This window comes from Bacillus kalamii (assembly GCF_047238185.1).
Classification (GTDB): domain Bacteria; phylum Bacillota; class Bacilli; order Bacillales; family DSM-1321; genus Bacillus_AD.
Genome location: NZ_JBDFMI010000001.1, coordinates 692,059 through 807,401 on the forward strand (window position 1 = coordinate 692,059; position 115,343 = coordinate 807,401).

Consider the following 115,343-nt stretch of genomic DNA (forward strand, 5'->3'; position numbering starts at 1 on the left):
TTCGTAAAGGAATGGTATGAAGACACTTTCGGCAAGCCTATTGCTTTTTTGCCTTCCGACCAGAAACTAGGGAAAGGTGAAACGGAACTTGTCAATTCTTCCTATGCTATCCCGATTTCTGCCAGTATATCAGAGGATTTTAAACAGAATGGAGATGGCATTATTCTTGAAAGCGATAAAAATGTCGCGGTTGGAGCGATCGATAAAGGTTTAGTCCTTTTTGCAGGCAAGAAAGAAAAGACCGGCAACACTATTGTTATCCAGCATGCCGATCAGAGCGAATCCTGGTATGGAAACTTAAAAAGCTTGAATGTAAAGGAATATGATGAGGTTAAAAAAGGACAAAAAATTGGAATTGTCTCTGACGGAAAAGAAGAAGGAAAAGGAACTATGTTTTTCGCTTTGAAAAAAAATGAAGTATTTGTTGATCCGAGCCAGGTGATACCATTTGAGTAGATACATGCACGTATTGGGGAAGATTCAAATCCATCCTGTGACTTGGCTGGTGATGGGGATTGCTGTCCTGACTGCTCAATTCCAGCCGTTGACCATGTTGTTGCTCGTTGTCTTTTTTCATGAAATGGGACATGCATTAATGGCAGCCCATTATAAATGGAGGATCAAATCAATAACCATATTGCCATTTGGAGGCATGATGGAAACAGAAGAATATGGAAATAGATCTGTCAAAGAGGATATGCATGTCATTATTGCCGGCCCATTGCAGCATCTCTGGATGCTCGGTTTGGCCTATGCCCTTTTATGGTCAGGGGTTATTTCAGAAAATACGTTTATCGACTTCAGCTTTGTGAATGCTTCCATTTGCCTGTTTAATTTAATGCCTATTTGGCCGTTGGATGGCGGAAAACTTCTGTTCCTGTTTATGTCGCAACATACTACATTTTTGAAAAGCCACCAATGGGTCCTGAAGATTTCACTTATGTGTATCGGCCTACTGCTCCCGGCTATCATATGGTTTCACCAGTTTTCATTAAATATCATTATTATATGCTTGTTCCTTTTAGTATCAATCTGGATGGAGTGGAAGCAACGCCATTTTGTATTTATGCGTTTCCTTTTGGAACGTCATTATGGGAAACGGGATGAGTTGGTCAAATTAAAGCCGATTATGGTCGATAAAAATGAACCATTATATGCGATTCTTCAATATTTTCAAAGGGGCTGCAAGCATCCGGTAGTGGTCACAGATGGAGGGGAGGAAACAGGCTCTTTAGATGAAAATGAAATCCTTCATGCTTATTTTTCGGAAAAGCGCACAAAGGACAAGGTGGGCGACCTGTTATATTGTTATTAAGTATGGTATCCTTGCATGGGTTAGGCAGCTGCAAACGCCTACTCATAAGTACGATGGATACAATCAATTGGGTATTCAGTTCCATTGTATAGTGATGGATGGCAAATCTGCCATTACGATCATATTCAATGGTTCTTTTTTTTGCCGGTTTCATTAAGAGGCCAAATGAAAGCCTGAAAGGATAGTCTATCCTGAAAGAAGGTATGAAATGAAAACAATTTTAATTGATAGCATAGGCAGAGAAAAGCGTATAGCGGTCATGTCAGGGAATGAGCTGCTATCGTTTGATGTATGGAATGGCGTACAGAGCAGCCTTGTAGGCAATATTTATGCTGGACGCGTTGAAAAAATCGTGCCGGGAATGGATGCTGCATTTGTCCATTACGGTCCTTATAAAAATGGATTTCTCCATAAAGATGATATTGCTAAGCCTGGAGCTAAAGAAGGGCTGCCAATCAATAAACTTGTGACAGAAGGGGAAAAAATACTTATTCAAATCGTCCGTGATGAAAATGAACATAAAGGGGCAAGAGTAACGGGGCATATTGAAATCTCCACACCTGCACTCGTCTATATTGCAGGTGAGGGGTATGCAGCCGCCAGCAAAAAAATGGCTCCTGAAAAGCGTACAGCCTGGAAACGGTTGGCGGATAAGTATCGCCAAAAAGACGAAGGCATGCTCATTCGTACAGAAATGGAAGAGAAGGATGAAGCCTATTTTGTTGAACAATTGGCTGACTGCAGGGAAAGATACCAGCGATTATTGAAGAAAGCATCACTGGCTAAGCCACCGGAGCTTATTTTCGAAAAGAATCACATGCTGGATCTGCTCCTTGCAGAAATGAAAGCGGGAGATGGAGAGTGCGTGGTCGATGAGTTCGAGATGTTTCAGCAATTAAAGTCGCTGGCTCCCGACAGCTGGGAAATTATATTCCACCGCAAAGCTGAAAACCTATTCGCTGCACAGAATATCGAAAACCAAATTGAACGTTTGTATAAGAAAATCGTTTGGTTGGAGAATGGCCGATTTATCGTGATTGAGGAAGGCGAGGCCATGACGACCATCGATGTGAATACAGGCAAGTTCACAGGTAAACGAGATAAAGCGCAGACTATCCAAAGTACGAACCTCCTGGCTGTACGGGAATCACTTCGCCAAGTGAAGCTCCGCAATATAACCGGGATGATCTTAATAGATCTGATAAATGGCGGGAATCAGCAAGAAATCATCAGGGAAGTTGAGCGTATTGCCAAGCAGGACCGTACGCGTATACACATAATGGGGTTCACGGATCTGGGCATTCTCCAGCTTACCCGTAAAGTGACTTCGCCTTCATTGAGGGAACTGACAACGGAGGAATGCCCGGTATGCGGAGGCACCGGCAGGGTAGAAAGCAGCCAATCGGCGGCTTTCCGTCTTGAAAGAGAATTATATGGGCACCGTTATAAAGGGTACGGAATGATTGAAGTGGACCTTTCAGCAGATGTCAACCAATGGTTTTCGGGGGAAAATGCCATTTTTAAAGAGAGGCTTCAGCAAGAAACGGGAAGTGAATTGATCTTTACGCCCGTAGATTCAAAAATCCCTTATTTCCAGATCAAGCGGTTGTCTTAACTGGCATTTTCTAGAGTTGATGCTTTATGAGCATGGCGGAAATAGCAGAGAGATCCCATGCCTATTGCCGAAGCGGGAACTGGCGGTTGCCGACAGACAGTGCCTATAAATGGGTAAAGCTAGCGAAGCAGCCAATCCAATTTAGAAGAAATAAATGAATAACTAACATAAAGACGTTGACATTTTCCTTCAAAATATGATAACATTCATTTGTTATGTTTGTAGCGCACCGTGCTACAACCGCACGGATCAGGTTTTTAAGCAGTTGCCTCGGGGCAATTCACCTGTGATAGGCGAGTCTTAGTCATTATGAGGAGGTGCAAGTATGTACGCAATTATCGAAACTGGTGGAAAGCAAATCAAAGTAGCTGCTGGCGATGTAGTATACGTTGAAAAACTAAACGCTGCTGAAGGCGAAGCTGTTACATTTGATAAAGTTTTATTCGTAGGTGGAGACAATGTGAAAGTGGGCAGCCCACTAGTTGAAGGCGTTACTGTAACAGGTAAAGTTGAAAAACAAGGCCGTCAAAAGAAAATCACTGTTTTCAAATATAAAGCGAAGAAAAACTACCATAAGAAACAAGGTCACCGTCAACCATACACAAAAGTTGTTATTGAAGCAATCAATGCGTAAGGTTTGGCTATGATTACCGTTAAAATCGACTATACCCATGATGGAATGATTTCGTCATTCACCATGAGTGGTCATGCTGATTTTGCAAAACGTGGTCAGGATATTGTTTGTGCCGGAGCATCAGCCGTTTCATTCGGAACGGTCAACAGTATTTTGAGCTTGACAGATGTGAAGCCGATACTTGATACAAAAGGCAACGGAGGCTACCTTCATTGTGAAATCCCTGCTGATCTTTCAGCGGATTCGCAGGAAAAGGTGCAATTGCTTCTCGAAGCAATGCGTGTTTCCTTACAGACAATTGAAAGAGATTATGGAAAACATATAAAAGTAACCCTTAAAAAATAGGAGGTGGACTCTATGTTAAGATTAGATCTTCAGTTCTTCGCTTCTAAAAAGGGAGTAGGTTCTACAAAGAACGGACGTGACTCTCAAGCTAAACGCCTAGGCGCTAAAGCTGGCGACGGTGAAACTGTAACTGGTGGTTCAATCCTTTACCGCCAACGCGGTACAAAGATTTACCCAGGTGAAAACGTTGGCCGTGGTGGAGATGATACTCTATTTGCAAAAGTTGACGGAGTTGTTCGTTTCGAACGTTTCGGACGCGATCGCAAAAAAGTTAGCGTATACCCTGTAGCTCAAGAAGCTTAATGATCGATAAAGAAAGCTCTAACCTATTAGGTTAGGGTTTTCTTATTGTTATGGGGCTGCCGGAATCAGCGGGTGAATTTTGAAATCAGAAGTATTACTCGCCCATATGGCAGGTCCCCATCCCGCTCCTGTCCTTACATACCGGAACGCTTATGGAGTGCAGGCTGTCCCAAGGCAGTTGGTCTAAATGATGCCATACCGGTTGGAAAATAGATGGCGGCCGGTTTTATCGGACAGGCTGTAGGCCAAACCGTTCTTCCGCACTTAAGACCTCCTATAATAATCATTAACATTCATTTCTTTTCTGCTATACTAAACAATAGATGCATAAAGAGATACACACGTTGAAGGGAGAGCTGTCTTTCCCTCCGGCCGTCTAAATATACAAACAATAGATGCTGGCCGTATTAAACACCCTGACGCGGACAATGGCTAACGTTATAATGCGGGCTTCTCATCCTTAATAAGGATGGTGGCGTTGTTCACGGAAGGCAAAGGATATTGGGAGATTTTATTTATGGATAAAAAATGGGGTATCATTGAACTAGTTAGTTGTACGCGCCATGATTGGCTTAATAAAATCCAGCTCATCAAAGGGAATATTGAATTGGGCAAAATGGACAATGTAAAGGCCATCATTGATGAGTGTATCCGTGAATCAAAAAACGAGGCCCAGCTATCCCATTGCAATTTGCAAACAGTCGCTGAATGGCTGATCACAAGCAAATGGCTGGCAATGCCTTTTATCCTTGAGTATGAAGTATTGACAGCGGTGAAAGGTACAGAGTACATCGACCGGCGTATGCATCAGTGGCTGGTAGAGTTTGTGGAAGTACTCTCGTCTGAACTGGATATACTGGATGAAAACGAATTGCGGATCATGATTGGTGAAATAGATCAATCCTTACGATTTACCTTTGAATTGCAGGGTAAGATAAAAAGAATAGACATTATTTCCGACTTCCTGAATGGTTCAATGGAAGCGGAACGATTAACTGTAGAAAGATGTAACGAAGAAGAATTGGTCTTTCATATGGATTGGAATGGACAATAAAAAAGTCAGAAGCGCTATCAGCTAAAGACACAGACAATAGAGGAAGTGATTAGATGTTCGTCGATCAAACGAAAATTTATGTAAGAGGCGGAGACGGCGGTAATGGAATGGTTGCATTCCGCCGCGAGAAATATGTACCGAATGGCGGCCCTGCCGGCGGAGATGGCGGCAAGGGAGCTAATGTAGTGTTTGAAGTAGAAGAAGGCTTGCGTACGCTGGTGGATTTCCGCTATAAAAGGCATTTTAAAGCACCGCGCGGAGAGCATGGCATGTCAAAAGGCATGCATGGAAAGAACTCGGCAGACTTAATTGTTAAAGTTCCGCCGGGCACGGTCGTTAAGGATGAACAAACCGGCCAGATCATTGCCGATTTGACAGAACATGGCCAGCAGGCAATCATCGCAAAAGGCGGACGGGGAGGACGCGGCAATTCGCGTTTCGCTACTCCAGCCAATCCTGCACCAGAAATCGCAGAAAATGGTGAACCTGGCCAGGAACGCAACGTAATCCTTGAGTTGAAATTGCTTGCGGATGTCGGTCTTGTCGGATTCCCAAGTGTTGGGAAATCGACATTGTTATCCGTAGTGAGTGCAGCCAAGCCCAAAATTGCTGAATACCATTTTACAACTATTACACCAAATTTGGGTGTAGTGGAAACAGAAGATAACCGCAGTTTTGTCATGGCTGATTTACCTGGTCTGATAGAGGGCGCATCGGAAGGAATCGGCCTTGGGCATCAATTCCTTCGCCATATTGAAAGAACGCGTGTCATTGTCCATGTAATCGATATGTCAGGATTAGAAGGGCGCGATCCATATGAGGATTACGTGACAATCAATAACGAGCTGAAGGAATATAATCTTCGTTTGACGGAACGCCCGCAAATCATTGCAGCCAATAAAATGGATATGCCGGACTCTGAAGAAAACTTGAAAGCCTTTCAAGAAAAAATCGGGGACGAGCATCCAATTTACCCAATCTCCTCCTTTACAAGGGAAGGGGTGCGCGATTTATTGTTTAAAGTAGCCGATACGCTTGAAGATACTCCTGAATTCCCTCTCGAGCATGAAATGGAAGAAGAGAATGGCGTACACCGAGTCCTTTATAAATTTGAAAAAGATACCGAGGAATTCGAGATTACACGTGATTCCGACGGCACTTTTGTCGTGACGGGAGATAAGATCGAGCGCTTATTTGTAATGACAGACTTTAACCGTGATGCTTCAATCGCCCGATTTGCGCGCCAGCTGCGCTCATATGGCGTGGATGAAGCTCTTAGAAAGCGTGGAGCGAAAGACGGGGATATCGTTAAGATATTGGAATTCGAATTTGAATTTGTCGAGTAATTTTGTGGGGTGAATGCTGTGAAGAAGAGCGACCATAAATTTTATCTTGTCCGTGAAGATGTATTGCCGGAAGCAATGCAAAAAACCTTGGATGCGAAGGAATTGATCCAGCGTGGAAAAGCGGAGTCTGTCTGGGAAGCAGTCCAAAAAGTGGATTTGAGCAGAAGCGCTTTCTATAAATATAGAGATACGGTTTTTCCCTTCCATACGATTGTGAAGGAAAAGATTATCAGCCTTTTCTTTCATTTGGAAGACCGCTCTGGGACATTGTCCAATTTACTTCAGGTTGTGGCTGACTCGGGCTGTAATGTCCTGACAATCCACCAGACGATCCCCATTCAGGGCAGGGCAAATGTAACGATGTCATTGAATGTCAGCTCGATGAAAATCGATCTTGACGGATTATTGTCCAATCTGAAGAAAATGGAATTTATCGATAAGGTCGAAGTGCTTGGATCTGGAGCTTAAATACCGTATTTGCAAAGGCAGGCAACTTGTCGGAAGACTCAGTTGCCTGCCTTTTTGTATGGTTTTCGATGTGTATCTATTGGCAATGGAGAGGCTACCTTGTATAATACATAAATATTTAGAATATTTAAACGTACATTCAGCAAACAAAGATAGGACAACCAATTGATCAGAATAGAATATGTTTTAAATAATCTAACCTACAGCCATATATACATAAGGGAGCAGTGATGATAGTGAGAATCGTTTATTTAGGCCCAAAAGCAACTTTTAGCCATTTCACCGTAACGAAAGCATTTCCAGGGGATGAAGTGGTGCCTCTGATGACTATACCAGAGTGTTTGGATGCTGTATTGGAAGGTTCTGCAGAGGCTGCAGTTGTTCCTTTGGAAAATGCTTTGGAGGGCTCTGTAACGATTACGATTGATTATTTGGTCCATGAAGCAAAACTTCCCATACAAGGGGAAATTAATACGCCGATTCAACAGCATTTAATGGTGCATCCGCGCTGGGAAGAGGATTGGCGGAATGTCCATACGGTCATGTCTCATCCCCATGCAATCGCGCAATGCCACAAATTTCTACATAAAGAGCTAAAAGGCGTGCCCAGTGAGAATTATACTTCGACAGCGGGTGCGGCCCAATATGTGCAGAATCGCCCGGATGAAAAGCTTGCTGCCATTGCAAGTGAAGTGGCGGCTGAGGAATATGGCCTATCTATTGTAAGGCCAAATATCCAGGATTACTCACATAATATGACCCGGTTCATTGTAGTATCCAAAAACGGCATCCATTTTTCTGATGCCCAGGCTGTTGAAAAGGGAATGAAGACTACTTTGATGATTGAATTGCCCGAGGATCATGCAGGAGCATTGCATCAAGTCTTGTCTGCTTTTGCCTGGCGAAAATTGAATCTGTCTAAAATTGAATCACGGCCGATGAAAACAGGATTGGGAAATTATTTCTTCTTAGTGGATATTGAGATGGAATTGGATGAGGTACTTATTCCGGGAACGATCCAGGAGCTCGAGGCATTAGGGTGTAAAGTCACTATCCTTGGGAGCTACCGGAGTTTTGTGATTGAAGGTCTGAAATAAGAAAAAACGGTCTGTTTATGTGGGCATCTCCATAAACAGACCGTTTTTTTTTAATCGTTTTCTGTGATAAGAAAACCTGCATCCCGAAGGGCTTCTTCTGCTTCATCGAGGATTTTATCGGAATTTGCGGCAATGGTGTGCAAATGGATGCCATCTGTCAACTGTGATAAATAGGCCGCATTAGAATGAGTGATCCGTTCGATGAACTGCTTGACTTCTCTTCTGTTGCTGACCATGATGGAGGCGACAAGGTCGCCGTATACAGGATGTTCGATGCTGACATCTTTGACGAGTACGCCTGTATCGACAAGCAATTGCAGTTCTTTTTCCGTATCTCCGGGTGAATGGAAGCATGCGATTGTCCGTTCAACCTGATACGTTTCTTCTTGCTGCTGAAGGTATAGATAGCCTTGGGATGTGGCAATGATCGGTTCATTCATTGCTTTTAACAGGGTGATATCGCCGACGATTACCTGCCTGCTTACATTGGCCATTTTGGCAAGTTCTCCGCCTTTTACAGGTGATAAGCTGTTTTTCAGAATATGCATAATCTCCTTCCGCCGTTCTTCACCCAACAGTTTTGTTTCCTTTTTCATCGTCAATCTCCTATCTCTTTCTTGTGTGTTGTCTACGTTAAGTATGTACAATAGTCATCAGTGTGCGCATGAGCCCGGAACAATCTTCTAGAGTATGCTGTTTGCTCAGTGAAATACGTATAGAGCCCCTGGCTTCATCTTCATTCTTGCCAATGGCGAGCATTGCTTTTGATGGAGATTTGGAGCCGCTTTGGCATGCGCTGCCGGACGATATATAATACCCTCTTCGGTTTAATTCCATCATAACATATTGCCCTGCCAGATCAGAAGAAAACAGGCAGAGTATATGGGGAAGCTGCCTCTGTCCTTGAATCACTTCGAAAGCCGTGGAATGCCGGCAAATTGTTTGCTGGCAAAAGCTCCGGAGCCTTTGGACATGGGCACAATTTTCTTCCAATAAATCGTGGCTTTCTTGAACTGCCAAGGCAAAGGAATAGATGCCCGGAACATTGGCTGTTCCGGCTCTGTATCCAGATTCATGGGATATGCCTGTTCTTGCAGGGTGAATGGTGCGAGAGGAAGGCAGAATGAGCGCACCGACCCCTTTCGGACCATGCAATTTATGGCTTGAAACAGCTAGGCTGTCACCATATGCAGCTGCTTCCCTGCAAGAAATTTTGCCGAATGATTGTACACAATCGATATGAAGAAGGCAGTTGTTTTTCTTAGTAATGGCCGCGATTTGCTCTAATGGCTGGATGATCCCGATTTCTGAATTGGCATGTTGGATGACGGCCAACCCAGTTTTTTCATTCACTAGTTTTTGCAAATGGGTAAGATCCACTGAACCATCTTCATGGTGCCGAAGGAAATCAATTTGATATCCTTGGCTGGATAAATAGTCCAATTCCTGCAAGATGGAAGCGTGCTCAAGGCGTGACGCTATGATATGATTCTTTCCTTTATCTATATTTGAAAGCAGAGTCTGGATGGCCAACTGGTTGCTTTCACTGCCGCCGCTTGTGAATATGACCGATTTATCGGAAACATGGAAGGCTTTGGCTACCGTGCATCTGGACCAATCAAGCAAATCAGCAGCCCTGCTGCCTTCATCATGAAGAGAGCTTGCATTGCCGATTATACCGGCCGCTGCTTCAGCATAGCCTTTAATCGCCAAAGGTGACATGGGAGCCGTAGCTGCAAAATCGAAATAGCGCATAATTCGCCCTCCTGAATAAATAGATATGATAAGTCTATGAACCTTCTTTACACATGTCAAGACATGTAAGGCTGCTACCTATTATTATGAGTGTAAATACCTATTTCGGATAAAGTGTCTATAAAACTATTTTGCTATGAAATAAGTAAAAAGACTTATTACCTATCCTTTGAAATGGCCGTTTGAACCAAATTGCCTATTGTGTCACTGTTTCATAGCTTGAGAGATGTAAAAAACATAGATGCCTTAATCTGAAGTGCTTATCTCCCCCAGTTTCTGCATTAAAGCGAAGGTCTTATTTAATTTTTCCCAATAAGCACATGACAAATAGTGACCACTTTCGCCTTTTCTATTTGTGTAAGGTTGTTATAGCAACAGGAAAAACACCAAATGTACTTTTAATAAGGGGGGCTGTGTGTTGCCAGATTTCAGTTTTATAAAAATAAGTTTAGGAGGGAAATATGTTGAAAAAACGTACTAAAAAAATGACGTCTTTATTGGCTGTTTCTGTCTTGCTGCCAACCTTGTTTTTCCCTACAGGCTTGAATGCTCAGGCATCCAATTCGCTTCATTCCTCAGCAAAAACTTCTTTAGTGGATGTGAGCACTAAAAAGATCTCTCAAAAATTGCAGAAACAATTTCAGCAATCCGATCAAGTAACATTCCTTATTAAATTGAAAGATCAGGTAAATACCCAAAAGGTAGCCAATCTGGCGGCAGATAGTGCAAAAGAGAAAAATCTTTCTTCTTCACAGGCAAAGTTGATGAAACGTTCATCCATCGTTTCGAACCTGCGTGCAAAAGCTTTGGAAACGCAGTATCATTTGAACGATTATCTAACTAAGCAAGAAAAAATGGGGAAAGCAAAGGATATCCAATCATTTTACGTGGTGAATGCCATGGCAGTAACGGCGACAAAAGACGTTATGGAACAGATCGCTATTTTCCCTGAGGTTGAAAAAATCCTTCCTAATGAAAAAAGGCAATTGATACAGCCGGTGGCTACAGAAGCACCGTCGAAAGAGAAAGTACAATCTAAAAACAGCACGGCAGGCAGTTCTCTTCAAGGAGAAAAAGCAAAAACAACTGCAACAGAGTGGAATATCGATAAAGTCGGGGCGCCTCAAGTATGGAATATGGGCATTGATGGTTCCGGCACTGTCATTGCAAGTATTGATACAGGTGTGCAATGGGATCACCCGGCTCTGAAAGAAAAATACCGTGGATACAATCCTGCAAGCCCGAATACACCCAATAATGAATACAACTGGTTGGATGCGACAGCAGGCCGTGCAACGCCGTATGATGATTTGGGGCATGGAACGCACACCATCGGTACAATGGTCGGTTCAGAGCCGAATGGCAGCAATCAAATCGGGGTCGCTCCTGGAGCGAAGTTCATATCTGTAAAAGCATTTACGGATGATGGCGGAACAGATGCCGATATATTGGAAGCCGGTGAATGGGTCCTTGCACCGAAAGACAACTCTGGCAACCCTCATCCTGAAAAAGCGCCGGATGTAGTCAATAACTCTTGGGGAGGCGGTGCCGGGCTGGATGAATGGTTCCGTCCAATGGTTGAAACATGGAGAGCAGCGGAAATTTTCCCTGAATTCTCAGCTGGGAATACAACATTGACGAATCCGGGCGGACCGGGATCTGTAGCGAATCCAGCAAACTATCCTGAATCATTTGCGACCGGGGCAACTGATATCAACAATAAATTGGGAAGCTTCTCCTTGCAGGGGCCCTCTCCATATGGAGAACAAAAGCCGGAAATATCAGCTCCTGGCGTGAATATCCGTTCTTCTGTGCCGGGCGGCGCTTATGAAGGCGGATGGAACGGTACATCTATGGCAGGTCCGCACGTTTCAGCGGTAGTAGCTCTATTGAAGGAAGCAAACGCTGGACTGACGGTCGATCAAATTGAATCCATTTTGGAAGATACAGCAACACCATTGACTGACAGCACTTTCCCTAGTTCGCCGAACAACGGATACGGCCACGGCCTAGTGAATGCATTTGATGCTGTTTCAAGTGTCGTAAGCGGTATCGGAACAATTGAGGGTGTTGTAACGAAAGAAGGGGATGACCAAACAGCCCCTGGCATTTCGCATGAAGGCGTCTCTACTGCATACAAAGGCATGGATTTAACGTTGAAAGCGACTGCTACAGATGATGTATCTGTTACAACTGTTAAGGTGTCTTATAAGAAAGAGGATGGCTCTTGGGCAACAATCAATGCTGAAAGAGTCGACGGCGATTACAAATCTGGCACGTATTCGGCTACCATCCCTGCAGCAGATATAAAAGGTGAGCAGCTACAATACAAGTTTACTGCTACTGACTTCGGCGGCAATAACAAAGAAACATCTCTTTATACTGTTGCATTATTGCCAGGAATCACAGTCGGTTATGAGCAAAATTTTGAACAAGACGTGACTGGATGGACTTCATATGGTGACAATAACACTTGGGCATGGGGCAAACCTGAAAGCGGGCCGAAAGCGGCAGCCTCAGGGGAAAAAGTATATGCTACGAATTTGACCGGAACTTATTCGGCCAAAGCCAATATGAGCCTGCAAATGCCTCCAGTAGATTTACCTGAAGGAGCAAGCTACTTACAGTTCAAACAATGGTATGAATTAGAGAAAAACTATGATTTTGGCCATGTATTCGTTTCAACGGATGGATCCAATTGGACGCAAATGGCCCGTTATAACGATAAATCGAATGGCTGGATCAGCAGCGAAGTAGATCTTAGCGCATACGGGGGCCAACGGATTTATATTGCATTCAATATGACAAGTGATGGCTCTGTAAACAAGGCAGGATGGTACTTGGATGATGTGAAATTATCCAATACAGCCACCCAGCCGGCCCAAAAAGCAAAGTTGGGTGCAACAGTAGGAAAGGATTCACCTTCAGTGCAGGCTAAACCGAAAGTAGACCCTGATAAGATTAAGCCTTCTAAAGGTGCAAAACTAGACACGAAGCCAGGCGAAGGCGGTGCCGTTCCAGCATTGCTTCCTATCCAGGCACAGGTAAGTGTATTGGAAACAGGCAAGACCGTCTATACGAAACCGCAGGATGGAAGCTATAAATTATCACACGCTGCCGGAGATTATACGGTAAAGGCCGAAGCCTACGGATACCGCTCACAATCCCAGCCGGTCCATGTAACACAGGACGGGTCAGTATCTGCTAACTTCACTCTTCAGGAAATCCCTCAGGGAACAGTGTCCGGAACAGTGATCAATCAAGCAACCGGCCAACCGATTGAAGGAGCTACTGTTTTAGTAGTGGAAGATGCTGCTGTTCAGCCGGCATTGACTGACGCAACCGGCCACTATAGCCTAACAGCATATGAAGGAAGCTATACACTTAAGATTTTGGCCCCTTCTTTCTATAGTACGGAAGTAAAAGTAACTCTTAAGGGCGGAGATTCGCTCGAGAAGGATATTCAATTGAAGCCGTTCATCGGTACTCCAGGAGAAATCAAATATGATGACGGTACAGCAGAGAATGCACGTGCATTCAATCAGGCCGGCAATAGCTGGGCGGTAAGAATGTCACTTGCAGATGGCCAAAAGCAGGCAAACGTAACAGGAGCACAGTTCTTATTCTGGAATACCGAATGGCCGGTACCGGGCGGAACTGAATTCCAGGTGTCCATTTATGATGCGAGCGGTACGAATGGAAGCCCTGGCAAAAAGCTGGCAGGTCCGTTCGATGAAACAGCTTTAAGAGACGGCAACTGGACAAATATTGATTTAAGCGAGCATGGCATCATGGTTGAAGGCGATTTCTACGTTGTGTATACACAAACAAAAGCAAATCCTAATTCTCCAGGCCTTGCGACGGATGAAGATGGGCCGAACGCGAAGCGCAGCTGGCAGGGAGTGAGTGGAGCATGGTCGCAATCTCCGGCTGATGAGGGCAATTACATGATCCGTGCAACGGTAAACTATGAAGTGAAGAGCCCTGTCATTAACGTTCCGAAAAATGGCGAATTCACAAACAAACAAGAATTTACAGTGGAAGGAACCTCATCGCCGAAAATCGCCATCGACATTTTTAACGGCGATGAAAAAGTGGGCAGCACCGAATCGAATGAAGCCGGTGTATTCTCTAAAGCTATTACGCTTCATAAAGGTGAGAATGTATTGACCGCTAAAGCAAGAACTGCAAACGGTTCAACAGATGCTTCTCAACCAGTTACCATTACACTTGACCAAGATAAGCCTGAACTTACAATTACATCTCCTGAAGATGGTTCTAAAACAAATAAAGAAACGATCCATGTAACGGGAACAGTTGTAGACGACTATATTGATTTCGTCAAAGTCAACGGCCAAAAAACAGCTGTGGAAAACGGAAAGTTTGACCAACGCATTATGGTAGTTGAAGGAGCCAACGAAATTACAGTACTTGCTCAGGATAAAGCCGGAAACAAAACGAAAAAGACGGTTACAATCAACGCTAAATACACAGCTCCTGTCATTAGCGGTTTAGTGCCAGAAAACGATAAAGAATTGAAGAGCGGCGAATCTGTTAAAATTGAGTTTGACAGTGAGCCAGGATTGCAGGCGGACTTCCAAATCCTAATGCCTCTTACAAATGTGGGCGACGTAAACAATGCAATAGATCTTCCAATGAAAGAAACATCTGCCGGGCATTATGTCGGCTATTACACGGCTACTTCCAATGTAAAAGCGCCTGGAGCAGCCATTGAAGTGAAAGTGACAGATTCTAATGGAAATGTCACCACTCAAAGAGCTGCCGGCTTGCTTTACATTAACGCCAAGAAATAAAAGAATGCTTCGAAAGCAGGAACCTGTACCGCACAGGTTCCTGTTTTCTTTTTCTATGTATTCAGATAAAACCACTATTATTTACATAATGTTTCGGAAGTCGTAATATAATAGATGACTTTTAACTTTAACTGCTTTTGATTTTGCCTCCATCCATTATTAAGAAGTGGAAGGCGTTTCAAAAGGGACGGTTTAGGGAAAATGTAAATACATTAAAACGTTATCCAACATGTTCTTTGTCAATGGTAATGTAAGAAAGAAGGCTTTGGTGTGACAACTTGGAAAAAGAATTTGTATATTTGTTGGTTTGGATCCTTTTTGACTGCCGCTGGCATGAATCTGGTGATTCCTTTCCTGCCACTGTACATTTCCCAACTTGGTGAGCATTCCCATATCGAGGTCTGGTCAAGCTTTGCCTTTAGCAGCACGTTTTTGACTGCGGCCATTTTCTCTCCGATATGGGGTAAATTGGCGGATAAATACGGACGGAAAACGATGCTTTTGCGTGCAAGCCTTGGTATGGCCATTATTATGATTTTGATTGGTTTCGCACCAAATGTCTATTATTTGGTGGCACTCAGACTTGCCATGGGGGCTGTTTCCGGATTTATTCCAGCCGCTATTATACTGGTAGCCTCGCAAACTCCCTCGGACGTCAGTGGGAGAGCATTGGGGATTTTGTCTACAGGCGGAGTCGGCGGCACGTTGATCGGACCGGTCATCGGTGGATTGCTGGGCGACTTGATCGGTCTTAGGGAAGTATTTTGGATAACAGGGACTGTTTTGTTCATTACCTTCTTCCTGACTCTGTATATCCGTGAAGATTTTAATCCGGTCAAGAAAGAAACGTATGACAGCAAAGCTATTCCTGTCGACAATAAGATTCTCTTGAAAAAAATCGCCAATATCTTAATAACCACATTTATTTTGCAGGCTGCCATTTTATCGATCCAGCCTGTACTGACTCTATATGTGGAAGACCTTGCCGGCAATACATCTTATATTGCATTGCTTGCGGGCGTCGTAACTGCAGTCTCTGGGTTTTCGAATATTTTATCGGCTCCTTTCCTAGGGCGGATGAGCGATAAAGTAGGACCGCAGCGGGTGCTGCAGATATCATTGCTTTTCGTCGCTGTAATCCTTGGCATACACGCTTGGGCTAATTCTATATGGTTCTTGATCGTGCTGCGGTTCTTGCTTGGTTTCGGTCTCGGCGGATTATTGCCTGCCATCAATACCTACCTGAAAAAAATCATTCCTGAATCGGTAACGGGGCAAGCATACGGCTACAATCAGACTGCCCAGTATATGGGGAGTGTGGTCGGTCCATTATGGGGCGGCCAAGTGGCAAGTGCATTTGGAATCCCTTATGTCTTCATCGTTTCTGCCGCTTTACTGATTATCAATTCGGTTTGGGTGACAGTCAATCGCCGCAAAGTGTCCAACCAAACTCATCATGCATAAAAAATGCCTGCCGGTTTTCGGCAGGCATTTTTTAGTTTCTTGGATCCATAGATTACTATCAATCAGATATCGATTATTTTTTCTGATAAAAAAGGCTAAAAAACTTGTCATAATAGATGATTTGTGTAAATATATGTGTCAAGACACCTGTAAAACTGGAGGGTACATATAATAATGGATACATATGACGTCATTGTGATCGGCAGCGGTATTGCGGCTTTGCAAACTGCACTACATGCCAGCAGGACTAAGCGAGTGCTGCTTATTACAAAAACGAAGATCAGAAGCTGCAATACGTATCTCGCCCAAGGGGGAGTAGCTGCTGCACTACCTGAAGAGGATGATGTAGAAAGCCATTCAAATGATACGTTGAATGCCGGCAGATTCCATAATGATGCAAAAGCTGTGGATCGATTGACTTCAAAAGGTGTCGAGGCAGTGCATGAATTAGTTTGTGAAGGGATGAACTTCGATCGTGACCGGCAGGGCCAGCTTGCATTTGGGCTGGAAGGAGCACATAGCAAAAGAAGGATTCTGCATTGCGAAGGTGACTCTACAGGGAAAGCACTCCTAGAATTTCTGTGGGAAAAAGTGATTTCTTCAACAATTGAATATTTGGAGGATTACAGAATCATAGAATTACGCAAAAACATAAAAGGAGAGTGCATCGGAGTGACGGCCAAATCCACTGCAGGAACGGTCTGCTATTTTTATGCATCGGCTACTGTTTTGGCAACAGGAGGCTGCGGCCAATTATATCCGTATACAACCAACCATGAAAATGCTTGCGGGGATGGCTTTGCTTTGGCATTGAAAGCAGGTGCTGCCTTGAAGGACATGGAATTCATGCAATTTCATCCAACAGGGCTTTATTGCCAGGGGGAAGTGAAAGGGCTGGTATCAGAAGCGGTTCGAGGTGAAGGTGCTGTTTTAATAACTGAAGATGGGCGCAGAATTATGAGGAATGTCCATCCGCTGGAGGATCTCGCTCCACGCCATATCGTTTCTCAAACGATTTTCTCGCACTTTGCCCAAGACCGGAACATATTTTTGGATATAGGAAATGTCAATGGTTTCCCGCTAAGGTTTCCGACAATTGCTTCTTTATGTGAAATAAATGGAGTCGATTTGAAAAACGGTCGAATTCCAGTCGCTCCTGCCAGCCATTTTATGATGGGAGGAATCGAAGTCGACACAGAAGGCGCTACGTCGGTGCCGGGTTTATATGCTGTTGGTGAAGTAGCTTGTACAGGGGTTCACGGTGCCAATCGGCTTGCCAGCAATTCTTTGTTGGAGGGGTTGGCATTCGGCAAGGAATTAGGTCTTTATCTTGCAGATAGGCAGATGCCTCGTTTGGATTTGCGGGAAAAGAATAAACCGCCTTATGTAAAAGGATTGGAATTGCCTAGTCTTATGGCAATAAGAGAAAAAATGTTCCATCATGCTGGAATTCTCCGTAACAGAGAAGGATTGTCTGAGTTATTAGATTGGCTGCAGCAATTCCGGTTGACTGATTTGTTGCTTGGTTCATTGGACGAGTGCGATGACGAGGACATTACCGCTGCATGTATGATGCTGACTTCATGGAGCATCGCTCAGTCTGCGATTTTAAGGAAAGAGAGCCGCGGTGCCCATTTGAGGGAGGACTTCAGTGGAGAATCTGCTGATTGGCAAAGGGTTTCAATCGTTATTAGCGGCCTGGATATGGAAGGGAAGGTTATACATGAATACAGTAAAGCTTGAAGAAATGCTTAAGGTATTTTTTATGGAGGATATTGGAGAAAGAGATATGACCTCAACGGCATTATTCGAAGGAAATGAAGCTGGCGAATTCCACTTTATCGCAAAGAGCAACGGAGTATTTTGCGGAACAGAGGTGATCATCCGCGGATTCAGAATGCTTGATGGGCAAGCTGAATTCCGATTTCATGTGCGTGATGGAGAGCCTGTGGAATCGGGTCAGCCAATTGTGGATATTCAAGGAGTTATACCGGCCTTATTGATGGGTGAACGGGTCATTCTTAATTTAATCCAAAGAATGAGCGGGATAGCAACAATGGCTCACAATGCGGCCGCCATATTGCAAGGTACTTCTACTAAACCGTGTGATACCCGTAAGACGGCCCCTGGCCTCAGAATGCTGGAAAAGTATGCTGTAGCATGCGGCGGAGCAAGCAATCACCGTTTCGGCTTATATGATGGCGTGATGATTAAAGATAACCATATCGCCTTTATGGGAGGCATTGCCGCTGCAGTTCAAAAAGCTAAGCAAGCCAATGGCCACATGGTCAAGATTGAAGTCGAAACTTCAACGAAGGAACAGGTTGTGGAAGCTGTAGAAGCTGGAGCGGATATTATTATGTTTGATAATTGCACGCCGGAGCAAGTGGCCGAATTTGTGAAATTGGTGCCGGTCCATTGTGTAACAGAGGCTTCCGGGGGGATTACACTGGACAATTTGGCTGCATACCGAGAGTGCGGTGTGGATTATATTTCCTTAGGGTGCTTGACCCATTCAGTGAAGGCGCTTGATATAAGCGCTAAAGTGAATATGTTGGAGGGACAATAATGAGATTACTAGAAACCGTACTTAATCAAAATCAACTGCCGGTGAAATACAGTGAACTGGATGATCGAAATATACATACTAGAATTGAAGAAATCAAAAAAGAATTAGGGCCCTCACTCTTTATACCAGGCCATCACTATCAGCGCGAAGAGGTGATCAGGCATTGCGATTCAACGGGAGATTCCCTGCAATTGGCACAAGTATCATCCAATCAGAAAGCAGCTGAATACATTGTGTTCTGCGGAGTCCATTTTATGGCGGAGACAGCTGATATACTCACATCTGCCAATCAAAAGGTATTGCTGCCGGATATGCGGGCAGGCTGTTCCATGGCTGATATGGCAAATATGGATCAGACGGAAAAAGCCTGGAATGAATTGCAGACTATATTCGGGGATACAATCATCCCCTTAACCTATGTCAATAGCACAGCGTCCATTAAAGCGTTTGTCGGGCGCCATGGAGGAGCAACGGTCACTTCTTCCAACGCCCATAGCATGTTGCGTTGGGCATTTACACAAAAGGAAAGGGTTCTGTTCCTTCCAGATCAACATTTAGGCAGAAATACAGGTTATGATATGGGGATTCCTTTGGAAGAAATGGCTGTTTGGAATCAAAATGACCTTGCTCTAGAATTTGGGGGATCCATCGATGCATGCAAAATGATTCTTTGGAAGGGGCATTGCTCTGTCCATGAAAATTTTACAGTGAAAAATATTGAAGATGTCAGGGGACGGTATCCTGAAATGAATATTTTGGTGCACCCTGAGTGTTCCAGAGAGGTGGTTGCTTTATCCGATTATAATGGGAGTACAAAGTATATCATTGATTGCATAGAGAGAGCTGAAGCAGGGACCCAATGGGCGATTGGAACAGAGATGAATCTTGTCAAACGTTTAATGGCTGCACATAGTGATAGGACGATCATTTCCTTAAATCCGTACATGTGCCCCTGCCTTACGATGAACCGGATCGACAATAGGCATTTGCTGTGGAGTTTGGAAAGTATCATAGAGGGCAAGCCTGTCAATGTCATTACGGTTCATCCGGAGGTTGCACGGGATGCAAAACAGGCTATCGGCCGGATGCTTGAACGGTCATAAACGAAAAAGGGGACAATAGATCATCTATTGTCCTTTTTTTATACCAATTGTAACGCAGAAGATAGAGTACAAGAATAAATGTAGGAAGATGCATTCATAATTGACTTGTACCCTGCATAAGTTTTCTTGAAAAAGATTAGCACTTTGCCCACTTCTTCATAGTATATATGGACATTTGCATAGGAGGGGAACACCTTGAAGATACACATTGTCCAGAAGGGTGATACGTTATGGAAACTAGCAAAGAAATATGGCGTATCATTTGAGGAATTAAAAAAATCAAACTCGCAATTGAGCAATCCTGACATGATTATGCCTGGCATGAAAATAAAAATACCAGGGGGGTCAGGTTCACAATCCGTGAACATGTCAATGGGGACCCAAAAAGAAGCGCCGATACCTAATTTCACGAAACCAGTGAAGGAAGCCCCCATGCCGCAACCACAAACAATGCAGCCAGTCCAACAGATGCAACAGCCGGTGAAGGAAGCTCCTAAACCAATCAAAGAGGCTCCAATGCCGATAAAAGAAATGCCGAAACCAGTGAAAGCAGCTCCCATCAAAGAAATGCCGAAGCCAGTGCCTCAGCAGCCAATCGTCCAAAAAGAAAAAATAATAATCAAGGAAATGCCTGCGGCGCCGCAGCCTGTCATCCCTGAAGTCGATATCAATAATTATTATATGGTCAATATGGCGAACATGAATGTGCAAAAGCCTGCCGCCAAGCAACAACCGGTACCGCAAGAAAAACCGACTTTGAAACCGGCTGCTCAAAAGCCGGTTGCTGTCCAACAACCTGTAAATGAATGCTATCCGATTATGCCTTCCGCAACAGAGTGTATGCCGATGACACCTGTTATGCCTGGCGCTGGCTTTTGTCCGCCGTATATGCCGGTTCCGCAGCCTTATTATACGCCTTTGCCAGCTCAGGGGAATATGGTCCAGCCAATATACGAGGACAGTTCATACCAACCTTTTTCTAATAGCAATATGATGCCCTATCAGCAACAGATGGCGCCATCATATGGAGCATCGCAAAATGATGTCCTTGAAGTGCCTGAAGTACCGCCGCATCATTTACATCATATGGTGGAATCTTCTTCCCATCCGTATCAAATGCAAATGGGAAAGCAGAATCAACAGCTTCACCCGGCAAATTGGCCGCCGGCATACGGCATGTCAAATCAGTACGCTTCTCCTAATCAGGAAGAAGATTGCGGCTGCGAGGATTCTTCCTCAGTCCATATGCAGCACCATCAAGGCATGCCTAATTACCATGCAATGAATCCATTTGCGGGCAATGAAATGAACCAGCAGATGGCGCAGGCTATGCCTATGCAGCCTGCAAACCAGCCATATTACCAGCCGTATCAAATGAATCAACCTTCCATGCCTATCCAACAATCAAATCCCTTTTATTATCCACAGCAACAAATGCAAGAACAAATGATGCCTGCACAACAAAATATGCCATTCAGCCAGGGTCAGGCGCAAACGCCCTATATGAACCAGCCGCAAATGTATCAGCCATTCCAGCAGCAAATGGAATTTCCGATGCAGTCGGCCTATCCGGAACAAATGCCGGCGGGAAATGGCGCAATGATGCCTCAAATGAACCAGCAAATGATGAGGCATGATATTCAGCCTCCCTTTCTGAATAATGCTCCTTTCGTTAATCAATCAGAAGGTACTTTTACAAGGCAAACGATGGGGAATGCCCCTCAAGCGTTCGATATGCCGAATTATGCGGATGAGAGTAATGGGTAACAAATCCGGCAGCATACGCTATCAAGTGGCTGCGAGCCTCGCTGTTAACAGGGAGAAGCTGCAGATGTTTGAGCGAATGAGGTCGAATGTATATAGAATTGGAACAGATAAAGGGAAATACGTGCTGAAAGGGTTTTCCAGCAAAAACAAACTGGAAGCGCAAAGATCCCTGACAAAAAAATTAAGAAAAAACGGATTCCGGCAAACCTATCGATTTTTATCATCCTTGCCGGATATCCCTTATGGAAAAATGACCTATGCCTGGATCGAGTACTTAGAGCCTTCCAGCGAAAAATTTTCTTATTATACAAAGAAAAACAGGTATTATGGTATGGAACTTCTGCAGCAATTTCACGAAACAACCCGGAAATTCTATAATGACATCCCGGCCAGCTCTTTTGACCAGGTGTACAAATGGCAAGAGCGATTATATACGTTTAAGAAAAACATCGGCATTGTTAAAGGGTATGTTTCGATGAAAAACATCAATCAGTGGATTGAATGGGGAGAAAAATCGTTAAAGGGCCTCGGGGAATATGAGGAATATCTAAATAGGGAACCGACCTGCATCATACATGGCGACGTTGCCCACCATAATTTTTTCGCCGCTAAAAACGGGCAGTTGAATATAATTGATTTTGATTTGATTCACCGGGCGACTCCAATCATCGATTATATCCAGTTTGCCAATAGAATCATGCCATTTGTAAAAGACAGCTCTGAGCTGTTTAGCTATCCGCAATTAAAACGGTACCGGAATAATCCTGCGTTTCTTTATGCAATGCTGTATCCGGCGGATATATTCAGAGAGTGGAATCGGCTGATACGCGAAAATCTGTATAACAATAATGAATACATGCATTCCATCTGGAAAATAACAGTTGAACAATTCCAACAGCGTATGGCTTTATACAAGGAAATTTATAAGAGGATAAACCGTTAACCGGATCCTTGTCCATGTAGGATAGTGATAAAAATAGAGGGACGGAAGGAGAATGAAGGGAAACAATCTTGGGAAGGCTACCTGTATATAGCATTCCTGGAGGTGTTCCCTTAAATGAAAAGACGAATCGGCAAAATAGGATATATTTCGTTTCTTCTTGTAATCCTGCTTCTTTTATATGCTTCAGTATCACTGGGAAAGGGAGGATCCGCGACTGCCAAAGCGGATGAAATTCGAAAGGTCACTTTACAGAAGATTTATTTAGATGGCGAAGTGACAGAAGAAACAGCCGTAAAGGAAACTAAATCAATTGAAGAACTTCATGTAAAATACCATAATTGGAACCTAGTCTTTGAATCAGATAAAGAATTGGTTTATCAGAAGCATATCAATGATATTTCTCCTTTATTGAAGGCCCATGGTTATTTCGGCATAACGGAAGACGGGACGTTATCTATTTTTAACGGGAAACCGACCAATTTAGATGTCATTCAAACCTTTTTTCAATTGGATGTAGATTTGCTTGAGGTAAAAAAACGGGATGAACTTGCTGAAGGTATTAAAGTAAAGGATAAAAAACGGTACCAATCGGTCCTGGAAACGTTTAAGCAGTATAAGGATGAACGGCTCAGATAAAAACAGCAGATAAAGAAGAACTGGAAGCGGGAGTATCGCCACCAGTTCTTTTTCATAGGAAAAATTTCCGTATCAAAAAGAATGGGTTTATCCCATGTACATATGAAGGCATTTAGGTCATAATAAGGATAGCGAAAGTGAACATTTGTTTGCATTTGGATGCGGGCGCTAAACGGGCGTTTCCGTTTTCCATATGTTAAAATGTTTACTGTTTAGAATGGGAGAGAAAGAGTTTGTACGATTATATTAAAGGAAATGTAGAGTTCGTCGGACCTCATTATATAGTGATTGACAACGGCGGGATCGGGTATCGCATTATGACACCTAATCCTTTTGTTTTTTCAGTAAACAAAGAAGAGGTGAAGGTTTTTACCTATCACTATGTCCGTGAAGATATTTTTGCCTTATATGGGTTTTGCACTCAGGAGGAAAAGGCATTGTTTGAAAAACTCTTGAATGTGACGGGTATTGGACCAAAAGGCGCCTTAGCCATCCTTGGATCCGGAAAGGTCGACCAGGTGGTCCAGGCAATCGAGAATGAGGATGAGGCATTTTTGGTCAAATTCCCTGGTGTCGGCAAGAAAACGGCCCGCCAGATGATTTTGGATCTGAAAGGGAAACTTGAGCATATTGTGCCCGACTATTTTCCGAATCTATTTAATGATGTATTGGAGGCTGCTGCTTCCGGGGAAAATGCCGGTTTGGAGGAAGCTATGGAAGCGTTGAAGGCGCTTGGATATTCTGACCGTGAAGTTTCGAAAGTGAAGAAGCAATTGCAAAAAGAACAAAAAACAACAGAAGAATATATTAAGGCTGCCCTGCAGCTTTTATTGAAGTAGGAGGTGTACAGTATGGAAGAACGCATTATTCAAAGTGGGGCGGAGACAGAGGAACTATCTTTCGAGCAGAGCTTGAGGCCGATGGAATTAAAGCAGTACATCGGTCAAAGCAAGGTGAAAGAGAACCTTGAAATTTTTATTGCGGCGGCCAAACTGCGTCAGGAAACATTGGACCATGTTCTTCTTTACGGCCCTCCGGGATTAGGAAAAACGACACTCGCTGCCATTATTGCCAATGAAATGGGCGTAAATATCCGGACAACTTCCGGACCGGCAATCGAACGGCCGGGGGACCTGGCCGCCATTCTTACGGCCTTGGAGCCTGGAGATGTATTGTTTATTGATGAAATCCATCGGTTGCCCCGTGCTGTCGAAGAGGTGCTGTATCCAGCAATGGAAGATTTTTGCCTTGATATTGTCCTCGGCAAGGGCCCGCAGGCGAGAAGTGTGCGTTTGGATCTCCCTCCGTTTACGCTTGTAGGCGCCACCACGAGGGCAGGCTCACTCTCAGCCCCTCTCCGTGACCGCTTTGGTGTATTGAGCCGTTTAGAATATTATACGGAAGATCAGCTGCAGAGCATTGTCATCCGTACATCAGAGATATTGCAGACTGAAATGGACGAACAGTCAGCCCTAGAAATTGCCCGAAGATCGAGGGGAACGCCACGGATTGCTAACCGCCTTTTGCGCCGTGTCCGGGATTTTGCCCAAGTGAAAGGGGACGGTGAAATTACTATCGACCTTGCCCGTTATTCCCTTGAGCTTATGCAGGTCGATAGGCTGGGCCTTGACCATATCGATCATAAGCTGCTTATGGGAATCATTGAAAAATTTAGGGGTGGGCCTGTCGGGGTGGAGACGATCGCTGCAAGCATCGGTGAAGAATCTACAACTATAGAAGACGTATATGAACCTTATTTATTGCAGATTGGATTTTTGCAGCGTACACCGAGGGGAAGACTGGCTACGATGGCAGCTTACGAGCATTTTGGGCTGGAGCTGCCGCAGCAGCCATGAAGCTTGCTGGTGGATATTTTATATAAAAAGAGGAACCAGTCCTTTTTATTTTCCGATCGTTACGAGTATAATAGTTAGTGTTGTTCTGTCTGCCATTTAATATGTACTTGGCAAATAGAAGTAATATCATCAAGAAAGATGAAAATAATAGTTATAACAGGATGTGACAGCATTGAAAGTCGATTTATTTGACTTCCATTTACCGGAGGAATTGATTGCTCAAACTCCTTTGAAGAATCGGGAAGCCAGCCGTTTGATGGTCCTGGACCAAAAAACAGGCGAAACCAAAGATGAAGTATTTAGTGATATAGTCAACCATTTGAATGAGGGCGATTGCCTTGTTTTAAATGATACAAAGGTATTGCCGGCCCGCTTGTTCGGCATGAAGGAAGATACAGGCGCCAAGGTGGAAATGCTTCTTTTGAAACAGGATGAAGAAGATGTATGGGAAGTGCTGATTAAGCCTGCGAAAAGAGTGCGGAAGGGAACTATCATCACGTTTGGCGATGGCGAGCTGAAAGCGGAATGCATCGGTGAGCTTGAGCAAGGCGGAAGAATTGTGAAGTTCAATTATGACGGCATTTTTTATGAAGTGCTTGACCATCTTGGAACAATGCCATTGCCGCCTTATATTAAGGAACAGCTGGACGACCAGGACCGATATCAGACGGTATACGCTAAAGAGAGAGGATCGGCAGCTGCGCCGACAGCAGGCCTCCATTTCACCGAGAGACTGCTTGATGAAATCCGGGAGATGGGTGTCCATGTGGCATTTATTACCTTACACGTAGGATTGGGCACTTTCCGCCCTGTCAGTGTTGAGGATATTGACAACCATGACATGCATGCGGAATACTATCATATGGATGAAGAAACGGCTGCTTTATTGAATAAAGTAAGAAGTGACGGCAAACGGATCATTACAGTCGGGACGACTTCTACACGTACGCTGGAGACAATCGCAAGCAAATACGATGGAGTGTTTAAGGCCGAAAGCGGCTGGACCGATATCTTTATATTCCCCGGATATGAATTTAAGGCAATTGATGGGATGATTACTAATTTCCACTTGCCTAAGTCGACGTTAATGATGCTGATTTCTGCCTTGGCCGGAAGAGAGCATGTACTAGAAGCATACGAGAAAGCCGTCCAAAAGAAATACCGTTTCTTTAGTTTCGGTGACGCTATGTTGATCATCTAGGCAAAAAAGAAAGGAAGAAACGAATTTGACAGCTATACGCTATGAATTGATTAAAACTTGTAAACAGACAGGTGCTAGGCTTGGACGTGTCCATACTCCGCACGGATCCTTCGATACGCCTGCTTTTATGCCAGTCGGTACTTTGGCAACTGTAAAAACAATGTCCCCTGAAGATTTAAAAGAGCTTGGCGCGGGCATAATATTGAGTAATACCTATCATTTATGGCTGCGCCCAGGCCATGATATTATCGAAGAAGCCGGCGGCCTTCATAAATTCATGAATTGGGACCGCGCTATTTTGACTGATTCAGGCGGCTTCCAAGTATTCTCCTTGAGCGAGTTTCGTAAGATCGAAGAAGAAGGCGTCCATTTCAGAAACCACCTAAATGGGGACAAGTTATTTCTTTCCCCGGAAAAAGCAATGGAAATCCAAAATGCATTAGGCTCTGATATAATGATGGCTTTCGATGAATGCCCTCCGTTTCCGGCTACCTATGAATACATGCAAAAGTCGGTAGAAAGAACCTCTCGCTGGGCAGAAAGATGCCTTAAAGCGCATAAACGCCCTCAGGATCAAGGGTTATTCGGCATTGTCCAGGGCGGTGAGTTTGAGGAATTGCGCAAACAAAGCGCTAAGGATTTGGTTTCGTTGGATTTCCCGGGCTATGCCATCGGCGGATTGTCTGTTGGGGAACCAAAAGACATAATGAACCGGATGCTTGAATACACCACTCCATTATTGCCAAGCGGCAAGCCTCGTTATTTGATGGGCGTAGGCTCTCCTGATTCATTGATTGATGGAGCTATTCGCGGAGTGGACATGTTCGACTGCGTATTGCCGACTCGAATTGCACGTAATGGGACATTGATGACAAGCAATGGCCGCTTAACTGTGAAAAATGCCAAATATGCCCGTGATTTCGGCCCAATTGATGAAAACTGCAATTGCCATGTTTGCCGCAATTATAGCAGGGCTTATATTCGCCATTTGATTCGATGTGAAGAAACATTTGGAATTCGACTTACTACTTATCATAACCTCTATTTTCTGTTAAACTTAATGAAGCAAGTCAGACAAGCGATTATGGATGATCGTTTGGGCGACTTCAGAGAAGAGTTTTTCGAACAATATGGTTTCAATAAGCCTAATGCGAAGAATTTCTAAAACTAACGATAAGTAAATTTACTTGAAAGGAGTTGAAATGAATGCAATTTCTTAGCACAATTGGACCATTATTATTAATGTTCGTCTTGTTCTATTTCTTGTTGATCCGTCCTCAACAAAAGAGGCAAAAAGCTGTGGCAACTATGCAAAATGAATTGTCAAAAGGTGACAAGATTGTGACAATCGGTGGATTGCACGGTACTGTCGATGCAATCGATGAAAACAAAGTAGTATTGCGTTGTGGAGATGGTAGCCGTCTTACATACGACCGCCAAGCGATTCGCGAGGTAGTCGAAAAAGGTACGACAGTTGTATAATCCAATAAAAAAACCTTCCGTTCTGGAAGGTTTTTTAATTTAATCATTTGCTGATCCACCGGACAGATTGACTCCTAGAATGCCCCCCATCATACAAACCACAATATAACAAAGGGATTGAATCCATTCCCTGGCCGTAAAAGCCTGGTCATGCCCCAAATATTGAAATAGCAGAAGAATGACTGTATAAAGCAATCCTGAAGCTCCGCCAAGAAGCCATCCTTGTTTTTTTCCTTTACCTCCTGAAATAAGACCGCCGATAAATATGGCTATGAAAGAAAGGATAAGAATAATGTAAGAAAGCGATGACTCTGTTAAGGAAGTAAAACGTAACAGTATTGAGAAAATCAGGCTAAAGGCTAAGGCGATTATAAAAATGCTGATGGTTCCGTACAGAATGGCGGAACCTAGTTTGCGTGTCTCCATAAAATTCCCCTTTCTGGCTCGCAATGGCTTTGTACAAGCATATGTGACTTGCATGAATAATAGAACGGGAGGGCATACTAACTTTTTAAAGCCAATAAGGGCGGTTAATGTGAAACAAAAGGCGGGACTTTTGAATGGAAATGATCGGATATATCAGTTTTCGGACGATTATTATGTATTTTATTATTTTGTTCATATTCAGGATGATGGGCAAACGGGAGATCGGCGAACTGGGAATACTGGACCTAATTATTTTTATGATGATTGCAGAATTAGCGGCAGTTGCAATCGAAGATACAAAGATTTCGTTATTAGAAGTCATTTGGCCGATGGTTATCCTTTTGGTGATACAAATGACACTCGCTTATATCTCACTAAAAAGTAGAAAAGTGCGCCAATGGCTTGACGGCAAACCAAGAATTATTATTTATAATGGCAAAATTGATGAAAAAGCTATGAAAAAAGAACGTTATAATTTTGATGATTTATTGCAGCAACTTCGGGAAAAAGACATTTTTTCAGTCGAGGAAGTAGCTTTTGCCATTCTTGAATCCACAGGAGAGCTTTCTGTTATGAAAAAGGAAAATGCTGACAATTCAAAAGAACAGCAGTTGCCGCTGCCATTGGTCCTGGATGGATCCATCCAGGAGGAGAACCTTCAGAAATTGGACATCTCATATGATTGGCTGATTAAGCAATTAGCCAAAAGAGGATACGCAGATGTCAGCAACATCTCATTTTGCTCTTTTCAAAATGGCCGATTTTCCATAGATGAGATAGACAAATGAGGTTTTACCTTCTCCTCCGGGATGGAAAAAAGAGTTGCAGCTCACGCCATGTAATCACTTTTGTCAATAGGCAGAGAGTCAGGAAAATAAGGCAGATGACCCCGATAGAGAGGTATAGGGAATAGCTGCTCTCCACATGCGTATAGCAATAATGCCCAGCGAAGCCTGACAGGACAGTTATAAGCAAAGTCATCGCATAATTCGTGATATCCAGTGAGATCGGAATAACCTTAGAGATAGTGGCAAAGTGCAGGAAAGTGACCAATACAATACTAGCGGCGAATCCGATGGCTGTGCCCATAATGCCGAACTGCGGCTGTGAAGAAAGGGCAAAGATAAATGCCAATTTGATCAATGCGCCTGCCAGGCTATTGAACATGGCGGCTTTTGCTAAATTTAATGCTTGTAAAACAGCTTGTAAGGGCATCTGATAATAAGAAAATATAAAAATCGGTGCCAGGTAGGTGATATAAATGCTAGCTTCTGTTTTTCCATACATCAGTGTCATAATCGGGTCGGCAAAAACGAATAAAACTACAACTGCCAGGCACCCTGTAATAAATGTGACACGTAATGCTTGGTGCAGCCTGTGTGTGACAAGTGTCAGATTGTTCGAAGCAGAAGCCTCGCTGATGGCCGGGACCAAGGATGTGGATAACGCAAATGTTATAAAGGAAGGAAGCATGAGCAAGGGCAAGGCATAGCCTGTCAATTCCCCATACTGCCTTGTGGCCATCTCCGCTGTTACTCCGGCAATTGCTAGGCTTTGGGCTACGACAATTGGCTCGAAAAACCAGGATACATTTCCAATCATCCTGCTTCCGGTAGAGGGCAAAGCAATTCCAAGCAGCTGTGCCAATGTCCCTTTTCCGTTTTTGACGGCACTGAAAAATCCCTTTCTGAAGCGGAAGTGTTTTTTTAGTTTAAAAAAGGTCAACAAATAGAATAAGGATGCCAGCTCTCCGACAACCGATGCTCCCATTGCGGCGGCAGCGGCATATTCGACTCCGTATGGCAAAAAGGCCTTTGTGGCTGTGGCGATTAAGCCGATTCGGACAATCTGCTCCAATACCTGTGAAAAGGCAGCTGGCTTCATATTCTGCTTGCCTTGGAAATAGCCCCGGATCACGGATGAAACAGCGACAACCGGTATGATTGGCGATATAATGATCAAAGGCCACATTATTCGTTCATCTGTAAATAACGTCTGTGATAACCATGGCGCCGCCAGGATTAAAGCAGGAGTAAAAAGAATGGAGAGCCCAAGTGTAATGCTTAATGAAACAACTAGAATTCTTTTGATTCTTCTTTCATCCCCGGCTGTATTGGCTTCGGCTACGTATTTTGCAATCGCGACAGGCAGCCCCAATTGGGTGACCGTTATCACGAGAAAGAGAGAAGGCATTGCCATCATGTAAAGCCCGACCCCTTCACCGCCGATTACCCTGGCTACTACAATGCGGTTTATGAACCCCAAGATCCGCGTCACAAAGCCAGCGGCAAGTAATATAAGAGTTCCACGAAAAAATTTAGACATTTATTAACGACCCGCCTTCTCAAAATTGTCATAATACTCTACAATCATTTATATGCACTAAGGTGGACAAAGCATGACAAGCTAACAAATATTCTTGGAAGGCGAAGGAGTTTGAATGATAATGGATAATATGAATCCAATCATGAAAGAACGTTCTAAGTTGTTGCCGGCTTTACTCAGTAAGTGTGAGGAATTTGCTATCCTTGGTTATCATGAAGTCACCGAAGAGGCGCTCTGGATGTTCATGATCCAGAAAAAATGGAGGAAAAGGGCAGGTGAAGTACACCTTCACCAACTATTTAACGATATAATGAGGGTATCAATCGGTGAATACATGAATTATGCAACGATTGAGGGCTTTAAAAAGGCCGAAAAGAAAGAGGAAATAAATATGGATGCATTCAGGGATTTATTTTCATGAACAGATTAATAGAATCAACCGCATGAATTGCCTGTATTTGTCAAATATTCGAATCTGAAATTGACAGTGTCTAAGAATTCCATCATAATGGGAATGGAGCTTTCTAACAGCAGGAAGTGTTATGTTCTTTGCTGTTTATCCGTCTGGTAAACTTGTCTATAAGTTCATTCGCGCCATATCTTCGTATATGAAGTCGTTTTTTTTGTGAATACTGTTTTCAAAAATGCGCATTTATCATACTGCAAGATCAGGCCTAAAAGTTTTAAGGAGGCTTTTACATAATGGTAAAAAGATCTAGAATTGCTGCGTTCTTCCTGCTTGTGATCGTATTGTTCGGAGTCATGGGAACGACAGCATCAGGTATTATGAAAAATATAAAGCTCGGGCTCGACCTTCAGGGCGGATTCGAAGTTTTATATGAAGTGAAGCCGGAAAAAGGCGAAAAGGTTACCAAGGAAATGCTGAATAGCACAGTGGCCGCGTTGGACCGCCGTGTCAATGTCCTTGGTGTCAACGAGCCTATCATCCAAATTGAAGGGAACGACCGGATTCGTGTCCAATTAGCGGGAGTTGAAGATCAAAACAATGCCCGTAGAATCTTATCTACATCTGCTAAGATTTCCTTCAGAGATTACAATGACAAAGAAATGATGACAGGTAAAGATTTGAAGGAAGGCGGAGCCAAGCAATCCTTTGACTCAAAGACAAACCAGCCTGTCGTTGAAGTAACGCTGAAAGATGCGAAGAAGTTCAAAAAAGTAACTCAGGAAATTTCACAGAAACCACTGGGCCAAAACGTATTGGCTATTTGGTTGGACTTTAAAGAAGGCAAAGATACTTATAAAGATCCTGCCAAACATGAAAATTTAGTGTCTGATCCTAGAGTAAGCCAAGTATTTAATCAAAATAATGTAATGATTACAGGCTCCTTTACAATTAAGGAAGCACAGGAATTGGCCAACATGCTGAATGCAGGTGCACTTCCGGTAGACTTGAAAGAAATCTATTCCACATCGGTTGGCGCTAAGTTCGGTGAAGAAGCATTGAATCAAACGATCTTTGCTGGAATCATCGGTGTTGCAGTCATTTATCTGTTCATGTGGTTCTTCTATCGATTGCCTGGCTTCATAGCCACTGTATCATTAACCATCTATATTTTCTTGATCTTGCTGGTATTCGATTGGATGAATGCAGTCCTGACGCTGCCGGGTATTGCGGCATTGATTCTCGGGGTCGGTATGGCGGTTGACGCCAATATCATCACCTTTGAAAGGATCAAGGATGAAATCCGTGTCGGCAGAAGCATAAAATCCGCGTATCATACTGGTAATAAGCATTCATTGGCTACGGTCCTTGATGCAAATATCACAACCTTGCTTGCTGCAGCCGTTCTATTTTATTTCGGGACAAGCTCAGTACGAGGATTTGCAACCATGCTGATCATTTCGATCTTTATGGGAATGCTTACGAATGTGTTTGGAACTCGTTTGTTCCTGAACCTCTGGGTGAACAGCGGATTCCTGAATAAGCGTGCCGGCTGGTTCAATGTAAAATCAAAACAAATCCATAAATTGAAGGATTTCAATGATACATTACATTTGCCGACGCCTTTCGATAAACTTGATTTTGTTAAGAAGCGTAAATTGTTCTATACACTCTCGATTGCTGTTACGGTGATCGGCATCATCTTCCTTTTCGTGTTCAAGCTGAATCTCGGAATTGACTTCACTAGCGGTACACGTGTTCAAGTGACAAGCGACAAACCGGTCACTGCAGAAGCCATTAAGGATGATTTCAAAACGTTAGGCCTTACCGCTGATGATGTCGTATTGTCCGGCGAAAATAATAAAAATGCTGTTGCCCGTATGGTAGGGGTAATGGATAAAGGCGAAATCAGCAAAGCGAAAGAGTACTTTAATAAGAAATACGGCCATGAGCCAAACGTCAGCACAGTTTCCCCTACAGTCGGGAAAGAGCTTGCGAAAAATGCATTCTATTCAGTATTGATTGCATCAATCGGTATCATTATCTATGTATCGATCCGATTCGAATGGCGTATGGCATTGCCTGCTGTTGTAGCGTTGCTGCATGATGCATTCTTCATTATTACGGTGTTCAGTGTCTTCAGGTTTGAAGTCGATTTGACATTCATCGCAGCTGTCCTGACAATCATCGGTTACTCAATCAACGATACGATTGTTACATTTGACCGTATCAGGGAAAATATGAAGAAGAAAACGCGCATCAAGCATATATCCGAGTTGGAGGAAATTGTTAATATTTCCATCCGCCAAACACTTGTCCGTTCATTGAATACAGTGCTGACTGTCTTAGTTACTGTTATTGCATTAGTCCTTTTCGGAAGCGAATCAATCCGAACATTCTCGATTGCCTTGTTTATCGGATTAATTATCGGTGTGTATTCTTCCATCTTCATTGCTTCTCAATTCTGGCTTGACCTTAAAGAAAAGGAATTGAAGAAGAAGGGCTCATTGAAGACGCAAAAAGAAAAGAAAAAATCAACAGATGAAGCTTTAGTTTAAAACAAAGAGCTGCGGTTATCCGCAGCTCTTTGTATTTTCTTGTAAGAAAATACAAAAAAATTTACCCCTAGAGGCCTTAATCCAAGCCTCAGTCAAAGGCGAAGAACAGCCTTTGTCAGAGCCCCGTCTTAAGCTAGTCGGGGATAAACAGGCGCCTTCCGCTTTAGTTATTTCCTTAAACTTCATTCTTAGCTCTTTCCTTGATTGTAAAGACTAATAGGCGAGAATGTTTTTTTTAATGGAGGAATTGCAATGAGTGACAAGGATCGTTTTAAACAGGCTGAATTTGCTGCCATGGTTGGTATTGTCGGCAATATTGCGCTGGCATTGGTCAAAGGGATTGCTGGCATTTTCGCCAACAGCCGCGCACTGATTGCCGATGCCGTTCATTCAGCGTCCGATGTAGTGGGATCATTTGTCGTTTATATTGGTTTGAAGGCGGCAAAGCAGCCCCCGGACCAGGATCATCCCTATGGGCATGGTAAAGCAGAGTCGATTGCAGCCATTATTGTTGCCGTCCTGTTGTTTTTGGTGGGGATCAAAATCGGTACAGGCTCCATCCATGCCTTTTTTATACCTGTTACTCCCCCGAAAGTATTAGCCATCTATATCATCCTTTTATCAATAATCGTGAAAGAGTCCATGTTTCAATATAAATATAAATTGGGAAAGAGGTTAGGGAGCCAAGCGTTAATCATTAATGCCTATGAACACCGCTCAGATGTATATTCATCCATTGCTGCATTGGTTGGAGTTGGAGCGGCTATAATGAGTTCTTATTTAGGCATTCCTTGGCTCGTGTACGGAGATCCTCTTGCTGGTTTATTCGTTTCTTTACTTGTAGTAAGAATGGCCTTTCAACTAGGGAAAGAAGCTATCCATACCGCATTGGACCATGTATTGCCGATTGAAGAAATTAAGCCTTATAGGGAAATTGTGCTTGCTGATCCAGATGTGCTTCAAATAGGCTCGTTTCTTGCGAGGGAGCATGGACATTACGTCATTGTCGATTTAAAAATTTCTGTACATCCTTATTTGACGGTGGAGGAAGGCCATGCAATCGGAAAAAGAGTTAAACAATCCCTATTAAGGGAACCTAAAATACAAGATGTTTTTGTACATATAAACCCTTTAGGGGAAGAATAAGGAGGAGGGAGACCTGAGATGAAAACACAATGGATCTATATCTTTGGCCTGATAGGAGCCATTATAGTCTGCGTATTTGCGGTGTTGAATGTGGATGCAGTGAAAGTGAATTATGTCTTTGGCCATGCGGAGTGGCCATTAATTTTAATTATTATCGGCTCTGTGGCCATCGGAAGCCTTGTTGCCTGGTCGCTCAGTATAAGAAGAATATCCTTGCTGAAAAGGAAGATTAAGCAATTAGAAAAAGGGCAAACACATATATTAAATAGTAAAAATGAAAATGATGTTCGTAAATAAATTGAAACCCTTCAACTCCTCCTGTATAATGGGGAAGGTTGAGGGGTGATTTTATGTTACAGTCAAAGACCCGCTGGAATGTGGTAGAAGCAGACCGGCAAACAATTGAAGAATTGACGGACCAATTGAATATCACACCATTCGTTGCACACTTACTAGTGAACCGTGGCATTGTAACTGTAGAAGAAGCACGGTCCTTTTTATTTTTAGAACAGCAGTCTTTCCACGACCCTTTTCTATTTAAGGATATGGAAAAAGCTGTAGAACGCATTAAGCAAAGTATTTCAAATGGTGAACATATATTGATCTTTGGTGACTATGATGCAGATGGCGTCAGCTCAACTACTGTTTTGATGGAAACATTGAACTCGATGGGCGCCAATGTTGATTTTTATATTCCCAATCGTTTCTCGGAAGGTTACGGTCCCAATAAAGGTGCCTTTCAACTGGCAAAGGATCAAGGTGTCGATCTTCTCATAACGGTAGACACTGGAATTTCGGCCCTTGAAGAGGCGGATTTTGCAAGAGAACTTGGCTTGGACTATATTATTACAGACCACCATGAACCGGGTCCGGAATTGCCTGATGCACTCGCCATCATACATCCTAAATTGAAGGATAGCCAGTACCCTTGCAAGGATTTGGCAGGAGTCGGCGTTGCTTTAAAGTTGGCGCAGGCACTGTTAGGTGAAATACCTGAACAGCTCTTGGAGATTGCGGCTATCGGTACAATCGCAGATTTAGTTCCTTTACTGGGCGAAAATCGCCTAATTGCTTCGAGAGGTTTGAAGAGGCTCGGCGCAACTAAGAGACCGGGGTTGAAAAAGCTACTTTCGCTTGCAAAAGTTGACTTGTCCAATGTGACGGAGGAAAGTGTTGGCTTCGGCCTGGCCCCGAGGATTAATGCGGCTGGCCGTTTAGGGGATGCCGATCCTGCCGTAGAATTGCTCTTGACGGATGATCCTATCCTTGCTGATAGTATTGCCGAGGAAATACAGGCGCTTAATGTCGAAAGGCAAGAGATTGTCGCCGGAATTGCCGCGGAAGCTATTAAGCAAGTGGAGGAGCTGTATCCGCCAGAGAAAAATTCTGTGCTGATTGTAGGTGCAGAAGGCTGGAATGCTGGTGTAATTGGAATTGTCGCCTCTAAACTTGTCGAGAAATTCTATCGCCCTACCATTGTATTAAGCTACGATACAGATACGGGTTTAGCAAAAGGGTCGGCAAGAAGCATCGCGGGATTCGACCTTTATCAAAATCTGTCACAATGCCGTGAATTGCTTCCTCATTTTGGGGGCCATCCAATGGCGGCTGGAATGACTTTAGCGATCCAGGATGTCGATGAACTGCGCAAGCGCTTGAATGAGCAGGCAGAAACGGTCCTAACAGAAGAAGATTTCATGCCGATTACCCTTATCGATGCTTCTATCAACCTGAGCGAAGCAAATTTGGGTACAATAGAAGAGATGGCAAAGCTTGCTCCTTTTGGCATGGGAAATCCTAAGCCGCGTGTCCTTATTAAGGATGTAAAACTCGGCAGCTTAAAGAAAATCGGCGGGGACGGAACCCATCTAAAGGCGATGCTGAAAGATGGAGAGCATACGTTGGATGGTATCGGTTTTGGTATGGGCCATATTAGCGAAGACATTTCACCTTATGCAACTGTATCGGTTGTCGGTGAATTGTCCATCAATGAATGGAACAATATCCGAAAGCCGCAAATCTTTTTGCAGGATATGCTTGTGGATCATTGGCAGCTCTTTGATATAAGGGGAAGTAAAAAAATATCCCAGTTATTAGAGTCTATCCCTTTAGAACAGACTATGTTTATATTATTTAATGATGATTTAGCAGATAGACTGCCGAGTGGCTGGAAAGAACATGCTGTCCTTATCCAGGATGAACAGCAGGCATCGGAGTTGGATATAGAGGGCAAAAACATTGTCTTCATCGATATTCCACCGAAAGAATCCTACTTACAAAAGCTATTATCAGGAAAAAAACCAAATCGTGTATATGCGCACTTCTATCAAAAACAACAACATTTCTTCAGTACACTGCCTAACAGAGACCATTTCAAATGGGTCTATGCACTTATTGTAAAGAAAGGTTCTTTTGATTTAAAACGCCATCGTGAAGACATTGCCAAACATAAAGGCTGGACTAGCGATACAGTGGATTTCATCTGCCGGGTGTTTTTCGAATTAGAATTTGTTACAATAGAGGATGGAGTAATTTCCATTATTAAGCAGCCGAAGAAGCGTGATGTAAAAGAAGCGCCGTCTTATATAAAAAAACAACAGCAATTAAAATTGGAAAATGAGCTTCTTTACTCTTCATATCAACAGCTGTATGATCATATGCAGTCCTATTTAAGCGGTGAAGAACTCAAGGAGGAAACAACGTCATGGATTTAAAAAAATACATTACTATCGTACCGGATTGGCCAAAACCTGGCATTACGTTCAAAGATATCACAACACTGATGGACAATGGTGAAGCTTACCACTATGCAACAGACCAAATCGTTGAATATGCTAAAAAGCAAAAAATCGATTTAGTTGTTGGGCCTGAGGCTCGCGGTTTCATTATCGGGTGTCCTGTTGCCTATTCTCTTGGAGTTGGCTTTGCCCCTGTCCGTAAAGAAGGAAAACTGCCAAGGGAAACAATTAAAGTGCAATATGGCCTTGAGTATGGGAAAGATGTATTGACTATTCATAAAGATGCAATCAAGCCAGGGCAACGCGTCCTTATTACGGATGATTTACTTGCAACAGGCGGAACAATCGAAGCTACTATTCAATTGGTTGAAGAATTGGGTGGAGTGGTTGCAGGTATCGCTTTCTTGATTGAATTATCCTACTTGGATGGCCGCAGCAAATTGGACGGCTATGATGTATTGACTTTGATGAATTACTAATCATAAACAGCTCTGTCTTATGTAATAAGACAGAGCTTTCTTATACCGCGATAACGGGCTTGCATTTCACATAGTGCAAGTATAGTTCCACTTTATAGAATATTTTGATACACTATAGGGAAAGAGTTAATACACTGGTTAAAAAGAAGGATTAACCACTTTACTTTCTCTCTTTTTTTTCGATAATGGAAACAATACAATCTACTATAATTGGACTTTTTTAAAAAGAAGGATTGATTGATCCGGAAATGAATATCAATCCTATTCGGAATTTGGCCGATATCTTTTCTACTCTATATCTAAGGTGGTTTCATGGCAAACGAACAAATACTTACTTCAAAACAAGTGATCGAACGAACACAAGCCTATTTGCAGCCTCAAGACGTTGCAATGGTGGAGAAAGCCTTTCTTTACGCAGAAAAGGCGCATAAGGACCAATTCAGAAAATCGGGTGAGCCCTATATCATTCACCCTATTCAAGTTGCCGGTATCCTGGCAGATTTAGAATTGGACGCATCCACTGTTGCAGCTGGTTTTCTTCATGATGTTGTTGAGGATACAGACGTAACATTGAAGGATCTTGAAGAAGCTTTTACTCCAGAAGTAGCCATGCTTGTCGACGGCGTAACTAAACTGGGAAAAATTAAATATAAATCGCATGAGGAACAGCAAGCGGAAAACCACCGCAAAATGTTTGTTGCCATGGCGCAGGATATCCGCGTCATCCTTATTAAGCTAGCTGACCGTCTTCATAATATGCGGACCTTGAAGCATTTGCCGTCTGAGAAGCAACGCAGAATTGCCAATGAAACGTTAGAGATTTTTGCACCATTGGCGCATCGTCTAGGTATTTCCACGATCAAATGGGAACTTGAAGACATTGCATTGCGCTATTTGAATCCTCAACAGTATTATCGGATAGTCAATTTGATGAAGAAGAAGCGGAATGAACGGGAAGATTACCTGAAAGATGTAGTGGCGGAAGTGCGGAAACAGCTGGATGAAGTACAAATCAAAGCTGAAATATCCGGCCGGCCAAAGCATATATACAGTATTTATCGCAAAATGGCTTTGCAAAATAAACAGTTCAGTGAAATCTATGATTTGCTGGCAGTCCGCATACAGGTAAACAGCATTAAAGATTGCTATGCGGTGCTTGGCATTATCCATACTTGCTGGAAGCCTATGCCTGGACGTTTCAAAGACTATATCGCTATGCCGAAGCCGAATATGTACCAATCGCTCCATACAACTGTAATTGGCCCAAAAGGCGATCCGTTGGAAGTGCAAATCCGTACATTCGAGATGCACCGAATTGCTGAATATGGGATTGCAGCGCATTGGGCATATAAAGAAGGCAAGGAAGCGGACAAGGCCGAACCTTTAGAGGAAAAACTGGGTTGGTTCCGGGAAATACTGCAATTTCAGGATGAAGCATCCAATGCCGAAGAATTCATGGAGTCCCTCAAAATTGATTTATTTTCCGATATGGTTTTCATCTTTACTCCAAAAGGGGATGTCATCGAATTGCCGGCAGGGAGCATACCGATTGATTTTGCGTACAGAATCCATTCTGAAATAGGCAATAAAACAATCGGTGCGAAAGTGAACGGCAAGATGGTGCCCCTTGACTATAAGCTCAAAACTGGCGATATTGTCGAGATCATGACATCCAAGCATTCATATGGCCCGAGCAGGGACTGGTTAAAGATCACCCAAACCTCCCAAGCGAAAAGTAAAATCCGCCAATTCTTCAAAAAACAGCTGCGAGAGGAAAATGTGGAGAAGGGCCGTGAGCTTGTTGAAAAAGAAATCAAGAACATGGACTTTGATCTGAAGGAAGTACTTACGAATGAGAATATCAAAAGAGTGGCCGAGAAATTCAATTTCACCAATCTGGATGATATGTATGCAGCCGTTGGCTATAACGGAATCACGGCTTTGCAAATTGCCAATCGCCTGACTGATAAATGGAGGAAAAAGAAAGAACAGGAAGAGCAGCTGACGAAAATTGCCGATGCGGCTTCAGAAGTGAAATCTGTAAGCAACTCAAGAAAACGGGAATCCGGCGTCCGTGTTGTCGGTGCGGATAACCTGCTCATCCGTCTGTCACGTTGCTGCAATCCAGTGCCTGGAGATGATATCGTCGGTTTCATCACAAAAGGCAGGGGCGTTTCCGTCCACAGGCAGGACTGCCCTAATATTGCGGGTGAAGAGGCTAGGCTGATTCCGGTTGAATGGGAAACTGGCTATAACGAAAGTAAAGAATACAATGTGGATATTGAGATAAATGGTTATGACAGAAGAGGCCTATTGAATGAAGTATTGCAGGTAGTCAATGAAACCAAAACGGACATATCGGCTGTTTCAGGCAAAACGGACCGTAATAAAATGGCTCTGATCAATATGTCCATTGCTATCCATAACGTCAGCCACCTGCAAAAAGTAGTGGATCGAATTAAACAAATTCCTGACGTGTATTCTGTTCGCCGAATTATGAACTAAGGAGTACTATATGAAAATTGTGTTGCAGCGATCGAAGCAGGCATCTGTTACAGTAGACCATGAAACGGTCGGCAGTATAGATAAGGGACTTGTTTTATTAGTTGGTGTTACCCATGAAGACACTAAAGAAAAAGCGGATTTTTTGGCTGATAAAGTGGTGAATTTGCGTATCTTCGAAGATGGGGAGGGGAAAATGAACCATTCCCTCCTCGATGTGGGAGGGGATATTTTATCCGTGTCCCAATTTACGCTTTACGGGGATTGCCAGAAAGGCAGAAGGCCAAATTTTATGGGAGCCGCTAAACCGGATCTTGCCCAGGAATTATATCATTATTTCAATGAATCATTAATCAAAAAAGGTATTCGTGTAGAAACAGGCATATTTGGTGCGATGATGGATGTATCGCTTGTCAATGATGGACCGGTTACACTGATACTTGAAAAATAAAAAAAGAAGAAATGCCACTTTATAGGCGTTTCTTCTTTTTTTCTGGCTGAGATCAAATCGGTCATTTTAGCCTTGTGCCGGTTAAATAGGAGCCGAGGCCATTATAAATGGCTGTAGCCGCATCATGTTGATAACGGGGGGAGGTTACCAGTTCTTCCTCATCCATATTGCTGAGATAACCAAGTTCCAGCAGCACCGCCGGTTGGCTATTTTGGCGGAGTACATGGTAATCGCCAAAACGTTTATCCCTTATCTTCAATGATTCCTGTGCTTCCAAGTTCGAGTAAATCGCTTGGGCAAGCGGTTTTTGGAAAGAATGATAATAATACGGAGTAATCCCTCTTACGTTGTTCTGCTCGGCACTGTCATAATGCAGAGAGAGAAATGCATCTGCCTCTGAAAGAAACGATTTGCTTGTCCGCTCCGATAAGGCTATATATCTGTCATCCGATCTTGTCAGTAAAACGGTTGCGCCGGAATGCTCCAATTTTTCTTTCAGCAACAATGCCGAAGACAGCGTTAAATTTTTTTCTAGAGTGCCTTCCTTTCCTGTAGTGCCGCTGTCATTTCCGCCATGTCCGGGATCGATAATAATGACCTTGCCTCTTAGGTCATAAGCGTAGGCGGGCGTGCCTGATCGGGAAACGGACGCTAACCGGCTGCTCACATAGCCTGTTTTTCCCCAACCGGTTTTCACTTTATAATAATCCCCTTTGATGGAAATAAGATCATAGGTATCGCCTTTGGAAGCCAGTTTTTTTATGCTTCCGTTTGCATTGGCTTTTTCTCGGATAGGGGCATCCTCCATTGTCGCCTTGACGGCATTATCTTTATGTATGACTGCTTCCGGTTTATAGATCTTTATAGAGAACCAGCTCGGTATCCACCCTTTTTTTCCATTTTTGTATTCAATGCGGTACCAGTTGTTTTTCTCATCCAGGATGGAAAATGTATCGGCTTTTTTTACTGAACCCATTTTCTTCGCAGATAGAGATGGTTGTTTCCGTACGGCCAATTCTGTAGCCGTTATTTCGGCATAGGGCATTTTGGGTTCTTCTTTATCTTGTACTTCTGCTTTTTCAGTCAGCCATGAAGCAATCCATACGAGTTCTCCGGAATCCAGCTTTACTTTGTACCAGCCTTGTTCTTCTTGCAGGATGGAGAATTCATCGCCTTTATGCACTCGGCCTACTTTTTCATATTGAGTTCCAGGCCCGCTGCGGGCGTTAATGCTCCCATCTTTGATGGCGATTTTTTCTTTGGCTGAAGCAGTGTGGCCGGAAAACAGCAAACCGGCAGCCATTATTGCAACTGTGAGGAAACGGATTGTTTTCATTATGTCCTCCAATCTTTTTTATGTGATTTTTACTATTTACATGAAACAAATGAGCCGTTTGGGTAAAGCTAATAGAAATACAACTATCCAAACGGGAGGATTAGTCCTAATGAAATTCAGCGATAAAAACAATCATACCCAAAGCGGCTATCATCAAATATTTGGAGTGGATTTCCATGATTTCATCCAAAAGGAACAAACGAACAATATGGTTGAGCTGGCCAGTGAGTTCGGACTGCATGTGCGCGATGTCAAACATTTGAAAAAAAGGTTGGGCCGCTCTTAAACCAGTATACAATAGTTCGCCACATGTAATAAAACGAAAAATAACTTTACCGCAATGAAGTATATTTGCTTAACATCTTGACAATACTTGTTTGGACAATTATTATTAGTAAAATAAAATACTACATATCCATCAAAACCAATGAGGGAGAACAGTAGTTAAGATTGCCGCGTATAGAGAGGGAAGGCCATGGGCTGAAAGCTTTCCTACAACGGTCCTTAATGAATGAACACTCCGTAGGTTTCGCCTTGAACGAAAGCCTGAGCTTTTTAGTAGGGGATGAACGTAGACAGGCGTTAACTGTTTGGAGGAAATGCGTCAGCATTTTAAATTAGGGTGGCACCACGGGAATACAACTCTCGTCCCTTGTAAACAAGTTTTACAAGAGGCGGGAGTTTTTTGTGTGGTCCGCCTTTTCTTATAAATACAGATGGAGGAGGAGCATTCCATGAATGTGCAAATTCCGAGAGGAACACAGGATATTTTGCCTGAACAATCCGCTATATGGCAATATATCGAACAAGTTTCAAGAGATTTATGCAAGAGATATCAATACAACGAAATCCGCACCCCTATTTTTGAGCACACAGAGGTGTTTCAGCGCGGTGTCGGAGAAACGACAGATATTGTCCAAAAAGAAATGTATACTTTCCAAGACCGAGGCGACCGAAGCATCACGTTACGCCCGGAAGGAACGGCTGCTGTTGTCCGCTCCTTTGTGGAAAATAAAATGTTCGGCTGGCCTACACAGCCTGTCAAGCTATACTATTACGGTCCGATGTTCCGCTATGAACGTCCGCAGGCAGGCCGCTTCCGCCAATTTGTCCAGTTTGGCGCCGAGGCATTAGGAAGTGCAGATCCATCAATCGATGCTGAGATTATCAGTTTGGCAATGAATATGTATAAAGGTATGGGGTTGAATGAATTAAAGCTTGTCATTAATTCATTGGGCGACCAAGAAAGCCGCACTAAACACCGTGAGGCACTTGTTCAGCATTTCGAGCCTCGCATCGGAGAGTTTTGCCATGATTGCCAAAATCGCCTCCATAAAAATCCATTGCGGATTCTTGATTGCAAAAAGGACCATGACCATGAATTGATGAAAAATGCCCCTTCGATTTTAGAATATTTGAATGACGAATCAAAAGCTTATTTTGAGAAGGTACTACAACATTTGGATTCAATGGACATTGCTTATACCGTGGATTCAACATTAGTCCGCGGGCTGGATTATTACAATCATACAGCATTTGAAATTATGAGCGATGCTAAAGGGTTCGGAGCGATTACTACGCTTTGCGGCGGCGGACGCTACAATGGCCTTGTTGAAGAATTTGGAGGGCCGGAAACACCGGGAATCGGATTTGCGATGAGCATTGAGAGGTTGATAGCAGCGCTTGATGCCGAAGGAATTAATCTTCCGATCGAGTCAAAAACGGATGTGTATGTTGTGGCAATGGGTGATGCAGCCAAAGATTATAGCGTAAAGCTGGTAAACGATTTGCGCCTTCAAGGCTTTTCTGCTGATCGGGACTACAACAATCGCAAGGTGAAAGCTCAGTTTAAAGCAGCTGATCGCGCGAATGCACGATATGTTGCAGTCTTGGGCGATGATGAGCTGTTGAATAAAACCATTACGCTAAAGGATATGGATTCCGGCGAGCAGCAGGAAGTGGCATTGGACAGCTTGATTTCAACATTAAAGAAACAGCAACAATAAGGGAGGAAACAGGGATGTTTGGCAGAACGTATTTTTGTGGAGAAGTGTCAGAAAAAGCAATAGGTGAAAAGGTAACGCTGAAAGGCTGGGTACAAAAGCGCCGCGACCTTGGAGGATTGATTTTCATCGATTTGCGCGACCGTTCAGGATTGGTACAGGTTGTTTTTAATCCGGATGTTTCAAAAGAAGCGTTGGAGCAGGCAGAAAAAATCCGCAATGAATTTGTGCTAAGTGTGGAAGGCACTGTTGTTCCCCGTGAGGAAGGAACAGTCAACTCTAACCTGAAAACAGGTAAAATTGAAATCAAGGCTGAGAACGTTACAATTATCAATGAAGCAAAAACGCCTCCATTCACAATCGATGACAAAAGTGAAGTGTCTGAAGAGGTTCGTCTGAAATACCGTTATTTGGATCTTCGCCGTCCAGCAATGTTTGAAACATTGAATATGCGCCACCGTATCACAAAATCAGTACGCGACTATTTGGACAGCGAGGGCTTTCTTGATATTGAAACGCCTATCCTTACTGGCAGCACTCCGGAAGGCGCACGCGATTATTTAGTCCCTAGCCGCGTGCATGAAGGTGAATTCTACGCCCTTCCCCAAAGCCCGCAATTATTCAAACAGCTATTGATGGTTTCCGGCTTTGAACGTTACTATCAAATTGCCCGCTGTTTCCGTGATGAGGATTTGCGTGCCGACCGCCAGCCGGAATTTACTCAAATCGATATTGAGACTAGCTTCTTAAGCCAGGATGATATTATGGAAATGACAGAGCGGATGATGTCGAAAGTCATGAGAGAAGTGAAAGGCGTTGAGATGTCATTGCCGCTGCCGCGCATGAAATACCAAGAGGCGATGAGCCGCTTTGGCTCTGATAAGCCGGATACCCGTTTTGGCCTGGAATTGGTCGATGTGTCCGAAATCGTTAAAGACTCAAGCTTTAAAGTATTTGCCGGCGCAGTAGAAAACGGCGGCCAGGTAAAAGCAATCAATGTAAAAGGTGCAGCAGCCAACTATTCACGAAAAGACATTGATGCCCTAGGCGAATTCGCTTCTATTTACGGAGCTAAAGGTTTGGCTTGGATGAAGGTGGAAAGCGACGGCCTAAAGGGACCTATCGCCAAATTCTTTGCCGGTGAAGACGCAGAGCAAATCATTGCTGCTTTAGAAGCAAATGAGGGAGATCTGTTATTATTTGTTGCCGATAAAAAGAGCATTGTAGCAGATGCCCTTGGCGCTCTCCGCTCCAAACTCGGAAAAGAACTTGATTTGATCGATCACAGCAAGTTTAATTTCTTGTGGGTGACTGATTGGCCGCTACTTGAATACGATGATGAAGAAGGCCGCTATTACGCTGCCCATCACCCATTCACGATGCCTTTCCGTGAAGATTTGGACAAGCTTGAAACAGAACCGCAGCACGTAAGAGCCCAGGCATATGACCTAGTTCTAAATGGCTATGAATTAGGTGGCGGTTCATTGCGTATATTCGAAAGAGACATCCAGGAAAAAATGTTTGCTGTCCTTGGCTTCAGCCCTGAAGAAGCGAAAGCCCAATTCGGATTCCTGATGGATGCTTTTGAATACGGAACACCTCCACACGGCGGAATTGCACTAGGACTTGACCGCTTGGTTATGCTTTTAGCAGGAAGAAGTAATTTGCGCGATACAATCGCATTCCCTAAAACAGCAAGTGCGAGCTGCTTGCTGACAAATGCGCCAAGCCCAGTAAGCGGAGCGCAATTGGATGAGTTGAAGCTTTCTTTAAAAGGAGAAAAAAAGGAATAATTTCCTATATGGCTTTTCTTGAAAAAGGAAGAAATCCTATGATATGATACATTCAACAAGTAAGAGTCCTGATGTGTTCGTTGCTTACACCTATAAGTTTTGACCGAACACTTACTTATAGTTACGGGAGCCCCAAGTTTCACTGTTGCGTAAATGCCTCGTCATGTGGACTTACAGAAACAGCGAACCGAGCACCCACCTGCGGAGAGCGGGTTCAAAACGAAGGCGATAAACGGCATGATCGGGACTACTTACTACTAAATCGACTGGACAATTGAACAGACTGTTCAATTACGGACGGAGCACCTTTTCCATACAATGGAGGTGCTCCGTTTTTATTTGTTCTGTACCGGGTTTAGTATATAATGGAGAATACATATGGTTATTAGAACGTATATTCCCGGAGCGGACAGATACATCCGGAAAAGTTACGAATAATGGAGTTGAAAGATATGTTACATCAATTTTCTAGAAATGAATTGGCAATCGGCAAGGAAGGTTTGGATGCGCTAAAAAACAGTACAGTAGCTGTGCTCGGCGTAGGAGGAGTAGGTTCTTATGCAGCAGAAGCGCTTGCACGCTCTGGCGTGGGCCGCCTTTTGTTGGTGGATAAAGATGATGTGGATATCACCAATGTTAACCGCCAATTGCATGCTTTGCTGTCGACAGTCGGGCAGTTCAAGGCCGACTTGATGAAGGAACGGATAGCCGATATTAATCCAGATTGCGAGGTTATTTCCCTGAAGATGTTTTATACAGAAGAAACGTACGAAACATTTTTCAGTTATGGTCTTGATTACGTGATTGATGCGTCTGATACGATTTCTTATAAAATCCATTTGATGAAGGAATGTTTGAAACGCAATATCCCAATTATCTCGAGTATGGGAGCGGCTAATAAAATGGACCCTACCCGATTCCAAATAACGGATATTTCGAAGACTCACACAGATCCATTGGCGAAGGTGATCCGGACACGGCTTCGGAAAGAGGGAATCAAAAAAGGAATCACCGTTGTCTTTTCTGATGAAAGCCCTATTGTCATCCGTGAAGACGTGCGCAAGGAAGTCGGCAACGATGAGGCTGAAATCAGAAAAGCGAAAATGCCTCCTTCCTCAAATGCCTTCGTTCCTTCTGTTGCAGGGTTGATTGCAGCCAGTTGGGTAGTGAGGGAAATAGTGAGCGATGTAAACATTACGCGAATGAGCGATGAGAAAAAGGAACAATAATGAAAGTTTAGAAGGAGGTTTGATATTATGTACCAGGAACCGTTATCGCACCGGATGAGACCAGCAAGGATTGAAGAGGTAGTCGGACAACAGCATATTATCGGGCCCGATTCTGCACTGCATAAAATGATAAAGAATGGCCATGTCCCTTCCATGCTCTTTTATGGAGAACCCGGGACGGGAAAAACATCGCTTGCTTATGCCATAGCAGGCAGTACGAAGAAGGATTTTTACGCCTTGAATGCTGTGACGGCAGGAAAGAAAGATGTGGAGCAAGTCATTGAAGAGGCAAGAATGACAAGGAATGCGATCCTTTTCCTGGATGAAATCCACCGATTCAATAAAAGCCAGCAGGATTCATTGCTTAAGGCTCTGGAAGAAGGCGTATTTGTCCTCATCGGAGCAACTACTGAAAATCCTTTTCATAGCGTAAATGGCGCCATCCGTTCACGCTGCGGGCAAATCAAGCAATTGAAGCCCTTGACTGAGGCGGATATATCAGTCTTAATCCGCAGAGCTCTCGAGGACGGCGATAAAGGATTAGGAAAAACCTCTATTGAGTTTCCTGATGAATTGATCGATTTGATTTCGCAGACAACTAGTGACGGGCGGACTGCCTTGAACCTGCTGGAAGATATCGTAATGGCTTCTGATCGAAATGAGCAGGGCACAGTCATAGTCGAGGAAAAAACAGTTAAGCAAAGCATTGAAAATAAAGGATTCACCCATGATAAAAAGGGGGATATCTACTATTCCCTTCTTTCGAGTTTCCAGAAAAGCATTAGGGGAAGCGATACTGACGCAGCATTGCATTATTTGGCGCGCTTGCTTGAGGGCGGTGACCTTCCGGCAATATGCCGGAGATTATTGGTAATCGGTTATGAAGATATCGGGCTCGCCAATCCGGAAGTAAGCGCAAGGGTGCTGACAGCCATCCAGACTGTTGAACGGCTTGGGCTTCCGGAGGCGCGAATTCCTTTGGCGAGCATCACTATCGAGCTCTGTTTATCCGCTAAATCAAATTCTGCTTATAAAGCACTTGATGCTGCAATCGCCGATGTGCGAAAAGGCCGGGGCTTATCCATACCTGACCATTTGCGGGATGCCCATTACCAGGGAGCTAAAGATCTTGGCCATGGCATTGGTTACAAATATCCGCATGACTATCCGAACGGATGGGTAAAACAGCAGTACTTGCCGGACGAACTGAAGGAGCGTAAATATTATGAACCGAAAAATGCTGGTGAAGAAAAGAAATTATCGCTTATCCACCAGCGTCTTGAAGATTTGCGTAATCAATCCTAGCCTTATTGCACGTTAATCAGTATTTGTGTTAAAATTGGGAAAATACCATAAAATAACTATTTTACAAGTAGGCGACATCATTGCTCTTTTTGCTGCAATCGTGCGCCTTTTTTGTGTGAAGAGATGTTTTACGGTATTTGGCAGATTCATATACTCCTAGATTTCTACAGATAGATACGGAAAAAAGAATTGGGAGAGTGAAAGTATGAAGCAAGTTTCGAAAAAGCTCGTCAGTTTTGCCTTAATGCTAGCCCTTATGATCGGATTGATGGCAAGTCCGGCCGCTGCAGCAGACAGCGCGGCGAAAACAATCAACTATGTTTCTTTAGGAGATTCTTTGGCAGCAGGAATGAATTCCGACAATAAAGTGGATGACAATGGCTTTTCTGATTTGACAGCCAAATACCTGAAGGACAAGAACCTTTTGGGAACATATTCAAAGGCATTTGCAGTGCCTGGCTATACGACAGAAAAGGTTTTAAACGATTTAAACAATAATAAAAGCGATCCAAAAACAAATGCCAACATCCAGGATGAAGTGAAGAAAGCCCAATTAATCACTTTATCCGCCGGTGCGAATGATTTGTTGGCTTTAGGAAAAATGAATGAGTCAACAGGGATGCTGGAATATGATTCATCTAAGCTTGTCCCTCTTATGTCAACCATAACAGCGAACTATACGGCCATCCTGAAAAAGATCAAGGAATTGAATCCGTCTGCTTCGGTTTATGTCATGGGGTATTATTTTCCCTACCCATACATGAGTGATCAGCAAAAACCTGAGATCATTAAGCTCGAAAAAGGGCTGAATGAGTTGATCAAAGGCCTGGCAACTTTAAATGGCGCCCATTTTGTTGACGTCTATAGCAAATTCGGAGATGATACAAAACCTTATCTTCCAAACCCAAAGAGCATCCATCCGAATGCAGCCGGCTATAAACTGATGAGCGAAGCATTGTTGGAGCAGTTATCCAAGCAATTGGAACCTGCGCCGACACCTGATCCGGAGCCAACACCGGCCAAGCCTGTCGATATCCAAACAAGCTGGGCGGCAAAAGAACTGCAATATATGGCTGACCATATGTTGATGGCTGTTGACGAAAACGGAAAAATGTATCCTGATAAGCCGATTACTAGAGCGGAAGTGGCTGCGGTCGTTTTCAAGTCAATGATGACGGATAAAAAAGTCCCGGCCAATCCCGGATTCAGCGATGTTCCAGAATCGCATCCTGCCTACATGGCTATTGCCAAGCTGACGGAAATGGGCGTATTTGCCAAAGCGCCTGCCTTCAATCCGGATGCTGCTCTGCAAAGGATCCAATTAGCGAAGGTTATAAGCTCTGCCTATCAGTTGAAGGCAAGCGGGAAATTAGCAGTATTTAAAGACGTACCTAAAACGTATTGGGGCTATAACAGTGTACAAGCAGTAGCTACGAACGGGTTAATGCTCGGCTCTGCAGGAAAATTTGATTTATACAGTAAAACGACAAGAGCTCAGTTTGCAGCCGTTGCATACAGAGCGATGCAAAAACAAGGAATGGTTCAATAGAGTCATTTTGGAATGAAAAAGCCCTTTCTGCCTGCTTCTTGCAGCTGGAGAGGGTTTTTCTATTAAATAAATGCAATACCACATTTTATTTGAAGTCGAAAGGGTTTGAACTATGCTAGAATGCTGTATAATGAAAGAATATATGCATAGGCAGTATATGTATGCTATAATTTCAAAAGTTAATTTTCCATTGGACAAGTATTCGGATGGATTTTTTTTATAGAAAGGCAAACCCTCATTCGGAACAAGATTACTATCTTCAGTGGCAGTGTATCTATTTTTGCTCACTTCAATAATCTGTGATGGAATCGTCCGAAAAGGATTTTGAAAATAGAGGTGTACGATATGAAAATTTCTACAAAAGGGCGTTATGGGTTAACCATTATGATCGAATTGGCAAAAAAGCATGGCGAGGGCCCGACATCATTGAAGCTAATCGCTCAAAACAACGATTTATCAGAGCATTATTTGGAGCAATTAATCGCTCCGCTTCGGAATGCCGGTTTAGTTAAAAGCATTAGAGGCGCTTATGGCGGATACGTGTTGGCAAAGGAACCGAACCAAATCACGTCTGGCGATGTCATTCGCGTATTGGAAGGCCCTATTTCAATCGTAGAAGGATTAGAGAATGAAGAGCCTGCAAAAAGGGAGCTATGGCAGCGTATCAGCGATGCTGTAAAGGATGTCCTGGATAAAACATCATTGGAAGATTTGGCGAATTATAATGATGATAATGCTCCAGGATCTTATATGTTTTATATTTAATTCATCCATCCTAGAACAGGTATAAGAGTGAACGTAATGGAACGAGGAGGAAAGGTAGTGGAAAGAATTTATCTTGACCATGCTGCCACTACTCCCGTACATCAAGATGTTGTACGAGAAGTGATGACAGTGATGGAACAAACATTTGGAAATCCATCAAGCATCCACTCTTTTGGCAGGGATGCGCGAAAAATAGTCAACGACGCCCGGAAAACACTGGCTCATTCAATCGGTGCCAAAGAAAATGAAATTATTTTTACAAGCGGCGGCACAGAAGCAGATAATCAGGCGATTGTCGGCGTTGCGAAAGCAAGGGCTGGGCAAGGGAAGCATGTCATCACTTCTGTCATAGAACATCATGCTGTTTTGCATACGTTTGACTATCTAAAACAACAAGGCTTTGACGTGACATATTTATCAGTGGACCGCGAAGGGCGCATCTCTTTGGATGAGCTGAAAAAAGCTTTGCGTGAAGACACAATTTTAGTGTCGATTATGTATGGGAATAATGAAGTAGGGACGATACAGGATATAAAACAAATAAGTGAAATAGTCGATGGAACGAATGCTTATTTCCATACTGATGCGGTTCAGGCGTACGGTGTCGAACCAATATCTGTGGATAGCATGAAGATTGATTTGTTATCTACTTCTTCACATAAAATAAATGGACCTAAGGGCGTCGGCTTTTTGTACTGCAGGGAAGGTATAGCGCTTCAGCCTGTTCTTTACGGTGGAGAGCAGGAAAAGAAACGGCGCGCAGGCACAGAAAATGTCCCTGCCATTGCTGGATTTGCTAAGGCTGCAAGTATTGTCCAGGAAAAAATGGGCGAAAAGCAGAAAGAACTGGCGAATCTAAAAGAAACATTCTGTCGCGTATTGCTGGAACGAGGAATTGATTTTGAACGGAATGGAGCAACAGAGCATTCTCTGCCCCATATATGCAATCTTTCCTTTCCGGGTGCACATGTAGAAGCATTGTTGGCAAACCTTGATTTGGCAGGCATTGCAGCATCAAGCGGCTCTGCTTGTACCGCCGGATCAATCAATCCTTCCCATGTGCTCGTTGCTATGTTCGGGAAAGAGGATGATAAAATCACAAATTCTATCCGATTCAGCTTCGGGATGAATAATACGGAAGAGCAAATAGTAAAAGCCGCCGCTGTAACTGCGGATATTATAAAACGTTTGACTAAATAAGAATTTTAAATGGGGTGAAGGCATGACAAAATCACCAAAAGACACCCGTGTTGTGGTTGGTATGTCAGGAGGAGTGGATTCCTCCGTAGCTGCTTTGCTTCTGAAGCAGCAAGGATATGATGTAGTTGGCATCTTCATGAAGAACTGGGATGATACAGATGAAAATGGAGTCTGCACAGCTACGGAAGATTATGAAGATGTAATGAAAGTTTGCGAACAAATTGGCATTCCCTATTATGGGGTTAATTTCGAAAAGCAATATTGGGACAAAGTATTCACCTACTTCCTTGATGAATACCGTTCAGGGAGAACCCCTAATCCGGATGTCATGTGCAACAAGGAAATTAAGTTCAAAGCGTTCCTTGAGCATGCGATGAATCTTGGGGCAGATTACTTGGCTACTGGCCATTATGCACAGGTAGAATACCGGGACGGCGAATATAAAATGCTTCGCGGCATTGACGATAACAAGGACCAAACGTATTTCTTGAACCAATTGACGCAAAAACAATTGGAGAAAGTCATGTTTCCTCTAGGGCATTTGCCTAAGACAAAAGTAAGGGAAATCGCAGCTGAAGCAGGGCTTGCTACAGCAAAAAAGAAAGACTCAACAGGTATATGCTTCATCGGGGAACGTAATTTCAAAGAATTCCTTGGAAGTTATTTGCCGGCACAGCCTGGCAATATGGAAACGATGGAAGGCGACATAAAAGGAAAGCATGACGGTTTGATGTACCACACAATCGGCCAACGCCATGGACTGGGTATCGGTGGAAGCGGTGAGCCGTGGTTTGCTGTGGGGAAAGACCTCAAACGGAATGTGCTGTATGTTGAACAAGGTTTCCACCATGACTCCTTGTATTCTACTTCATTAGAAGCAGACCACATCAGCTGGGTTTCTGATCGTGAAAAGCCTTCTGAGTTCAAATGCACGGCTAAATTCCGCTACCGCCAAACGGATAGCGGTGTAACAGTCAGAATCTTGGAAGGACAGCGTGCAGAGGTCATTTTTGATGAACCTGTACGTGCGATCACTCCGGGTCAGGCGGTTGTCTTCTACGATGGGGAAGAATGCCTTGGCGGAGGCACAATCGATAAAGTGTTTAAAAATGGCGAGCAATTGACGTATGTAGGCTAATGGCATCTTTTACAAATCCTCAGCTCCTTTGCGGGCTGAGGATTTTTTGAGCAAAGGATCCTGCGGCATGCATTTTAAATGTCCGGTATGTATATGGTATACTTTTGGAATAGAAAATGGAGCGTGAACAATATGACTAAGAATGAATATGGAATCCAATGCATGCAGGAAGGAAAATGGGAGGAAGCGGTAAAAGCGTTTTCTGAAGCGATTGAAGAAAACCCGAATGATGCTGTTTCTTATATCAATTTCGGCAATGTCCTGACAGCTGTCGGAGAACGGGAAAAAGCCGTTAATTTTTTCAAAAAAGCACTGACTATAGACGCTAATGCAGGTGCTGCCTATTACGCACTTGGCAATCTATATTATGAAAGCGAACAATATAGGGAAGCGAAGGACTTTCTTGAAAAGGCAATCCGGGCTGGGCTGGAAAACAGTGATGGATACTTTATGCTTGGAATGACCCTGCTGCAATTGGACCAGCCTAGGCTGGCCCTTCCTTACCTGCAACGAAGCATTGAACTGAACCCTGATGACAGCGATGCACGTTTCCAATATGCCCTGTGCATGGCAGGGGAAGAAATGGTTGAAGAAGCGATCGACCAATTCAATAAAGTAGTGGAGCAGGATCCAAAACATGCAGATGCTTATTATAATTTAGGAGTAGCCTATGCCGGTTACAAAGAAGATGCCGAAAAAGCATTAGACTATTTCACAAAAGCATTAGAGATACAAAAGGACCATGTTTTGGCAGCGAATGGAAAAAATGTAATGGAACAATATTTAAACCAGTAAACGGCCAGAGGAGGGGATAACGGTGCAGCAGAACGAACTGGAATTATTCGATGAACCGAAAAAGTTGTTTATGAAAGGAAGGCATCTTGTCACTATCTTCCATAATGAGCAAAATCTATATTCTGTTGTCCGGATCCGAGTTGATGAAACGAATGCCCCATATGATGAAAAAGAAGCAGTGATCGTAGGGTATTTTCCTCAGATCCACGAACATGAGACGTATATATTCTACGGGAAGCTAAAAGATCATCCGAAATTCGGCATGCAGTTTGCTGTTGACCAATTCCAAAAGGACCTGCCCCAGACAAAGGAAGGCATAGTCAGTTATTTGTCGAGCAGCCTTTTTCATGGCATCGGGAAAAAAACAGCTGAAAGTATAGTGGAAACGATCGGTGAAAACGCCATTTCAAAGATATTAGCGACGCCCTCTCTTCTTGATTCAGTCCCAAAGCTCTCTCCCGAAAAAGCGAAATCAATCTATGATACGCTTGTTGAACATCAGGGCCTAGAACAAGTAATGATTGCGTTGAATCAATATGGTTTCGGCCCACAGCTGTCCATGAGAATCTATCAAATGTATAAGCAGGATACGTTAAGCATTATCCAAAGCAATCCGTATAAGCTGGTGGAGGATATCGATGGAATTGGATTTGGGCGTGCGGATGAACTTGGTTTTCAACTGGGGATCAGCGGCAGCCATAGTGACAGGATCAAAGCGGGCTGCTTATATACGATTGAGACCCAATGCCAGCAGGAAGGGCATGTATTTGTAGAGGCTGAGGAGCTTCTGCAGAAAGTGCAAGAACTGCTGGAAGGAAATAAAAGGGATGTAATCGATTTTCAATCCATCTCAAGCGAGTTAATTGAACTGGCTGAGGAAAAGAAGGTCATCATTGAAGAGAAGCGTATCTATTCGCCATCCCTTTATTTCTCCGAAAGAGGGATAGCAACCAATATAAAACGGATTCTTGAACAGACTGAATATGAAGAAGCATTTCCAAAGTCGGAATTCCTTTTGGCTTTGGGAGAATTGGAGGAAAGGCTTGAAGTCGAGTATGCATCAGCCCAAAAAGAAGCGATTGAAACAGCGCTGATGTCTCCAATGATGCTTTTGACCGGCGGCCCGGGTACAGGGAAAACGACGGTCATAAAAGGGATTGTTGAACTATACAGCGAGCTTCATGGCGTAAGCATGGACCCTCATGCTTACAAGGATAATGATCCTTTTCCCTTTGTTCTTGCTGCTCCTACAGGCCGCGCCGCCAAACGGATGACTGAATCGACCGGTTTGCCGGCTGTCACCATCCATCGTTTGCTCGGCTGGAATGGGAGTGAAGGCTTTAGCTATGATGAAGAAAATCCGATTGAGGGCAGGATTGTCATTATTGATGAAGTCTCAATGGTTGATACGTGGCTTGCGCATCAGCTTTTGAAGGCTTTGCCGAAGCATGTGCAGGTCATATTTGTTGGTGATGAAGATCAGCTTCCATCGGTGGGGCCAGGGCAAGTTTTGAAGGACCTTCTAGAATCAGGGTGCATTCCGACTATAAGGTTGGAGAGTATTTACCGACAAGCAGACGGTTCTTCTATCATAGAATTGGCGCATGAAATTAAAAAAGGGCGACTTCCGGCCAATATCACCACCCAACAAAAGGACCGTTCCTTTTTCTCCTGCCGTACAAGCCAGATCATGGATGTCGTTGAACAAGTTGTCAGAAATGCCAAAAATAAAGGATATAAAGCAAAGGACCTTCAAGTGCTGGCACCTATGTATAGAGGGCCAGCCGGCATTGATGCCCTAAATAAACTTATTCAGGATATATATAATCCAAATGAAGATGGTACACGCAGGGAGATGCCGTTTGGAGATGTTGTTTACCGTGTCGGGGATAAGGTCCTTCAATTGGTCAATCAGCCCGAGAGCAATGTTTTTAATGGCGATATGGGTGAAATCATATCTATTTCTTTTGCAAAGGAGAATACAGAAAAACAAGATCTTGTCTACGTTTCCTTTGATGGAATTGAAGTCACCTACACCAAGCAGGATCTTACACAAATTACCCATGCATATTGTTGTTCGATCCATAAATCGCAGGGCAGTGAGTTTCCTATTGTCATCCTGCCGGTTGTAAAAAGCTACTACCGCATGCTGAGAAGAAAATTAATTTATACGGCGATTACAAGAAGTAAACAATTCTTGATTCTTTGCGGTGAAGAAGAAGCCCTCAGGACCGGAGTTGAGCGTACTCAGGACCATGATCGCAATACAACTCTCCAACAGAATCTGCGCTCTATCATTTTGATGGAAGCAGAGAGGCAGGATGAGGAAGAAAACAATGAATTGCCGGTTGCCGGTGTGGATATTTATAGTGATATGATGAGTATCAATCCGATGATCGGAATGGGTAGCCTGACTCCATTCGATTTCATGGATCAAGAAAAAATATCTTAATGTATACGGAAAGGCACAGAGTATAAAGCCTTTCCTATTTTTTTGCGCTCACGAAAGCCCACCACAAAGTTCCATAGATGGTAATGAAACGTCATTATAATTGCAAGGGAAACGGCCAAAATAGTAATGTTCGGAAAGGCGGGGTGTACTTTGCGAACACTCTCTTTACTGAAGGGGATGCCTGTGTATGACAATGGAACAATCATCGGGCACGTATCAGATTTAGTGATATCCGATGGCGGCTCTGTAAAGGGCCTGCTCATGGACATGGATTCCCTTTTTAAGAAAGCAAGGCTTCTCCCTTTATGCGATGTCCTTTCCTTTGGCGGGGACGGATTAACTGCCAAGACTGAATCCTTGATCCCGTATAGCCATGACCAAGTATATACTCTTCGACATCAGCGAGACTTAACCGGTAAAAAAATCATTAATGATTATGGCGAAGAAATGGGATTATTGGAAGATGTATACTTTACGGAGCAACTGGGAACAATCGTAGCATATGAAATTTCCAATGGTTTCTTCTCCGATTTGAGAGACGGAAAACAGCTTATTCATGTGCGAAAGCCTCCAACATTAGGGAAAGATGCCATCATAATTTCAACTCTTGAAAAATGAGGTGCTTTCCCATAATGAAATGTCCCAATTGTGGAAGTAAAGATATCGGTAAAATTGGTGTAAACCAATATTACTGCTGGAATTGTTTGATCGAAATGTCCGTTTCCAAAGGAATAATCAATACACATCAAGTGGAGGAAGACGGCAGTTTAAGTTCCTTGGACGATTTATTCTCCGAGGATGACAGACGCTATACTATGTGATGGCTGATAGGTGTACAGGGGGTTTCCTTGCCGGCTCTGCCATTGAATGGGCAGAAGGCCAGTCCCTTCCATACCGGCAGCTCCATTCGGTTATCGCTAGCTCTCGACTGAAGCCGTGTATGCACGGAAAAAGGAAGAGGTGTATGTGATGGGCAAAATGTCTATTTCTTCAATGGTCGGCTTTGGGGCTGGCATGGTTGCCGCTTCAATGATCAACTCAAAGAAATTTTCCCAAAAGTCTATGAGAAAAATGAAAAGAAAAGTAAAATCGCTTTTCTAGCCCTTTTTTCATATAGGCAGAAGAAACCCAAAAAGGAGAATCCTTTTTGGGTTTTCTTTTTGCTCTGAAAGATGATTGGATAAAAAAGGCCAATCTGCCAAAGATAAGAACAGGCAGGTGAATATCATGCAAAAATCTAAATGGATTTCAACGTTAAGTATTTTATTGCTTTTGTTTATTGTTATCTTTCTCTTCTTAAAAATAAAACCGGTCTGGATGCCGGTTCTTAACCTTTTGCTTACTGCCATCCTTCCATTCGCAATCGCTGCCTTTATAAGCTACCTATTACATCCCTTAGTGGAAAAACTGCATCAAAAGGGAATGAATAGAGGGTTAAGCATCCTGCTTATTTATGTCATTTTTTTTGGCTCAACGGGCTTTGCGGTATATCGGGGAATCCCTGTCATGATAAGGGAACTGGAAGAGTTGGTGCAAGCGACACCCATGTTTACGGAAAAATACCAGCATTTCCTGGATTTAATCCATGCGAAAACTTCACGCTGGCCAATTGAATATAAAGAGAGAATCCAGGATGCGATCATTTTTATGGAAAAAAAGGCCGAGGCTCTTCTCTCCAAAGCCTTATCATCCTTGATGAAAGTGTTTGATTTTGTTGTTTTGTTCGCAATCATACCATTTATTGCTTTTTATTACTTGAAGGATTGGCCGCAAATAAAAAAGGCAGCCTGGTATATTACTCCGCCTTTTATGAGGAAGCAGGGGATCTCCTTTTTAAAGGATGCAGAGAAGTCAATCGGAAATTATATAAGAGGGCAATTGATCGTTTGCCTGATTATCGGGATGGTATCGGCACTGCTTCTCTGGCTTGTCCACGTGAAGTACAGCCTGCTACTTGGAGTCATCATAGGAATTACGAATGTGATCCCTTATTTTGGGCCAGTCATCGGAGCATTTCCAGCGCTATTGATTGCTGCTGCAACAAGTACTAAACAAATGATCTGGGTGGCATTAATAGTATTCGGCCTGCAATTTGTAGAAGGAAATATATTGTCGCCAATGATTGTGGGGAAAAGTCTGCATATGCATCCTTTAATTATCATGTTCAGCCTTTTTATCGGTGGAGAAATAGCCGGTGTAATCGGTTTGATCCTAGCGGTTCCTATTTTGGCCATATTGAAGGTTGCCATTGTCCAGCTAAAGGCTTATCGTGTGAAGGAGCGGCAGCGCGAGCAATTGCAAAAAGAGTAATGGACCAAAACCATTTGACAAAAGAAGAAGTTGTCCCTATAATCCAATAATAGAAGAATTGAAATAAAACGTTGAAGGAACAAGTATGTTATCAACTGCCTGAAGGCACATTTCCGTGCTGATAGAGAGGGATTCCCGTTGGCTGCAAGGGATCTGGGGAAAAGGATAACAGAAAGCTAGTCTGGAGTGTAGCTAATCCCTACCGTTTGCCGCGTTAAGGCGACTAAGGTGATGGATGGATTATGTAAGAATCCTTTCATAATTAGGGTGGTACCGCGAGCTTGCTCTCGTCCCTTTTGGGATGAGGGTTTTTTTGTGTCCAAAACTATTTGTGCCAGCATGTACCAATTGCTGCTAGGCAATAACCGTTGACTGGTTCCAGAGCCATTTCTTTTACAAGTGATGATTATTTTAAGGAGGAAAAATAAAATGAAACAATTAACAGGTGCTCAAATACGCCAAATGTATTTAGACTTCTTTAAAGAAAAGGGGCATAGCATCGAGCCAAGTGCTTCTTTAGTCCCGCATGATGATCCAACTCTACTTTGGATCAATTCAGGTGTCGCTACATTGAAAAAATATTTCGATGGCCGTGTTATCCCGGAAAACCCGCGTATTACAAACGCACAGAAATCCATTCGTACGAATGATATTGAAAATGTCGGGAAAACAGCCCGCCACCATACTTTTTTTGAAATGCTTGGGAATTTTTCCATCGGTGACTACTTTAAAGAAGAAGCCATCCTTTGGGCATGGGAATTCCTTACAGATGACAAGTGGATTGGTTTCGATAAAGAAAAGCTTGCTGTAACTATCCACCCGGAAGATGATGAGGCGTTTGAAATCTGGAACAAACAAGTAGGCATTCCGGAAGAACGCATTATCCGTCTGGAAGAAAATTTTTGGGATATCGGTGAGGGACCAAGCGGGCCGAATACAGAAATTTTCTATGATCGCGGACCTGAATATGGAGATGACCCTAACGATCCGGAATTATACCCGGGCGGGGAAAATGAACGCCATTTGGAAGTATGGAACTTAGTATTCTCACAATTCAACCACAATCCAGATGGAACATATACTCCGCTGCCAAAGAAAAATATTGATACAGGCATGGGGCTAGAGCGTATGGCATCGGTTGTCCAAGACGTGCCAACGAACTTTGATACAGATCTTTTCATGCCGATCATCCGTGCAACGGAAGAAATTTCAGGTGTGAAATACCGTGAAAACCCACTTTATGATACGGCATTTAAAGTAATCGCTGACCATATCCGAACAGTGACATTTGCTGTTGGCGATGGTGCATTGCCTTCCAATGAAGGACGAGGCTATGTATTGAGACGTTTATTGCGCAGAGCAGTCCGATATGCCAAGCACATCGGCATCGAAAAACCGTTTATGCATGAATTAGTGCCTGTTGTCGGCGAAATTATGAAAGATTTTTACCCGGAAGTGCTTGAGAAAAAAGATTTCATTGCAAAAGTGGTTAAAAATGAAGAAGACCGTTTCCATGAAACGCTTCATGATGGCCTGCAAATTCTAAGCACTGTCATTGCCAAGGAAAAAGCGCAAGGAAGCAAGATCATCTCAGGAAAAGATGTATTCCGATTGTATGATACCTATGGATTCCCTGTTGAATTGACAGAAGAATATGCTGAAGAAGAAGGCATGGGCGTAGACCATGACGGCTTTGAAAAAGAAATGGGAGAACAGCGAGAGCGTGCACGTGCTGCCCGCCAGGATGTCGACTCCATGCAGGTGCAGGGGGGAGTTCTTGGGGAAATCAAAGATGAAAGCAAATTTGTAGGATATACACAATTGGAAGCGGAAGGAACTGTTCTGGCTATTGTCAAAAACGGTGAAAAGCAAGCGGAAGCTTCTGAAGGTGAAGAAGTGCAGGTTATCCTAAATGTAACTCCATTTTACGCAGAAAGCGGCGGCCAGATTGCAGATAGCGGTTTTATAGTGAATGAAGACATGAAAGCAACTGTGCTGGATGTCCAAAAAGCGCCTAATGGACAAAATCTTCACCGGGTGAAAATTGAAAACGGAACATTAAAAGAAGGAGCTTCTGTCGTGTCAGAAGTCGATGCTTCTAACCGCAGCCATATCACCAAAAACCATACAGCTACACACTTGTTGCACCAAGCTTTGAAGGATGTTCTTGGAACACATGTAAACCAAGCAGGTTCATTAGTCCAGAAAGACCGTCTGCGCTTCGACTTTTCTCATTTCGGCCAAATTACACCGGAAGAATTGGAAAAAATCGAGCACATCGTGAACGAAAAAATTTGGGAAAGCATTCCGGTCGTCATTCAAGATAAAACTATTGAAGAAGCAAAAGCAATGGGTGCAATGGCGCTGTTTGGAGAAAAATACGGAAAAATTGTACGCGTGGTTTCTGTTGGGGATTACAGCCTAGAATTATGCGGCGGCTGCCATGTAGACAATACAGCGACAATCGGCTTATTCAAAATTGTTTCAGAAAGCGGCATCGGTGCAGGCACAAGACGTATCGAGGCAGTAACAGGTGCGGCAGCATACAATACGCTGAATGACCAGTTGTCTCTATTGAAGCAGGCAGCAACCGAATTAAAGACGAATATGAAGGATGTACCTTCAAGAATTGATTCATTGCTTGCTGAGTTGAAAGAACTTAATCGTGAAAATGAATCATTAAAAACAAAATTGGGCAACATTGAAGCAGGAAATCTAATTACGTCCGTTAAAGAAATCAATGGCGTGAACGTATTGGCTGCGAAGGTCCAAGCCTCCGATATGAACCATCTTCGTTCAATGGCAGATGAGCTGAAGGAGAAAATGTCATCAGGTGTCATTGTTTTGGCAGCTGTCCAAGGTGAAAAAGTCAATATTATCGCTGCGGTGACAGGAGATTTAATCCCTAAAGGCTACCATGCCGGAAAATTGATCAAAGAAGTGGCTACACGCTGTGGTGGAGGCGGCGGAGGCCGTCCAGACATGGCCCAGGCAGGCGGAAAAAATCCATCTGAAGTGGATAATGCGCTTAAATATGTGGAAGAATGGGTAAAATCAATTTAAATGCTGAACGTATTGTTGTACAATAAGCTTAATAATCTTAGGGGTTTCCCCAAGAACGCGAGAAGCGAGGTGTCCAAATGAGTTCCTTTGACAAAACGATGCAATTTCATTTTCAAGAAGAGCCATTTGAAAGGGATGTGCAAGAGGTACTGATGAAAGTGTATAGCGCATTGCAGGAGAAAGGGTATAACCCGATCAATCAGATTGTCGGTTACCTTCTTTCAGGAGATCCTGCCTATATACCGAGACATCAGGACGCACGCAACATGATCCGCAAGCTCGAGCGAGATGAGATTATTGAAGAACTTGTTAAGTTTTACTTAAAACATAATCGCGAGGGGCAGTAAATGCGTATTATCGGTTTAGATGTAGGCTCCAAGACAATTGGAGTGGCAGTAAGCGATGCAATGGGCTGGACGGCCCAGGGCATCGAAACAATTAAAATCAATGAGCAAATTCAGGATTTTGGCTATAAGAGACTGAAAGAACTCATCAAAGAGCATGAAGTCACAAAAGCCGTAGTAGGACTTCCGAAGAATATGAATGGCACCATTGGCCCCCGCGGAGAAATCTGCCAGGAGTTTGCCAGAAATTTTGAGAAAAAATTTAAAATGCCTGTCGTTCTTTGGGACGAGCGCCTGACTACAATGGCTGCCGAGCGTGTGTTGCTTGAAGCGGATGTCAGCAGAGGGAAACGCAAGAAAGTCATTGATAAAATGGCGGCTGTCATGATTCTGCAAGGCTATTTGGATAGCCAAAACTAACTAATAGAGGTGTTAAGGATGAACGAAGAACAAATTACAATCGTTGATGAGCAAGGAAATGAGCAGTTATGCCAAATCTTATTTTCTTTCCCATCTGAAGAATTCAATAAAAGCTATGTACTGTATTATCCAATTGGAGAAGAAGATGAAAACGGTGAAATTCTAGTCCATGCTTCAGCATTCATTCCAAGCGATGAAGAAAACGAAGGCGAATTAATGCCAATCGAAACAGAAGAAGAGTGGGATTTAGTCGAAGAAATGTATAATACATTCGTTGAAGAAAAGAACGCAGAAGAAGAGGAATAAAAAGAAAAGCCTTGCCGCAATAATCGGCAAGGCTTTTTTTGATTATAAGGATGCCATTTTCAATCGTGTAGCTGGAAGCGGTGGCATCAAGCTGCATACGCCATCCTCCTCTTGTTGCCGCCTTAGCTATGCCTCTGTCAATGGCAAAGAGCCACGTCTTAAGCTTGTCGGGAGTAAGCGGATGCTATCCGATTTTGTTCGACGGTTTTTCAATTGGACTGCGTGATGGATGGATATCGGTTGATGTTTCTCCTCCTCTAAATAGAGGGGGCGATTGAAAAAATTGTTGAATGCTGTGTAATTTTGTATGTTTTTTAGTATAATGTTCGTTGAAGCGTTTGAAGCAAACATGCTTCTGATCAAGAGGGACAATTAGATGGCATAATGCATTTCGTCCTTAGTTTTGTAGGGGGAACATAATGAGCGATAAGAAGTCGAAGAAAGACATAATGATTCAGAATTTAGCCGAACGGCAAGGCGAGGCAAAGACAGTCCGTAAAATTGTGCTTATTTCTGTCCTTTCTCTGCTGGCGGTCATTGTGATCATTGCCGTTAGCTTATTCTTTTATGTGAATTCTGCCTTGAAGCCGGCTGATCCAGATAACGATAAATTCACAACAGTCGAAATACCGATCGGTTCGTCCACCTCAAGCATCTCGCATATTTTGAAAGAGCATGACATTATTAAAAATGCACGAGTATTCAAGTACTATATTAAATTCCGGAATGAGGGCGATTTCCAGGCCGGCAATTACCAGCTGTCGCCATCCATGACCTTGGATGACATTATCAAAACGATCCAATCGGGCAAACTGGCCAAGCAGGCAAGCATTAAATTGGTGATTCCGGAAGGAAAGCAATTGAAAGAAATTGCAAAGATCATAGCAGATAAAACGGGTGGAGATGACAAAGCCATCTTTGCCAAATTGAACAGCCCTGAGTTCATAAAAAGTATGCAGGATAAATTCCCGGATTTATTAACAAAGGATATTTATGGGAAAGATATTAAATACCCGCTTGAAGGGTACCTCTTCCCAGCTACGTATGAATATGATGAAACACCTCCACTGGATACGGTTGTGAGTGATATGCTCCGTAAAACAAGCAATGTCCTGTCCAAATACCAGGAGGAAATGACGGCGAAGAAGTTTACAATCCATAAGCTGCTGACAATGGCCTCTTTAGTGGAAGAAGAAGCTACCCAGCAAACAGACCGTGGCAAAATAGCCCAAGTCTTCTATAACAGAATCAAAGTCGGCATGCCTCTTCAAACAGACCCAACCGTTCTGTATGCACTGGGCGAGCATAAAAGCAGAGTTCTATACAAACATTTGAAAGTGGAAGATCCATATAACACGTATGTCAACAAAGGGTTGACGCCCGGCCCGATTGCCAATGCGGGGGAAATCTCCATCCAGGCCGTGCTGAACCCTGTGAAAACAGATGCGTTATATTTCCTTGCTACACCAGAAGGCCAAGTGATCTATACAAAGACTTTGGAAGAGCATAATAAAGCAAAAGCCGAGCATATCACGGCAAAAAAAGACAAAGATAAAGAAAATAAAGACTAATTTCCTTATATGATATCTTTGTGATACAATGTAGAAAGTTTGTCCAAAGAAAAAAACGTATGTAAACTCGTTTTCTCGGCTTTTGCCGAGTTTTTTTGAGGAAATAACCATTAGAAATGTGCAGAAACACCTTGCATATTGACCATAGAGTAGTTTATAAGGCAGGAGTGGTAATCGATGAATGACGCAATAAATGAATATCTTGAGAAATTAATACCGCCGAGAAATGAATTATTGAGCAAAATGGAAGACTATGCTCAAGAGAATCATGTCCCGATTATGGAGCTGGTGGGCATCGAGGCAATGTTGCAGTTATTGAGGCTTCATCAACCCTCTTCCATTTTGGAGATAGGCTGTGCCATCGGCTATTCGTCATTGCGTATGGCGTTTGCCTTGCCTGAAGCAAACATAGTCACTTTGGAACGACATCCGGAACGAATCAAGGCAGCTAGAACCTTTTTGGCAGAATCAGGCCAGGAGGACCGTATTACGTTGCTTGAAGGTGATGCATTGGAACTGTCCGGCCAGGTACAGCAATTCGGCCCATTCGATGCTATTTTCATCGACGCGGCAAAAGGGCAATATAGCCGTTTCTTTGAATTATATGAACCATACCTTGCACCCGAAGGGATTATAATATCCGATAATGTCTTATTCAAAGAACAAGTAATCGTACCGGAAGAAGAAATTGAGACACGAAGAAAAAGGTCGCTTGTCCGTAAGATCAAGCATTTTAACAGATGGCTCATGGAGCATGAAGAATATGATTCAGTCATCCTGCCGATAGGGGACGGAATGGCTGTGTCCAAAAAGAAGAAAAATCGATGAGGTGTTAAATATGAAAAAACCTGAACTCTTGGTTACACCGATAAGTGTGGATAGTATCCTTCCTTTAATAGAAGCGGGAGCAGATGCATTTGTTGTCGGTGAACAAAAATTCGGCTTGCGCCTGGCGGGTGAGTTTACCAGGGAGGATGTGCGTGAAGCCATCAAGCTGGCTCATAGCAAGGGTAAAAAGGTATATGTCGCAATGAATGCTATTTTCCACAATGATTTAGTGGAAGAATTGTCCGACTATATGCTCTTTGCGAAGGAAGCCGGCGCAGATGCTGTCATTTTCGGAGATCCGGCTGTTTTGATGGCAGCCAAAGAAGTGGCTCCTGAAATGAAATTGCATTGGAACACGGAAACGACCGCAACGAATTGGTTCACATGCAACTACTGGGGCAGTAAAGGGGCAAAAAGAGCTGTCCTCGCGCGGGAAATCAATATGGATGCCATTGTTGAAATGGCTGAACACAGTGAAGTGGAACTAGAAGTACAGGTGCATGGCATGACATGTATGTTCCAATCACGCCGTTCCTTAGTAGGCAACTACTTTGAATACCAGGGCAAGCAACTGCCATTGGAAGAAATCCGTGCCAATAAAACGATGTTTCTACATGATGATGAACGCAACAATAAATATCCTATTTTCCAGGATGCCAATGGGACCCATATTATGAGCCCGAACGATATATGCATTATTGATGAATTGCAGGAGATGATTGAAGCCGGCATTTCCTCCTTTAAGATTGATGGAATCCTGAAGGACCAAGAGTACATGGTGAATGTAACTAAGCTATACAGACTGGCTATAGACAGCTGCGTGGAAGACCCTGACCGCTATGATGAGATGAAAGACGGCCTGCTGTCCGAGATTGAAAACATCCAGCCGGCAAACAGAGGTATAGACACAGGCTTCTTCTTTAAAGAAACCGTATATTAATGAATACATGAAATGGAGGTATAGCCTTGAAAGCTATTACTGAACAAATTTCAAAAATAATTGATGGAAAACGAGTGATTGTTAAGAAACCGGAACTATTGGCTCCGGCAGGCAATCTGGAAAAACTAAAAATTGCTGTCCGCTATGGAGCAGATGCTGTTTATATTGGCGGGCAAGAATATGGCTTACGTTCAAACGCAGGCAATTTCACCTTCGAAGAAATGAAGGAAGGTGTCGAATTCGCTAAGAAGTACGGAGCTAAAATCTATGTGACGACCAATATTTATGCTCATAATGAGAATATAGATGGGCTTGAAGACTATTTAAAAGGGCTGCAGGAAGCAGGCGTATCCGGTATTATCGTTGCCGATCCGCTGATTATTGAAACGTGCCGCCGTGTGGCTCCTGAAGTGGAAGTGCACTTAAGTACCCAGCAGTCGCTGTCAAATTGGAAAGCAGTCCAATTCTGGAAAGAAGCCGGGATGCACCGCGTTGTGCTTGCACGTGAAGCAAGCGCGGAGGATATCCGTGAAATGAAAGCAAAGGTAGATGTCGAAATAGAAACATTTATCCACGGAGCTATGTGCATCGCCTATTCAGGAAGATGCACACTGTCCAATCACATGACAGCTAGAGATTCAAACAGAGGCGGATGCTGCCAATCGTGCCGCTGGGATTATGATCTTTACCAGTTGACCGATCAAGGAGAAGAACCTCTTTTTAAAGAGGGAGATGAGCATTTTGCCATGAGCCCCAAGGATTTGAAGCTGATTGAATCCCTTCCGAGAATGATAGAACTAGGGATCGACAGTTTGAAAATTGAAGGGCGCATGAAATCGATCCATTATGTCGCCACTGTTGTAGGATTATACCGTAAAGTGATCGATGCCTATTGTGCAGATCCAGAAAACTTCAGCATTAAGAAAGAATGGCTGGAGGAATTGGATAAATGCGCGAACCGCGACACTGCTCCGGCATTCTTTGAGGGAATTCCTGGGTATAAGGAGCAAATGTTTGGGAATCATAGCAAAAAGACAACATTTGAATTCGCAGGGCTTGTTCTGGATTATGACGCAGAAACGGAAATGGTGACTTTACAGCAGCGAAATTACTTCAAACCTGGGGATGAAGTGGAATTCTTCGGCCCTGATATAGATAATTTTACGTATGTGATCGATAAGATCTGGGATGAAAAGGGCAATGAATTGGATGCAGCCCGCCATCCGCTGCAAATCGTAAAATTCAAGATGACGAAACCAGTACAACCGTTTAACATGATGCGAAAGGAGAACTAGCACTATGAAACAAAAGCCGATTGTCATAGGAGTTGCAGGAGGTTCCGGTTCAGGAAAGACAAGCGTAACGAGAGCCATTATTGAAAGCTTTAAGGGGCGCTCCATCTTAATGCTGGAACAGGATTATTATTATAAGGATCAAAGTCATTTACCTTTTGAGGAAAGACTGAAAACGAACTATGATCATCCTTTGGCTTTTGACAATGATTTATTGATTGAACACATCGAGAAGCTATTGAATTATGAGTATATTGATAAGCCTGTATATGATTATGCGCTCCATACCCGTTCCCAGGAGGTTATTTCGGTTGAGCCGAAAGATGTCATTATCCTTGAAGGGATTCTTATATTGGAGGATGAAAGGCTTCGCAATCTGATGGACATGAAATTATTTGTCGATACAGACGCAGATATCCGTATCCTCCGCCGTCTTGTCCGAGACATTCAGGAAAGAGGCCGTACGATTGAATCAGTTGTGGACCAATATGTATCTGTTGTGCGTCCGATGCATAACCAATTTATTGAGCCGACAAAGCGATACGCAGATATAATCATACCTGAAGGCGGCCAAAACCATGTTGCAATTGATTTAATGGTGACAAAAATCAAAACAATCCTTGAACAAAAGACAATTTTGTAATAACATGACTTGTATAATGTATAATAGAATATAGGTTGAAATTGGAAATATGTTTCATCCTATCAATTGAATAAGAAAAAATGCGCGCCCTTTTTACAAAGGACGCGCAATTATGTATTTTACATAATATTAAGAAAAGCGAGAGCTCCCATACAGGTGCTTGCAGCAAAGAACAGACAGGCTATAAGCCCGTTGGATTAAGAAGAAGGAGTGAAGGGTCTTGGCAATCGAAAAAGTCTTTCCTATGACTAAAGAGGGTAAAGAAAAATTAGAAAATGAACTAGAACAATTAAAATCCGTTAAACGTAAGGAAGTTGTGGAACGAATTAAAATCGCCCGCAGCTTCGGGGATCTTTCAGAGAACTCAGAATATGATTCCGCGAAGGAAGAGCAGGCATTTGTTGAAGGAAGAATCACAACAATCGAAAACATGATCCGCAATGCAAAGATCATTGAAGAAGACGAGATGGATTCCGACCATGTATCATTGGGTAAATCGGTAACATTCATCGAGCTTCCTAATGGCGATGAAGAAACCTATACGATTGTTGGCAGTGCGGAAGCGGATCCATTTGAAGGGAAGATTTCAAATGATTCACCAATCGCCCGCAGCCTGATCGGTAAAGCAGTCGGAGATGAAGTGGTCGTTCAAACACCTGGTGGAGATATGAATGTCCGCATCACATCTGTGAAATAAAAAGACAATACTGAAAACATGTTTTAAAAGAGCGCACCTCGTCGACAATGAAGACGAGGTGTTTTTATGTTACGGAACAGACGAGTAATTGCTGCTGCAAGCCTATTTTTGATTTTGTTGGTATGCTTGGTGCTGCGATTAATACAAATTCAATTAATCAGTCCAGAATCTTTTTCCAGGCACCATGTGAATCTAATAGCTGAAAGTGTCAACCAGAGAATGCAAAGCATTACGCTGGATGATGGGCGCGGTAAATTGTATGACAGGGCTGGAACGCCCATCGACCATCAGCCGGTGCCTGCCCTTATTCTTTTCCCTTTCTTGAGTAAAATGGCATGGCCGATTGAGAAAGTTACGGCCATATTGGGCATTGAATCTGTTGAGATTCAAAAACAGTTGGATTCTGCAAAAAGCCCATTTGTCTTTCAAAGAAATGGAAAGCCTTTTTCACTCACTGATAGCCAGATGGATGAATTGAATAAGCTTAAAATTCCGGGCGTTTTTGCAGCAGTCCGATTTATTCCTGTAAATAACGGCATTGCAAGGCAAATGCTAGGTGGACTAACCATGTCGAAAGAAATAAAAGAGGACAGGTATGGGGACAGGCAGTTGGCCGCAAACGTAAAAGTAGGGGACAAAGGACTTCAGGAACAGCTGGATGAATTCCTTTTATCAGATGGCGAAACAAAGCTTGTGTATCATGTAGACGGGATGGGCGGCCCCTTGTTCGGAGTCAACATAAAGTACTTAGCTCCAGGAAATCCTTTGTATCCTGTCAAAGTGCGTACCACACTTGATATGGACATTCAAAAGGCGGCTGAAGAGGCGGTCGATGAAAATGGAATCAAAAGCGGAGGGCTTATCTTAATAGATATTGACTCCAGCGAAATTCGCGCCAGTGTATCAAGGCCATCTTTAAGTGAAGGCAGCGATCCGAACAAAGGGGATGGAGCCAAAAATAGGATGGTGCAGCAAGCAACACTTGGCTCCGTATTCAAAACAGTTGTAAGTGCAGCTGCATTAGAGGAAGGGGAAGTGAACGATACGATGGTGTTCGATTGTAATCAAACTATTAAAGGAAGCCCTGAACAGGAGCGTCCATTGGGATTATTGAACTTCACGGAAAGCTTTGCCCGCAGCTGCAATAGAACATTTGGCGACCTGGCTGTTGCAGTGACAAAAAAAAATCCTGATTCTTTGCAAACGTACGCTGAAAAGTTGCAGTTGATCGGGAAATCCGGATGGACCGGCGATATCTATCATTCTCCTGTAACGCAACTATATGGAGAAGAATCCGGCAGAATATGGATTAACGGTGAAAATAGGAAAGATGCAAATCTGGTTTCCCAAACAGGAATCGGACAGCAAGATGTGCAAGCAACACCGCTTGGGGCAGCCAATATGATGGCCACCATAGCGAGGGGAGGCAAAAGAAAAGAAGTAAAGGCAGTCAGCAGCATAGATTTTTCGAATGGTACAACCGCGGCATTATTCAAGGATCATGATATTCACGGCGGAGAGATTTCTCCCGTCACTGCCAAAAAACTTCAAATGCTGCTGGAACAGGTTGTAGAGGATCCGAATGGAACGGCCGCCCTTCTGAGTGCGCTGCCTTTTAAAGTGGCCGGGAAAACAGGGACGGCACAAACGAATAAAGAGCAGCGATTGTTGAACATGTGGTTTGCCGGTTATTTCCCTGCCGATCACCCAAAGTACGCCATTGCAGCAGTCCGCTTAAATGCTCATTCTGAGGAAAAAAGCGCCACTCGATTAGTCGGTGATTTCTTACAGAAGCTGTCTCAGGAAGAGGAATTAACTGGTGAATAAGTAGTAAATATTTGTAACATGGCAATCAGTCTATATTATCGCTTCTAATGTGAGAAGTATACATGTTACAATGGGGAGTGAATAAAAAACAGGGGTGATACAAAATGAGAGACAAAGGACCCTCAGGATATACTTCTCGAAGTGCCAAAGCCGGCAAAAAACGAAAAGCAAATAAAATATATAATATATTACTTGTCGTAGTCGTACTGGCTATTGTTATAGTCGGTGCCAGCATTTTCCTTGGCGGAAAGGACGACAATACAGCTGCTCCAGACGAAAAAATCAGCAGCCAAAATGATAAATCTTCTGCGAATGATAAAAAAGAGGATAAGAGCGGCAAGAAAGACAAACAAGATGACCAATCCGTTTCCGATTCTGACGGCAGTTCGGATTCTTCATCCGATGACGAGCAAAATTCAGACGATGACTCTACGGTCGATAGCTCTGAAGATGGGGACTCGCATCATTCAGATGATTCAACGGAACCTGAAAAGGATAAAAACGCAGCTAAGGATGAAGCTGAGGATAGCGATGCCAACCAAACAAGTTCAGGCAAGCACGTTGCTGACTATACACAGGGTTCAAAGGATTGGAATGCAATGGAGAAAGCCCTTGCCTCTGGAGCCGGGATTGACCAAAGCAATATGACTGTTCTTTGGCTGGGAAATGGCGGAGCAACAGATAAAGCGATAGGGACTATTTCCACAAAAGATAACTCTGCAAAGTATAAAGTGTATATTGATTGGGTGGATGGTTCAGGCTGGAAACCGGTCAAAGTGGAGAAAATAAATTAGTTGTCTACATGAAAGGATGAAATACTCCTTCAGGCTCACTGCAAGCCCCTAGGAAGCGGAAATTCTTGAACGTTTACCCGTTCCACTAGTGCGTATGGCAAGGCAATAGAAAAGCATAAGCCCCCTTTAAAAGGATGCTTATGCTTTTTTCTGTTTAAAATGAACGACTGCGCTATATAGCCGGTCCCCGTGCTCACTGACATGCATTTGATGTGAAACGGATTCAACCTGTAGCAGGATGGCCTTGTTATGATCGATTTGCCTCTGGATGTCTTGTTCCAGTCCTTTTAAAGAAGTGCTTTCGAAAAATTCGATTTTATCCTCGATTAAGTCCAATGAAAAATCCACAGTTTGTAACCTCCTAATTGTATCTCTGAATGGATTATACCATGGTGGACGAAGGAATAAGATGCCCTTTTCCATTTCGTTGCAAAACGTTCTGGCATGCTTTTAGTTAAAGGTGGTAGAATAGTCTTTGCAGCTATTGAAACAAATGTCCAAGACCAGATAGTTGCCAACTGTGTATGGAGCGAGTATTGTCTTAATCGTATAGAATGCCGCAGTAAATAGATGAGATGGCCGACTAGTGCCAATAAACGAAGAGAAAGGTGTTACACATATGAAAATCGCAATTATAGGAGCAATGGAAGAAGAAGTAACGATTTTGAGAAATCAAATGGAACATGTGAAGCAGGAAATAATCGCTAACTGTGAATTCACATCCGGATTGCTTGCAGGAGTGGATGTAATTCTATTGAAGTCCGGTATAGGCAAAGTAAATGCCGCGATGTCAACTACCATCCTGCTTGATAGATACAACCCCGATGCAATCATCAATACTGGTTCAGCGGGCGGTTTTTCGCCTGATTTGAAAGTCGGGGACGTTGTTGTTTCTACAGAGGTTGTCCATCATGATGTAGACGCAACCATTTTTGGCTATGCCTACGGGCAGGTACCACAAATGCCTGCAGCATATCCAGCGGATGCAAAACTGATAGAAATCGCTGAAAAAGCGGCACAAGGAATTGAGGGGACGACCGTAGTGAAAGGAATGATCGCAACAGGTGACTCCTTTATGGATGATCCGGAAAGGGTAGGGTTTGTCCGCAATAAATTCGCTGATTTGCAAGCAGCCGAAATGGAGGCAGCGGCCATTGCTCAAGTTTCCTACCAGTTCAATAAACCATTCGTTGTTATTAGAGCTCTTTCGGATATTGCGGGGAAAGAATCGAATATTTCATTTGACAAGTTCCTCGAAACTGCTGCAGTGAACTCCTCTAAAATGGTCATTTCCTTCTTAAAGGAAATAGCCAAAAAATAAAGAATCGAAGCCTCTCCTCCGCTATTCATTTTCCATTTTTCCCATGAAAATGGAAAGGTGAAGAATTGAAAGATGTGTTAGAGTAAGATAGTGATATTTTTCAAGGTGGAGGGGAAATAACATGGATAAAGGAACAAAAAGAAACATAAACATAAACCGGGAAAAAATGATTGATTACAAGCGATTTGCCTACAGCTTGCTATGCATCGCGGTATTCACTTATTTTGGCACGCTTATTGGCATGCATGAAGGCCGAGGCCATTCGCCTGTTCTGCCGCTTTTGACGGTGGCCCTGTTGGCTGTTTCATCCGTCTTTTTTACCTTGGCCATTAATTATAAAAAGAAACATCAACAAGAAATGGAATAATAATGATCCATTTTTTGCTACTGATGTGGAATGCATATTAAATGAAATCTTTCTCTGTAGGAAGGAAAGGTTTAATGTGAAAGTCCATTTTTTGCCTTTTTTATAAAAAAGAGGTTTACTTTATGATGGGTTTTGGATATACTTACCATATAATAAATTACTGGAGAAAAGGAGGTCGAAGAAGATGAACAAATTGATTCAAATGTTGTCTGTTGCAGTTCGTTCATTTCAATTTGATAAACGTACATTCGGCCTTACGGAAGACAGTAATTTGTTAGTGGGATAGTAGCCTTTTCTAACTAATAAATTATAGCCGCAGGTGGATGTATCCCCTGCGGCTTTTTGCGGCCATTTTTATGGCATCGCTGCAGGGGAGAGGATCTTCTGCGGCTTTTTGTGCTGATTTATCACGGAGAGGACTATACCTAATACAATTGCAGAAAGGAAGTGATATGTATGACCATTAATTTAGTCTTTTTTACCGTTATTCTTAAACGGAACAAAACGTCAGTTGATGAAGCGATCCGCTATCAAGAATCTAAAAAGCGCCATGAAGAGCAAGTTGTAAAAATGCTTCAATATCGCCATTATCTATAAAATCAAGACAGTATTGAGTTGAAAGGTGGAGATTACAATGACAATGAAGGCAAGAAATATGAATAAATACTATATTTACAAGGATTCCGACTAACGAAGCATTTGGACTCAAAATGTTCAAATACCTCCCGCGAACAAAGGACCGCATGGTGTTAAAATTAAGAAAATATGGTAAATTCAAGGGGGTATTTATCGTGTTTATGGTGGTTATGGCATTTGTTTGTACAACAGTCATTGGTGTTATTATTTCTTCTGAAATCAGTAATGAAGCTTAAGGATTAAAAAAACTCTTCCCGTTCCTTCATGGACGGGAAGAGTTTTTTATTGGTTTGGTATGACAATTAGCCAATACGAAAGGGCGGTTGAAATCCAGGCAGTTCCATTTAGGTTAGTTTTGAAAAGAGTGTTTAGACGATGGATGTTATTGCCGCCTTTTTTCTTTCTCGGCACGGTAGAATTCATGGAACATCTTCATAAGTGCCCTCTTTTCAATCCTGGATACATAACTGCGTGAAATGCCCAGTTCTTTTGCGATTTCCCGTTGTGTCTTTTCTTTGAACAGCCCGAGTCCAAACCGATTGACGATGACTTCCTTTTCTCTTTCATCGAGGACATCAATGTATTTTTTGACTTTCTCTATTTCCATATTTAATTGTATAGTATCAATCACATCTTCCGATTCAGACTTAAGTACATCTATTAAGCTGATTTCATTCCCTTCCTTATCCTGGCCGATCGGATCATGGAGGGATACATCCTTTTTCGTTTTCTTGGTCGCCCGCAAATGCATGAGTATTTCATTTTCAATACACCTGGCTGCATAGGTTGCCAACTTGGTCCCTTTGCCATCGGAGTAGCTTTCGATCGCTTTGATCAACCCGATAGTGCCGATCGATATTAGGTCCTCGGTGTCTTCCCCGGTGTTTTCGAATTTTTTTACAATATGTGCCACAAGACGCAAGTTGTGCTCAATCAATAAGTTTCGGGCTTCTGGATTGCCTTCGCTCATTAATTGTAAGTATTTTTTTTCATCCTTGGAAGATAGGGGCTGGGGGAAGGCATTGTTTTTAACATATGAAACAAGGAGCACTATTTCTTTCACTACATAACCGAATGCCGCCAATAATCCGCTCACTGTATCACCATCTCCTTTTATGGACATTTGCCTATAATGAAGTCTATGTGCCCCTCTTATTCTATGTGTCTGTACATGTACGATTTTTTTAAAACGGGCTTGTTTTCTAAGCGGTAAGGTTATAACACCGGGAATAGAAATAGTATTCTGAAAATGGTAAACTATTTGTATGAAAAGGAGGAGAAGAGAATGGATTTTTCACCAGTTTGGGATTTGGATGTGTTTTTTGAAGGTGGCAGTAATTCTCATGAATTTGCCCAATACATGGATGCGCTTGAACAGGATATAGAGCAACTGGACAAACGTTTGTCCACCTGGAGTATGGCATCCTCGCAAGACGATAGCAAGCAATTGTCGGAAGTCGTGGCGCAAATATCCGATATAACGGTCCGCTTAAGCCAAGCGGGGGCATTTATTGAATGCTTGGCTGCACAGAATGTCAAAGACCAGGGCGCAAAAAAATGGGGAGCGCAGTTTACGGCATACATAGCGGAATTTAAAGGAATATCCGCGAAGTTTGATGAAAAACTTATTCAAATGGAGGATGGATTCTTTTCGGAGTTGCTGGAGCAGGAACCATTTAAAGAAATCGCGTTCGTACTTCAGGAAACACGTAATAAGGCGAAGGAAAAACTATCTGTCCGAGAAGAATCATTAATGGAGAAACTGGCAGTCGACGGGTATCATGGCTGGAGCGATCTGTATGACAGCATTGTCGGTTCGATTGAAATTCCTTTTGAAGAAAACGGAGAAACAAAAATGCTTTCAGTAGGCCAGGCACAAAATATTTTTTCGCATCCTGACCGTGCTGTCCGCAAAAAAATGTTCGAGGAATGGGAAAAGGCATGGAAAAAGCAAGAAGAACTATTCGCCCATGCATTAAACCATATTGCAGGCTTCCGGTTGAGTGTATATGAAAGCAGAGGCTGGAAGGATGTCTTGAAAGAACCTCTTGAAATAAACCGTATGAAACAAGAAACGTTGAATAGTATGTGGGAATCCATTTCTGACAAAAAAGAGCATATGAGTAAATACTTGCAGCGAAAGGCAGAATTGCTAGGGGTTGAAAAGTTGAGCTTTTATGATTTGGACGCACCGCTTGGTACAGAAGAGCAGAAAAAATTGTCCTATGACGAGGGAGCGCAGTTCATATTAAAACATTTTGCGGGATTCGGCAGTAAATTGGCATCATTTGCAGAAGGCGCTTTTCAAGATGCCTGGATAGAAGCGGAAGACCGTTCGAACAAACGTCCTGGAGGCTTTTGCACAGATTTTCCGGCAAGCAAGCAATCACGCATTTTTATGACGTATTCGGGTTCTTTGAACAATGTATCGACATTGGCGCATGAACTGGGCCACGCCTTCCATTCATTTGCTATGCGGGATGTCCACCGTTTCAACCAGAGCTATGCGATGAATGTCGCTGAAACAGCCTCCACCTTTGCGGAGATGATTGTTTCGGATGCTGCTGTCAATGAAGCAGCATCAAAGGAAGAAAAAATGTCGATGCTGGATGATAAAATTCAACGGACAATAGCGCTATTAATGAATATCCATGCACGCTTCCTTTTTGAAACCAGGTTTTATGAAGAACGGAGAAACGGTTTTGTTCCGGCTGATCGGCTTAATGAGCTGATGGTGGAGGCTCAAAAAGATGCCTATTTTGACTCCTTGGAGGAATACCATCCGCTTTTCTGGGCCTCCAAGCTGCATTTCTATATAACCGATACACCATTCTATAACTTTCCGTATACTTTTGGCTATTTGTTCTCCTTGGGCATTTATGAAAAAGCGCTTCATTCCGAAGGGGATTTTGAAGAGAAATATATGGCCTTGCTTAAGGATACAGGAAGCATGACGGTAGAAGATTTGGTTCAAAAACATTTGCAGGAGGATATTTCTGCAAAAGGCTTTTGGGAAAAGGCAGTCGATACGTGTATGAAAGATATCGATGCGTTCCTTGAGCTGACAGGAAAATAAAACATTCAATGAAAAAAGCAAAATGCAGCTGCATTTTGCTTTTTTAAATAATGGCAGGCTATGATTGCTACGTTTCCCAATGGGGAATAGTAATAGCAAGAAAATGAACCTGATTATATTTTTTTCAGTTTGAATGGGCTGATCATTGATAACGCTAAAAGGCACATTAAAAAAATATAGAAAACCGGCGGGAATGCATGTATGCCCAAATAGCTTAGAGTAGCAAGGCATCCGGCAGCCGTAATGGGAAGGCCTGTGAAATAGCCATTGCTTTCCGTAATATTGAACTTGGCAAGGCGGAATGCACCGCAGCCGATATAGAAGACTGTAAAAAACATGCCTGGAGCTCCAAAATGGACAAGTACCGATTGGTATATAAGGACTGCCGGCGCCACTCCAAACGATATAATATCGCTCATTGAATCCAATTGTTTTCCTAATTCCGACTCGCAATTAAATTTTCTCGCCAAAGCGCCATCGAAACGGTCTGCAAGCGCAGCGATAAATATAAATAACAAGCTCATTTCTAAATTTCCATTGACTCCCGATAATATAGCAAACCCACCAAGTGACATATTGGTGAGCGTCATTAAGTTAGCTGTTTGTGATTTGATTTTCTTAATGGTATGGTCCAATACTTCCGATAAGAACATTGTTCTCCCTCCTTTTTAACACGATTGGAAGAGACATAATCTATTTGCTTATTGTATAATAATATTTTATTCTTGATACTTTATGCAAGTCATTCTAGCATTATTTTTACATTTTGGAGGATTTTTCTTGAGAAAAACAATGTACAGGCTGTTAATTGAATTAACGAATAATAAGGCCATTTCGACTCTTTTAATGAAATTCAGCAGAAGCAAAATAAGCAGGCATATCATTCCATCCTACATGAAGGTGTACAAGCTGAAAATGGAAGAAGCGAATGGAAAGAAAGAAGATTACAAAACGCTTCATGATTTATTTACAAGGACATTGCTGCCAGGAATGAGGCCGGTCGGCAGTGATCCCGCAAGTGTAGTAAGCCCTGTTGATGGAATTTTGGAGGATTATGGCACAATTGAAGCAGATAAGAATATCATTGTAAAAGAAAAAAGGTATTCAATAGAAGAAATGTTAGGCAATAAAAAGGAGCTGGAAAAATATATTGGCGGCAGTTATATGATTATTTACTTAAGCCCGAGCCATTACCATCGCATCCATTCTCCTATTTCTGGGAATGTAACAGGCCGTTGGTCTCTCGGGAAAAATTCATATCCGGTTAACCGGATGGGCCTGAAATATGGAAAAGCCCCCCTTTCCAAAAATTATCGGGTTGTAACGGAATTGGCGAATGAAAGAGGCCATATTGCCGTCGTCAAAGTAGGTGCTATGTTTGTTAATAGTATAGAAATGACAAACAGACATGACCATTTGCAAAAAGGCGAGGAATTTTCATATTTCAGTTTTGGATCGACTGTTGTGCTGTTGTTTGAAAAGGGTACATTTCAGCTGGACCGTGATGCAGGCATGCACCGTGAAGTGAAAGTAGGAGAATGCTTGGGGCATCTTATCAAGTAGGCCATGGAAGAAGGAAAGCCTGATTTGCATGTGCACAATCAGGCCTATTTATGCTCCCGATGAGGCTTGAAAAAAGATCAGCGGTGGGTGTTATGAGGTTTTTCTAATTTTGGCTGTAAGAGCGCGTTTATTTATTTCCATTTCGATTAAGGTAATGAAATCAGCGCTTAGGTTTAGTTTTTTTGCCTTGAAATAGGATTCGATCAATAACTCGTCCGATAATTTATTCATATGATTCAGCGCTTTCGCTTTTCACCTCCAACAAAAAAAGTGTACTATTTATGTGGAATGCAACATATATTCACTTACTGTATGGTTAATAACCTTACTTTACCAAAAACAAACTATTAGAACAATCGTTCTCTTATCCACATGTTTCAGTGGATAAGTTGTGATTAAATTGTTAGTATTATCCATTTAGTGGGAAGATTCACCGTTAATAATGTGCATAAAGTTATCCACAGTTGGAGAGGCCGTTGCAATTTGTCGAAAAGTTTTTTTATTCCAATAGTATGAAAAGAGAGGCTGAAGCTCTTTAAAACCGAATTGTTTTCGGTTTTAAAAGCATTATTGGCAAAAATAATGATTGTTTTTGATATAGCTACTGTGAAAGCTGGCTAAAATTCGGTATGATGGATAACGATGAATTTAAAGAATAGGCAGAGGTGTAAATATGCTTAAGGGTTTTTTACCGAGCGAACATGTTAAGAGTATTTTTGATATTACTCCAGAAGCACTTAAGGCCAAGGGCATTAAGGCAATTATTACGGATTTAGATAATACGTTGGTAGAGTGGGACCGTCCTGCTGCCACGCCGAAATTGATTGAGTGGTTCGATAATATGCGTGAGCAAGGAATTCTAGTCACTATTGTTTCGAATAATAATGAGCAAAGGGTAGGTTCTTTTTCCGACCCTCTGAAAATTCCTTTCATTTTTAGGGCCCGCAAGCCCATGGGAAAGGCATTCCGAAAGGCAATCAAGCAAATGGGCACGGAAAAATCGGAAACAGTTGTAATAGGCGATCAATTGTTGACTGACATATTTGGAGGAAACCGCAACGGGTTCCATACCATATTGGTAGTTCCGGTTGCCCAATCAGACGGTTTTTTTACACGCTTTAACCGCAGAGTAGAGCGAAGAATATTAGCTTCCTTCAAAAAGAAAGGGTTGCTTGTATGGGAGGATCAAAATTGACAGCAGAAGAAAAAGTATCGTGTATTGGATGCGGAATTGAGATACAGACAGACAATCCGGATGAAATGGGCTATGCGCCTAAATCAGCGTTGGAAAGAGAACAAATTATTTGCCAGCGTTGTTTCCGGCTGAAAAATTACAATGAAGTGCAGGATATTTCATTGACAGATGATGATTTCCTAAAAATTTTACATGAAATCGGGCAAAATGATGCTTTGATTGTAAAGATTGTTGATATCTTTGATTTCAATGGCAGCTGGCTTCCTGGCCTTCACCGATTTGTAGGGAAAAATCCAGTTTTGCTTATTGGGAATAAAGTAGATTTGCTTCCTAAATCGGTAAAACCGAATAAGCTGATTAACTGGATGAAATACAGCGCGAAAGAATTGGGACTTAAACCAGTGGATGTTATGCTTGTCAGTTCCGCAAAAGGATCAAGGATCACGGAAGCTGTCGAAGCCATTGAACAGTACCGCAATGGAAAAGATGTCTATGTGGTAGGATGTACAAATGTGGGGAAATCAACTTTTATAAACCGGATCATTAAGGAAGTTAGCGGAGAGGGCAATGTCATAACCACTTCCCATTTCCCGGGAACCACGCTTGACATAATTGAAATTCCTTTGGACGATGGACATGCACTCATGGATACTCCGGGAATTATTAACCATCATCAGATGGCTCATTATGTGGACAAAAAAGATTTGAAATATATTACCCCTAAAAAAGAGATTAAACCAAAGGTCTACCAATTAAATGAAGGGCAGTCGCTATTCTTGGGAGGGGTTGCCAGATTTGATTATGTGTCTGGCGGCAGAAAGTCATTTACTTGTTACCTTTCGAATGAATTGGGTATCCACCGTACCAAGATCGAAAAAGCTGATACTTTATATAAAGAACATGCAGGAGAGTTATTGAATCCAAGCATCCACAGAGATGGAGAGTTAGTGGAACTGGTGCCGCATGAATTCACAATCAAAGATGATAAAGTGGATATCGTTTTTTCTGGTTTGGGCTGGATTACAGTCAATGAACCAGGAGCAAAAGTGGTGGCTCATGTACCGAAGGGTGTTGCTGTTATGGTAAGGCAGTCACTTATCTAAAAACAGGGCGTAATTCGACGGAGAGGAGTGCCGATATGAAACAATTATATGGAGTAATCGGTAATCCAATCGCCCATTCCATGTCTCCGGACATGCATAATGACGCATTTGCCCATCAAGGCATAAATGCGGATTACCACGCTTTCAAGGTGGATGGGCAGGATTTGGAAGACGCTGTTATGGGAATGAAAGCGATCGGTGTGAAGGGGTTTAATGTAACAGTGCCGCATAAAGAAGCTATTATCCCCTTTTTGGATCGTCTAGATGCTTTGGCCGAACAGATCGGGGCTGTCAATACAGTAAAATTAATAGATGGAAAATGGGTCGGCTTTAACACGGACGGCCTTGGCTATGTGAAAGGGTTGTGTGAACAGTTGGATCGTCCCCTTTCAGAACTGCGGATTTTACTTATAGGTGCAGGCGGCGCTGCCAAAGGCATTTATTATTCGCTTGTACATGAAGGGGCTAAGCGTGTCGATATAGCGAATCGGACGGTCAAAAGGATTGAAAGCCTGCTGGAGGGATCGGAAAACCAATCAGTGCAATCCAAGGGCATTTCGTTATCAGAAGCAGAGCAGTCACTTTCTGAATACGATTTGATTATTCAGACGACCTCCATCGGTTTAAAACCCAACACCGATGACATGCCAATCAGGCTGGACAATGTCCGGAGGAGCGCATTTATCAGCGATATTATATATAATCCTCTGGAAACAGCCTTTTTGCAGGCTGCCAAACAAAAAGGGTGCCAAACCCAAAATGGTTTACCTATGTTTGTTCATCAGGGGGCTTTAGCATTCAACATCTGGACAGGCATTTCACCCGATCCAGAACGGATGAAAAGCATTGTTTTAAAGAAATTAGGAGGTTAACCATGTTAACAGGAAAACAAAAACGATTTTTACGTTCTACCGCTCACCATTTGAACCCTATTTTTCAAGTAGGCAAAGGTGGAGTGAATGAAAATATGATTACGCAAATTTCTGAGGCATTGGAAGCGCGTGAGCTTTTAAAAGTCAGTATCCTTCAAAACTGTGATGTTGATAAAAATACAGTTGCAGAGGAATTGGTTAAAGGAACAAGAGCAGAATTAGTTCAGTTGATTGGACATACCGTTGTTCTTTATAAAGAGTCCAAAGAGAATAAACAACTTGAATTGCCTGCGAAAAAATGAAAAGAGTAGGCATACTAGGGGGGACGTTTGATCCGCCCCATATTGGACACGTTATTTTGGCGAATGAGGTTCGTAATGCCCTAGATCTGGAAGAAATCCGTTTCATGCCCAATCATACTCCTCCCCACAAGAAGAAAACGGAGAGTATTTCTAATGATGAAAGATTGAAAATGCTTGAGCTCTCCATCAGCGGAGAACCAAGTTTTAAGCTGGAACATATTGAATTAGAATCGCCAGGGCCATCTTATACGTACAACACAATGAAAAAGCTGAAGGAACGTGAGCCGGATACAGAATTCTATTTTATTATTGGTTCTGACATGATTGAATACTTGCCGAATTGGTATCAAATAGAAGAATTAATCAAACTGATGACATTTGTCGGTGTGAAAAGGCCTTCTTACCATTCGGAATCCGACTATCCAATCACTCTTGTGGACACACCACAGATTTATTTATCTTCTTCCATGATTAGAGATAAAGTGAAACAGGGTAAATCAATAAAGTATCTGGTCTTGCCGGATGTAGAAAAATTTATCGAGGTGAACTCACTATATGAATCGTGAAGAAGCAATGAAGATAGTGAAGGATCAACTGCCAGAAAAGCGCTATTTACATTCCGTGCGTGTAATGGACACAGCGATTGAACTTGCAAAAAGATTTGGTGTGGATACCAAAAAGGCAGAAATGGCTGGCATCCTTCATGATTACGCTAAATATCGCCCACAGGAAGAATTGAGAAAAATAATAGAAGAGAACAATATGCCTAGGGATTTGCTCTTATTCCATTCTGAACTATGGCATGCCCCGGCGGGAGCTTATCTTGTGGAACATGAAGCCGGTATAGAGGATAAAGACGTCTTATCGGCGATCACCTATCATACCACTGGACGCAAAGGCATGACCCAGTTAGAGAAAATAGTATTCCTGGCAGATTATATAGAGCCTGGAAGGCAATTTCCTGGTTTGGATGAAGTAAGGAAAACAGCTGAAAATAATCTGGATGAAGCGGTTTTTATGGCATTAAGAAATACAGTAGCTTTCTTAATGTCCAAACGTTCGACTATATATCCCGATACATTTCATGCTTATAATGATCTTGTTAAGAAATCGGAGGAATAAGTTTGTTAAAAGAAAAAGAGTTATTAGTAGCGACTGCACAAGCAGCTGACGATAAAAGAGCAGAAGACATCATGGTTTTGGATATGCGCGGGATTTCACTTGTAGCTGATTATTTCTTGATTTGCCACGGTAATTCAGATAAGCAAGTGCAGGCAATCGCACGTGAAATGAAAGAAAAAGCCTATGAAAAAGGATTTGAAGTGAAGCATATGGAAGGTTTCGATGAAGCGAAATGGATTCTTGTCGACCTTGGCGATGTAGTCGCGCATGTATTTCACCGGGATGAAAGAAGCTATTATAACCTGGAACGCTTATGGGGAGATGCACCGGTAGTCCCGATTGAAAAAGAGCTTCAGCAATGAGTTATGAACGTTTTGCATTTGTCTATGACGCGTTGATGGAGGATGTGCCGTATGATCGCTGGATTTCGATGTTTATTGGCGAAATGCAGCGGGCAGGGGCAAGCGGTAAAGCGGTACTTGATGTTGGCTGCGGAACCGGGGAATTTTCCGTTCGTTTGGCTAAGGAAGGGTTTGAAGTATCCGGCGTTGATTTGTCGGAGGATATGCTCTCAATCGCCAGGGAAAAAGCTGGCGAACAAAAAGTCACCCTTAATCTGTATCATCAGAACATGGCACAATTGGAGACAGGAGAAACGTATGACGGAATAGTCATTTTCTGCGATTCGTTAAATTACCTCCAATTTCCTGAGGATGTAAAATCAACATTCGCTGCTGTATATGGACACCTTAAGCCCGGGGGAGTTTTTATGTTTGACGTCCATAGTGTCCATAAAATCGAAGATGTATTTATAAATGCAACATTCGCAGATGCAGGAGAGGATGTTTCATATATATGGAATTCCTTTTCGGGAGAAGAGGCGCACAGTGTGGAGCATGAGCTGACATTTTTCGTCAAGGATCCTACCAAGGATGTATATGAACGCTTTGAGGAAGACCATTACCAGCGCACCTATCCTATTGATACCTATAAGCAGTGGCTAACAGATACTGGCTTCAAGATTGAAAGGATAACTGCTGATTTCACTGATCAGTCCCCGGATGGGAAAAGTGAACGAATTATGTTTGTTGTATCCAAATAAACAGATGCAAAAAAAAGATGACAAAGAATGTCATCTTTTTTTTGCATCTAAGAAGGATTTTAGGTAAGGTTGCCGAAAGATATCAATATGGATGGTTGAATTCTCTTTCGATCTTTTGAAGTTCTTCCTCGAACTTTGTATGCGTCGCCTCAAACAAATGAGTAAAAACCTCTCCAAGCTCTTTTTCCATGACTTGTATTCCTTCGCCGGTTATGCCGCCTTTAACGCACACTTTCTCCTGTAATGTAGGCAAAGAATAATATCCGCTCTTCAGCAAATCCCCAAACCCAATCAACATTTTTTCTGTCAAAATGGTGGCAGTTGCTTTTTCCACATCCGTCACCTTTACAGCCGCGTCGATAAACCTTTGGGCCAAAAAACTGAAAAAAGCAGGGCCGCATGAAACAATATCCGAAGAAACTCGTGTAATGGAATTATCAATTTCTACACTTTCGGATATGGAATGCGCCAAGTTCCTGACGATTTCTTTCCATTCCTCTGAACTTGATTCTCCGAAAGATAACAAGGATACCCCTGAAAGGGCCTTGTTTGTAATGCTTGGGATCCATCTTGCGACTTGGCAAAGAAGGACAGACTCCATCTGTTCAGTGGAAACGGGGCTTGTAATGGAAATGACTCCCTGTTGTTCAGTCGTCCATTTCTTTATTTCAAGAAACACAGGATACATTTCACCCGGTTTCACACATACAAATAGCACATCGCTGTGAATGGTTATTTCCCTCAGGTTGGAGCTGATTGATACGTCAGGATATCGTTTTTGAAAGGCGGCGGCCTTTTCGTAGGTTCTGTTAAAAATGGAAAGCTCGTTTTCGGCGATTGTATTTGATTCAAGCATTGCCTCTCCAAGTATGGCTCCCATATTCCCAACGCCAATGATTCCCACTTTCATTTGATCCTCCCCCTTCCCTTCGCACACTTACTTATCCTTATGCCTTATATCCACCGTATATGCTGCATGCAAAAGTAAATTTCAAAGAAAGGAGGCTTCCTAATGAAATACCTTTCGGATAAGAAAAATATGGCTATAGCTGCTTTGGCTTTGACAGTAGCCGTGGGGGGGCTGCTCTGGTTCAGCCAATCCGGTAGCAGCTCGGATGCCCAGCAGCCTTGGGACACTGTAACCCAAACTGTCTCCAATGAGCCTAAAGCGAAAGAATCAACACCTGTAGAAGCTCCCAAGGTAATTAAAGTAGATATAAAAGGAGCTGTCCATGCTCCTGGTGTATTTATTGCTGAAAAGGATGACCGTATCCTCGACATCATTGAAAAAGCTGGTGGCTTCAAAAAAGAGGCGAATGCCAATGAAGTGAACTTAGCCCAACGGGTTGAAGATCAAATGACCATTTATGTACCGGTGGTAGGGGAGGAAACTGCTCCAGCTCCTGCTGTTTCAACAACTGGCCAGAATGCAGCCGCCGGAGGAAAACAAACGGATGGAAAAATCAATCTGAATACTGCCGATCAAACTCAGCTGCAGGAGTTAACTGGTATCGGCCCTTCAAAAGCGGAAGCTATTATCCAATATAGAACAGAAAAAGGTTCATTTTCATCTGTTGAAGATTTGAAGAATGTGAGCGGTATAGGAGAGAAAACCTTTGAAAAGATTAAAGATCAGATCAGCATTTAAATAGGGCGCCTACACTTATCCATAAAAACGCGGTAGAATGGATTCGAGATGTTTCTTCAAAGATCATACTAGAGGGAAGAGGAGAATGAGTATGGAGCGAATTAGCTGGGATCAATATTTTATGGCACAGAGCCATTTGCTTGCCTTGAGAAGTACATGCACACGCCTAACAGTTGGTGCAACAATTGTCAGGGACAACCGGATCATCGCCGGCGGCTATAATGGATCGATAGCAGGCGGTGTCCATTGTATAGATCAAGGCTGTTATGTCATCGACAACCATTGTGTAAGAACCATACATGCTGAAATGAATGCGTTGCTTCAGTGTGCGAAATTTGGTGTGCCTAGTGATGGAGCAGAAATTTATGTGACTCATTTTCCTTGCCTGCAGTGTTGCAAAAGTTTGATACAAGCAGGCATTAAAACGGTCCATTATGCGAAAGATTACAAGAACCATGAGTATGCATTGGAACTTTTCCGCCAATCAGGCGTTGCCCTTCATAAGGTTGCTTATGAACCGATTTTTTACGATGCTGCAGAGATCGAGAAAAAACAGTTGGTAGACGAGCTATTGTTAAAGTTGCGTGAAAACCATATTGAAGAAGAGGATTTAAAGCTTCTACAGCTTAAGTCTGAAGAACTGTTCAAATGACGGAGGTGATTCATTGATTTTACTACTGGCCGCTGGAGCCATAATGGGTACAGCGGCCTTCCTTTTCAAGTGGCTTATTGCCGCTGTGACTGCCTCAGTATTTCTTCTGTTGTGTGTTTCCCATCATAAAAAAGGCATTATCTTATTTCTCTCCGCCTTTTATTTCTTCTTACTAATGGCTTTTTTTCATCATTATTTGCAGGCTACACGCTTATCGGAAGGGGATGCAGCTATCTTAGCTTCCTTTACTGATGTCCCTTCCATTGATGGATATTCATTTAAGGCGGCAGCTAATGTGGATGGCGAATCAGTCATCCTGCAGTATACATTCCGGTCTCTGCAAGAGAAGGAACAGATGCGGCGTGGATACAGGTTGGGGATGCGCTGCTCGCTTAAGGGGACATTTATCCGGCCAGAAAAGAGCCATAATCCTAATGGGTTCGATTATCGTTTTTATTTGCAGACAGAAGGGATTCACTGGATTTTTAAAAGTGAAGCTTTTCCGTTGCAGTCTTGCAGTCAACCAAAACAGACAATGATTGATAAAGTGAAGGAAATCCGGCTTAGAGGGCTGAATCATATTGAACAATCATTTTCATCAGAATCGCGCGGTTTTGTGGCTGCCTTATTATTTGGGGAGAGCGGATGGATTGACGAAGAAACCTATTCCGCCTATAAAAGGCTTTCTTTAGTCCATATTCTGGCTATCTCAGGCCTTCATGTAACATTAGTATCTGCCGCTTTGTTCTATTTGGGCATCCGACTGGGAGCTGCAAGGGAAACGGTCCAGATCGTTCTAATCGTGGTTATGCCCATATACGCTATTTTAGCCGGGGGTGCCCCTTCCGTTGTGCGTGCTTGTCTCATGGTCATGCTATTCTTGTCATTATCCATAATCAGAAAAAGAATTTCTTCCCTTACCGTCCTTTGCACTGTTTTCTTATTGTTTGCCATTATCCATCCTTTCTCCATGTATCAGGCCGGCTTTCAGCTATCCTTCTTCATCACTTTTTCCCTCCTGATGAGCTGGAAGATAATCGGCTACGCCCAATTCAAAAATAAAGCGGTTCAATCGCTTCTGGTCACTTGTATATGCCAGTTGGCTTCATTGCCCATCATCCTTTATCATTTCCAAAACATTGCACTATGGGGGTTCATTTGGAACGTCCTCTATATTCCTTTATATACATTCTTTCTTTTGCCCCTATCCTTCGTGTCATTCCTCTTTTCGGTTGTGGGTTTCCCTTTCGCAGGAAACATTATCGCATTAACGGATTACAGTTTCCATTATAGCAATTCAGTTGCCTTATGGATGAAGGATGCCCCTCTGATACAGCTTTCCTTTGCAAAACCAGGGATTTTATGTATATGTTTGCTGTTAGCTTTATTCATCTATTTCTTTTATGCTTGGGAGAAACGTCTATATCGTTTGGTTCGCAAGGTTGGAATCTTCATTCTTGCTCTTCATCTTTTGCTTTACTTTAGTGTATACCTGTCCCCTTATGGTGAGGTGACACTAATTGATGTCGGGCAAGGAGACAGTATATTAATGAAAAGGCCATTTGGAAAAGGGATATATTTAGTAGATGCGGGCGGAATCCTTTCATTTAGCCAGGAGGAATGGATGAAGAAAAGGAAAGCATTTGATCCTGGAAAAGAAATTGTCGTCCCGTTTTTATTGAGTAAAGGCATCCGTTCGCTGGACGCATTCATCCTCACACACGATGACGCAGACCATATAGGGGGAGCTTTGGCCGTATTGGAAAATATTCAAGTAAAGGAACTAATCATTCCAGAAGCATTGCTGCAACAGTTTCAAACAACGGCAGTATGGAATGTAGCGGTGAAGAGGAGGATACCGATAAAGGCAGTAAAGTCCGGGTATGGATGGAGGAAAGGCGGAGACGTGTTCCGCATTGTGCATCCTAGCCAATATGAAGGGGATTCTAATGAAACATCGATTGTCCTTTGGGCTAAAATAGGCGGGATAAGCTGGCTGATGACAGGCGATTTAGGAATGGAAGGGGAAGCTAAATTGTTACGGAGCTATCCGCAATTAAAAGCGGATGTATTAAAGATTGGGCATCATGGAAGCAAAACATCCACCTCACCTTTGCTTTTAGATACGCTTATGCCAAAAATAGCCTGTGTATCCGTTGGAAAAAACAACCGTTATCATCATCCTCATGCATCTGTGCTGAACGAATTGGACAAAAGAAAAATTCCGCTTCTTAGGACAGATCAACAGGGGGCTATTACGTATTCCTTCCGTTACGGGCAGCATAAAGGAACCTTTTCAGTCATGTCGCCATAGTATACCCATGTAAGGAAAGTAGCATAGAAACAAAAACGACCCCCCTAAAGAATGGAAGGTCTATGTACCCTGTTATGATCCCACATATTTAATCACGGTTGCAATAATGAACATAGTTGCGAAGAAGCCGAAGGATACGACGAAGGCTACACCTGAGTCATTCAGGTCATTACGTTTGGATTGAACATCTTTTTCAAATGTATTCATTTTCCATCCCTCCTTTTTCATAACTAGTATAAGCTATTATACCAAAAAAATCCATAAAGGCTGAGGGCGTTTTCCACTACTAGTAAGAGTTGTCACAAATAGTTTATACCTAAGGGGCAATTCTATAAGTACAGCGTTGTGCGAAATACTCGCCTTACCGTAGATGCGTGGGCACCCGGGGCTTATAAATCTGCGTTCATATAGATAAGGGGCCATAAAGCCTGGCTTAAAGGCGTTGGCCCCTGTCCTATTGTCATCAGCTGTTTCGTTTTCTCTTGATTAATGCAGTAATCATCGCTACCATAATGGTATTAAAGGTAAAATGAGGCGATTTTGTGGTTTTGAATGTTTGGAGACAGATAACAAAAAAGGATTTTGCTCCTTTGTATTTAATATATGGACCAGAACAGTTTATGAGTCAGGAAACGATTGCGAAATTAAAGGATTCCGCATTGAATGAAGATGAGCTCGAATTTAATGTTTCTTCCTTTGATATGGAAGAAACACCGGTTCAGGCTGCGATAGAAGAAGCGGAGACGTTCCCTTTTATGGGAGAACGGAAATTGATTATCATACATAATCCGACGTTTTTAACGGCGGAAAAAACCAAGGAAAAAGTGGTGCATGATGTTCAGGCTCTTTTGGATTATATAGATAATCCTTCCCCTTTCAGCATTATGGTCATTTCAGCGCCCTATGAAAAATTGGATGAACGGAAAAAGATAACGAAACAATTAAAACGGCAATGTACGGTTGTTGAAGCAAAACGATTGAAAGACCAGGAATTGCGTGAATGGGCCATCCAGCAGGCAAAAGCATTCGGAGCCGAGATAGACGGCGAGGCAGTGGACCATTTGATTGCCATATCGGGGCATAATTTATTGCTTCTATCGAATGAGCTGCAGAAGATGGCTCTTTTCGTTCAGGATGAACGAGTAATCTCGGTGCAGACAGTTGATACAATGGCATCAAAATCGTTGGAGCAAACGATTTTGACGTTGGTTGATTTTATCATGAACAGAAAGACCGGGGCGGCAATTGAGTTGCTGCAGGCGTTGTTGAGGCAGAAAGAGGAACCAATCAAAATACTGGCTTTGATGGCCTCGCAGATACGTATTATGTATGTTTCAAAAGAAATGGCGAGGAATGGGTACGGGCAGCAAAAAATTGCCTCTCACTTAAAGGTCCATCCGTTCCGTGTGAAATTGGCTATAGAAAAAGCACGGTCGTTCTCCCAAAAAGAAATGATGCGTGTGCTCGACCGGATTGCGGATGCTGATTACAAAATGAAGACGGGACAAATGGATAAGGCATTGCTGTTGGAATTAATTATTTTTCAGATAGGAAGAACGAATAGCCAATAGCCCTTTTGGAGAAGGCATACAAAAAAGCCCCTTTCGAGGAAAGGGGCTTTTCGTTCGTTATCGGCAGTAAAAAACGATCCTATGGATCGTTTTATTATGCGTTAAGACTGTTTAGTCTTTTAGTTAAACGAGATTTTTTGCGGGCAGCCGCGTTTTTATGGATAATTCCTTTAGAAGCAGCTTTGTCCAACTTTCTTACAGCTGCTAAAAGAGCATCTTTTGAATTTTCATCATTGTTTGCAATTGCAGCTTCAGCGTTTTTAACAGCAGTACGCATAGAAGATTTAGCAGTAATGTTGTTAGCTCTTCTTAGCTCAGCAGTTTTTACACGTTTGATAGCAGATTTAATGTTTGGCATTCCGGTGTCACCTCCTATATTAGGAATCGAGATATATGAACTCGACTTTTCAAATTCATTAGTTAAGCAACAAAAATCATTTTAACAGAGTGACTTTTATATTGCAATACTAATAATGATTGTACACTATGGATACCTTGAATGTAAAAGGATTTTTATCAAAATATGTTAGAAAAGCATGAGAGGTCGTTATTAAGCTATTCTTAGGGCTGCTGCTTCCATGCCGGAAGTTTAATGAAAAGGGAATAAAGAAGATGCAAGGGAGAAAACCTAATCCTAAATAGGCATAAATCGGAGGGATAAGGATGAGTGGACAATTAGATCTTAGCCAATATGCAGTACGTACGGATCTTGCGATTGAAGCTAGAGAGCTTACTCTCCAGGACCAAACAGTGTCAGGAGAAAAAGACCAATCCAATATTGCAGGTGTCATTATAAAAGAAAAAAAGGTGGAGGATATCAACATTTCTCTCATTCAAGTGACTGAAGAAGGCGCAAAGCAAATCGGCAAAAAACCTGGTACCTATACGACTATTGAAGTACAGGGTATCCGTTCGGGCGACAGCGAGACACAAATGCGTGTGGAAAGAGTATTCGCCCAGGAATTTTCTTATTTTTTGCAATCCCTCCACATTTCCAAGGATAGCTCTGTATTGGTGGTCGGATTAGGGAATGATCAGGTTACCCCTGATGCTCTTGGCCCATGGGCAGTTGAGAATTTGATCATTACACGGCATTTATTCGCTTTGCAGCCTGAATCGGTACAGGATGGGTTCCGGTCTGTTAGTGCCATTACCCCTGGCGTAATGGGGATGACAGGGGTGGAAACGAGCGATATCATATCCGGAGTTGTCGAAAAGATAAAACCTGATTTTATCATTGCCATTGATGCATTGGCCGCCCGCTCGCTGGATAGAGTGAACGCAACCATCCAAATTTCCGATACTGGTATTCATCCCGGTTCAGGTGTAGGGAATAAAAGGAAAGAACTAAGTAAAGAAACATTGGGCATTCCTGTTTTATCCATCGGCATACCGACAGTTGTTGATGCGGTTACGATTACTTCCGATACAATCGATTATATATTGAAGCACTTTGGGAAAGAATTGAAGGAAGGAGACCGGCCATCCAGGGCACTCGCTCCGGCAGGAATGAATTTTGGAAAGAGAAAAGAGCTTTCGGATGAAGATATGCCAGGAAATGAAGAGAGGCAAACATTCATGGGGTTGATAGGAACCTTGCCAGAGGATGAAAAAAGAAAATTCATCCATGAAGTGTTGACCCCATTGGGCCATAATCTAATGGTGACTCCTAAAGAAGTGGACATCTTTGTCAAGGATATGGCCAACTTAGTGGCCAACGGCTTGAATGCTGCCCTTCATGAAGCAATCGACCAAGACAATACCGGATTTTATACCCGTTGATAGAGTTGGAAGAATTAACTGTTCTTTCTAAGGGCCCACATTCATAATCTAGTAACAGAAGTAATAGACTGTAACGAATGAAGTAGAAAGAAGGATGAATACTATGATCCGTTTTTTCCTTAAGAGTTTTTGCATTATGCTTCTTTTTTTCGTGGGCATTATACTCGGCATGCAAAAAGCGAATACCGGCCTTGTTCAAATGAGGGGATATGAGGATCCTTCATTATACAGTGCAGCAAGTATAGATGAAAAGGACGGGGAGATAGATGCCCGGTTGCTGGGGACTAAGTTTAATAGCCATGATCTAGAGGATAAAAAGAAAAAAATGCAGGAAATGAAGGCGTTCAACGCCTTTTCAACCTTGGGGAAAAAGGCGACGGAGGGAACGAAGGAAGTAACAGAGCGAATTATCGGCTTTATAGTCCGTGATTAAATAAGACAGCCTTGATGAGGCTGTTTTTTATATGTCTGCATTCACATGGAGAGCAGAGCCCTTCTTTTTCTGCGCCTTTCAACAAAATATTGAATCTTGCTTTTTTCATTGTTATAATGAAAAATAGTGTATTTGTGTCGACTTACAGGAGTGAAAATGAATGAATAGAGAAGATAAATTAAAAAGACAATCGAAAATCCGTAATTTCTCCATTATCGCCCATATTGATCATGGGAAATCTACGTTAGCCGACCGTATCCTGGAAAAGACGAATGCTTTGGCACAGCGTGAGATGAAAGCGCAGCTGTTGGATTCGATGGATCTTGAAAGGGAACGTGGCATTACCATCAAACTGAATTCCGTACAATTGAAATACAAAGCTTCAGACGGTGAAGAATATATTTTTCATTTGATTGATACCCCAGGGCATGTCGACTTCACGTACGAGGTTTCACGAAGCCTTGCTGCATGTGAAGGAGCAGTCCTTGTCGTGGATGCTGCCCAAGGAATAGAAGCGCAGACGCTGGCGAATGTCTATTTGGCTCTGGATAATAATCTGGAAATCCTTCCTGTTATCAATAAAATCGACTTGCCAAGCGCAGATCCTGAACGGGTGCGTAAAGAAATAGAGGATGTAATCGGCCTTGATGCTTCTGAAGCAGTGCTGGCTTCTGCAAAAGCAGGCATCGGTATTGAAGACATCCTTGAACAGGTCGTTATGCAAGTTCCTGCACCGGAAGGCGATCCCGATGCACCTCTAAAAGCGTTGATCTTTGACTCGTTATACGATGCATACCGCGGTGTTGTCGCTTATATTCGGGTGGTTGACGGCAGCATTAAAGCAGGCGATAAAATTAAAATGATGGCGACCGGCAAAGAATTCGAAGTCATCGAAGTGGGTGTTTTCACACCTAAATCGACTGTTGTCGATGAATTGAATGTCGGGGATGTCGGCTTCTTGACAGCAGCTATTAAAAACGTCGGCGATACTCGGGTCGGCGACACAATTACGAATGCTAAAAATGGTGCTACCGAACCGCTTCCTGGTTACCGGAAGTTGAATCCGATGGTTTATTGCGGTTTATATCCAATTGATTCCGCACGCTTCAATGATTTGCGTGAAGCGCTGGAAAAACTGCAATTGAATGATTCTGCGCTTCAATTTGAGCCAGAGACATCCCAAGCGTTGGGATTTGGTTTCCGTTGCGGCTTCCTAGGACTGCTTCACATGGAAATTATTCAGGAAAGAATTGAGCGCGAGTTTAAAATTGATTTGATCACGACGGCGCCAAGCGTAATCTACCATGTCAATATGACTGACGGGGAAACGGTTATTGTCGATAATCCATCCAATATGCCGGATCCGCAAAAAATTGAAACAGTTGAAGAACCTTACGTAAAAGCGACGATGATGGCTCCGAATGATTATGTAGGTGCCATTATGGAACTTTGCCAGGAAAAACGCGGTATCTTTATCGATATGCAGTATTTGGACGAAACCCGTGTGAGCATCATCTACGAAATGCCGCTATCTGAAATTGTCTACGATTTCTTTGATCAATTGAAATCTTCGACAAAAGGCTATGCTTCATTTGATTATGAAATGATCGGCTACAAGCCTTCGAAGCTTGTGAAGATGGATATCCTCCTGAATGGGGAAACAGTCGATGCTTTAAGCTTTATCGTCCACAGGGACTTCGCATACGACCGTGGCAAAGTAATTGTTGATAAATTAAGGGAGTTAATTCCTAGACAGCAATTCGAAGTGCCTATCCAGGCGGCAATCGGGCAAAAAATCATCGCCCGTTCCACCATCAAGGCAATGCGTAAAAATGTACTTGCTAAATGCTACGGCGGTGACATTTCCCGTAAGCGGAAATTGCTTGAAAAGCAAAAAGAAGGTAAAAAACGTATGAAACAAGTTGGATCTGTCGAAGTTCCCCAGGAAGCATTTATGGCTGTACTGAAAATGGATGATTCAGGTTCAAAAAAATAAAACGATCATAAAGGCTAGAAAAGGGTCTCCTTGGCTAGCCTTTTTTTATATACGGCGCAATAATCCAGTTTCGATTAAGACGGCCTAGCAGGAAAGCAGGCTTTTGAGTTGTATGCCGTTTTTGTTTTCGTATAGACTGATAGAACGGAAAAGGAGTGATTCGATGATAAAAGGTGCATATATTCACATTCCGTTTTGTGAGCATATTTGTCATTATTGTGATTTTAATAAAATGTTTTTAAAGGGGCAACCTGTTGATCGATATCTGGAACTATTGAAGAAAGAAATGGAATTAACGTTAGCGAAAGTGCCTACATCCCGTTTGACGACGATTTATGTCGGTGGCGGAACGCCTACATCCTTAAATGAAAAGCAGTTGGGCTATTTGTGCGAGAGCGTTGAAGAGGTTCTTCCCTTTGACAGAGACCGGCTAGAGTATACGTTTGAAGCGAATCCTGGAGATTTGTCATTGGAAAAAATGAAAATACTGAAAGAGTACGGTGTCAACCGCATTAGTTTTGGTGTGCAGTCCTTTCAAGAAAACCTTTTGAAAGTTATAGGGAGAACCCACAAAGTGAGCGAGGTATACGATTCGATTGAAAAAGCGAGGAAAGCGGGCTTTGAGAATATAACAATCGATTTAATGTATGGTTTGCCACAACAAACGATGCAGGATTTTAAGGAATCCCTGCAAAAGGCATTCGAGCTCGAACTGCCCCATTATTCGAGTTACTCGTTAATTGTTGAACCGAAAACCGTTTTTTATAATTTAATGCAGAAAGATGCACTTCGCCTTCCGACACAAGATGCTGAAGCGGAAATGTATGAACTATTAATGGATGAAATGGAGAAGCATGGCCTGCATCAATATGAAATCAGCAATTTTGCCAAAGCTGGATATGAAAGCCAGCATAATCTGACCTATTGGAATAATGATTATTATTATGGGTTTGGTGCTGGAGCGCATGGGTATATTGTAGGGGATAGGGTCTCTAATCATGGGCCGTTAAAGAAATATATGACTCCGCTTGAGGCTGGGGAATTGCCGAGGCTTGAAGTTCATCCCGTACCCATGAACGAGCAAATGGAAGAAGAAATGTTTCTTGGTTTGCGAAAAATACAGGGCGTTTCGAGGGAAACGTTTTTGAAACGCTATAAAATGGATATGTCGGATGTTTTTCATCAGCAATTAGAAGAATTGCTAAAAAGGGACTTGGTCAGATTTGAAAACGGGTATTTACAGTTAACGAGACAGGGCAAATTATTGGGCAATGAAGTCTTTCAATCCTTTATTGGAATTGGGTAAAAACGTTGACAATGCATGTGCATTTTGATAACTTATTAATTAGAATTAGCACTCGACGAAGAAGAGTGCTAACAGAGGTGATCATACATGCTAACTGAACGACAATTGTTGATTCTTCAAGTAATTGTAGATGACTTTATCCAATCGGCGCAACCAGTTGGTTCTAGAAGCTTATCGAAAAAGAGCGAGATCACATTTAGCTCCGCTACGATTCGCAATGATATGGCTGACTTGGAAGAACTTGGTTTTATCGAGAAAACACATACCTCTTCCGGTAGGGTCCCGTCTGAAAAAGGATATCGCTATTATGTCGATCATCTTTTAACACCTAAGTTGGTTACCGGGAACGAATTTCAAAAATTGAATTCCCTATTTGCGGATAAGATTTATGAGCTGGAACAAGTTGTCCAGAAGTCGGCCCAAATATTATCGGAAATCACCAACTATACAGCTATTGTTCTTGGCCCAAAAGTGTTGGATAACAAGCTGAAAAAGATTTCACTTGTACCTCTTAATGAGGAAACAGCAGTTGCTTTAATAGTGACTGATTCCGGACATGTAGAGAACAAACTTATTACGTTGCCGCCGAATATGGACGGCAGTCAGATTGAAAAAATTGTCAATATCTTGAATGATCAGCTTGTAGGCGTACCGCTTATCGAGTTGCCGAATAAAATTAAGAATGAAGTGGCCAACTTGTTTGCTAAACATGTGAACCAATACGGGCATATGTTGAGATCGTTGGAACAAACATTGGCGATATCCCCTGATGAGAAGCTTTTCTTCGGAGGAAAAACCAATATGCTGAGACAGCCGGAATTTCATGATATCGAAAAAGTAAGGCTTTTGCTCGGCATGATTGAACACGAAAAGGAATTGTACCGACTCATGGTCCAGAACCCAGGCGGGATTACAGTGAAAATAGGCAGTGAAAATAATGATCCGGCAATGGAAAACTGCAGTCTGATCACTGCGACTTATTCAATTGCGAATGACCAGGTTGGAAGTATCGCCATTCTCGGTCCGACGAGAATGGACTATTCACGAGTCATTTCATTGCTACAATCATTCTCCCATGACTTTTCCATGGTGCTTACCAAGTTGTATCAAAAAGGATAGAAGTGGAGATATTGATTAAAGGGTGCCAGCCACCCCTCCATTCTTATTCATTTTATTAATTATAAATAGATTTTAGGTTTTTATAGGGAGGTGAGCCGCATGTCAGAAGAAAAGAAAAACACACTTCAAGACGAAACAACAGCTACTGGCAATGAACAGGTTGAAGAGATTTTTGCTGAAGGCGAAAAAGCCGATGACAGCGCAAAGACTCAGCCTGAAACAAATGAAACTTTACAGCAATTAAATGAAGCTAATGAAACCATTAAAGAATTATCGGCTAAGGTTGAGGAATGGGAAAACCGTTATTTGAGACTGCAAGCTGATTTTGATAATGCAAGAAGAAGAGCTAAATTGGATTTGGAATCTGCACAGAAATACCGCGTCCAAAGCTTGGCGTCCGAATTGCTTCAATCATTGGACAACTTTGAGAGAGCTCTTGATATCAACACTGAAAATGAAGAAACCAAGAGTATTCTTCAAGGATTGGACATGGTTTACAGAGGGATTGTCACTGCATTGAAGCAAGAAGGTGTAGAGGCGATTGAAGCTGTAGGGCAAGAATTCGATCCGAACCTTCATCAGGCTGTCCTTCAAGTGAATGATGAAGAATATGAATCCAATACAGTAGTCGAAGAGCTGCAAAAAGGGTATAGATTGAAAGATCGTGTCCTTAGACCATCTATGGTAAAAGTGAATCAATAAAGAGTACATACTTTATTAGGAGGTAATATAAAATGAGTAAAATCATCGGTATTGACTTAGGTACTACAAATTCATGCGTGGCAGTATTGGAAGGCGGAGAAGCGAAAGTAATCCCTAATCCAGAGGGCAATCGCACAACACCATCTGTCGTAGCATTTAAAAATGGTGAAAGACAGGTCGGTGAGGTAGCAAAACGCCAATCTATCACAAACCCTAATACAATTTCATCCGTTAAACGCCATATGGGTACAAACCATAAAGAAACAGTCGACGGCAAAGACTATTCTCCACAAGAAATTTCAGCTATCATCCTTCAGCACTTGAAGGGCTATGCTGAAGAATACCTAGGGGAAAAAGTGACTAAAGCGGTTATTACAGTTCCAGCTTATTTCAACGATGCGGAACGCCAAGCTACTAAAGATGCAGGGCAAATTGCCGGGTTGGATGTTGAACGTATCATCAATGAACCAACTGCAGCAGCACTTGCATATGGTATGGATAAAACAGATGAAGATCAAACCATCCTTGTTTTTGACCTTGGAGGCGGTACCTTCGACGTATCTATCCTTGAATTGGGAGACGGCGTTTTCGAAGTGAAGTCAACTGCTGGAGACAACCGTCTAGGCGGAGATGATTTCGACCAAGTGATTATTGACTACTTGGTCGAACAATTCAAAAAAGAAAACGGCATTGACCTTTCAAAAGATAAAATGGCATTGCAACGTTTGAAAGACGCTGCTGAAAAAGCGAAAAAAGATCTTTCTGGCGTAACATCCACTCAAATTTCATTGCCGTTCATTACTGCTGGTGAAGCCGGTCCTTTACACTTAGAGGTAAGCTTAACAAGAGCTAAATTCGAAGAACTGTCACACAGCTTAATCGAACGCACAATGGGGCCAACTCGCCAAGCGATTAAAGACGCTGGTTTAAGCGCTTCTGAAATTGATAAAATCATCCTTGTCGGCGGTTCAACCCGTATTCCTGCTGTACAAGAAGCTGTGCGCAAGGAAACAGGCAAAGAGCCTCATAAAGGCGTAAACCCGGATGAAGTAGTAGCAATGGGTGCTGCTATCCAAGGTGGAGTACTTACTGGTGATGTGAAAGATGTTGTCCTTCTTGACGTTACACCTTTATCATTAGGTATCGAAACAATGGGCGGCGTATTCACTAAGTTGATCGACCGCAATACAACGATCCCAACAAGCAAATCACAAGTTTTCTCTACTGCGGCTGACAGCCAAACGGCAGTTGACATCCATGTGCTTCAAGGTGAACGCCAAATGGCTGCAGACAACAAAACATTGGGCCGTTTCCAATTGACGGATATTCCGCCTGCTCCACGAGGCATTCCGCAAATTGAAGTATCATTCGATATCGATAAAAACGGTATTGTGAATGTACGTGCAAAAGATCTTGGAACAAATAAGGAACAAGCAATCACGATTAAATCTTCTTCAGGTTTATCTGAAGATGAAATCGACCGCATGGTAAAAGAAGCGGAAGAGAATGCTGAAGCAGACAAGAAGCGTAAAGAAGAAGTGGAACTTCGCAATGAAGCTGACCAACTTGTTTTCGCTACAGAAAAAACACTAAAAGAACTTGAAGGCAAAGTCGATGCTTCAGAAGTTGAAAAAGCAAATGAAGCTAAAGATGCGCTAAAAGAAGCAATCGAGAAAAATGAAATTGAAGATATCCGTGCGAAGAAAGATGCTTTGAATGAAATCGTACAAAATCTTACAGTGAAACTTTATGAAGAAGCTGCCAAAGCACAGCAAGCTGCTGAAGGCGCGGAAGGCCAAGAGGCTGGCGGAGATGATAACGTAGTCGATGCAGAATTCACTGAAGTGGACGATAAAGATAAGAAGTAAGCATCTTGATCGTTAGAAAATAAGATAGAGAAGCAGAAAAAAGTCAAAGTCATTATTTACAGGCTTTGACTTTTTTCAAGTTCTTTGCGGTTGCATTCTCATATACAGGGGAAGATGGGCAGGTTTCATATTGCAACCAATAAGGGCTAAATGATAAAATAACATTTATGTGAAGAATCGGGAGTTGAAAGCTTATGAGTAAGAGAGACTATTATGAAGTGTTGGGCGTCAGCAAAACTGCTTCTAAAGATGAAATAAAAAAGGCATATCGTAAACTTTCAAAGCAATATCATCCGGACATTAATAAAGCGGAAGATGCTGCAGATAAGTTCAAAGAAATCAAGGAAGCGTATGAAGTCCTAAGCGATGACCAGAAAAAGGCACAGTATGATCAGTTTGGACATACCGATCCTAATCAAGGCTTTGGCGGTGGAGGCTTCGGCGGCGATTTCGGCGGCGGTGGCTTTGGCGGTTTTGAAGATATCTTCAGTACTTTCTTCGGCGGTGGAGGCGGAAGAAGACGCGATCCTAACGCTCCTCGCCAAGGTTCGGATTTACAATATACGATGACTATTTCCTTCGAGGATGCTGTCTTCGGTAAAGAAACAACGATTGAAATCCCCCGTGAGGAAGAGTGTGATACATGCCATGGGTCCGGGGCGAAACCTGGAACGAAGAGTGAAACATGTTCATACTGTAGCGGAAGCGGACAAATCAACGTTGAGCAAAATACGCCTTTCGGCCGCATCGTCAATAGAACTACTTGTAAACACTGTCAAGGAACCGGGAAAATCATCCCTCACAAATGTTCAACTTGCGGCGGTACAGGAAGAGTCAAAAAGAGAAAGAAAATCTCGATCAAGGTTCCGGCAGGCATTGACGATGGTCAGCAATTACGCGTTTCCGGACAGGGTGAACCTGGTGTGAATGGCGGTCCGGCAGGTGACCTATTTGTCGTATTCCATGTGAAATCACATGAATTCTTTGAGCGTGACGGCGACGATGTTTATTGTGAAGTTCCTTTGACCTTTGTCCAAGCTGCGTTGGGAGATGAAATTGAAGTTCCGACGTTGCATGGAAAAGTATCCCTTAAAATACCTGCAGGCACTCAAACGGGAACTCGCTTCCGCTTGAAAGGGAAAGGTGTTCCAAATGTGAGAGGGTATGGTCAAGGCGATCAGCATATCATTGTAAAGTTGGTTACACCGAAGAAATTGAGCGATAAACAAAAACAATTGCTCCGTGAGTATGCAGAAATCAGCGGAGAAGCGTATGATGAGCAAGAAGACGGCTTCTTTGCCAAAATGAAGCGTGCTTTCAAAGGAGAATAAATCTTACAGGAGTTGGTAGTACAATGAAGTGGTCTGAAATAGCAATCCATACAACAAATGAAGCGGTTGAACCGATATCGAATATTCTTCATGAAGCGGGGGCAAGTGGCGTCGTAATTGAAGACCGGGAAGACCTTTTTAAAGAAAGAGAAGATCAGTTCGGGGAAATCTACCAGCTGAATCCTGCTGATTATCCTGAAGAAGGCGTTGTGATGAAAGCGTACTTGCCTGTCACCAGCTTCCTTGGAGAAACGGTTGAAGGCATTAAAGAAACGATTAATAATTTGATGATTTATGATATTGATCTTGGATTGAATAATGTCAGTATTTCTGAAGTAAATGAAGAGGAATGGGCGACTGCCTGGAAAAAATACTATCACCCGGTCAAAATTTCTGAACGTTTTACCATTGTTCCTACATGGGAGGAATATGAACCGGTATCGAGTGATGAATTGATTATAGAATTGGATCCGGGAATGGCATTCGGAACAGGTACGCACCCAACTACTGTCATGTGCATTCAGGCGCTTGAGTCAATTGTCAAGGAAGGCAATACAGTTGTTGATGTAGGCACCGGTTCAGGTGTGTTAAGTATTGCTGCAGCCATGCTTGGGGCATCCCATGTTGAAGCATTGGATCTTGATGAAGTGGCGGTCCGTTCAGCCAAATTGAATATTAAGCTGAATAAAGTGCAAGATGTTGTCAATGTATCGCAGAATAATCTCCTGGATGGAGTGGACGGCGTCCAAGATGTCGTTGTAGCCAATATCCTAGCTGAAGTGATTATGCGCTTTACAGATGATGTGGCAAGTGCACTAAAAACTGGAGGATATTTTATTTCTTCAGGAATTATTCAGCCGAAAAAGAATGACGTGAAGGAAGCTCTTCACAATTCAGGTTTCGACATTATTGAAACGATCGAGATGGAAGACTGGGTCGCATTTATTGCCCAAAAAAGATAAATAGGCTGTTTGCTGAAAGAGCAAAGGGCCCTATAGCTATAAAACGCCGCGCATCCCATGTATGGACACGTTCCTGGCCGTTAATACTGATTAGTGGACATGAATTTCTCTAGCATCGGGCGTGGCTCTTTTTTATGTGTATTACTGCAGGAACTATGGTGGACATTATTTTTGTATGGGTGGATTGAGGAGATGCAGCGTTATTTTGTACCGGCGAACCAATTAAGCGGCCAAACGGTAAGTATTATGGGCGACGACAGGCACCATATCGCAAATGTATTGAGGATGACTGTTAATGAACAGGTCTTATGCACATTCGACGATGAAAGAACTGCTTTAGTGGAAATAGAAGAAATTACCAATGAAGCGATCCAGGGAAAAGTAATAAAATGGATTGATGAACAAAAGGAACTGCCTGTCCATGTGACCATTGTGAGCGGTTTGCCTAAAGGGGATAAATTGGAGTATATTGTCCAAAAAGGAACAGAGTTGGGAGCAAGATCATTTATCCCTTTTATAACGGACCGTTCTATTGTGAAGTGGGATCATAAAAAGGCGCAGAAAAAAACGGAAAGACTGCAAAAAATCGCGAAGGAAGCGGCGGAGCAATCACATCGCACACATGTGCCTTCAGTTGAAGCTCCAATGGCACTTCCGCAGCTTTTAGATGCAGCTGCCGATTTTGACTTCCTGCTTGTAGCTTATGAAGAAGAAGCGAAACAAGGAGAAAAAAGCGCTTTGCATAAATCGTTCGAGATGATGAAGCCTGGCGCTTCTGTTATAGTAGTCTTTGGGCCTGAAGGCGGGCTGACAGAAAAAGAAGTGGCAGCCTTAAAGAATGCCGGTTTTACGGCATGCGGGCTGGGACCAAGAATTTTACGGACTGAAACAGCGCCACTTTATGTATTATCTGCTGTTTCGTATCATTTAGAATTAATGGGGTGAAGAGAATGGCAACTGTTGCTTTCCATACATTGGGATGTAAAGTAAATCATTATGAAACTGAAGCCATCTGGCAGCTATTCAAAGCGGAGAACTATGAAAGAGTCGATTTTGAAGATACGTCGGATGTATACGTTATTAATACATGTACGGTGACAAATACTGGAGATAAAAAAAGCCGCCAGGTAATTCGCCGGGCAATACGGAAAAATCCGGATGCTGTCATTTGTGTTACGGGCTGTTATGCACAGACATCTCCTGCAGAAATATTGGCTATTCCAGGAGTCGATGTTGTTGTAGGTACCCAGGATCGCTCCAAAATGATTCCATATATTGAACAGTTCAAAAAAGAGAGACAGCCGATCAATGGCGTGGGCAATATTATGAAATCACGCGTCTACGAGGAATTGGATGTTCCTGCATTCACAGACCGTACACGTGCTTCTTTGAAAATCCAGGAAGGCTGCAACAACTTCTGTACCTTCTGCATTATTCCGTGGGCACGCGGATTAATGAGATCAAGAGATCCGGAAGAAGTAGTCCACCAAGCACAACAATTAGTCGATGCTGGCTACAAGGAAATTGTATTGACAGGAATCCATACAGGAGGCTATGGCGAAGACTTGAAGGATTACAATCTTGCTATGCTGCTTCAAGATTTGGAAACTAAGGTTGAAGGCTTAAAGAGAATCCGCATTTCTTCCATTGAAGCCAGCCAAATTTCTGATGAAGTCATTGAAGTGCTTAGACATTCTAAAAAGGTAGTGCGCCATCTGCATATTCCTATCCAATCGGGTTCAGACACAGTCTTAAAGCGCATGAGAAGAAAATATCGGATGGAATTCTTCGGCGAACGGATTCAGGCACTGAAAGAAGCATTGCCTGGACTTGCTATTACATCTGATGTCATCGTCGGGTTCCCAGGTGAAACAGAGGATGAATTTATGGAAACGTACAATTTCATTAAAGACCATAAATTCAGTGAACTTCACGTATTCCCTTATTCCAAGAGAACAGGGACGCCAGCTGCCAGAATGACCGATCAGGTTGATGAAGACGTCAAAAACGAGCGTGTCCACCGTTTAATTGAATTAAGCGACCAGTTGGCCAAGGAATATGCTTCACAATTTGAAGATGAAGTCCTTGAGGTTATTCCTGAGGAACGTTTCACGGAAGGTGACACTGAAAATTCATATGTAGGCTACACTGACAACTATCTGAAAGTGGTATTCTCAGGCAGTGAAGAAATGATTGGGGAAATGGTAAAGGTTAAAATTACGAAAGCGGGATATCCTTATAATAAAGGTACATTCGTTAAAGTAATGCTTCCTCAAGAAAAGTCTTTATTAGAAGCTTAAATAATAGTCAGTGAAGGAGTATGTCAATGAGCAATAAAATTGCACAAATGATTGATCACACAGTATTGAAGGCAGATGCGACAGAAAGTCAAATTGCCACTTTATGCGAGGAAGCAAAAGAATATCATTTTGCCTCTGTCTGCATTAATCCTACTTGGGTGAAGAAATGCGCACAATTGTTGGAAGGCTCAGGAGTGGATGTATGTACAGTCATCGGCTTTCCACTCGGGGCATCCACATCTGAAGTGAAAGCATATGAAACCAAACAGGCGATTACTGATGGGGCGACTGAAGTAGATATGGTTATCAACATCGGCGCTCTTAAGGATGGACAGGATGAGTTTGTGCAGAAAGATATCGAAGCGGTTGTCAACGCCGCTAAAGGTAAGGCATTGACGAAGGTTATTATTGAAACTTGTTTGCTTACTGATGATGAAAAAGTCCGTGCATGTGAGCTTGCTGTGAAGGCTGGCGCTGATTTTGTGAAAACGTCTACCGGTTTTTCCACTGGAGGAGCGACAAAAGAAGATATCGCTTTGATGAGAAAAACAGTTGGGCCGCATATCGGAGTGAAAGCATCGGGCGGTGTCCGGAATACTGCGGATGCTGAAACAATGATTGCAGCTGGAGCTAATCGTATCGGCGCCAGTGCCGGGGTCTCGATCATCAATGGATTGACCGCAGACAGCGACTATTAAGTATAAAAAAACAGACATTGAATGGATGTCTGTTTTTTTGTTGCAGCTATTAAACTCGTTTCCGGTGAACCGTTGTAATAAATGAAGAAAATAAACGAGTAAAAGGAAGGACAAGAAGCGAACAGATAACATTAAAGATAACAGCTGCATGAGCCAGTTGTTTTGCCGGATCATCAGTGAGCGACATCGCCATATGAAGAAGTGTGTGAATAAAAGGGTAAAACAGCAAGACTCCGAGAACATTAAGCCATATGTGGGCATAGGCCGTCCATTTGGCCGCTTGTCCAGCTCCAAGGCTTGCAATATACCCGGTAATACATGTGCCGATATTAGAGCCCAGCATGATAGCTATCCCTGTTTCAGCAGTCAATTGGCCTGATGAAAGGAAACCCATAGCGATGGCAATAGTAGCTGTGCCGGAATGAATAGTAGCTGCTATGGCGGCGCCCAAAAGGATAGCTAAAAAGAGATGTTGATCGGCTTTGTGGAATAGGGCAGATATACCGTCAATATTCATTAGTGGGACAGAAAGAGCTGTGAATTTACTGATGCAGAAAAAAATCATAAAGAGTCCAAAAAGAGCCATGCCGCCATGCCGTATTTTCGGAAGATTAAAAAGCATCATGATGAAGCCGATCAATAGGGCGGGGCCTATGATGGGGCCATAAGAGAAGGACATGAATTCGGCTGTAACAGTTGTGCCGATGTTGCTCCCTAAAATAATACCGATACTTTGCCTGAAGGTTATCGCCTCAACTGAAACCAGTCCAATGGTCATGACCATAACTGCAGAACTGCTCTGCAGGAGAGCTGTAAAGATAACCCCTGTAAAAAATCCTTTCACCGGCGTATCGGTCAATTGCTGAAGCCGCCTGTGCAGTGTTTGTCCTGTAAGCTTGAACAGCCCATTCCTCAATAAGACCATACTGCATAAAAATAATAGGATATATAAAATGAACAGAAAGATTTCCCGCAAAGAATCACCCCTCTGTACCATTTTATTTCGGGGATTCCGGGACATGCATAAAACAAAAAAGAAAGCAGGGCTTAAAGGCTCTTTTTAGTCTGAATGTCTTATTTCTTGAAACTTACTTTCATGATTTTAGGAGAAGTAGTTGACCTTATATTATCCTTATATTATAATCGATAAGTAACTGGTGTAATCACAAGTTACATCTTGAGTTAGTGTGTTGTGTTCGGAGGGAGGGATAGAGATGTCTAAAACCGTAGTTCGTAAAAACGAATCACTTGAAGATGCTCTTCGCCGCTTCAAACGTACAGTATCTAAAACAGGTACTTTACAAGAAGCAAGAAAGCGCGAATTTTATGAAAAGCCAAGCGTAAAACGTAAGAAAAAGTCTGAAGCAGCTAGAAAACGTAAATGGTAAGAGAGGGTGGTAGTATGAGTCTTCTCGATCGTTTAAACCATGACATGAAACAAGCGATGAAGAACAAGGAAAAAGACAAGCTTTCTGTCATTCGTATGCTTAAGGCTGCACTTCAGAATGAAGCGTATGCACTTAGAGTTGATGAGTTGACGGAAGCGGAAGAGTTGACAGTCCTTTCTCGCGAATTGAAACAACGTAAAGACTCTCTCCAAGAGTTTTCAAACGCAGATCGCGAAGATCTAGTTGAAAAAGTCCAATCCGAAATCAAATACGTAGAAGTATATATGCCTCAGCAGCTTACAGCAGCAGAAGTAGAACAAATCGTGATTGAAACGATCCAAAGCGTTGGAGCTGTTTCAAAAGCTGATATGGGTAAAGTAATGGGATCATTGATGCCTAAAGTAAAAGGCAAAGCAGATGGTTCTCTTGTGAATAAATTAGTACAACAACATCTATCTTAAACTCGTTTAAAAACCGCAAGGATACCTTGCGGTTTTTAAATTACCCAATAATCGTAAAGGGAATTCCCGGTCTTTTGTTTTTTGAATAGTCCGTTTTAAAGAGTGCTTAAAACAAGTATAATGATTGTAGGCTGATATCCGCGCAAACTGGCATATAGCCAATGGGGCGAGTGCTGCTGTTCCCAAAAGCGCCGTTTCATGAATTGAGGATAATTGGCAAAAAATAAACAAGATAAATGAAACCTTTACGTTGTTTAATCGTATAAAATGGTAACATGCATGATTTTCAGGAAAGGAGGAATGGTTGTGCGCAAGTGGGTTCCCCTTTTTCTATTGCTGCTCTTGTTTGGCGTGTCCTTTTTACCAGCGCAGGCAAGCGCAAGTAAAGAAAAAGTATATATAGTACCTGTTGAAGAAACAGTCGAAGACGGCCTTCATGCGTTTTTAAAGAGAGCAATCCATGAGGCTGAGGAAAATCAAGCTGAGGCAATTATCTTTAAGATTGATACGCCGGGAGGATCGGTTGAGTCCGCTTGGAAAATCGCCAAGCTGTTCAATGAGACGAGTCTCAAAACAATTGCTTGGGTTGATAACCACGCACTTTCTGCAGGGGCGTATCTAGCCTTAAATGCAGACGAAATATACATGGCGCCGAACGCAACTATGGGTGCGGCAGCCATTATTGACCAAAAAGGAAATGCAGCAGGCAAGAAGGCTGAGTCTGCCTGGAAGGCTGCCATGAAAGCGGCGGCAGAGCAAAACAACCGCGATCCAAAATTTGCCTTGGCGATGGCGGATGAAAATAACACGCTTGATCAATATGGCGCTGGTAAAGGGAAGCTGTTGACTCTGACTGATAAGCAGGCACAAGAGGTAGACTACAGCAAAGGGACTGTCAAGAATCAAAAAGAGCTGCTCCATAAGCTTAAATATGATCAGGCGGATGTCCGCTATGTGGATGAAAGCTTTGCTGAAAAAGTGGCAAGGTATTTGACAAATCCTGTTGTCATCCCGATATTGTTGACTATTGGCTGCCTGGGCTTGGTTATTGAGCTGTTTTCACCCGGCTTCGGTTTGCCCGGCTTAACAGGATTGACTTCATTATTTCTGTTTTTCTATGGCCACTTAGTGGCAGGCTTGACAGGTTATGAATCTCTTGTCTTATTCGTCATAGGGATCGCGTTAATTTTACTAGAACTCATTATACCAGGAGGAGTGGTCGGGACCTTAGGCTTTGCGGCGATTGTGGGCAGTTTGTTTATAGCCGGCGAGAGCAATACGCATATGGCTATATCCATACTTATAGCGCTTGTGGTATCTTTAGCAGTATCAATCCTAATGGTAAAGGTGTTTGGTAAACAAATGAAATTTTTCAGACGAATGATTTTAACAGATTCGACAAATAGTGAAAGCGGTTATGTTTCCAATATCAACCGGTTAGACTTAATAGGCAGAACCGGTGTTGCTGTCACGCCGCTCCGACCCTCTGGAATTGCATTTATTGATGAGGAGCGCATAGATGTTGTAACAGAAGGCAGTTTCATTCCGACAGGCAGTGAAGTGAAAATTGTTAAAACGGAAGGCTCGCGTATAGTTGTAAGAGAAATAAAGAAGAATGAGGAAGGATGAGTATAGGAATGGGTTCAGAAACAGTATTGCTGTTAGTGGCAATTTTTATCGGTATCGTAGTATTAGCTGTATTCTTTACATTCGTACCTGTAATGCTGTGGATTTCAGCATTGGCTGCGGGTGTCAGGGTCAGTATCTTTACATTAGTGGGGATGAGGCTTCGCCGTGTAATCCCTAGCCGTGTTGTCAATCCGTTGATTAAAGCGCATAAAGCAGGTTTGGATGTATCGACAAATCAACTGGAGAGCCATTATCTAGCTGGCGGTAATGTTGACCGTGTTGTCAATGCCTTGATTGCTGCCCAGCGTGCAAATATCGAATTAAGCTTCGAGCGTACTGCTGCCATTGATTTGGCCGGACGTGACGTATTGGAAGCCGTACAAATGAGCGTCAACCCTAAGGTAATTGAAACACCATTCATTGCCGGTGTTGCGATGAATGGTATTGAAGTGAAGGCGAAAGCAAGAATTACGGTTCGTGCCAACATCGAACGATTAGTCGGCGGTGCCGGTGAAGAAACGATTGTAGCCCGTGTCGGTGAAGGGATTGTATCAACAATCGGTTCTTCAGAAAGCCATGCACAAGTGCTGGAAAATCCGGATAGCATTTCTCAAACAGTCCTTTCGAAGGGATTGGATTCAGGCACTGCCTTTGAAATCTTATCCATTGATATTGCGGATGTTGATGTGGGCAAGAATATAGGTGCTATGCTACAAACTGACCAAGCTGAAGCGGATAAAAAAATCGCCCAGGCCAAAGCAGAAGAGCGCCGTGCAATGGCTGTCGCCCAGGAACAAGAGATGAGAGCGAAAGTAGAAGAGATGAAAGCCAAAGTGGTCGAATCTGAAGCGGAAGTGCCGTTGGCGCTTGCGGATGCTTTGAAGCATGGCAATATTGGTGTTATGGATTATATGAATTACCAAAATATCAATGCAGATACTGAAATGCGTGGATCTATCTCAAACATGTCCCAACATGATGATAAGAAAAAGTAATACTCCATGCGTTCATAGCATGAAATGAGGTTTACCAGGAAAGGAGGTTCCTCCTTATGCTTGATTTTTTAACGGATAATCCCTTTTTGATCATTATACTGATCGGAGTTTTGAGTTCTCTGTTTGGAAGGGAAAAGAAGAAAGAAGAATCACGCCGCACCCAGCACCGTCAAGGTCCTGCGCAAACGACGCATCGTACTGGTCCATCAACTGGCCAGCATCATCGGGCGGATACCCGGAAGAACCAACCGCATTCATCCCATAGTCCTCGGACCTCCGGTAAAATGGAACAGGCGAGAACTACTTTGAAGCAGGCGGCTGAAAAGAAAATTGAACAGGCCAGACAGATGGCGGAAACCTACACTCATAAAGCCCCCGCGCCAAAAGCGGAAGAGGTAAAGGAAGTTTTCCATGATGAGATGGAGGATTTGCAGCAAAAGCTTAGAGTTTACGAGGAGAAACTTGCCCGGTCTGAAAGTATTTCGGCGTCTATTCGAGTGCAAAAGGATGCAAGTGACGGCAGATTCAGCCAGAATCAATTGGTCAATGGCATCGTTATGTCGGAAATCTTGGGCCCGCCCCGTGCTAAAAAGCCGTATCATAAAATGAAGTAAGCCATTCCATCCGGAATAGCTTGTTTTATAGAAAAAGAAGTGCTAGAACTCTCTTTTTACTCATACATTTGAGTAGAAAGGGGGTTCTTTTTTTATGGCCAATAAGTGGAAGCAAAAACTAAAACAAATGATTTCGGACTCCATTAATCTTCCAAATGATGTCATGATGGATCTCCCGCGCATTACCATGATAGGCCAATTACATATATATATTGAAAACCATCGGGGCCTAATCGCATTTTCAGAGGAAGAAATAAGGCTTCTTCTGAAACAGGGCCAATTATTGATAAAAGGGCAGGATTTAGTCATAAAAGCAATATTGCCTGAAGAAATCATGCTTGAAGGAACCATTCAGTCAGTTGCCTTTTTACCTTGATAAAAAGGGAGCTTTTGGCTTCTCTACAAGAGTAGGAGGAGCTTCCATAAAATAATAACCAATCGGGAGCGCATCCTGCCGGTAAGAAACGAAGGGCATAGCCGGTTAAGAGGCACTCTGTTTTTTCGTACAAACTGGACAAGTTATCCGGAAAACCAGGAAGGGTGAACGTAGTGAAAAACCAATGGATACACTTTTATGCCGGAAATGTGGAAGTAAAGGTTACTGGCAAAGGGGCTGAACGCTTCGTAAATGATTTAGTCCGCAGAGACATTTTTATTTGGGAAATGAAACGGATTAATGGGGATACTATTATGTTCAAAATGAATTTATCCCATATTGGCAAAATGAGAGCTGTGCTTCGCAGGCACGAGTGCAAAGTTTCGTTCATGAAGCGGGAAGGGTTGCCTTTTTTGTTTAGGCGCTTACTATTGAATAGCGGCTTTTTGATAGGCTTTCTCCTGTTCATTCTGTGCTTGTTTTTATTGTCCAATGTAATCTGGAATATTGAGATAGCAGGGGCCAAACCAGAAACGGAGCATTTGATCAGGAAAGAATTGACGAAAATGGGTGTGCAGAAAGGAAAGTTCCAGTTTGCAGTGGGGGGATCCGATGATATTCAACGCCAATTGACGCACGAGATTGGAGCTCTTACTTGGGTAGGTGTGGAGCTGAAAGGGACGACCTATCATTTGCAAGTAGTGGAAAAGAAGGAGCCGAAACGATTGCCTGCAAAGGATAGGCAAAATTTGGTGGCGGGGAAGAAAGCGATTGTGAAGCAATTGCTTGTAGAAAAAGGAAAAGCTGTTGTCCAAGTCAACGACTTTGTACAAAAAGGCCAGCTGCTTGTAAAGGGTAATATCAATACGAATCCGAATACAGAAAAAAATCATGTTCTTATTCCTGCTGAAGGAAAAGTGATGGGGGAAGTGTGGTATAAAGCAGATGTTCAAATCCCTTTAAAAACACATTTTTCCATCTTTTCAGGGGAAGAATATACGAAAAGATTTATAGGGGTAGGCAAAGCGGCATTACCGTTCTGGGGCTTTAAGACGCCGAACTACAAAAAGAAGGTAAAAGAAGAAGTGGATAAGCCCCTCTATTTTTTAGGATGGGAATTGCCATTCACATACAAAACGGTCACCTACCGGGATAAAAATGACATAGTCAGGGAATATACAAAAAAAGAAGCATTGAAAAAAGCGCAGGAAATCGCTCTAAATGATTTAAAAAAAGAAATCCCTAAAAATAGTAGGATAATTGGCCAAAAAGTTTTGCGTGAAGGAATTGAGAATGGTACAGTTATAGTATATATACATTACCAAGTACTAGAAAATATTGCGATCGAACGACCGATTATTCAAGGAGACTAAGGAATGACAGAAGATCAAAAAATGATAGACATTCAGCTAGAAAATCCGAATGAAGCCATTGCTTTGTTGGGAATATCGGATAGTAACCTGAAAGTATTGGAAAACGAATTGAACGTATCCGTCATAACGCGCGGAGAACGCATTTCTGTAGGTGGAGATTCTGACGATGTGGAAAATGCCTTTGCTATTATAAGGGCCCTCCTTGCAGTCATTAGGCGGGGAATTAAGATCAGTACAAGAGATGTCGGATACGCTGTTGAGCTAAGCAAGAAGGGAACACTTGAGTATTTCCAGGAAATGTATGATGAAGAGATAGCCAAGACGGTCAAAGGGAAACCAATCCGTGTCAAAACGCTTGGCCAAAAGGATTATATATCAGCTATTAAGAAAAATGATATTGTGTTCGGAATCGGTCCAGCAGGCACTGGTAAAACCTATCTTGCGGTTGTGATGGCCGTATCGGCAATGAAGAGTGGCAAGGTCAATAAAATTATACTGACGCGCCCTGCAGTGGAAGCTGGTGAAAGCCTGGGATTCCTGCCTGGCGATTTAAAAGAAAAGGTAGATCCATACCTTCGTCCCCTGTATGATGCATTAAATGATATTTTGGGTTCAGAACATACACAACGCCTGATTGAGCGAGGCATCATAGAAATAGCGCCTCTTGCCTATATGAGGGGGCGGACGCTGGATGACGCATTCATCATCCTGGATGAAGCACAAAACACAACAGAGGCCCAAATGAAGATGTTCTTGACACGTCTTGGGTTCGGATCGAAAATGGTCATTACTGGAGATGTATCACAAATCGATTTGCCGCATAAGGCTAAATCAGGCCTTGTGGAGGCAACCAACATCCTTAAAGGGGTAAAGGGTATAAACTTTACCATTTTGGATGGCAGCGACGTAGTAAGGCATCCATTAGTGGGTAGAATTGTAACAGCCTATGAACAGTACAATTCAGACCAGTCCCCAAAAGATAAAGAATAGGCGTAATTGCTGATTAACTATTTCTGTATTACATAAGTATCCGGCAGCAGGTACCAACATGCTTGCCATACATACTTTTTGGGAACCGTCTGCTGTTTGAGGCAGCAACGGTTCTTTTTTATTAAGCAATAATCAAATTCTCGACTTGTGGATACCTTTGTTCTTTTCCGTCTGCAAGCGCCACCCCCTAAAGGTTTTATGCTTGTCGGAGGGAGGGGAGCGGGCACATTCCGCTTATGTTATTTGCCGGAATCGGAATGTCCTTTTTCGGAAAAAGGGGGCATTTGGTCATTTTTCTTCATATTGGGCAATACGATAGTGAAACTTCTGATAAAAACTGCTATCCTTTGTATAAAAGGTTGTCCATTCACAAATCGTCCGGCCACTGAATGGCTAATGGTATGATTCGGAGGAAATAAATAATTATGGATATCAATCAATTCATGTCAAAAATGAAATCCTTGCTTCAACATACGCTTTTTCAAGTTTTGCTGTTTGTTATTTTAGGCTTGGTTTCGTACCTTGCCATGCTATCGAATGTAATTCCAGAAAAAATCGATGTAGAGCTTTTTAAGGTGTCGGATGAGACGATTCGGTCTCCGAAAACCGTAGAAGATACGGAAAAGACAAACCAGGAAAAAGAAGAAGCCCGTAAGCAAGTGCCTGATGAATACACCTTGAAAAAAGAATATGCACAAAATAGAGTCGATCTTATTTCTTCCATTTTTGACAGTGTTATAGATGTGAAGAAGGAGAGTGAAGGAAAAGAAGAAGACCGTGCATCCATGTCGGCAGAAGAAAAATCAAAATTATTGCAGAAAGAAGTTTCCCTCTTAAAGAAAAAATTGACCGATGATGTCAATAATGAACTATCCGATGATGTGTATAGGAATTTATTGAAGGCAAATGTCGATGAATTAAAGGTAGCTAAAGATGTGACTGTGACAGCCATTAACTCAATTATGAGCAATAAAATTCCAGCAAATGAAGTAGAAAACTCCAAAAAAATGGTGGAAAATGAGCTGCAGTTCACTTCCATGAACAGTGATGCGAAAAAAGGAGCAATCGATCTAGGGCGCTTTGCTGTCACACAGAATTATTTCTTCGACCCTCAGAAGACTGAAGAAAAGCGGGACAAGGCTGTGGAAGATGTTGAGCCGGTTAAGATTCTGCAGGGAGCCATCATTGTAGAGAAAGGGCAGTTAATTGACCAAAATGTTTACCGCAATCTGAAATTGGCCGGTGTGCTTGACTCTGATAAATCGCTCATGCCCTATATCGGACTAGCTATGCTTGTGGCTTTTGTCTTTGGTTTCATGTTTTATTTTTATCGTATTTTTGAGAAGAAAAATGAACATAGGCATAGCCATATCCTCATTTTTAGTTTGGTCTATATCATTACATTGTTTATTATTAAAATGATATCGCTTTTGGGCGGAATCGAAACGCGTGATCTAAGTTACTTTATTCCTGTCGCAATGGGCACGATGCTTCTAAAAATATTATTGGATGACCGGTATGCGATCACACTGACTTTGATTTTGAGCATATTTGGGGCGGTAATATTTAATGATACGTTAACATCGAGTTTTAATGTGACAATTGCCTTTTATATTTTATTGAGCGGCGTAGCTTCCATATTGATTATTTCCACAAAGAATCTTCGCTCTAAAATATTTCAGGCGGGCATACTGCTGTCGTTGATCCATGTCGTGATCATTTTTTCATTATCCTTTATCATGGATGTCCAGATGTCCAGGGGGGATTATCTATTCTATGTAATTGCTGCATTTGTATCAGGATTGTCGGCTGCTGTATTGACAATCGGACTGCTTCCGTTTTTTGAAGCGGGATTCGGCATTTTATCGACAATGAAGTTGATCGAATTATCGAACCCTAACCACCCATTGTTGCGCAAAATTCTGACGGAAGCCCCAGGGACTTACCATCACAGCGTCATGGTGGCCAATCTCTCTGAGGCAGCTTGTGAAGCAATCGGTGCCAATGGATTGCTTGCAAGAGTCGGCTCCTATTATCATGACTTAGGGAAAACAAGGCGCCCGCAGTTCTTCATCGAAAACCAGATGAATATGGATAACCCACATGATAAACTGCGCCCGGAAACCAGCAGGGACATAATTATTGCGCACGCAACTGACGGTGCGAAAATGCTCAGAAAAGAAAAAATGCCGAAGGAAATTGTTGATATCGCCGAGCAGCACCATGGCACTACATTTTTGAAGTTTTTTTATTATAAGGCTAAGGAAATGGATGACCAGGCGAATGAGGATGATTTTCGCTATAAGGGCCCTAAGCCGCAAACAAAAGAAATTGCTGTCATTTCCATTGCGGATAGCGTGGAAGCTGCAGTACGTTCGATGAAACAGCCGACAAGGGAAAAAATCGAGTCTCTTGTGAAAAGCATTATCCATGATCGGATCAATGATGATCAGTTCACGGAATGTGATATAACCATGCAAGAATTGGACAAGGTAGAAAAGACACTTTGTGAAACAATGAATGGCTTTTTCCATTCACGGATTGAATATCCTGACAGTAAAAATGAATCAAAGTAGGTGTTGAGAATGCTGTCTATTGATTTTATAGATGAAACAGCCGAAATAAGCGAAAAAGAAACCGATTTGATTAGCGGTTTGCTGCAATTTGCAGCAAAAGAGGAAGGGATTGGGGGAGAGAGTGAATTAAGCGTCACTTTTGTCGATAACGATGCCATACGCGAAATCAATAGGGAATACCGGCATAAGGATTCGGCAACTG

General features: G+C 42.7%; 111 protein-coding genes, 1 other RNA gene, 1 pseudogene and 2 other annotated features (2 of these 115 only partly in view). Of the genes and pseudogenes, 100 read left to right on the forward strand and 13 right to left on the reverse strand.

Annotated features, from left to right (window positions below):
• The 10 genes from ABC357_RS03475 to pheA form a co-directional block, all read left to right on the forward strand.
• On the forward strand, window positions 1-456 hold the 3' portion of the coding sequence (locus ABC357_RS03475; protein ID WP_412886164.1) for a peptidoglycan DD-metalloendopeptidase family protein. Its footprint begins 297 nt before the window's first position; only the last 456 of its 753 coding nucleotides appear in the window; its start codon lies beyond the left edge, outside the window; it ends in the stop codon at window positions 454-456.
• Window positions 449-1,315 carry a M50 family metallopeptidase gene (locus ABC357_RS03480; protein ID WP_412886165.1) on the forward strand — a complete coding sequence of 289 codons (867 nt, stop codon included), beginning with the start codon at window positions 449-451 and terminating at the stop codon, window positions 1,313-1,315. The genes ABC357_RS03475 and ABC357_RS03480 overlap by 8 nt, the downstream gene beginning before the upstream one ends.
• A 208-nt stretch (window positions 1,316-1,523) precedes the next feature.
• Window positions 1,524-2,930 (forward strand): ribonuclease E/G, encoded by a 1,407-nt coding sequence (locus ABC357_RS03485; protein WP_412886166.1) that lies wholly within the window; start codon window positions 1,524-1,526, stop codon window positions 2,928-2,930.
• A gap of 228 nt (window positions 2,931-3,158) precedes the next feature.
• Window positions 3,159-3,241 (forward strand) — a sequence feature (ribosomal protein L21 leader region).
• A gap of 14 nt (window positions 3,242-3,255) precedes the next feature.
• Window positions 3,256-3,564, forward strand: coding sequence for a 50S ribosomal protein L21 (gene rplU, locus ABC357_RS03490; protein ID WP_050615913.1), 309 nt, complete (start codon window positions 3,256-3,258; stop codon window positions 3,562-3,564).
• Between the two features lie 9 nt (window positions 3,565-3,573).
• Complete coding sequence (locus ABC357_RS03495; protein ID WP_412886167.1) at window positions 3,574-3,909, forward strand: ribosomal-processing cysteine protease Prp; 336 nt, start codon at window positions 3,574-3,576, stop codon at window positions 3,907-3,909.
• 12 nt (window positions 3,910-3,921) lie between these two features.
• The gene (gene rpmA, locus ABC357_RS03500; RefSeq protein ID WP_050615911.1) at window positions 3,922-4,212 is read left to right on the forward strand and encodes a 50S ribosomal protein L27; all 291 of its coding nucleotides are present in this window, start codon (window positions 3,922-3,924) and stop codon (window positions 4,210-4,212) included.
• 517 nt (window positions 4,213-4,729) lie between these two features.
• Window positions 4,730-5,266, forward strand: a complete 537-nt coding sequence (locus tag ABC357_RS03505; RefSeq protein ID WP_412886168.1) for a Spo0B C-terminal domain-containing protein — start codon at window positions 4,730-4,732, stop codon at window positions 5,264-5,266.
• A gap of 53 nt (window positions 5,267-5,319) precedes the next feature.
• Window positions 5,320-6,612 carry a GTPase ObgE gene (gene obgE, locus ABC357_RS03510; RefSeq protein ID WP_412886169.1) on the forward strand — a complete coding sequence of 431 codons (1,293 nt, stop codon included), beginning with the start codon at window positions 5,320-5,322 and terminating at the stop codon, window positions 6,610-6,612.
• Window positions 6,613-6,630: 18 nt separating this feature from the next.
• Window positions 6,631-7,080: an ACT domain-containing protein gene (locus ABC357_RS03515; RefSeq protein ID WP_412886170.1), complete on the forward strand. Its 450-nt coding sequence runs from the start codon at window positions 6,631-6,633 to the stop codon at window positions 7,078-7,080.
• A 233-nt stretch (window positions 7,081-7,313) separates the two neighbouring features.
• Window positions 7,314-8,177, forward strand: a complete 864-nt coding sequence (gene pheA / locus ABC357_RS03520) for a prephenate dehydratase (RefSeq protein WP_412888563.1) — start codon at window positions 7,314-7,316, stop codon at window positions 8,175-8,177.
• Between the two features lie 50 nt (window positions 8,178-8,227).
• On the opposite strand, the gene ABC357_RS03525 is transcribed toward pheA, so the two are convergent.
• A complete protein-coding gene (locus ABC357_RS03525; protein WP_412886171.1) occupies window positions 8,228-8,773 on the reverse strand; it encodes a transcription repressor NadR in 546 nt (181 codons plus the stop codon).
• Between the two features lie 37 nt (window positions 8,774-8,810).
• Complete coding sequence (locus ABC357_RS03530; protein ID WP_412886172.1) at window positions 8,811-9,932, reverse strand: cysteine desulfurase family protein; 1,122 nt, start codon at window positions 9,930-9,932, stop codon at window positions 8,811-8,813.
• 461 nt (window positions 9,933-10,393) lie between these two features.
• On the opposite strand from ABC357_RS03530, the gene ABC357_RS03535 reads away from it, so the two are divergent.
• The 14 genes and pseudogenes from ABC357_RS03535 (at window position 10,394) to yajC (ending at window position 27,767) form a co-directional block, all read left to right on the forward strand.
• Window positions 10,394-14,746, forward strand: coding sequence for a S8 family serine peptidase (locus ABC357_RS03535; protein WP_412886173.1), 4,353 nt, complete (start codon window positions 10,394-10,396; stop codon window positions 14,744-14,746).
• 270 nt (window positions 14,747-15,016) lie between these two features.
• Window positions 15,017-16,210 (forward strand): MFS transporter, encoded by a 1,194-nt coding sequence (locus tag ABC357_RS03540; RefSeq protein WP_412886174.1) that lies wholly within the window; start codon window positions 15,017-15,019, stop codon window positions 16,208-16,210.
• A 174-nt stretch (window positions 16,211-16,384) separates the two neighbouring features.
• Window positions 16,385-17,953: an L-aspartate oxidase gene (gene nadB / locus ABC357_RS03545; protein WP_412886175.1), complete on the forward strand. Its 1,569-nt coding sequence runs from the start codon at window positions 16,385-16,387 to the stop codon at window positions 17,951-17,953.
• Window positions 17,934-18,779 (forward strand): carboxylating nicotinate-nucleotide diphosphorylase, encoded by an 846-nt coding sequence (nadC, locus tag ABC357_RS03550; RefSeq protein WP_412886176.1) that lies wholly within the window; start codon window positions 17,934-17,936, stop codon window positions 18,777-18,779. The genes nadB and nadC overlap by 20 nt, the downstream gene beginning before the upstream one ends.
• Window positions 18,779-19,882, forward strand: a complete 1,104-nt coding sequence (gene nadA / locus ABC357_RS03555; RefSeq protein WP_412886177.1) for a quinolinate synthase NadA — start codon at window positions 18,779-18,781, stop codon at window positions 19,880-19,882. Before nadC ends, nadA begins: the two co-directional genes overlap by 1 nt.
• A 195-nt stretch (window positions 19,883-20,077) precedes the next feature.
• A pseudogene (gene safA / locus ABC357_RS03560) lies at window positions 20,078-20,215 on the forward strand (SafA/ExsA family spore coat assembly protein); the annotation flags it as partial.
• 1,426 nt (window positions 20,216-21,641) lie between these two features.
• Window positions 21,642-22,592, forward strand: a complete 951-nt coding sequence (locus ABC357_RS03565) for a phosphotransferase (protein ID WP_412886178.1) — start codon at window positions 21,642-21,644, stop codon at window positions 22,590-22,592.
• 114 nt (window positions 22,593-22,706) lie between these two features.
• A complete protein-coding gene (locus ABC357_RS03570; RefSeq protein WP_412886179.1) occupies window positions 22,707-23,228 on the forward strand; it encodes a BofC C-terminal domain-containing protein in 522 nt (173 codons plus the stop codon).
• Window positions 23,229-23,461: 233 nt separating this feature from the next.
• Window positions 23,462-24,067: a Holliday junction branch migration protein RuvA gene (ruvA, locus tag ABC357_RS03575; RefSeq protein ID WP_412886180.1), complete on the forward strand. Its 606-nt coding sequence runs from the start codon at window positions 23,462-23,464 to the stop codon at window positions 24,065-24,067.
• 12 nt (window positions 24,068-24,079) lie between these two features.
• The gene (gene ruvB / locus ABC357_RS03580; RefSeq protein WP_412886181.1) at window positions 24,080-25,084 is read left to right on the forward strand and encodes a Holliday junction branch migration DNA helicase RuvB; all 1,005 of its coding nucleotides are present in this window, start codon (window positions 24,080-24,082) and stop codon (window positions 25,082-25,084) included.
• Window positions 25,056-25,184 carry a DUF2905 family protein gene (locus tag ABC357_RS03585; RefSeq protein WP_412886182.1) on the forward strand — a complete coding sequence of 43 codons (129 nt, stop codon included), beginning with the start codon at window positions 25,056-25,058 and terminating at the stop codon, window positions 25,182-25,184. The genes ruvB and ABC357_RS03585 overlap by 29 nt, the downstream gene beginning before the upstream one ends.
• Window positions 25,185-25,256: 72 nt before the next feature.
• Window positions 25,257-26,285 carry a tRNA preQ1(34) S-adenosylmethionine ribosyltransferase-isomerase QueA gene (queA, locus tag ABC357_RS03590; RefSeq protein WP_412886183.1) on the forward strand — a complete coding sequence of 343 codons (1,029 nt, stop codon included), beginning with the start codon at window positions 25,257-25,259 and terminating at the stop codon, window positions 26,283-26,285.
• Window positions 26,286-26,310: 25 nt separating this feature from the next.
• The gene (tgt, locus tag ABC357_RS03595) at window positions 26,311-27,450 is read left to right on the forward strand and encodes a tRNA guanosine(34) transglycosylase Tgt (RefSeq protein WP_412886184.1); all 1,140 of its coding nucleotides are present in this window, start codon (window positions 26,311-26,313) and stop codon (window positions 27,448-27,450) included.
• 41 nt (window positions 27,451-27,491) lie between these two features.
• Window positions 27,492-27,767, forward strand: coding sequence for a preprotein translocase subunit YajC (yajC, locus tag ABC357_RS03600; RefSeq protein ID WP_412886185.1), 276 nt, complete (start codon window positions 27,492-27,494; stop codon window positions 27,765-27,767).
• A gap of 39 nt (window positions 27,768-27,806) precedes the next feature.
• Here the strand turns inward: yajC and ABC357_RS03605 are convergent, their stop codons facing one another.
• A complete protein-coding gene (locus tag ABC357_RS03605; RefSeq protein WP_412886186.1) occupies window positions 27,807-28,193 on the reverse strand; it encodes a TIGR04086 family membrane protein in 387 nt (128 codons plus the stop codon).
• Window positions 28,194-28,327: 134 nt separating this feature from the next.
• Between ABC357_RS03605 and ABC357_RS03610 the strand changes: the two genes are divergently transcribed.
• Window positions 28,328-28,981: a DUF421 domain-containing protein gene (locus ABC357_RS03610; protein WP_412886187.1), complete on the forward strand. Its 654-nt coding sequence runs from the start codon at window positions 28,328-28,330 to the stop codon at window positions 28,979-28,981.
• Between the two features lie 4 nt (window positions 28,982-28,985).
• Here the strand turns inward: ABC357_RS03610 and spoVB are convergent, their stop codons facing one another.
• The gene (gene spoVB, locus ABC357_RS03615; RefSeq protein ID WP_412886188.1) at window positions 28,986-30,518 is read right to left on the reverse strand and encodes a stage V sporulation protein B; all 1,533 of its coding nucleotides are present in this window, start codon (window positions 30,516-30,518) and stop codon (window positions 28,986-28,988) included.
• Window positions 30,519-30,639: 121 nt separating this feature from the next.
• Here spoVB and ABC357_RS03620 point away from each other — a divergent pair, with 121 nt between their 5' ends.
• The 8 genes from ABC357_RS03620 to dtd all read left to right on the forward strand — a co-directional run bounded on the left by ABC357_RS03620 (window position 30,640) and on the right by dtd (window position 40,798).
• Window positions 30,640-30,939: a post-transcriptional regulator gene (locus tag ABC357_RS03620; RefSeq protein ID WP_412886189.1), complete on the forward strand. Its 300-nt coding sequence runs from the start codon at window positions 30,640-30,642 to the stop codon at window positions 30,937-30,939.
• Window positions 30,940-31,220: 281 nt separating this feature from the next.
• Window positions 31,221-33,482: a protein translocase subunit SecDF gene (gene secDF / locus ABC357_RS03625; RefSeq protein WP_412886190.1), complete on the forward strand. Its 2,262-nt coding sequence runs from the start codon at window positions 31,221-31,223 to the stop codon at window positions 33,480-33,482.
• 252 nt (window positions 33,483-33,734) lie between these two features.
• Complete coding sequence (locus ABC357_RS03630) at window positions 33,735-34,628, forward strand: cation diffusion facilitator family transporter (RefSeq protein ID WP_412886191.1); 894 nt, start codon at window positions 33,735-33,737, stop codon at window positions 34,626-34,628.
• Window positions 34,629-34,646: 18 nt separating this feature from the next.
• A complete protein-coding gene (locus ABC357_RS03635) occupies window positions 34,647-34,925 on the forward strand; it encodes a LapA family protein (protein ID WP_412886192.1) in 279 nt (92 codons plus the stop codon).
• Between the two features lie 53 nt (window positions 34,926-34,978).
• Entirely contained in the window at window positions 34,979-37,342 is a 2,364-nt protein-coding gene (recJ, locus tag ABC357_RS03640; protein WP_412886193.1) for a single-stranded-DNA-specific exonuclease RecJ, read from the forward strand.
• Window positions 37,333-37,845: an adenine phosphoribosyltransferase gene (locus ABC357_RS03645; RefSeq protein WP_412886194.1), complete on the forward strand. Its 513-nt coding sequence runs from the start codon at window positions 37,333-37,335 to the stop codon at window positions 37,843-37,845. Before recJ ends, ABC357_RS03645 begins: the two co-directional genes overlap by 10 nt.
• Before the next feature lie 312 nt (window positions 37,846-38,157).
• Complete coding sequence (locus ABC357_RS03650) at window positions 38,158-40,350, forward strand: RelA/SpoT family protein (RefSeq protein WP_412886195.1); 2,193 nt, start codon at window positions 38,158-38,160, stop codon at window positions 40,348-40,350.
• 10 nt (window positions 40,351-40,360) lie between these two features.
• Entirely contained in the window at window positions 40,361-40,798 is a 438-nt protein-coding gene (gene dtd / locus ABC357_RS03655) for a D-aminoacyl-tRNA deacylase (RefSeq protein WP_412886196.1), read from the forward strand.
• Window positions 40,799-40,859: 61 nt separating this feature from the next.
• Here dtd and ABC357_RS03660 read toward each other — a convergent pair whose 3' ends face one another.
• Window positions 40,860-42,134, reverse strand: coding sequence for an N-acetylmuramoyl-L-alanine amidase family protein (locus ABC357_RS03660; protein WP_412886197.1), 1,275 nt, complete (start codon window positions 42,132-42,134; stop codon window positions 40,860-40,862).
• Between the two features lie 109 nt (window positions 42,135-42,243).
• Between ABC357_RS03660 and ABC357_RS03665 the strand changes: the two genes are divergently transcribed.
• The 28 genes from ABC357_RS03665 (at window position 42,244) to ABC357_RS03800 (ending at window position 71,398) form a co-directional block, all read left to right on the forward strand.
• A complete protein-coding gene (locus ABC357_RS03665; RefSeq protein ID WP_412886198.1) occupies window positions 42,244-42,420 on the forward strand; it encodes a hypothetical protein in 177 nt (58 codons plus the stop codon).
• Window positions 42,421-42,552: 132 nt separating this feature from the next.
• Window positions 42,553-42,790, forward strand: a binding site (T-box leader).
• A 78-nt stretch (window positions 42,791-42,868) separates the two neighbouring features.
• Entirely contained in the window at window positions 42,869-44,140 is a 1,272-nt protein-coding gene (gene hisS, locus ABC357_RS03670) for a histidine--tRNA ligase (RefSeq protein ID WP_412886199.1), read from the forward strand.
• Window positions 44,141-44,154: 14 nt separating this feature from the next.
• Window positions 44,155-45,930, forward strand: a complete 1,776-nt coding sequence (aspS, locus tag ABC357_RS03675; RefSeq protein ID WP_412886200.1) for an aspartate--tRNA ligase — start codon at window positions 44,155-44,157, stop codon at window positions 45,928-45,930.
• 62 nt (window positions 45,931-45,992) lie between these two features.
• A non-coding RNA gene (gene ssrS / locus ABC357_RS03680) (6S RNA) lies at window positions 45,993-46,182 on the forward strand.
• Between the two features lie 200 nt (window positions 46,183-46,382).
• Window positions 46,383-47,159, forward strand: coding sequence for a tRNA threonylcarbamoyladenosine dehydratase (locus ABC357_RS03685; protein WP_412886201.1), 777 nt, complete (start codon window positions 46,383-46,385; stop codon window positions 47,157-47,159).
• Window positions 47,160-47,186: 27 nt separating this feature from the next.
• Window positions 47,187-48,464: a replication-associated recombination protein A gene (locus tag ABC357_RS03690; protein ID WP_412886202.1), complete on the forward strand. Its 1,278-nt coding sequence runs from the start codon at window positions 47,187-47,189 to the stop codon at window positions 48,462-48,464.
• 205 nt (window positions 48,465-48,669) lie between these two features.
• Complete coding sequence (locus tag ABC357_RS03695; RefSeq protein WP_412886203.1) at window positions 48,670-50,013, forward strand: GDSL-type esterase/lipase family protein; 1,344 nt, start codon at window positions 48,670-48,672, stop codon at window positions 50,011-50,013.
• Window positions 50,014-50,358: 345 nt separating this feature from the next.
• Window positions 50,359-50,778 carry a cysteine metabolism transcriptional regulator CymR gene (gene cymR / locus ABC357_RS03700; protein ID WP_412886204.1) on the forward strand — a complete coding sequence of 140 codons (420 nt, stop codon included), beginning with the start codon at window positions 50,359-50,361 and terminating at the stop codon, window positions 50,776-50,778.
• Between the two features lie 57 nt (window positions 50,779-50,835).
• Window positions 50,836-51,978 (forward strand): cysteine desulfurase family protein, encoded by a 1,143-nt coding sequence (locus ABC357_RS03705; RefSeq protein WP_412886205.1) that lies wholly within the window; start codon window positions 50,836-50,838, stop codon window positions 51,976-51,978.
• A 22-nt stretch (window positions 51,979-52,000) separates the two neighbouring features.
• Window positions 52,001-53,116 (forward strand): tRNA 2-thiouridine(34) synthase MnmA, encoded by a 1,116-nt coding sequence (mnmA, locus tag ABC357_RS03710; protein WP_412886206.1) that lies wholly within the window; start codon window positions 52,001-52,003, stop codon window positions 53,114-53,116.
• Window positions 53,117-53,248: 132 nt separating this feature from the next.
• Entirely contained in the window at window positions 53,249-53,911 is a 663-nt protein-coding gene (locus ABC357_RS03715; protein WP_412886207.1) for a tetratricopeptide repeat protein, read from the forward strand.
• Window positions 53,912-53,981: 70 nt separating this feature from the next.
• Complete coding sequence (gene recD2, locus ABC357_RS03720; RefSeq protein WP_412888564.1) at window positions 53,982-56,363, forward strand: SF1B family DNA helicase RecD2; 2,382 nt, start codon at window positions 53,982-53,984, stop codon at window positions 56,361-56,363.
• A 150-nt stretch (window positions 56,364-56,513) separates the two neighbouring features.
• Entirely contained in the window at window positions 56,514-56,981 is a 468-nt protein-coding gene (locus ABC357_RS03725) for a PRC-barrel domain-containing protein (RefSeq protein ID WP_412886208.1), read from the forward strand.
• 11 nt (window positions 56,982-56,992) lie between these two features.
• Window positions 56,993-57,184 (forward strand): hypothetical protein, encoded by a 192-nt coding sequence (locus ABC357_RS03730; RefSeq protein ID WP_412888565.1) that lies wholly within the window; start codon window positions 56,993-56,995, stop codon window positions 57,182-57,184.
• Between the two features lie 148 nt (window positions 57,185-57,332).
• Window positions 57,333-57,464, forward strand: a complete 132-nt coding sequence (locus tag ABC357_RS03735; protein WP_412886209.1) for a DUF3918 family protein — start codon at window positions 57,333-57,335, stop codon at window positions 57,462-57,464.
• Window positions 57,465-57,590: 126 nt separating this feature from the next.
• Window positions 57,591-58,673 carry an AI-2E family transporter gene (locus tag ABC357_RS03740; RefSeq protein WP_412886210.1) on the forward strand — a complete coding sequence of 361 codons (1,083 nt, stop codon included), beginning with the start codon at window positions 57,591-57,593 and terminating at the stop codon, window positions 58,671-58,673.
• 429 nt (window positions 58,674-59,102) lie between these two features.
• The gene (gene alaS / locus ABC357_RS03745; protein WP_412886211.1) at window positions 59,103-61,736 is read left to right on the forward strand and encodes an alanine--tRNA ligase; all 2,634 of its coding nucleotides are present in this window, start codon (window positions 59,103-59,105) and stop codon (window positions 61,734-61,736) included.
• A gap of 77 nt (window positions 61,737-61,813) precedes the next feature.
• Window positions 61,814-62,083 (forward strand): IreB family regulatory phosphoprotein, encoded by a 270-nt coding sequence (locus ABC357_RS03750; protein ID WP_412886212.1) that lies wholly within the window; start codon window positions 61,814-61,816, stop codon window positions 62,081-62,083.
• Window positions 62,084-62,500, forward strand: a complete 417-nt coding sequence (ruvX, locus tag ABC357_RS03755; protein WP_412886213.1) for a Holliday junction resolvase RuvX — start codon at window positions 62,084-62,086, stop codon at window positions 62,498-62,500.
• Between the two features lie 18 nt (window positions 62,501-62,518).
• The gene (locus ABC357_RS03760; RefSeq protein ID WP_412886214.1) at window positions 62,519-62,806 is read left to right on the forward strand and encodes a DUF1292 domain-containing protein; all 288 of its coding nucleotides are present in this window, start codon (window positions 62,519-62,521) and stop codon (window positions 62,804-62,806) included.
• A 419-nt stretch (window positions 62,807-63,225) separates the two neighbouring features.
• Window positions 63,226-64,377 (forward strand): endolytic transglycosylase MltG, encoded by a 1,152-nt coding sequence (mltG, locus tag ABC357_RS03765; RefSeq protein ID WP_412886215.1) that lies wholly within the window; start codon window positions 63,226-63,228, stop codon window positions 64,375-64,377.
• A gap of 177 nt (window positions 64,378-64,554) precedes the next feature.
• A complete protein-coding gene (locus ABC357_RS03770) occupies window positions 64,555-65,205 on the forward strand; it encodes an O-methyltransferase (protein WP_412886216.1) in 651 nt (216 codons plus the stop codon).
• A 10-nt stretch (window positions 65,206-65,215) separates the two neighbouring features.
• Window positions 65,216-66,145, forward strand: a complete 930-nt coding sequence (locus ABC357_RS03775; RefSeq protein WP_412886217.1) for a peptidase U32 family protein — start codon at window positions 65,216-65,218, stop codon at window positions 66,143-66,145.
• A 26-nt stretch (window positions 66,146-66,171) separates the two neighbouring features.
• Window positions 66,172-67,440: a peptidase U32 family protein gene (locus ABC357_RS03780; RefSeq protein WP_412886218.1), complete on the forward strand. Its 1,269-nt coding sequence runs from the start codon at window positions 66,172-66,174 to the stop codon at window positions 67,438-67,440.
• A gap of 4 nt (window positions 67,441-67,444) precedes the next feature.
• Window positions 67,445-68,080 (forward strand): uridine kinase, encoded by a 636-nt coding sequence (gene udk / locus ABC357_RS03785; RefSeq protein WP_412886219.1) that lies wholly within the window; start codon window positions 67,445-67,447, stop codon window positions 68,078-68,080.
• A gap of 220 nt (window positions 68,081-68,300) precedes the next feature.
• Entirely contained in the window at window positions 68,301-68,777 is a 477-nt protein-coding gene (gene greA / locus ABC357_RS03790) for a transcription elongation factor GreA (protein WP_412886220.1), read from the forward strand.
• Between the two features lie 66 nt (window positions 68,778-68,843).
• Complete coding sequence (locus tag ABC357_RS03795) at window positions 68,844-70,604, forward strand: peptidoglycan D,D-transpeptidase FtsI family protein (protein ID WP_412886221.1); 1,761 nt, start codon at window positions 68,844-68,846, stop codon at window positions 70,602-70,604.
• Between the two features lie 104 nt (window positions 70,605-70,708).
• A complete protein-coding gene (locus ABC357_RS03800; protein ID WP_412886222.1) occupies window positions 70,709-71,398 on the forward strand; it encodes a YrrS family protein in 690 nt (229 codons plus the stop codon).
• A 138-nt stretch (window positions 71,399-71,536) separates the two neighbouring features.
• Here the strand turns inward: ABC357_RS03800 and ABC357_RS03805 are convergent, their stop codons facing one another.
• The gene (locus ABC357_RS03805) at window positions 71,537-71,746 is read right to left on the reverse strand and encodes a DUF2536 family protein (RefSeq protein ID WP_412886223.1); all 210 of its coding nucleotides are present in this window, start codon (window positions 71,744-71,746) and stop codon (window positions 71,537-71,539) included.
• Between the two features lie 271 nt (window positions 71,747-72,017).
• On the opposite strand from ABC357_RS03805, the gene mtnN reads away from it, so the two are divergent.
• The 3 genes from mtnN (at window position 72,018) to ABC357_RS03820 (ending at window position 73,683) form a co-directional block, all read left to right on the forward strand.
• The gene (gene mtnN, locus ABC357_RS03810) at window positions 72,018-72,719 is read left to right on the forward strand and encodes a 5'-methylthioadenosine/S-adenosylhomocysteine nucleosidase (RefSeq protein ID WP_412886224.1); all 702 of its coding nucleotides are present in this window, start codon (window positions 72,018-72,020) and stop codon (window positions 72,717-72,719) included.
• Between the two features lie 121 nt (window positions 72,720-72,840).
• The gene (locus ABC357_RS03815; RefSeq protein WP_412886225.1) at window positions 72,841-73,086 is read left to right on the forward strand and encodes a YrhC family protein; all 246 of its coding nucleotides are present in this window, start codon (window positions 72,841-72,843) and stop codon (window positions 73,084-73,086) included.
• Between the two features lie 456 nt (window positions 73,087-73,542).
• The gene (locus ABC357_RS03820) at window positions 73,543-73,683 is read left to right on the forward strand and encodes a YrzI family small protein (RefSeq protein WP_412886226.1); all 141 of its coding nucleotides are present in this window, start codon (window positions 73,543-73,545) and stop codon (window positions 73,681-73,683) included.
• Window positions 73,684-74,104: 421 nt separating this feature from the next.
• Here ABC357_RS03820 and sigK read toward each other — a convergent pair whose 3' ends face one another.
• Window positions 74,105-74,818 carry an RNA polymerase sporulation sigma factor SigK gene (sigK, locus tag ABC357_RS03825; protein WP_412886227.1) on the reverse strand — a complete coding sequence of 238 codons (714 nt, stop codon included), beginning with the start codon at window positions 74,816-74,818 and terminating at the stop codon, window positions 74,105-74,107.
• Between the two features lie 189 nt (window positions 74,819-75,007).
• Between sigK and ABC357_RS03830 the strand changes: the two genes are divergently transcribed.
• On the forward strand, window positions 75,008-76,798 hold the full coding sequence (locus tag ABC357_RS03830) for a M3 family oligoendopeptidase (protein ID WP_412886228.1): 1,791 nt from the start codon (window positions 75,008-75,010) through the stop codon (window positions 76,796-76,798).
• A 113-nt stretch (window positions 76,799-76,911) separates the two neighbouring features.
• On the opposite strand, the gene pssA is transcribed toward ABC357_RS03830, so the two are convergent.
• Window positions 76,912-77,451: a CDP-diacylglycerol--serine O-phosphatidyltransferase gene (gene pssA, locus ABC357_RS03835; RefSeq protein WP_412886229.1), complete on the reverse strand. Its 540-nt coding sequence runs from the start codon at window positions 77,449-77,451 to the stop codon at window positions 76,912-76,914.
• 127 nt (window positions 77,452-77,578) lie between these two features.
• Here pssA and ABC357_RS03840 point away from each other — a divergent pair, with 127 nt between their 5' ends.
• The gene (locus tag ABC357_RS03840) at window positions 77,579-78,361 is read left to right on the forward strand and encodes a phosphatidylserine decarboxylase (RefSeq protein ID WP_412886230.1); all 783 of its coding nucleotides are present in this window, start codon (window positions 77,579-77,581) and stop codon (window positions 78,359-78,361) included.
• 90 nt (window positions 78,362-78,451) lie between these two features.
• On the opposite strand, the gene sda is transcribed toward ABC357_RS03840, so the two are convergent.
• Complete coding sequence (sda, locus tag ABC357_RS03845; protein ID WP_412886231.1) at window positions 78,452-78,592, reverse strand: sporulation histidine kinase inhibitor Sda; 141 nt, start codon at window positions 78,590-78,592, stop codon at window positions 78,452-78,454.
• Window positions 78,593-79,034: 442 nt separating this feature from the next.
• Between sda and ABC357_RS03850 the strand changes: the two genes are divergently transcribed.
• The 8 genes from ABC357_RS03850 to ABC357_RS03885 are packed head-to-tail and all read left to right on the forward strand — an operon-like array spanning window position 79,035 to window position 84,057.
• The gene (locus ABC357_RS03850; RefSeq protein ID WP_412886232.1) at window positions 79,035-79,556 is read left to right on the forward strand and encodes a YqeG family HAD IIIA-type phosphatase; all 522 of its coding nucleotides are present in this window, start codon (window positions 79,035-79,037) and stop codon (window positions 79,554-79,556) included.
• The gene (gene yqeH / locus ABC357_RS03855; protein WP_412886233.1) at window positions 79,538-80,659 is read left to right on the forward strand and encodes a ribosome biogenesis GTPase YqeH; all 1,122 of its coding nucleotides are present in this window, start codon (window positions 79,538-79,540) and stop codon (window positions 80,657-80,659) included. Before ABC357_RS03850 ends, yqeH begins: the two co-directional genes overlap by 19 nt.
• A 35-nt stretch (window positions 80,660-80,694) precedes the next feature.
• Window positions 80,695-81,531, forward strand: a complete 837-nt coding sequence (gene aroE, locus ABC357_RS03860; RefSeq protein ID WP_412886234.1) for a shikimate dehydrogenase — start codon at window positions 80,695-80,697, stop codon at window positions 81,529-81,531.
• Between the two features lie 2 nt (window positions 81,532-81,533).
• Window positions 81,534-81,833 carry a ribosome assembly RNA-binding protein YhbY gene (gene yhbY / locus ABC357_RS03865; protein WP_412886235.1) on the forward strand — a complete coding sequence of 100 codons (300 nt, stop codon included), beginning with the start codon at window positions 81,534-81,536 and terminating at the stop codon, window positions 81,831-81,833.
• Complete coding sequence (locus tag ABC357_RS03870) at window positions 81,830-82,399, forward strand: nicotinate-nucleotide adenylyltransferase (RefSeq protein ID WP_412886236.1); 570 nt, start codon at window positions 81,830-81,832, stop codon at window positions 82,397-82,399. The genes yhbY and ABC357_RS03870 overlap by 4 nt, the downstream gene beginning before the upstream one ends.
• Complete coding sequence (gene yqeK / locus ABC357_RS03875) at window positions 82,389-82,955, forward strand: bis(5'-nucleosyl)-tetraphosphatase (symmetrical) YqeK (RefSeq protein ID WP_412886237.1); 567 nt, start codon at window positions 82,389-82,391, stop codon at window positions 82,953-82,955. The genes ABC357_RS03870 and yqeK overlap by 11 nt, the downstream gene beginning before the upstream one ends.
• A 2-nt stretch (window positions 82,956-82,957) precedes the next feature.
• Window positions 82,958-83,317 carry a ribosome silencing factor gene (rsfS, locus tag ABC357_RS03880; RefSeq protein ID WP_412886238.1) on the forward strand — a complete coding sequence of 120 codons (360 nt, stop codon included), beginning with the start codon at window positions 82,958-82,960 and terminating at the stop codon, window positions 83,315-83,317.
• Window positions 83,314-84,057, forward strand: coding sequence for a class I SAM-dependent DNA methyltransferase (locus ABC357_RS03885; protein WP_412886239.1), 744 nt, complete (start codon window positions 83,314-83,316; stop codon window positions 84,055-84,057). Before rsfS ends, ABC357_RS03885 begins: the two co-directional genes overlap by 4 nt.
• Window positions 84,058-84,139: 82 nt before the next feature.
• On the opposite strand, the gene comER is transcribed toward ABC357_RS03885, so the two are convergent.
• On the reverse strand, window positions 84,140-84,967 hold the full coding sequence (gene comER / locus ABC357_RS03890; RefSeq protein ID WP_412886240.1) for a late competence protein ComER: 828 nt from the start codon (window positions 84,965-84,967) through the stop codon (window positions 84,140-84,142).
• Between the two features lie 102 nt (window positions 84,968-85,069).
• Between comER and ABC357_RS03895 the strand changes: the two genes are divergently transcribed.
• From ABC357_RS03895 to ABC357_RS03905, 3 genes are all read left to right on the forward strand, one after another.
• The gene (locus ABC357_RS03895; protein WP_412886241.1) at window positions 85,070-85,705 is read left to right on the forward strand and encodes a helix-hairpin-helix domain-containing protein; all 636 of its coding nucleotides are present in this window, start codon (window positions 85,070-85,072) and stop codon (window positions 85,703-85,705) included.
• A gap of 91 nt (window positions 85,706-85,796) precedes the next feature.
• Window positions 85,797-86,357, forward strand: coding sequence for a ComE operon protein 2 (locus tag ABC357_RS03900; protein WP_412886242.1), 561 nt, complete (start codon window positions 85,797-85,799; stop codon window positions 86,355-86,357).
• 13 nt (window positions 86,358-86,370) lie between these two features.
• Window positions 86,371-88,671: a DNA internalization-related competence protein ComEC/Rec2 gene (locus ABC357_RS03905; RefSeq protein WP_412886243.1), complete on the forward strand. Its 2,301-nt coding sequence runs from the start codon at window positions 86,371-86,373 to the stop codon at window positions 88,669-88,671.
• A 72-nt stretch (window positions 88,672-88,743) separates the two neighbouring features.
• On the opposite strand, the gene ABC357_RS03910 is transcribed toward ABC357_RS03905, so the two are convergent.
• Window positions 88,744-88,878, reverse strand: a complete 135-nt coding sequence (locus ABC357_RS03910) for a YqzM family protein (protein WP_412886244.1) — start codon at window positions 88,876-88,878, stop codon at window positions 88,744-88,746.
• A 383-nt stretch (window positions 88,879-89,261) separates the two neighbouring features.
• On the opposite strand from ABC357_RS03910, the gene holA reads away from it, so the two are divergent.
• On the forward strand, window positions 89,262-90,242 hold the full coding sequence (gene holA / locus ABC357_RS03915) for a DNA polymerase III subunit delta (RefSeq protein ID WP_412886245.1): 981 nt from the start codon (window positions 89,262-89,264) through the stop codon (window positions 90,240-90,242).
• Between the two features lie 94 nt (window positions 90,243-90,336).
• On the opposite strand, the gene rpsT is transcribed toward holA, so the two are convergent.
• Entirely contained in the window at window positions 90,337-90,600 is a 264-nt protein-coding gene (gene rpsT / locus ABC357_RS03920; RefSeq protein ID WP_050615832.1) for a 30S ribosomal protein S20, read from the reverse strand.
• A gap of 305 nt (window positions 90,601-90,905) precedes the next feature.
• On the opposite strand from rpsT, the gene gpr reads away from it, so the two are divergent.
• The 12 genes from gpr (at window position 90,906) to deoC (ending at window position 104,739) form a co-directional block, all read left to right on the forward strand.
• Window positions 90,906-92,024, forward strand: coding sequence for a GPR endopeptidase (gpr, locus tag ABC357_RS03925; RefSeq protein WP_412886246.1), 1,119 nt, complete (start codon window positions 90,906-90,908; stop codon window positions 92,022-92,024).
• A gap of 103 nt (window positions 92,025-92,127) precedes the next feature.
• Window positions 92,128-92,457: a DUF3679 domain-containing protein gene (locus tag ABC357_RS03930; RefSeq protein WP_412886247.1), complete on the forward strand. Its 330-nt coding sequence runs from the start codon at window positions 92,128-92,130 to the stop codon at window positions 92,455-92,457.
• A gap of 160 nt (window positions 92,458-92,617) precedes the next feature.
• Window positions 92,618-94,453, forward strand: a complete 1,836-nt coding sequence (lepA, locus tag ABC357_RS03935; RefSeq protein WP_412886248.1) for a translation elongation factor 4 — start codon at window positions 92,618-92,620, stop codon at window positions 94,451-94,453.
• Window positions 94,454-94,616: 163 nt separating this feature from the next.
• The gene (gene hemW / locus ABC357_RS03940) at window positions 94,617-95,759 is read left to right on the forward strand and encodes a radical SAM family heme chaperone HemW (protein ID WP_412886249.1); all 1,143 of its coding nucleotides are present in this window, start codon (window positions 94,617-94,619) and stop codon (window positions 95,757-95,759) included.
• An 87-nt stretch (window positions 95,760-95,846) separates the two neighbouring features.
• Window positions 95,847-96,878: a heat-inducible transcriptional repressor HrcA gene (hrcA, locus tag ABC357_RS03945; protein WP_412886250.1), complete on the forward strand. Its 1,032-nt coding sequence runs from the start codon at window positions 95,847-95,849 to the stop codon at window positions 96,876-96,878.
• Window positions 96,879-96,977: 99 nt separating this feature from the next.
• Window positions 96,978-97,580 carry a nucleotide exchange factor GrpE gene (gene grpE / locus ABC357_RS03950; protein ID WP_412886251.1) on the forward strand — a complete coding sequence of 201 codons (603 nt, stop codon included), beginning with the start codon at window positions 96,978-96,980 and terminating at the stop codon, window positions 97,578-97,580.
• A 32-nt stretch (window positions 97,581-97,612) separates the two neighbouring features.
• Entirely contained in the window at window positions 97,613-99,448 is a 1,836-nt protein-coding gene (gene dnaK, locus ABC357_RS03955) for a molecular chaperone DnaK (RefSeq protein ID WP_412886252.1), read from the forward strand.
• Window positions 99,449-99,642: 194 nt separating this feature from the next.
• Window positions 99,643-100,779, forward strand: a complete 1,137-nt coding sequence (gene dnaJ / locus ABC357_RS03960) for a molecular chaperone DnaJ (protein WP_412886253.1) — start codon at window positions 99,643-99,645, stop codon at window positions 100,777-100,779.
• A 23-nt stretch (window positions 100,780-100,802) separates the two neighbouring features.
• Entirely contained in the window at window positions 100,803-101,741 is a 939-nt protein-coding gene (gene prmA, locus ABC357_RS03965; protein ID WP_412886254.1) for a 50S ribosomal protein L11 methyltransferase, read from the forward strand.
• A 192-nt stretch (window positions 101,742-101,933) separates the two neighbouring features.
• Window positions 101,934-102,686, forward strand: coding sequence for a 16S rRNA (uracil(1498)-N(3))-methyltransferase (locus tag ABC357_RS03970; RefSeq protein WP_412886255.1), 753 nt, complete (start codon window positions 101,934-101,936; stop codon window positions 102,684-102,686).
• A gap of 5 nt (window positions 102,687-102,691) precedes the next feature.
• The gene (gene mtaB / locus ABC357_RS03975; protein WP_412886256.1) at window positions 102,692-104,041 is read left to right on the forward strand and encodes a tRNA (N(6)-L-threonylcarbamoyladenosine(37)-C(2))-methylthiotransferase MtaB; all 1,350 of its coding nucleotides are present in this window, start codon (window positions 102,692-102,694) and stop codon (window positions 104,039-104,041) included.
• Between the two features lie 26 nt (window positions 104,042-104,067).
• The gene (gene deoC, locus ABC357_RS03980) at window positions 104,068-104,739 is read left to right on the forward strand and encodes a deoxyribose-phosphate aldolase (protein WP_412886257.1); all 672 of its coding nucleotides are present in this window, start codon (window positions 104,068-104,070) and stop codon (window positions 104,737-104,739) included.
• 49 nt (window positions 104,740-104,788) lie between these two features.
• Here the strand turns inward: deoC and ABC357_RS03985 are convergent, their stop codons facing one another.
• The gene (locus ABC357_RS03985; protein ID WP_412886258.1) at window positions 104,789-105,715 is read right to left on the reverse strand and encodes a Na/Pi symporter; all 927 of its coding nucleotides are present in this window, start codon (window positions 105,713-105,715) and stop codon (window positions 104,789-104,791) included.
• A 238-nt stretch (window positions 105,716-105,953) separates the two neighbouring features.
• On the opposite strand from ABC357_RS03985, the gene rpsU reads away from it, so the two are divergent.
• From rpsU to ybeY, 10 genes are all read left to right on the forward strand, one after another.
• Complete coding sequence (gene rpsU, locus ABC357_RS03990; RefSeq protein ID WP_026692851.1) at window positions 105,954-106,127, forward strand: 30S ribosomal protein S21; 174 nt, start codon at window positions 105,954-105,956, stop codon at window positions 106,125-106,127.
• A 14-nt stretch (window positions 106,128-106,141) separates the two neighbouring features.
• Window positions 106,142-106,588 (forward strand): GatB/YqeY domain-containing protein, encoded by a 447-nt coding sequence (locus ABC357_RS03995; RefSeq protein ID WP_412886259.1) that lies wholly within the window; start codon window positions 106,142-106,144, stop codon window positions 106,586-106,588.
• Window positions 106,589-106,888: 300 nt separating this feature from the next.
• Window positions 106,889-108,217: an NfeD family protein gene (locus ABC357_RS04000; RefSeq protein ID WP_412886260.1), complete on the forward strand. Its 1,329-nt coding sequence runs from the start codon at window positions 106,889-106,891 to the stop codon at window positions 108,215-108,217.
• Window positions 108,218-108,225: 8 nt separating this feature from the next.
• Window positions 108,226-109,212: a flotillin-like protein FloA gene (gene floA / locus ABC357_RS04005; RefSeq protein WP_412886261.1), complete on the forward strand. Its 987-nt coding sequence runs from the start codon at window positions 108,226-108,228 to the stop codon at window positions 109,210-109,212.
• Window positions 109,213-109,268: 56 nt separating this feature from the next.
• Window positions 109,269-109,826 carry a hypothetical protein gene (locus ABC357_RS04010; protein ID WP_412886262.1) on the forward strand — a complete coding sequence of 186 codons (558 nt, stop codon included), beginning with the start codon at window positions 109,269-109,271 and terminating at the stop codon, window positions 109,824-109,826.
• A gap of 94 nt (window positions 109,827-109,920) precedes the next feature.
• On the forward strand, window positions 109,921-110,202 hold the full coding sequence (gene yqfC / locus ABC357_RS04015; protein WP_412886263.1) for a sporulation protein YqfC: 282 nt from the start codon (window positions 109,921-109,923) through the stop codon (window positions 110,200-110,202).
• A 173-nt stretch (window positions 110,203-110,375) separates the two neighbouring features.
• Entirely contained in the window at window positions 110,376-111,575 is a 1,200-nt protein-coding gene (gene yqfD / locus ABC357_RS04020) for a sporulation protein YqfD (RefSeq protein WP_412886264.1), read from the forward strand.
• A 3-nt stretch (window positions 111,576-111,578) separates the two neighbouring features.
• The gene (locus ABC357_RS04025) at window positions 111,579-112,565 is read left to right on the forward strand and encodes a PhoH family protein (protein WP_412886265.1); all 987 of its coding nucleotides are present in this window, start codon (window positions 111,579-111,581) and stop codon (window positions 112,563-112,565) included.
• Window positions 112,566-112,990: 425 nt separating this feature from the next.
• A complete protein-coding gene (locus ABC357_RS04030) occupies window positions 112,991-115,141 on the forward strand; it encodes an HD family phosphohydrolase (protein WP_412886266.1) in 2,151 nt (716 codons plus the stop codon).
• A 9-nt stretch (window positions 115,142-115,150) separates the two neighbouring features.
• Window positions 115,151-115,343: the 5' end (the start) of an rRNA maturation RNase YbeY gene (gene ybeY, locus ABC357_RS04035; protein ID WP_412886267.1), read on the forward strand. 281 nt of this gene lie beyond the right edge of the window; 193 of the gene's 474 nt are visible here — the first part of the coding sequence; its start codon is at window positions 115,151-115,153; the stop codon falls past the right edge of the window.

What these genes read in the sequence shown, in the direction of transcription:
- ABC357_RS03485 (WP_412886166.1), top strand. Translation starts at nt 1,524, where the DNA reads ATGAAAACAATTTTAATTGATAGCATAGGCAGAGAAAAGCGTATAGCG.
- rplU (WP_050615913.1), top strand. Translation starts at nt 3,256, where the DNA reads ATGTACGCAATTATCGAAACTGGTGGAAAGCAAATCAAAGTAGCTGCT.
- ABC357_RS03495 (WP_412886167.1), top strand. Translation starts at nt 3,574, where the DNA reads ATGATTACCGTTAAAATCGACTATACCCATGATGGAATGATTTCGTCA.
- rpmA (WP_050615911.1), top strand. Translation starts at nt 3,922, where the DNA reads ATGTTAAGATTAGATCTTCAGTTCTTCGCTTCTAAAAAGGGAGTAGGT.
- ABC357_RS03505 (WP_412886168.1), top strand. Translation starts at nt 4,730, where the DNA reads ATGGATAAAAAATGGGGTATCATTGAACTAGTTAGTTGTACGCGCCAT.
- obgE (WP_412886169.1), top strand. Translation starts at nt 5,320, where the DNA reads ATGTTCGTCGATCAAACGAAAATTTATGTAAGAGGCGGAGACGGCGGT.
- ABC357_RS03525 (WP_412886171.1), bottom strand. Translation starts at nt 8,773, where the DNA reads ATGAAAAAGGAAACAAAACTGTTGGGTGAAGAACGGCGGAAGGAGATT.
- ABC357_RS03530 (WP_412886172.1), bottom strand. Translation starts at nt 9,932, where the DNA reads ATGCGCTATTTCGATTTTGCAGCTACGGCTCCCATGTCACCTTTGGCG.
- ABC357_RS03535 (WP_412886173.1), top strand. Translation starts at nt 10,394, where the DNA reads ATGTTGAAAAAACGTACTAAAAAAATGACGTCTTTATTGGCTGTTTCT.
- nadB (WP_412886175.1), top strand. Translation starts at nt 16,385, where the DNA reads ATGGATACATATGACGTCATTGTGATCGGCAGCGGTATTGCGGCTTTG.
- nadC (WP_412886176.1), top strand. Translation starts at nt 17,934, where the DNA reads ATGAATACAGTAAAGCTTGAAGAAATGCTTAAGGTATTTTTTATGGAG.
- nadA (WP_412886177.1), top strand. Translation starts at nt 18,779, where the DNA reads ATGAGATTACTAGAAACCGTACTTAATCAAAATCAACTGCCGGTGAAA.
- ABC357_RS03565 (WP_412886178.1), top strand. Translation starts at nt 21,642, where the DNA reads ATGGGTAACAAATCCGGCAGCATACGCTATCAAGTGGCTGCGAGCCTC.
- ABC357_RS03570 (WP_412886179.1), top strand. Translation starts at nt 22,707, where the DNA reads ATGAAAAGACGAATCGGCAAAATAGGATATATTTCGTTTCTTCTTGTA.
- ruvB (WP_412886181.1), top strand. Translation starts at nt 24,080, where the DNA reads ATGGAAGAACGCATTATTCAAAGTGGGGCGGAGACAGAGGAACTATCT.
- yajC (WP_412886185.1), top strand. Translation starts at nt 27,492, where the DNA reads ATGCAATTTCTTAGCACAATTGGACCATTATTATTAATGTTCGTCTTG.
- ABC357_RS03605 (WP_412886186.1), bottom strand. Translation starts at nt 28,193, where the DNA reads ATGGAGACACGCAAACTAGGTTCCGCCATTCTGTACGGAACCATCAGC.
- ABC357_RS03610 (WP_412886187.1), top strand. Translation starts at nt 28,328, where the DNA reads ATGGAAATGATCGGATATATCAGTTTTCGGACGATTATTATGTATTTT.
- spoVB (WP_412886188.1), bottom strand. Translation starts at nt 30,518, where the DNA reads ATGTCTAAATTTTTTCGTGGAACTCTTATATTACTTGCCGCTGGCTTT.
- ABC357_RS03620 (WP_412886189.1), top strand. Translation starts at nt 30,640, where the DNA reads ATGGATAATATGAATCCAATCATGAAAGAACGTTCTAAGTTGTTGCCG.
- secDF (WP_412886190.1), top strand. Translation starts at nt 31,221, where the DNA reads ATGGTAAAAAGATCTAGAATTGCTGCGTTCTTCCTGCTTGTGATCGTA.
- ABC357_RS03630 (WP_412886191.1), top strand. Translation starts at nt 33,735, where the DNA reads ATGAGTGACAAGGATCGTTTTAAACAGGCTGAATTTGCTGCCATGGTT.
- ABC357_RS03635 (WP_412886192.1), top strand. Translation starts at nt 34,647, where the DNA reads ATGAAAACACAATGGATCTATATCTTTGGCCTGATAGGAGCCATTATA.
- recJ (WP_412886193.1), top strand. Translation starts at nt 34,979, where the DNA reads ATGTTACAGTCAAAGACCCGCTGGAATGTGGTAGAAGCAGACCGGCAA.
- ABC357_RS03645 (WP_412886194.1), top strand. Translation starts at nt 37,333, where the DNA reads ATGGATTTAAAAAAATACATTACTATCGTACCGGATTGGCCAAAACCT.
- ABC357_RS03650 (WP_412886195.1), top strand. Translation starts at nt 38,158, where the DNA reads ATGGCAAACGAACAAATACTTACTTCAAAACAAGTGATCGAACGAACA.
- dtd (WP_412886196.1), top strand. Translation starts at nt 40,361, where the DNA reads ATGAAAATTGTGTTGCAGCGATCGAAGCAGGCATCTGTTACAGTAGAC.
- ABC357_RS03660 (WP_412886197.1), bottom strand. Translation starts at nt 42,134, where the DNA reads ATGAAAACAATCCGTTTCCTCACAGTTGCAATAATGGCTGCCGGTTTG.
- ABC357_RS03665 (WP_412886198.1), top strand. Translation starts at nt 42,244, where the DNA reads ATGAAATTCAGCGATAAAAACAATCATACCCAAAGCGGCTATCATCAA.
- hisS (WP_412886199.1), top strand. Translation starts at nt 42,869, where the DNA reads ATGAATGTGCAAATTCCGAGAGGAACACAGGATATTTTGCCTGAACAA.
- aspS (WP_412886200.1), top strand. Translation starts at nt 44,155, where the DNA reads ATGTTTGGCAGAACGTATTTTTGTGGAGAAGTGTCAGAAAAAGCAATA.
- ABC357_RS03685 (WP_412886201.1), top strand. Translation starts at nt 46,383, where the DNA reads ATGTTACATCAATTTTCTAGAAATGAATTGGCAATCGGCAAGGAAGGT.
- ABC357_RS03690 (WP_412886202.1), top strand. Translation starts at nt 47,187, where the DNA reads ATGTACCAGGAACCGTTATCGCACCGGATGAGACCAGCAAGGATTGAA.
- ABC357_RS03695 (WP_412886203.1), top strand. Translation starts at nt 48,670, where the DNA reads ATGAAGCAAGTTTCGAAAAAGCTCGTCAGTTTTGCCTTAATGCTAGCC.
- cymR (WP_412886204.1), top strand. Translation starts at nt 50,359, where the DNA reads ATGAAAATTTCTACAAAAGGGCGTTATGGGTTAACCATTATGATCGAA.
- mnmA (WP_412886206.1), top strand. Translation starts at nt 52,001, where the DNA reads ATGACAAAATCACCAAAAGACACCCGTGTTGTGGTTGGTATGTCAGGA.
- ABC357_RS03715 (WP_412886207.1), top strand. Translation starts at nt 53,249, where the DNA reads ATGACTAAGAATGAATATGGAATCCAATGCATGCAGGAAGGAAAATGG.
- recD2 (WP_412888564.1), top strand. Translation starts at nt 53,982, where the DNA reads ATGAAAGGAAGGCATCTTGTCACTATCTTCCATAATGAGCAAAATCTA.
- ABC357_RS03735 (WP_412886209.1), top strand. Translation starts at nt 57,333, where the DNA reads ATGGGCAAAATGTCTATTTCTTCAATGGTCGGCTTTGGGGCTGGCATG.
- ABC357_RS03740 (WP_412886210.1), top strand. Translation starts at nt 57,591, where the DNA reads ATGCAAAAATCTAAATGGATTTCAACGTTAAGTATTTTATTGCTTTTG.
- alaS (WP_412886211.1), top strand. Translation starts at nt 59,103, where the DNA reads ATGAAACAATTAACAGGTGCTCAAATACGCCAAATGTATTTAGACTTC.
- ABC357_RS03750 (WP_412886212.1), top strand. Translation starts at nt 61,814, where the DNA reads ATGAGTTCCTTTGACAAAACGATGCAATTTCATTTTCAAGAAGAGCCA.
- ruvX (WP_412886213.1), top strand. Translation starts at nt 62,084, where the DNA reads ATGCGTATTATCGGTTTAGATGTAGGCTCCAAGACAATTGGAGTGGCA.
- ABC357_RS03760 (WP_412886214.1), top strand. Translation starts at nt 62,519, where the DNA reads ATGAACGAAGAACAAATTACAATCGTTGATGAGCAAGGAAATGAGCAG.
- mltG (WP_412886215.1), top strand. Translation starts at nt 63,226, where the DNA reads ATGAGCGATAAGAAGTCGAAGAAAGACATAATGATTCAGAATTTAGCC.
- ABC357_RS03770 (WP_412886216.1), top strand. Translation starts at nt 64,555, where the DNA reads ATGAATGACGCAATAAATGAATATCTTGAGAAATTAATACCGCCGAGA.
- ABC357_RS03775 (WP_412886217.1), top strand. Translation starts at nt 65,216, where the DNA reads ATGAAAAAACCTGAACTCTTGGTTACACCGATAAGTGTGGATAGTATC.
- udk (WP_412886219.1), top strand. Translation starts at nt 67,445, where the DNA reads ATGAAACAAAAGCCGATTGTCATAGGAGTTGCAGGAGGTTCCGGTTCA.
- ABC357_RS03795 (WP_412886221.1), top strand. Translation starts at nt 68,844, where the DNA reads ATGTTACGGAACAGACGAGTAATTGCTGCTGCAAGCCTATTTTTGATT.
- ABC357_RS03800 (WP_412886222.1), top strand. Translation starts at nt 70,709, where the DNA reads ATGAGAGACAAAGGACCCTCAGGATATACTTCTCGAAGTGCCAAAGCC.
- mtnN (WP_412886224.1), top strand. Translation starts at nt 72,018, where the DNA reads ATGAAAATCGCAATTATAGGAGCAATGGAAGAAGAAGTAACGATTTTG.
- ABC357_RS03815 (WP_412886225.1), top strand. Translation starts at nt 72,841, where the DNA reads ATGGATAAAGGAACAAAAAGAAACATAAACATAAACCGGGAAAAAATG.
- ABC357_RS03820 (WP_412886226.1), top strand. Translation starts at nt 73,543, where the DNA reads ATGACCATTAATTTAGTCTTTTTTACCGTTATTCTTAAACGGAACAAA.
- ABC357_RS03830 (WP_412886228.1), top strand. Translation starts at nt 75,008, where the DNA reads ATGGATTTTTCACCAGTTTGGGATTTGGATGTGTTTTTTGAAGGTGGC.
- pssA (WP_412886229.1), bottom strand. Translation starts at nt 77,451, where the DNA reads ATGTTCTTATCGGAAGTATTGGACCATACCATTAAGAAAATCAAATCA.
- sda (WP_412886231.1), bottom strand. Translation starts at nt 78,592, where the DNA reads ATGAATAAATTATCGGACGAGTTATTGATCGAATCCTATTTCAAGGCA.
- ABC357_RS03850 (WP_412886232.1), top strand. Translation starts at nt 79,035, where the DNA reads ATGCTTAAGGGTTTTTTACCGAGCGAACATGTTAAGAGTATTTTTGAT.
- yqeH (WP_412886233.1), top strand. Translation starts at nt 79,538, where the DNA reads ATGGGAGGATCAAAATTGACAGCAGAAGAAAAAGTATCGTGTATTGGA.
- aroE (WP_412886234.1), top strand. Translation starts at nt 80,695, where the DNA reads ATGAAACAATTATATGGAGTAATCGGTAATCCAATCGCCCATTCCATG.
- yhbY (WP_412886235.1), top strand. Translation starts at nt 81,534, where the DNA reads ATGTTAACAGGAAAACAAAAACGATTTTTACGTTCTACCGCTCACCAT.
- ABC357_RS03870 (WP_412886236.1), top strand. Translation starts at nt 81,830, where the DNA reads ATGAAAAGAGTAGGCATACTAGGGGGGACGTTTGATCCGCCCCATATT.
- yqeK (WP_412886237.1), top strand. Translation starts at nt 82,389, where the DNA reads ATGAATCGTGAAGAAGCAATGAAGATAGTGAAGGATCAACTGCCAGAA.
- ABC357_RS03885 (WP_412886239.1), top strand. Translation starts at nt 83,314, where the DNA reads ATGAGTTATGAACGTTTTGCATTTGTCTATGACGCGTTGATGGAGGAT.
- comER (WP_412886240.1), bottom strand. Translation starts at nt 84,967, where the DNA reads ATGAAAGTGGGAATCATTGGCGTTGGGAATATGGGAGCCATACTTGGA.
- ABC357_RS03895 (WP_412886241.1), top strand. Translation starts at nt 85,070, where the DNA reads ATGAAATACCTTTCGGATAAGAAAAATATGGCTATAGCTGCTTTGGCT.
- ABC357_RS03900 (WP_412886242.1), top strand. Translation starts at nt 85,797, where the DNA reads ATGGAGCGAATTAGCTGGGATCAATATTTTATGGCACAGAGCCATTTG.
- ABC357_RS03910 (WP_412886244.1), bottom strand. Translation starts at nt 88,878, where the DNA reads ATGAATACATTTGAAAAAGATGTTCAATCCAAACGTAATGACCTGAAT.
- rpsT (WP_050615832.1), bottom strand. Translation starts at nt 90,600, where the DNA reads ATGCCAAACATTAAATCTGCTATCAAACGTGTAAAAACTGCTGAGCTA.
- gpr (WP_412886246.1), top strand. Translation starts at nt 90,906, where the DNA reads ATGAGTGGACAATTAGATCTTAGCCAATATGCAGTACGTACGGATCTT.
- ABC357_RS03930 (WP_412886247.1), top strand. Translation starts at nt 92,128, where the DNA reads ATGATCCGTTTTTTCCTTAAGAGTTTTTGCATTATGCTTCTTTTTTTC.
- lepA (WP_412886248.1), top strand. Translation starts at nt 92,618, where the DNA reads ATGAATAGAGAAGATAAATTAAAAAGACAATCGAAAATCCGTAATTTC.
- hemW (WP_412886249.1), top strand. Translation starts at nt 94,617, where the DNA reads ATGATAAAAGGTGCATATATTCACATTCCGTTTTGTGAGCATATTTGT.
- hrcA (WP_412886250.1), top strand. Translation starts at nt 95,847, where the DNA reads ATGCTAACTGAACGACAATTGTTGATTCTTCAAGTAATTGTAGATGAC.
- grpE (WP_412886251.1), top strand. Translation starts at nt 96,978, where the DNA reads ATGTCAGAAGAAAAGAAAAACACACTTCAAGACGAAACAACAGCTACT.
- dnaK (WP_412886252.1), top strand. Translation starts at nt 97,613, where the DNA reads ATGAGTAAAATCATCGGTATTGACTTAGGTACTACAAATTCATGCGTG.
- dnaJ (WP_412886253.1), top strand. Translation starts at nt 99,643, where the DNA reads ATGAGTAAGAGAGACTATTATGAAGTGTTGGGCGTCAGCAAAACTGCT.
- prmA (WP_412886254.1), top strand. Translation starts at nt 100,803, where the DNA reads ATGAAGTGGTCTGAAATAGCAATCCATACAACAAATGAAGCGGTTGAA.
- ABC357_RS03970 (WP_412886255.1), top strand. Translation starts at nt 101,934, where the DNA reads ATGCAGCGTTATTTTGTACCGGCGAACCAATTAAGCGGCCAAACGGTA.
- mtaB (WP_412886256.1), top strand. Translation starts at nt 102,692, where the DNA reads ATGGCAACTGTTGCTTTCCATACATTGGGATGTAAAGTAAATCATTAT.
- deoC (WP_412886257.1), top strand. Translation starts at nt 104,068, where the DNA reads ATGAGCAATAAAATTGCACAAATGATTGATCACACAGTATTGAAGGCA.
- rpsU (WP_026692851.1), top strand. Translation starts at nt 105,954, where the DNA reads ATGTCTAAAACCGTAGTTCGTAAAAACGAATCACTTGAAGATGCTCTT.
- ABC357_RS03995 (WP_412886259.1), top strand. Translation starts at nt 106,142, where the DNA reads ATGAGTCTTCTCGATCGTTTAAACCATGACATGAAACAAGCGATGAAG.
- ABC357_RS04000 (WP_412886260.1), top strand. Translation starts at nt 106,889, where the DNA reads ATGGTTGTGCGCAAGTGGGTTCCCCTTTTTCTATTGCTGCTCTTGTTT.
- floA (WP_412886261.1), top strand. Translation starts at nt 108,226, where the DNA reads ATGGGTTCAGAAACAGTATTGCTGTTAGTGGCAATTTTTATCGGTATC.
- ABC357_RS04010 (WP_412886262.1), top strand. Translation starts at nt 109,269, where the DNA reads ATGCTTGATTTTTTAACGGATAATCCCTTTTTGATCATTATACTGATC.
- yqfC (WP_412886263.1), top strand. Translation starts at nt 109,921, where the DNA reads ATGGCCAATAAGTGGAAGCAAAAACTAAAACAAATGATTTCGGACTCC.
- ABC357_RS04025 (WP_412886265.1), top strand. Translation starts at nt 111,579, where the DNA reads ATGACAGAAGATCAAAAAATGATAGACATTCAGCTAGAAAATCCGAAT.
- ABC357_RS04030 (WP_412886266.1), top strand. Translation starts at nt 112,991, where the DNA reads ATGGATATCAATCAATTCATGTCAAAAATGAAATCCTTGCTTCAACAT.